The 115343-nt window shown below is 70.1% G+C and carries 99 protein-coding genes and 1 pseudogene (1 of these 100 running past the window's edge); 43 read left to right on the forward strand and 57 right to left on the reverse strand.

From position 1 onward, the window contains the following. Positions 1 to 56 precede the first annotated feature (56 nt). Positions 57 to 932: a shikimate dehydrogenase gene (locus tag N4G66_RS26805; protein ID WP_261706772.1), complete on the reverse strand. Its 876-nt coding sequence runs from the start codon at positions 930 to 932 to the stop codon at positions 57 to 59. Between the two features lie 341 nt (positions 933 to 1273). On the opposite strand from N4G66_RS26805, the gene N4G66_RS26810 reads away from it, so the two are divergent. Both N4G66_RS26810 and N4G66_RS26815 read left to right on the forward strand, forming a co-directional pair. Further along, positions 1274 to 1939 (forward strand): TetR family transcriptional regulator, encoded by a 666-nt coding sequence (locus N4G66_RS26810; protein ID WP_261706773.1) that lies wholly within the window; start codon positions 1274 to 1276, stop codon positions 1937 to 1939. 278 nt (positions 1940 to 2217) lie between these two features. Continuing rightward, on the forward strand, positions 2218 to 3513 hold the full coding sequence (locus tag N4G66_RS26815) for an MFS transporter (protein WP_261706867.1): 1296 nt from the start codon (positions 2218 to 2220) through the stop codon (positions 3511 to 3513). Positions 3514 to 3649: 136 nt separating this feature from the next. Here the strand turns inward: N4G66_RS26815 and N4G66_RS26820 are convergent, their stop codons facing one another. Beyond that, positions 3650 to 5551: a galactose oxidase early set domain-containing protein gene (locus N4G66_RS26820; protein WP_261706774.1), complete on the reverse strand. Its 1902-nt coding sequence runs from the start codon at positions 5549 to 5551 to the stop codon at positions 3650 to 3652. A 329-nt stretch (positions 5552 to 5880) separates the two neighbouring features. Here N4G66_RS26820 and N4G66_RS26825 point away from each other — a divergent pair, with 329 nt between their 5' ends. Continuing rightward, positions 5881 to 8151 (forward strand): Dyp-type peroxidase, encoded by a 2271-nt coding sequence (locus tag N4G66_RS26825; protein WP_261706775.1) that lies wholly within the window; start codon positions 5881 to 5883, stop codon positions 8149 to 8151. A 249-nt stretch (positions 8152 to 8400) separates the two neighbouring features. On the opposite strand, the gene N4G66_RS26830 is transcribed toward N4G66_RS26825, so the two are convergent. Further along, the gene (locus N4G66_RS26830; RefSeq protein ID WP_261706776.1) at positions 8401 to 8850 is read right to left on the reverse strand and encodes a PPOX class F420-dependent oxidoreductase; all 450 of its coding nucleotides are present in this window, start codon (positions 8848 to 8850) and stop codon (positions 8401 to 8403) included. 115 nt (positions 8851 to 8965) lie between these two features. Between N4G66_RS26830 and N4G66_RS26835 the strand changes: the two genes are divergently transcribed. The 3 genes from N4G66_RS26835 to N4G66_RS26845 all read left to right on the forward strand — a co-directional run bounded on the left by N4G66_RS26835 (position 8966) and on the right by N4G66_RS26845 (position 12280). Beyond that, positions 8966 to 9547, forward strand: a complete 582-nt coding sequence (locus tag N4G66_RS26835) for a TetR/AcrR family transcriptional regulator (protein ID WP_261706777.1) — start codon at positions 8966 to 8968, stop codon at positions 9545 to 9547. Positions 9548 to 9630: 83 nt separating this feature from the next. Further along, complete coding sequence (locus tag N4G66_RS26840) at positions 9631 to 11022, forward strand: MFS transporter (protein ID WP_261706868.1); 1392 nt, start codon at positions 9631 to 9633, stop codon at positions 11020 to 11022. A 31-nt stretch (positions 11023 to 11053) separates the two neighbouring features. Then, on the forward strand, positions 11054 to 12280 hold the full coding sequence (locus tag N4G66_RS26845; protein WP_261706778.1) for a serine hydrolase domain-containing protein: 1227 nt from the start codon (positions 11054 to 11056) through the stop codon (positions 12278 to 12280). A gap of 34 nt (positions 12281 to 12314) precedes the next feature. Here the strand turns inward: N4G66_RS26845 and N4G66_RS26850 are convergent, their stop codons facing one another. The 3 genes from N4G66_RS26850 to ribA form a co-directional block, all read right to left on the reverse strand. Next, entirely contained in the window at positions 12315 to 13553 is a 1239-nt protein-coding gene (locus N4G66_RS26850; protein WP_261706779.1) for an MFS transporter, read from the reverse strand. 301 nt (positions 13554 to 13854) lie between these two features. Beyond that, positions 13855 to 14052 carry a hypothetical protein gene (locus tag N4G66_RS26855; protein WP_261706780.1) on the reverse strand — a complete coding sequence of 66 codons (198 nt, stop codon included), beginning with the start codon at positions 14050 to 14052 and terminating at the stop codon, positions 13855 to 13857. After that, positions 14049 to 14756 carry a GTP cyclohydrolase II gene (gene ribA, locus N4G66_RS26860; RefSeq protein WP_261706781.1) on the reverse strand — a complete coding sequence of 236 codons (708 nt, stop codon included), beginning with the start codon at positions 14754 to 14756 and terminating at the stop codon, positions 14049 to 14051. Before ribA ends, N4G66_RS26855 begins: the two co-directional genes overlap by 4 nt. 39 nt (positions 14757 to 14795) lie before the next feature. Between ribA and N4G66_RS26865 the strand changes: the two genes are divergently transcribed. Next, positions 14796 to 15557 carry a creatininase family protein gene (locus tag N4G66_RS26865; RefSeq protein ID WP_315903696.1) on the forward strand — a complete coding sequence of 254 codons (762 nt, stop codon included), beginning with the start codon at positions 14796 to 14798 and terminating at the stop codon, positions 15555 to 15557. Positions 15558 to 15694: 137 nt separating this feature from the next. On the opposite strand, the pseudogene N4G66_RS26870 reads toward N4G66_RS26865, so the two are convergent. From N4G66_RS26870 to N4G66_RS26890, 5 genes and pseudogenes are all read right to left on the reverse strand, one after another. Further along, positions 15695 to 16798 (reverse strand): annotated as a pseudogene (locus tag N4G66_RS26870) (lysylphosphatidylglycerol synthase transmembrane domain-containing protein); the annotation flags it as partial. Further along, complete coding sequence (locus N4G66_RS26875) at positions 16717 to 17661, reverse strand: class I SAM-dependent methyltransferase (protein ID WP_261706783.1); 945 nt, start codon at positions 17659 to 17661, stop codon at positions 16717 to 16719. The gene N4G66_RS26875 and the pseudogene N4G66_RS26870, both read right to left, overlap by 82 nt. Beyond that, on the reverse strand, positions 17658 to 18881 hold the full coding sequence (locus tag N4G66_RS26880) for a glycosyltransferase family 4 protein (protein WP_261706784.1): 1224 nt from the start codon (positions 18879 to 18881) through the stop codon (positions 17658 to 17660). Before N4G66_RS26880 ends, N4G66_RS26875 begins: the two co-directional genes overlap by 4 nt. Next, a complete protein-coding gene (locus tag N4G66_RS26885; protein ID WP_261706785.1) occupies positions 18878 to 19276 on the reverse strand; it encodes a 6-pyruvoyl trahydropterin synthase family protein in 399 nt (132 codons plus the stop codon). Before N4G66_RS26885 ends, N4G66_RS26880 begins: the two co-directional genes overlap by 4 nt. Before the next feature lie 137 nt (positions 19277 to 19413). Beyond that, the gene (locus N4G66_RS26890) at positions 19414 to 20394 is read right to left on the reverse strand and encodes a zinc-dependent alcohol dehydrogenase (RefSeq protein WP_261706786.1); all 981 of its coding nucleotides are present in this window, start codon (positions 20392 to 20394) and stop codon (positions 19414 to 19416) included. A 108-nt stretch (positions 20395 to 20502) separates the two neighbouring features. On the opposite strand from N4G66_RS26890, the gene N4G66_RS26895 reads away from it, so the two are divergent. The 5 genes from N4G66_RS26895 to N4G66_RS26915 all read left to right on the forward strand — a co-directional run bounded on the left by N4G66_RS26895 (position 20503) and on the right by N4G66_RS26915 (position 25080). Further along, positions 20503 to 21303, forward strand: coding sequence for a CDP-alcohol phosphatidyltransferase family protein (locus N4G66_RS26895; RefSeq protein ID WP_261706787.1), 801 nt, complete (start codon positions 20503 to 20505; stop codon positions 21301 to 21303). Positions 21304 to 21509: 206 nt separating this feature from the next. Continuing rightward, complete coding sequence (locus N4G66_RS26900; protein ID WP_261706788.1) at positions 21510 to 22391, forward strand: DNA-3-methyladenine glycosylase family protein; 882 nt, start codon at positions 21510 to 21512, stop codon at positions 22389 to 22391. 159 nt (positions 22392 to 22550) lie between these two features. Then, positions 22551 to 23696 carry an ABC transporter ATP-binding protein gene (locus N4G66_RS26905; RefSeq protein WP_261706789.1) on the forward strand — a complete coding sequence of 382 codons (1146 nt, stop codon included), beginning with the start codon at positions 22551 to 22553 and terminating at the stop codon, positions 23694 to 23696. After that, positions 23693 to 24409, forward strand: a complete 717-nt coding sequence (locus N4G66_RS26910) for an ABC transporter permease (protein WP_261706790.1) — start codon at positions 23693 to 23695, stop codon at positions 24407 to 24409. Before N4G66_RS26905 ends, N4G66_RS26910 begins: the two co-directional genes overlap by 4 nt. Beyond that, positions 24406 to 25080 (forward strand): ABC transporter permease, encoded by a 675-nt coding sequence (locus N4G66_RS26915; protein WP_261706791.1) that lies wholly within the window; start codon positions 24406 to 24408, stop codon positions 25078 to 25080. The genes N4G66_RS26910 and N4G66_RS26915 overlap by 4 nt, the downstream gene beginning before the upstream one ends. Positions 25081 to 25202: 122 nt before the next feature. Here the strand turns inward: N4G66_RS26915 and N4G66_RS26920 are convergent, their stop codons facing one another. Genes N4G66_RS26920 through N4G66_RS26940 form a run of 5 tightly spaced genes read right to left on the reverse strand, consistent with a single transcriptional unit; the run spans position 25203 to position 29501 of the window. Beyond that, positions 25203 to 25469, reverse strand: a complete 267-nt coding sequence (locus N4G66_RS26920; RefSeq protein WP_261706792.1) for a hypothetical protein — start codon at positions 25467 to 25469, stop codon at positions 25203 to 25205. Positions 25470 to 25513: 44 nt separating this feature from the next. Further along, on the reverse strand, positions 25514 to 26125 hold the full coding sequence (locus N4G66_RS26925) for a GTP-binding protein (protein WP_389281670.1): 612 nt from the start codon (positions 26123 to 26125) through the stop codon (positions 25514 to 25516). After that, on the reverse strand, positions 26076 to 26507 hold the full coding sequence (locus tag N4G66_RS26930; RefSeq protein ID WP_261706793.1) for a DUF742 domain-containing protein: 432 nt from the start codon (positions 26505 to 26507) through the stop codon (positions 26076 to 26078). The genes N4G66_RS26925 and N4G66_RS26930 overlap by 50 nt, the downstream gene beginning before the upstream one ends. A 58-nt stretch (positions 26508 to 26565) precedes the next feature. Continuing rightward, entirely contained in the window at positions 26566 to 27039 is a 474-nt protein-coding gene (locus tag N4G66_RS26935) for a roadblock/LC7 domain-containing protein (RefSeq protein ID WP_261706870.1), read from the reverse strand. A 2-nt stretch (positions 27040 to 27041) separates the two neighbouring features. Continuing rightward, on the reverse strand, positions 27042 to 29501 hold the full coding sequence (locus tag N4G66_RS26940) for an ATP-binding protein (RefSeq protein ID WP_261706794.1): 2460 nt from the start codon (positions 29499 to 29501) through the stop codon (positions 27042 to 27044). 454 nt (positions 29502 to 29955) lie between these two features. Here N4G66_RS26940 and N4G66_RS26945 point away from each other — a divergent pair, with 454 nt between their 5' ends. Together N4G66_RS26945 and N4G66_RS26950 are read left to right on the forward strand one after the other, a co-directional pair. Further along, positions 29956 to 30915, forward strand: coding sequence for an ABC transporter substrate-binding protein (locus N4G66_RS26945; RefSeq protein WP_261706795.1), 960 nt, complete (start codon positions 29956 to 29958; stop codon positions 30913 to 30915). 99 nt (positions 30916 to 31014) lie between these two features. After that, the gene (locus N4G66_RS26950) at positions 31015 to 32604 is read left to right on the forward strand and encodes an aromatic amino acid ammonia-lyase (RefSeq protein ID WP_261706796.1); all 1590 of its coding nucleotides are present in this window, start codon (positions 31015 to 31017) and stop codon (positions 32602 to 32604) included. A gap of 132 nt (positions 32605 to 32736) precedes the next feature. On the opposite strand, the gene N4G66_RS26955 is transcribed toward N4G66_RS26950, so the two are convergent. Next, positions 32737 to 34230 (reverse strand): MFS transporter, encoded by a 1494-nt coding sequence (locus tag N4G66_RS26955; RefSeq protein WP_261706797.1) that lies wholly within the window; start codon positions 34228 to 34230, stop codon positions 32737 to 32739. A 386-nt stretch (positions 34231 to 34616) separates the two neighbouring features. On the opposite strand from N4G66_RS26955, the gene N4G66_RS26960 reads away from it, so the two are divergent. Further along, positions 34617 to 35195: a TetR/AcrR family transcriptional regulator gene (locus tag N4G66_RS26960; protein WP_261706798.1), complete on the forward strand. Its 579-nt coding sequence runs from the start codon at positions 34617 to 34619 to the stop codon at positions 35193 to 35195. A 216-nt stretch (positions 35196 to 35411) separates the two neighbouring features. Then, positions 35412 to 37115 (forward strand): serine/threonine-protein kinase, encoded by a 1704-nt coding sequence (locus tag N4G66_RS26965; RefSeq protein WP_261706799.1) that lies wholly within the window; start codon positions 35412 to 35414, stop codon positions 37113 to 37115. 65 nt (positions 37116 to 37180) lie between these two features. Here N4G66_RS26965 and N4G66_RS26970 read toward each other — a convergent pair whose 3' ends face one another. Further along, positions 37181 to 37582 (reverse strand): hypothetical protein, encoded by a 402-nt coding sequence (locus N4G66_RS26970; RefSeq protein ID WP_261706800.1) that lies wholly within the window; start codon positions 37580 to 37582, stop codon positions 37181 to 37183. Between the two features lie 142 nt (positions 37583 to 37724). Here N4G66_RS26970 and N4G66_RS26975 point away from each other — a divergent pair, with 142 nt between their 5' ends. After that, positions 37725 to 38165: a PAS domain S-box protein gene (locus tag N4G66_RS26975; RefSeq protein WP_261706801.1), complete on the forward strand. Its 441-nt coding sequence runs from the start codon at positions 37725 to 37727 to the stop codon at positions 38163 to 38165. Between the two features lie 62 nt (positions 38166 to 38227). On the opposite strand, the gene frc is transcribed toward N4G66_RS26975, so the two are convergent. The 7 genes from frc to N4G66_RS27010 all read right to left on the reverse strand — a co-directional run bounded on the left by frc (position 38228) and on the right by N4G66_RS27010 (position 47773). After that, the gene (frc, locus tag N4G66_RS26980; protein ID WP_261706802.1) at positions 38228 to 39484 is read right to left on the reverse strand and encodes a formyl-CoA transferase; all 1257 of its coding nucleotides are present in this window, start codon (positions 39482 to 39484) and stop codon (positions 38228 to 38230) included. Between the two features lie 77 nt (positions 39485 to 39561). Then, positions 39562 to 41313 (reverse strand): oxalyl-CoA decarboxylase, encoded by a 1752-nt coding sequence (oxc, locus tag N4G66_RS26985; RefSeq protein ID WP_261706803.1) that lies wholly within the window; start codon positions 41311 to 41313, stop codon positions 39562 to 39564. A gap of 198 nt (positions 41314 to 41511) precedes the next feature. Next, on the reverse strand, positions 41512 to 42444 hold the full coding sequence (locus tag N4G66_RS26990) for a LysR family transcriptional regulator (RefSeq protein ID WP_261706804.1): 933 nt from the start codon (positions 42442 to 42444) through the stop codon (positions 41512 to 41514). 134 nt (positions 42445 to 42578) lie between these two features. Further along, positions 42579 to 42761, reverse strand: a complete 183-nt coding sequence (locus N4G66_RS26995; protein WP_261706805.1) for a formate dehydrogenase subunit delta — start codon at positions 42759 to 42761, stop codon at positions 42579 to 42581. A gap of 31 nt (positions 42762 to 42792) precedes the next feature. After that, positions 42793 to 45687 (reverse strand): formate dehydrogenase subunit alpha, encoded by a 2895-nt coding sequence (gene fdhF, locus N4G66_RS27000; protein WP_261706806.1) that lies wholly within the window; start codon positions 45685 to 45687, stop codon positions 42793 to 42795. After that, the gene (locus N4G66_RS27005; protein ID WP_261706807.1) at positions 45684 to 47297 is read right to left on the reverse strand and encodes a formate dehydrogenase beta subunit; all 1614 of its coding nucleotides are present in this window, start codon (positions 47295 to 47297) and stop codon (positions 45684 to 45686) included. The genes fdhF and N4G66_RS27005 overlap by 4 nt, the downstream gene beginning before the upstream one ends. Then, positions 47294 to 47773 (reverse strand): NAD(P)H-dependent oxidoreductase subunit E, encoded by a 480-nt coding sequence (locus tag N4G66_RS27010; RefSeq protein WP_261706808.1) that lies wholly within the window; start codon positions 47771 to 47773, stop codon positions 47294 to 47296. The genes N4G66_RS27005 and N4G66_RS27010 overlap by 4 nt, the downstream gene beginning before the upstream one ends. A gap of 420 nt (positions 47774 to 48193) precedes the next feature. On the opposite strand from N4G66_RS27010, the gene N4G66_RS27015 reads away from it, so the two are divergent. Beyond that, positions 48194 to 48880 (forward strand): GntR family transcriptional regulator, encoded by a 687-nt coding sequence (locus tag N4G66_RS27015; protein WP_261706809.1) that lies wholly within the window; start codon positions 48194 to 48196, stop codon positions 48878 to 48880. Between the two features lie 67 nt (positions 48881 to 48947). On the opposite strand, the gene N4G66_RS27020 is transcribed toward N4G66_RS27015, so the two are convergent. From N4G66_RS27020 to N4G66_RS27155, 28 genes are all read right to left on the reverse strand, one after another. Continuing rightward, on the reverse strand, positions 48948 to 49808 hold the full coding sequence (locus N4G66_RS27020) for an acyl-CoA/acyl-ACP dehydrogenase (RefSeq protein ID WP_261706810.1): 861 nt from the start codon (positions 49806 to 49808) through the stop codon (positions 48948 to 48950). 205 nt (positions 49809 to 50013) lie between these two features. Further along, entirely contained in the window at positions 50014 to 50565 is a 552-nt protein-coding gene (locus N4G66_RS27025; RefSeq protein WP_261706811.1) for a beta-class carbonic anhydrase, read from the reverse strand. Positions 50566 to 50888: 323 nt separating this feature from the next. After that, the gene (locus N4G66_RS27030; RefSeq protein WP_261706812.1) at positions 50889 to 52403 is read right to left on the reverse strand and encodes a DUF885 domain-containing protein; all 1515 of its coding nucleotides are present in this window, start codon (positions 52401 to 52403) and stop codon (positions 50889 to 50891) included. Beyond that, the gene (locus N4G66_RS27035; RefSeq protein WP_261706813.1) at positions 52396 to 53604 is read right to left on the reverse strand and encodes an ATP-grasp domain-containing protein; all 1209 of its coding nucleotides are present in this window, start codon (positions 53602 to 53604) and stop codon (positions 52396 to 52398) included. Before N4G66_RS27035 ends, N4G66_RS27030 begins: the two co-directional genes overlap by 8 nt. Positions 53605 to 53607: 3 nt before the next feature. Continuing rightward, entirely contained in the window at positions 53608 to 54909 is a 1302-nt protein-coding gene (locus N4G66_RS27040) for an MFS transporter (protein ID WP_261706814.1), read from the reverse strand. Positions 54910 to 54957: 48 nt separating this feature from the next. After that, positions 54958 to 55503 (reverse strand): cupin domain-containing protein, encoded by a 546-nt coding sequence (locus tag N4G66_RS27045; protein WP_261706815.1) that lies wholly within the window; start codon positions 55501 to 55503, stop codon positions 54958 to 54960. Then, positions 55500 to 56711: an ATP-grasp domain-containing protein gene (locus N4G66_RS27050; RefSeq protein ID WP_261706816.1), complete on the reverse strand. Its 1212-nt coding sequence runs from the start codon at positions 56709 to 56711 to the stop codon at positions 55500 to 55502. The genes N4G66_RS27045 and N4G66_RS27050 overlap by 4 nt, the downstream gene beginning before the upstream one ends. A gap of 12 nt (positions 56712 to 56723) precedes the next feature. Continuing rightward, on the reverse strand, positions 56724 to 57989 hold the full coding sequence (locus tag N4G66_RS27055) for an ATP-grasp domain-containing protein (RefSeq protein WP_261706817.1): 1266 nt from the start codon (positions 57987 to 57989) through the stop codon (positions 56724 to 56726). Between the two features lie 67 nt (positions 57990 to 58056). Beyond that, positions 58057 to 59235: an aminotransferase class I/II-fold pyridoxal phosphate-dependent enzyme gene (locus N4G66_RS27060; protein WP_261706818.1), complete on the reverse strand. Its 1179-nt coding sequence runs from the start codon at positions 59233 to 59235 to the stop codon at positions 58057 to 58059. Positions 59236 to 59238: 3 nt separating this feature from the next. Continuing rightward, positions 59239 to 60060, reverse strand: a complete 822-nt coding sequence (locus N4G66_RS27065; protein ID WP_261706819.1) for a 2,3,4,5-tetrahydropyridine-2,6-dicarboxylate N-succinyltransferase — start codon at positions 60058 to 60060, stop codon at positions 59239 to 59241. A gap of 8 nt (positions 60061 to 60068) precedes the next feature. After that, positions 60069 to 61382, reverse strand: coding sequence for a diaminopimelate decarboxylase (locus N4G66_RS27070; RefSeq protein ID WP_261706820.1), 1314 nt, complete (start codon positions 61380 to 61382; stop codon positions 60069 to 60071). A gap of 44 nt (positions 61383 to 61426) precedes the next feature. Beyond that, positions 61427 to 62125, reverse strand: coding sequence for a class I SAM-dependent methyltransferase (locus N4G66_RS27075; protein WP_261706821.1), 699 nt, complete (start codon positions 62123 to 62125; stop codon positions 61427 to 61429). 12 nt (positions 62126 to 62137) lie between these two features. Then, positions 62138 to 63520 carry a hypothetical protein gene (locus N4G66_RS27080; RefSeq protein WP_261706822.1) on the reverse strand — a complete coding sequence of 461 codons (1383 nt, stop codon included), beginning with the start codon at positions 63518 to 63520 and terminating at the stop codon, positions 62138 to 62140. 54 nt (positions 63521 to 63574) lie between these two features. Then, positions 63575 to 65182, reverse strand: coding sequence for a GMC family oxidoreductase (locus N4G66_RS27085; RefSeq protein WP_261706823.1), 1608 nt, complete (start codon positions 65180 to 65182; stop codon positions 63575 to 63577). Further along, positions 65182 to 66060, reverse strand: a complete 879-nt coding sequence (locus N4G66_RS27090; protein ID WP_261706824.1) for a TauD/TfdA dioxygenase family protein — start codon at positions 66058 to 66060, stop codon at positions 65182 to 65184. Before N4G66_RS27090 ends, N4G66_RS27085 begins: the two co-directional genes overlap by 1 nt. A 47-nt stretch (positions 66061 to 66107) precedes the next feature. Further along, positions 66108 to 67949, reverse strand: a complete 1842-nt coding sequence (asnB, locus tag N4G66_RS27095) for an asparagine synthase (glutamine-hydrolyzing) (protein WP_261706825.1) — start codon at positions 67947 to 67949, stop codon at positions 66108 to 66110. 268 nt (positions 67950 to 68217) lie between these two features. Beyond that, positions 68218 to 68937, reverse strand: a complete 720-nt coding sequence (locus tag N4G66_RS27100) for a 4'-phosphopantetheinyl transferase family protein (protein WP_261706826.1) — start codon at positions 68935 to 68937, stop codon at positions 68218 to 68220. 4 nt (positions 68938 to 68941) lie between these two features. Then, positions 68942 to 70222, reverse strand: coding sequence for a cation:proton antiporter domain-containing protein (locus N4G66_RS27105; RefSeq protein WP_261706827.1), 1281 nt, complete (start codon positions 70220 to 70222; stop codon positions 68942 to 68944). After that, positions 70219 to 71142, reverse strand: a complete 924-nt coding sequence (locus N4G66_RS27110; RefSeq protein ID WP_261706828.1) for a hypothetical protein — start codon at positions 71140 to 71142, stop codon at positions 70219 to 70221. Before N4G66_RS27110 ends, N4G66_RS27105 begins: the two co-directional genes overlap by 4 nt. 47 nt (positions 71143 to 71189) lie before the next feature. Further along, complete coding sequence (locus N4G66_RS27115) at positions 71190 to 71657, reverse strand: GNAT family N-acetyltransferase (protein ID WP_261706829.1); 468 nt, start codon at positions 71655 to 71657, stop codon at positions 71190 to 71192. Positions 71658 to 71690: 33 nt separating this feature from the next. Then, entirely contained in the window at positions 71691 to 72617 is a 927-nt protein-coding gene (locus tag N4G66_RS27120; RefSeq protein ID WP_261706830.1) for a hypothetical protein, read from the reverse strand. 75 nt (positions 72618 to 72692) lie between these two features. Further along, positions 72693 to 72974 (reverse strand): hypothetical protein, encoded by a 282-nt coding sequence (locus tag N4G66_RS27125; protein WP_261706831.1) that lies wholly within the window; start codon positions 72972 to 72974, stop codon positions 72693 to 72695. Further along, positions 72964 to 73878: a chlorinating enzyme gene (locus N4G66_RS27130; protein ID WP_261706832.1), complete on the reverse strand. Its 915-nt coding sequence runs from the start codon at positions 73876 to 73878 to the stop codon at positions 72964 to 72966. Before N4G66_RS27130 ends, N4G66_RS27125 begins: the two co-directional genes overlap by 11 nt. 64 nt (positions 73879 to 73942) lie before the next feature. After that, positions 73943 to 74899, reverse strand: a complete 957-nt coding sequence (locus N4G66_RS27135; RefSeq protein WP_261706833.1) for an amidohydrolase family protein — start codon at positions 74897 to 74899, stop codon at positions 73943 to 73945. Positions 74900 to 74911: 12 nt separating this feature from the next. Then, positions 74912 to 75148, reverse strand: coding sequence for an acyl carrier protein (locus N4G66_RS27140; RefSeq protein WP_261706834.1), 237 nt, complete (start codon positions 75146 to 75148; stop codon positions 74912 to 74914). Positions 75149 to 75162: 14 nt separating this feature from the next. Then, on the reverse strand, positions 75163 to 76749 hold the full coding sequence (locus N4G66_RS27145) for an AMP-binding protein (protein WP_261706835.1): 1587 nt from the start codon (positions 76747 to 76749) through the stop codon (positions 75163 to 75165). A 547-nt stretch (positions 76750 to 77296) separates the two neighbouring features. Further along, complete coding sequence (locus N4G66_RS27150) at positions 77297 to 78334, reverse strand: helix-turn-helix transcriptional regulator (RefSeq protein WP_261706836.1); 1038 nt, start codon at positions 78332 to 78334, stop codon at positions 77297 to 77299. Positions 78335 to 78618: 284 nt separating this feature from the next. Then, a complete protein-coding gene (locus N4G66_RS27155) occupies positions 78619 to 79764 on the reverse strand; it encodes a serine hydrolase domain-containing protein (protein ID WP_261706837.1) in 1146 nt (381 codons plus the stop codon). Positions 79765 to 80029: 265 nt separating this feature from the next. On the opposite strand from N4G66_RS27155, the gene N4G66_RS27160 reads away from it, so the two are divergent. Then, a complete protein-coding gene (locus N4G66_RS27160) occupies positions 80030 to 80791 on the forward strand; it encodes an arginase family protein (protein ID WP_261706838.1) in 762 nt (253 codons plus the stop codon). On the opposite strand, the gene N4G66_RS27165 is transcribed toward N4G66_RS27160, so the two are convergent. Next, on the reverse strand, positions 80781 to 81554 hold the full coding sequence (locus N4G66_RS27165) for a metallophosphoesterase (protein WP_261706839.1): 774 nt from the start codon (positions 81552 to 81554) through the stop codon (positions 80781 to 80783). The genes N4G66_RS27160 and N4G66_RS27165 overlap by 11 nt on opposite strands. A 143-nt stretch (positions 81555 to 81697) precedes the next feature. Between N4G66_RS27165 and ddaH the strand changes: the two genes are divergently transcribed. From ddaH to N4G66_RS27285, 24 genes are all read left to right on the forward strand, one after another. Beyond that, a complete protein-coding gene (ddaH, locus tag N4G66_RS27170; protein ID WP_391858887.1) occupies positions 81698 to 82555 on the forward strand; it encodes a dimethylargininase in 858 nt (285 codons plus the stop codon). Between the two features lie 111 nt (positions 82556 to 82666). Beyond that, positions 82667 to 83779, forward strand: a complete 1113-nt coding sequence (locus tag N4G66_RS27175; protein WP_261706840.1) for a pyridoxal phosphate-dependent aminotransferase — start codon at positions 82667 to 82669, stop codon at positions 83777 to 83779. Between the two features lie 38 nt (positions 83780 to 83817). Then, a complete protein-coding gene (locus tag N4G66_RS27180; protein WP_261706841.1) occupies positions 83818 to 84786 on the forward strand; it encodes a class I SAM-dependent methyltransferase in 969 nt (322 codons plus the stop codon). Positions 84787 to 84865: 79 nt separating this feature from the next. Next, positions 84866 to 86404 carry a tryptophan halogenase family protein gene (locus N4G66_RS27185; protein WP_261706842.1) on the forward strand — a complete coding sequence of 513 codons (1539 nt, stop codon included), beginning with the start codon at positions 84866 to 84868 and terminating at the stop codon, positions 86402 to 86404. A 35-nt stretch (positions 86405 to 86439) separates the two neighbouring features. Continuing rightward, the gene (locus N4G66_RS27190; RefSeq protein WP_261706843.1) at positions 86440 to 86970 is read left to right on the forward strand and encodes a flavin reductase family protein; all 531 of its coding nucleotides are present in this window, start codon (positions 86440 to 86442) and stop codon (positions 86968 to 86970) included. Between the two features lie 63 nt (positions 86971 to 87033). Then, the gene (locus N4G66_RS27195; RefSeq protein WP_261706844.1) at positions 87034 to 88434 is read left to right on the forward strand and encodes a cation:proton antiporter domain-containing protein; all 1401 of its coding nucleotides are present in this window, start codon (positions 87034 to 87036) and stop codon (positions 88432 to 88434) included. 67 nt (positions 88435 to 88501) lie between these two features. Next, on the forward strand, positions 88502 to 89398 hold the full coding sequence (locus tag N4G66_RS27200; protein ID WP_261706845.1) for a hypothetical protein: 897 nt from the start codon (positions 88502 to 88504) through the stop codon (positions 89396 to 89398). Then, the gene (locus N4G66_RS27205) at positions 89395 to 90807 is read left to right on the forward strand and encodes an amino acid permease (protein ID WP_261706846.1); all 1413 of its coding nucleotides are present in this window, start codon (positions 89395 to 89397) and stop codon (positions 90805 to 90807) included. The genes N4G66_RS27200 and N4G66_RS27205 overlap by 4 nt, the downstream gene beginning before the upstream one ends. Positions 90808 to 90813: 6 nt before the next feature. Beyond that, the gene (locus N4G66_RS27210) at positions 90814 to 92079 is read left to right on the forward strand and encodes an ATP-grasp domain-containing protein (RefSeq protein ID WP_261706847.1); all 1266 of its coding nucleotides are present in this window, start codon (positions 90814 to 90816) and stop codon (positions 92077 to 92079) included. A gap of 30 nt (positions 92080 to 92109) precedes the next feature. Beyond that, complete coding sequence (locus N4G66_RS27215; protein ID WP_261706848.1) at positions 92110 to 93378, forward strand: ATP-grasp domain-containing protein; 1269 nt, start codon at positions 92110 to 92112, stop codon at positions 93376 to 93378. After that, entirely contained in the window at positions 93375 to 94637 is a 1263-nt protein-coding gene (locus tag N4G66_RS27220) for an ATP-grasp domain-containing protein (protein ID WP_261706849.1), read from the forward strand. The genes N4G66_RS27215 and N4G66_RS27220 overlap by 4 nt, the downstream gene beginning before the upstream one ends. Continuing rightward, positions 94634 to 95944, forward strand: a complete 1311-nt coding sequence (locus tag N4G66_RS27225) for an MFS transporter (protein WP_261706850.1) — start codon at positions 94634 to 94636, stop codon at positions 95942 to 95944. Before N4G66_RS27220 ends, N4G66_RS27225 begins: the two co-directional genes overlap by 4 nt. Beyond that, entirely contained in the window at positions 95941 to 98445 is a 2505-nt protein-coding gene (locus N4G66_RS27230) for a dCTP deaminase domain-containing protein (RefSeq protein ID WP_261706851.1), read from the forward strand. The genes N4G66_RS27225 and N4G66_RS27230 overlap by 4 nt, the downstream gene beginning before the upstream one ends. Further along, positions 98442 to 99680: a hypothetical protein gene (locus N4G66_RS27235; protein WP_261706852.1), complete on the forward strand. Its 1239-nt coding sequence runs from the start codon at positions 98442 to 98444 to the stop codon at positions 99678 to 99680. The genes N4G66_RS27230 and N4G66_RS27235 overlap by 4 nt, the downstream gene beginning before the upstream one ends. A gap of 1 nt (position 99681) precedes the next feature. Further along, positions 99682 to 100464 (forward strand): HAD-IIA family hydrolase, encoded by a 783-nt coding sequence (locus N4G66_RS27240; protein ID WP_261706853.1) that lies wholly within the window; start codon positions 99682 to 99684, stop codon positions 100462 to 100464. Next, positions 100461 to 103250: an alkaline phosphatase family protein gene (locus tag N4G66_RS27245; RefSeq protein ID WP_261706854.1), complete on the forward strand. Its 2790-nt coding sequence runs from the start codon at positions 100461 to 100463 to the stop codon at positions 103248 to 103250. Before N4G66_RS27240 ends, N4G66_RS27245 begins: the two co-directional genes overlap by 4 nt. Next, positions 103247 to 103816, forward strand: a complete 570-nt coding sequence (locus tag N4G66_RS27250; protein WP_261706855.1) for a DUF6031 family protein — start codon at positions 103247 to 103249, stop codon at positions 103814 to 103816. The genes N4G66_RS27245 and N4G66_RS27250 overlap by 4 nt, the downstream gene beginning before the upstream one ends. A gap of 27 nt (positions 103817 to 103843) precedes the next feature. After that, positions 103844 to 104290, forward strand: coding sequence for an SRPBCC family protein (locus N4G66_RS27255; protein ID WP_261706856.1), 447 nt, complete (start codon positions 103844 to 103846; stop codon positions 104288 to 104290). Beyond that, complete coding sequence (locus N4G66_RS27260; protein WP_261706857.1) at positions 104287 to 105375, forward strand: hypothetical protein; 1089 nt, start codon at positions 104287 to 104289, stop codon at positions 105373 to 105375. Before N4G66_RS27255 ends, N4G66_RS27260 begins: the two co-directional genes overlap by 4 nt. Next, complete coding sequence (locus tag N4G66_RS27265; protein WP_261706858.1) at positions 105372 to 105917, forward strand: hypothetical protein; 546 nt, start codon at positions 105372 to 105374, stop codon at positions 105915 to 105917. The genes N4G66_RS27260 and N4G66_RS27265 overlap by 4 nt, the downstream gene beginning before the upstream one ends. Further along, a complete protein-coding gene (locus N4G66_RS27270; protein ID WP_261706859.1) occupies positions 105914 to 106498 on the forward strand; it encodes a dCTP deaminase in 585 nt (194 codons plus the stop codon). The genes N4G66_RS27265 and N4G66_RS27270 overlap by 4 nt, the downstream gene beginning before the upstream one ends. A 4-nt stretch (positions 106499 to 106502) precedes the next feature. Next, positions 106503 to 107861 carry a cation:proton antiporter gene (locus N4G66_RS27275; RefSeq protein ID WP_261706860.1) on the forward strand — a complete coding sequence of 453 codons (1359 nt, stop codon included), beginning with the start codon at positions 106503 to 106505 and terminating at the stop codon, positions 107859 to 107861. Between the two features lie 853 nt (positions 107862 to 108714). Further along, on the forward strand, positions 108715 to 109650 hold the full coding sequence (locus tag N4G66_RS27280; protein ID WP_261706861.1) for a helix-turn-helix transcriptional regulator: 936 nt from the start codon (positions 108715 to 108717) through the stop codon (positions 109648 to 109650). 192 nt (positions 109651 to 109842) lie between these two features. Then, complete coding sequence (locus N4G66_RS27285; protein WP_261706862.1) at positions 109843 to 110538, forward strand: response regulator transcription factor; 696 nt, start codon at positions 109843 to 109845, stop codon at positions 110536 to 110538. Between the two features lie 258 nt (positions 110539 to 110796). On the opposite strand, the gene N4G66_RS45975 is transcribed toward N4G66_RS27285, so the two are convergent. The 3 genes in view from N4G66_RS45975 to N4G66_RS27295 are tightly spaced (at most 20 nt apart) and all read right to left on the reverse strand, a layout consistent with a single transcriptional unit that may run on beyond the window. Further along, positions 110797 to 111249 carry a thioesterase II family protein gene (locus N4G66_RS45975; protein WP_391858886.1) on the reverse strand — a complete coding sequence of 151 codons (453 nt, stop codon included), beginning with the start codon at positions 111247 to 111249 and terminating at the stop codon, positions 110797 to 110799. Then, a complete protein-coding gene (locus tag N4G66_RS27290; protein ID WP_261706863.1) occupies positions 111246 to 112715 on the reverse strand; it encodes a condensation domain-containing protein in 1470 nt (489 codons plus the stop codon). The genes N4G66_RS45975 and N4G66_RS27290 overlap by 4 nt, the downstream gene beginning before the upstream one ends. Positions 112716 to 112735: 20 nt before the next feature. Beyond that, positions 112736 to 115343: the 3' portion of a MupA/Atu3671 family FMN-dependent luciferase-like monooxygenase gene (locus N4G66_RS27295; protein ID WP_449343319.1), read on the reverse strand. 3227 nt of this gene lie beyond the right edge of the window; 2608 of the gene's 5835 nt are visible here — the last part of the coding sequence; its start codon lies off the right edge, out of view; the stop codon is at positions 112736 to 112738.

Consider the following 115343-nt stretch of genomic DNA (forward strand, 5'->3'; position numbering starts at 1 on the left):
GCCTCCACCGGTCCGGTACCCGCCCGGTCCTCACGGCCGCGCCCCGCGCAAGGCCCTCAGCTCCGGGCACCCGCGGCGCCGGCCAACTCGGCGATGTCCGCGAGCATCCGTGCCGCGTCGGGCTCGCGCCCGGTGAAGAGCCGGAAGGCGTCCGCGGCCTGGAACACGGCCATGCCGCCCCCGTCGAGCGTGGCGCAGCCGACCGCGCGGGCGGTGCGCAGCAGTTCGGTCTCCAGCGGCCGGTAGACCACTTCGGCCACCCACAGCCCTGGGCGCAGCAGCTCGGCCGGGAACGGGAGTCCCGGGTGCGCGGCCATACCGGTGGGCGTGGCGTGCACGACGCCGTCGGCGCGGGCGAGCAGGGACGCGAGGGTGTCCGGCGTCGCGGCGGCGGCCCGGCCCTCGCCGAAGTGGCGATTCAGCGCGGCGGCGAGGGAGGCGGCGCGGTCGGGCATCGCGTCGACGACGGTGATGTGCCCCGCGCCGAGGGTGAGCACGGCGTGGGCGACGGCCGCCCCCGCGCCGCCCGCGCCGAGCTGGACGACCCGTTCGAGGGAGACGTCGGGCAGTCCGCGCGCGAAGGAGGCCGCGAAGCCGGTGACGTCCGTGTTGTGCCCGATGGCGCGGCCGTCCTCGAAGACGACGGTGTTGACCGCGCCGAGTGCCGCGGCCTGCGGGGCGAGCTCGTCGAGGTGCGCGATGACCAGCTGTTTGCAGGGGTGGGTGATGTTCAGCCCGTCGAAACCGATGTCGCGTGCGGCACGTACGAGATCGCCCACGGCCTCCGGTGGAACCCCGAGGGTGTCGATGTCGATCAGCCGGTACAGACAGCGCAGCCCCTGCCGGTCGGCCTCCCGCTCGTGTAGCGCCGGGCTGAGGGAGGGGCCGATTCCGGACCCGATGAGGCCGACGAGGTACGAGGTCTGGGACACGGCGGGCCTCCGGAGGCATGGGGTCGTCGGCGGTTCGGCGGGCAAGTCGGCGACCGGCCGACTGCCCCACAGACCGACGGGCTGACTGGCTGACTGGCTGACTGGCCGACGGGTCGGTCGGATGACTGAGTGTCCGCCGACCGTGATTAATGTACGAACTGGTTCGTTAGTCATATCAAGTCGCTTCCCCGAAGGGAAGGGCCACCTCCCCGGCAGGGAAGAGTCGCCACGCCGAAGGGAAGCGCCACGCTGAAGTGGAGCGGGGGAACCCACGCGATCTCGCGTCGGCGCGCCCTGCTTCTAGAATCGCGGACACCGACCGTCTCGCCAGAAGGAACCCGATGACCAGCGTCGAAGAACCGGCACGACCTGGCGGGCGCACACGCGACGCCGCCCGCACCAAGGCCGAGATTCTCGACGTGGCGACCCAGGAGTTCTCCCGCGCCGGTTTCGCGGGTGCCCGGGTCGACGAGATCGCCGCGCGCACCAGCACCACGAAGCGGATGATCTACTACTACTTCGGCGGCAAGGAGCAGCTCTTCACGGCGGTCCTGGAACGCGCCTACTCGGTGATCCGGCAGGCCGAACAGGAGCTGGACGTCGAGCACCTGGACCCGGTCGCGGCCATCCGCCGGCTCGCCGAGCTGACCTTCGACCACCATGAGGCGCATCCCGATTTCATCCGCCTGGTGAGCATCGAGAACATCCACGAGGCCGAACACATCGCGGCCTCCGAGGAGCTGGGCAGGATCGGCTCGCCCGCCCTCGACGTGATCGGCCGGATCCTGGCGACCGGCCGGAAGTCGGGACTGTTCACCGCCGACGTCGACGCGGTGGACCTGCACGCGATGATCAGCGCCTTCTGCTTCTTCCGGGTCTCCAACCGCCATACGTTCGGCGCCCTGTTCGGCCGCGATCTGGTCGCGTCCGACCAGCGGGAGCACTATCGCGCGATGCTCGGCGACATGGTCATCGCCTATCTGACCGCGGACCGCGCAGCCGACTGAGCGCGGGAAGATCCTTCGGCAGCACCCCTTGACACCCGGGAAACGTGGGCGCAACATCCGTAGCCATCCGCTACTAACTATCCAGTGGGTTAATTAACCCGGGACCGCGGTCGCCACCTGGACTCGCTCCCGGCACGGCCGACCCGTACGCCTCAGGGCCCCGGCATCCCTCCCCTGGCCCGCCGCACTCCCGTCCCCGGAGTCTTTCGAAGGAGCACGCCGTGTCCGACCCCGCCGTCCCGCTCGACGCGCCTGTGGGCCAGCCCAGGAAGGCCGCCATGGCCGCCTGGATCGGCAGCGCCCTCGAGTACTACGACTTCTTCATCTACGGCAGCGCCGCGGCCCTGATCTTCCCGAAGGTCTTCTTCGACGAGTCCGACCCGGCCACCGCGACCCTCCTGTCGCTCGCCACCTTCGGCGTCGCCTACGCGGCCCGCCCCGTCGGCGCGCTCTTCCTCGGCCATTTCGGCGACCGGGTCGGCCGCAAGAAGATCATGGTGTTCACGCTGATCCTGATGGGGCTGTCGACTTTCCTCATCGGCTGTCTGCCGACGCGCGCGCAGGTCGGCGGCCTCGCCCCGGTCCTGCTGGTCCTCTGCCGCGTCCTGCAGGGCATCTCCGCCGCCGGAGAACAGGCCGGTGCCAACTCGATGACGCTGGAACACGCGCCGCCGGACCGGCGCGGCTTCTTCACCAGCTTCACCCTCAGCGGCACCCAGGGCGGCCAGCTCATCGCGACCCTGGTCTTCCTTGCGGTCGCCACGATGCCCGAGGACCAACTGCTCTCCTGGGGCTGGCGTGTGCCCTTCTGGGCGAGCGTGGCCGTCGCCGTCGTCGGCTATGTCATCCGCCGTACGCTCCAGGAGACTCCGGCCTTCACCCGCCAGGCGGCGACCGAGGGGGTCGTCAAGCTGCCCCTCGCCGTACTTTTCCGCGAGCACTGGGCGGACGTGCTGAGGGTCGTCGCGGGTGCGCTCATCGCCTCTGTCAGCACGATCTTCACGGTGTGGGCGCTGGCCTACGGCACCAGTGACGCGGTCGGTCTGTCACGGACGCAGATGCTGTGGGTGGGTGCGCTGGCCAACGTGGTCGCCCTCGGTGCGATTCCGGCCTGGGCCACGCTCTCCGACCGTATCGGCCGTCGCCCGGTCTACCTGATCGGCGCCGCGGGCAGCGCGGTCCTGATGTCCGCCTATCTGTGGGCCCTCTCCACCGGCTCATACCCCCTGGTGCTGCTCTTCGGCATCCTGGCCTTCGGCGTCGTCTACAGCGCCGCGAACGGGGTCTGGCCCTCCTTCTACGGCGAGATGTTCTCCACCCGGGTCCGGCTCTCCGGTACGGCGATCGGCACCCAGATCGGCTTCGCCGTGGCCGGGTTCGCGGTCACCTTCGCCGCGCAGATCGCCGGTCCCGGCGGCGACGACTGGTCCTCGGTGGCCCTGTTCACCGCGGCCCTGTGCGTGCCGCCGGTACTCGCCGCGCTCACCGCCAAGGAGACGCACAAGGTGCCGACCGAGCGGCTCGGCGAGGGCGCGTCGGGCGACCCGGTGCAGCGCGAGACCGTGACCGCCTGACCAGCGGCCTCACTCGAAACGAGCCGCACCCATCGCTGATCGGATCCCCTTCCACGCCTCGCCGGGGTTCTGAGCGGTGACGGAGCCGAAGCCCTTTGAGGACCTCCGAAGAGCGGAGGTCCTCAAAGCCGGGCGGTTACTGCGGACGGAGGCTCGACCCCCGGGTCTGGCCGCCGGAGGCCGGCTTGAGCTGGACCCAGCCGGCGGTGCTGGGTACGCCCTCCTCATTGAGGAGGAAGAGCATGTAGTAGCCGGGCGGGGCGGCATTGGCCGACGGGGGTGCCTGCAGTTCGAGGAAGCTGCCGCTGCGGCTCTTGATCCGTAGGTCGAGGTGGCGCTGGCTGGTGTTGACCGAGTGGGTCGCGGTGGTCGGTGCCAGCAGGACTGCACGGGTGACGTCGGCGGCGGTGTTGCTGCTCACCGTGATCTTCTCGTTGTAGCCGACGGACGGGTTGAACACGGTGCCGAGGTGGGGGCGGCTGCCCTGCTGGAGGTAGGCCGGCTCGTAGATCTCGATACTGCCGTTCATGTCGTCGCTGACGTCGGGGTCGTTGGCGAGCTGCTGGAGCTCGTCACCGGTGACCATCACCCGGCCGTCCGGAAGCACCACGGCGTTGGAGTGGTAGCCGCGCGGCAGCCGCTGGGCCGGGCCGAGCTTCCAGTTGCCGTTCTCGTCGCGCAGTTCGATCTGGCGGTACTTCAGATCCGCGTTGGGGTTGTACGGGCCGTTGCCGTAGTCGCGGATGTCGAAGGCGCCGTTGACGGTCATCAGGGTCGCGTCCGGCATGAGCAGGGTGTCGTCCTGGGTACGGCCGAAGGCTCTCGCCTTCTCCTTGCTCCACTGGCCGCCGACCAGCTGATAGGTGTTCGGGTCGTCCCGGTCCCCGCCGAGCACCAGCACCGAGTCCGGGCCCTTGAAGCCGGCGGGTAGCGGCACGGCGGACCCGTAGTTGCGCGGCATGTTGTCCGGGCGAGGCGCCAGGTCCGTCCGGGTCTCGGCGACGGGGTCGAACTTCCACTGCTGGTCGGGGTTCCGGCCCAGGCCGTAGATCTTGCCGTCACGCAGCGAGAAGAGGTGCGGGTAGTCACGCTTGAACGGGGCGTCGGCCTTGAACAGTTCCGGCGCCCAGCCCTCCGGCTTGTCCGTCTTGGCCGTGGGCACGGGCTTGTTCAGGGCGGGGAAGCGCTCGACGATCGAGGTGGGGGTGCCCCAGCCGAGCTCCGACTGGCCGGACATGATCAGCTGCCGCCCGTCCGCGCCGGTCACCACCGACGGGTACCACCGGCCGACCACCATGTCCTGGTTCTGGTACCACTTCTCCTCCCACGGGTCGAAGACGAGGGAGAGCTTGGCGCCGGAACCGCCGTTGCCGCCGAGGTTGCCGCCGAAGACGCCGAGCATTCCGTTGGGCAGGAAGGAATGACCGGCACAGAAGAACGGCGCGGGTCGGGGCTGGTTGAGCCCGTCCGGCATGTTGATCACGGGCGGCGTGACTTTGGTGAACGAGCCCGGTCCGGTGCCCTTGGCCGGATCCCACAGGTACGCGCGGCCCGCGTTCTCCTTGCCGATGGTGTCGGTCGGGGCGGGTTCCTTCTGAGGGTTGCTCTCGATGCGCTCGAAGGAGAACAGCAGCACCTTGCCGGTGGGCAGCATGGCGATGTGCGCGGCGAAGTCCGGCGACTGGAAGTACTCCCGGAACCGGCCGGAGTCCATCGCGTCGAAGTCCGCGTTGACCTTGGCCTGGGAGGCCCCGAGTGCCTTGAGTCGCTCGGTGCGGGTGGACTGTGGGTATTCGCCGACGGCCTTGATGGCCCTCCTGGTCATGGCGTGTTCATCGGCGTGCTCCTTGCCGATGACTTTCGCCTCGTCCGGGTCGACCTGCGCCCGGTCGGCCGAGGTGCCGTCACCACCGTGCTCATGGGCGGCGGCCGGGCCGGAGGACAGCACGGCGAGTGTCAGCGCGGAGACGGCACACGCGGAGATCGCCGCGGCCAGCGTCCTTCTGGACGACGGCCCGGTCAGGTTCCTACGGGACATGGGACTCCTTGCGAGAGAGGGGAAGGGCGCGCAGCGGTGGTGTCGCGGCCGCGCCGTGTCACCGACCCGATGGCAGGCACATGACGCGAGCACATGACTACTCACAGTGTTCGCGCCCCGGTCGTCCGCTGTCGCGCGATGCCGGGCGGGCGGGTGATCTTCCGGCGGCCGAACGAGTCAGAACCCGTGCAGGACCGGGATTTTGCGTCACGGCGCATGCCTGCCGACGGGCCCGTCCGGCGACACCCCCACGCCTTCGTCGATCACATGACGTAGCGTCTCGATTACTGTGATCATTTCATGACATATGCGCCTGTCAAGGAGAAAACGTGAGAGAAGATCCCGAACTTCGTGAGAGCGACGACATCCAGGGCGATGTGATCGCGGGCTTCAAGAAGGACCGCATGACACTGCTCTTCCTCAAGTTCGAGGACCCCGCGCGGGCTCGTACCTGGGTGAAGCGGCTCGCATCCCAGATCTCCACCACCAGGCAGGTGGCCACCTTCAACGCGGCGTTCCGCAAGGCCAGGCAGGCCACCGGCGGCGACGACCCGAAGGCGCTGAAGGCCACCTGGACGAACGTCAGCTTCACTTACGAGGGCCTCAAGGTCCTCATCGGCGGCAAGGACCCCCTGCCCTCGGTACGGAAGGGCGGCACTCTGGAGGCGTTCAAGGAGGGGTCCCACAAGCGCTCGCTGGGCGACACCGGCGACAGCTCACCCGAGAACTGGCTGTTCGGGGACGGCAAGGGCCAGACCGTGCACGCCGTGATCACCGTCGCCTCCGACACCGCCGACGGGCTCCAGGACGCGTTGACCGCCCAGCGCGAGGCAGCCGCGCAGGCCAAGATCGTGATCGTCTTCCAGCAGAACGGCGCCACGCTGCCGGGCACCCGACGCGGAAAGGAACACTTCGGTTTCAAGGACGGGGTCAGCGAGCCGGGGGTGATCGGTTTCGACGAGCCCGACCCGGAGCGGCCGGAGTACGTCAAGGACCACCCGGGCACCCGGCTGATCCCGCCCGGTGAGTTCGTCGTCGGGCACGACCGGGTCGGCGGGATTCCGTACGACGAGATGCCGGAGTGGGCCGACAACGGCAGCTTCCAGGTGGTGCGCCGGCTCGCTCAGGACGTCCCGGGCTGGTGGGCGCAGGTCGCCGCGCAGCTGAAGGTCCTGAGGAAGGCCAAAGTGGTGCCGGACGAGGCGACCGCCGAATGGCTGGCCGCCCGGCTGGTGGGCCGTTGGCGCTCGGGCACTCCCGTCGCCAAGTGTCCGCACGCCGACACGCCCGACAACGCCCTCGCGAGCCAGGACAACGACTTCGGCTACCGCAACGACCCGGAGGGGTTCACCACCCCGCTCTTCTCGCACCTGCGCAAGACCAACCCCCGGGACGGCCTGCAGGAGAAGCCCGGCGCGGGCCCGTTCCCCGAGAAGCCGGTCATGGACCGACGCCGGATCATCCGCCGCGGCGCCCCCTACGGTGCGCCCTTCGACCCTGCCTCGGACGGCCCTGGCGGCCCCGACCACCCGCGCGGGCTGGTCTTCGTCTGCTACCAGTCCGACCTCGTCGAGCAGTTCGAGTTCATCCAGAAGATGTGGATCGACAACGTCGACTTCCCGCCGAACCGCCCTGCGAAACCCGGCCCCGACCCGATGGTCGGCCTCACCGGCAAGGTCAACTTCGAGAGCCCCGGCGCGACGACCGAGCTGAGCTTCCATCAGTTCGTCACCACCGAGGGCTCGGTCTACGCCTTCGTCCCCTCGCTCACCACACTGCGGCTGCTGGGCGACGGCCGCCTCACCGACAAGCTCCCGGAGACCGTCCGGCCGACCGACGCCTTCCTCCCGATTCCCGACCGCCAGCGGGACAACGGCAAGAGCTGGTACTGGGCCTACGGGACCGGTGGCGACGGACCGGTCTGCCGCACCATCTCCATCGCCGACGGCGACGAGCACAAGGACGTCGTCGAGCGCCCCGACCGGCCCCCGGCCACCTGGCCGTGCTACATCGGCGTGTCAAAGGTGGACGCGATCCTGCCGGTGCCGGACGAGCAGCGTGTCAACGGCCGGAGCCGGTACTGGCTGTTCCACACCGTCGAAGGCCGCCAGGTCTACCGGCTGATCTCGATCGCGGACGGAGCGGAGTCCGGACTCGACCCCGAGGCGGCAGGCTCCGTCGACCGGCCCGACCGGCCGATCTCGGCCTGGGCCTCGTTCAACGGAATCGAGCAGGTGGACGCTTTCCTGCCGGTGCCCGACATGCAGCGCCAGAACGGGAAGAGCCACTACTGGCTCTTCCACTCCTCCCTGGGGCAGCAGGTCTACCGGCTGATCTCGATCGCCGACGGCTCCGCGCACACCGACGTCATCGAGCGCGGCGACCGTTCGCTCAGTCTGTGGCAGTCGCTGGCCGGCGTCTCCCGCGTGGACGAGTTCCTCGCCGTGCCGGACATGCAGCGCATCAACGGGCTGAGCCTGTTCTGGGTGTTCCACCAGCAGAAATACCGGATCATCTGCATCGCCGACGGCCACGGGCACAACGACCAGGTTACGGTCGAGGACCGCTCGATCACGCTGTGGAAGTCCCTGACCGGCTGAGGCCCGCCGGTGGTGCGGGCATCCCGGATGACCGGGCCGCCCGAACGGCAGGCCACTCCCGGGACGGGGCCTGTCCAGCCCGAAGACCGTGCGTCTGCGGCACCCTTGGGTCGTGGTTCCGCGCACCCCGGCCGGATTCAGGGACGGCCGGGGTGCGCGGAACCCTCGTCGACCGCGGCCGTCGGAGCACCGGGCATGCCGTCCGGCGGGCCGACTCGGCGCGTCACGGCCTGGGCGCCGGGGAACGTCTCAGCGTCCGGGAATCCCGTACGCCCGCTCCACGCGCAGCCGGAGCACGAGCCGGCCGTCGCGGACCATGGCGGCACGGTATTCGTCCCAGTCGGGGTGTTCGCCGAGGACGTCCCGGTAGACCCGGATGAGCTCCTCGACCGTGTCGTCGTGTGGATCCCCGGCGACGGGCGTCAGCTCGGCCGTCCCCTCGACGACCGTGTACGCCCACCGGTCGGCGCTGGTGACGTGGTACGAGGCCCGCGGGTCCCGGCGCAGGTTGCGGGTCTTGGCGCGGTCGTCGGTGAGCGAGACGCGGATGACCCCCTCGTCGGGGTAGTAGACGTGGCTGACGTTCGACAGCTGGGGCCGGCCGTCCTTCTTGAGGGTGACGAGCACCCCGCCCTTGTACTCGGAGAGCAGCTTGAGCAGTGCGTCCTGCGTCGCGTCCTGGGTCGCTTCCTCAGTCATATGAGCGTCAACACTCCGGATCCGGCACGTCATCCCGCGCCGATGGTCTCTTTGGCTCCGTCCACCACCCGGTTTGCGAGTAGACACCGTCTACTCGGCCTGGTAGACAGTGTCTATGAGTGAGCTGGAGACCACCGACCTGAGAACACGCCTGATCGACGTCGGAGTCGATCTCGTGACGACGGAGGGCGCGCAGGCGCTGACACTGCGGGAGATCGCCCGCCGGGCCGGCGTCTCGCACGGTGCCCCGCGCCGCTACTTCCCGACTCATCTGGAGCTGCTGTCCGCCATCGCGCGCCGCGGCTTCACCGACCTCCAGGGCCGGGCGGCAAGGGCCGCCGGTGACGGCGGGACCGACCCGCGCGCCCAGCTCACCGGCTTGGCGGAGGTCTACCTGGACTTCGCGCTGACCCAGCGCGGTATGTACGAGCTGATGTTCCGTCACGACCTGTTGGAGAGCAACCGGTTGGGGCTCCGCGAGACCAGCCTGCCGATGTTCGGGGTGCTGGTGGACCTCGTCGGCCGGGTGTGCCCGGAGGCCGACGCCCGGATCCTCGCGGGTGCCCTGTGGGCGAACCTGCACGGCATCGCCCAACTCTGGGGCTGGGGAAGCCTGAAACTCACGACGGGCGCCGACGACTACGTACCGCTGCTGCACGCGGCGCTCGACGCGCACCTCGGACCGGAGGAACGGTGAACACACCCGGCTCGGGCAGCACCGCCCGCCGTCCCGCCACCACGGCCGCGCAGCATCCCGCCCCCGCGGTCGCGCACCGCCGGATCACCCTCGCGAGCAGCGTCGTCGGTGCCGTGATCGTCGCCCTCGACGGTACGGTCCTCACCGTCGCGCAGCCCACTCTGCAGCGCGGCCTGGACGCCTCGTTCGCGCAGGTCCAGTGGACCAGCACCGGGTATCTCGTCGCTGTGGCGGGCCTGTTGGTCTTCGCGGGACGCCTCGGGGACCGCTACGGGCATCAACGGGTCTTCGCCCTCGGCATCCTGGGCTTCGGGGTGGCATCGGCGGGCATCGGACTCGCGCCCGGGATCGGCTGGGTGATCGCGCTGCGGATCATCCAGGGCGTCTTCGGCGCACTGCTGCAACCGGCCACGCTCGGCATGCTGCGCGCCGCGTACCCGCCCGACCGGCTCGGGATGCCCATCGCGCTGCGGACGAGTGCCATCGGTCTCGCCGCGGTCGCCGGTCCGCTGGTCGGCGGAGTGCTGGTCAGTCACTTCGGGTGGCGGTCCGTCTTCTTCCTCAACGTGCTGCCCGCGCTGGTGATGGGCGTGGCGGCGCTCACCGTCCGGGCGCCGGCCGACCCGGGGACCGGGACCGTCCGCCCCGAGCCGGCCGACGGCCTCGACGCGCCGGGCGCCTGTCTGCTCACGGTGGCCCTGGTCGCCCTGGTGCACACGCTGGTCGCCGCACCGGACACCGGCCGGCCGGCGACCATGGCGGGACTGGCTGTGGCGGCCGCCTCGGGCGCCGCGTTCGTACGCCGGGAACGCCGTGCCGCGAGCCCCCTGGTGCCGGCCGAGGTCCTCGGCTCGGCGACCGTCGGCGCGGCGCTCGGCATTCTGGTGGCCGCCTCCGCCGCCATGCTCGGCACGCTGTTCGTCGCCAGCTACTTCCTCCAGGGGACCCTGGGCCTCGACCCGCTGGATACCAGCCTGCGGGCCCTGCCGGGCGGCGTGATGATGGTGCTCGGCGCTCCCGTCGCCGCCGTCCTTCTGCGCAGGCTCGGCCCGCGGCGGACGACCGTGGCCGGAACGCTCGTCCTCACGCTCGGTGTCCTGCTGCTGGCCCGGCTCGACAAGACGTCGACGGCCGTGCCCGTCGCGGCGGGCTTCCTGCTGCTGGGCGCCGGGTTCGCCACGGTGATGGTGACCGCGACGGCGGTCGTCGTACGGCACGTGTCCGCCGCGTCGGCCGGTGTGGCGGGCGGGCTGCAGCAGACGGCGATGAACATCGGACCCACGCTGGGGATCACGGTGGCGGCCACGCTGATGGCGGTGACGCCCGGCGCCGCCGTCGGTCCCCCGCTGACCGCGCTCGCGGCGTTCTCCGCGACGGGAACACTGCTCGCCCTGCGGCTTCCGGGGCACAAGGGCACCCTGAGCACCACCCGGAGGAGCCCGGACGACGCGTCGCCGGCCCGTACGGGACGATAGAGGGTCACGAGCCGCAGCCCGGAGGAGAGCCATGGGACATCTGCGACAGGAAGTCGAACCGGGATCGGTCGGCCTGGACGCCGAGGCGCTGGGCCGACTCGACCGGCACTTCGCCCGTCTGGTCGACGACGGCCGGCTGCCCGGCTACCTGGTCGCCGTCTCCCGGCACGGACAGGTCGCCCACCTCACCACGTACGGCCGACGCGACCGTGCGGCCGGACTCCCGGTGGAGAGCGACACGTTGTGGCGGATCTACTCCATGACCAAGCCGGTCACGTCGGTCGCCGCGCTGATGCTCCTCGAAGAGGGGCGCCTCGAACTCGACGACCGCGTGGCCGACTTCCTTCCGGCCTTCGCCGAGCCGCGGGTGTACGTCGGCGGGGAGGGATCGGGCACGAGGACGCGGCCGGCCGAACAGCCCCTCCTGATGCGCCACTTGCTGACCCATACCGCAGGCCTGACCTTCGGCTTCTACCACGCGCATCCCGTCGACGAGCTCTACCGGGACGCCGGTCTGGAGTCCTCCGTGGCACCGGGCGCCGACCTGGCCGGGACCTGCGAGGTGTACGCCCGGCTGCCGCTCCAGTTCGAGCCGGGCACCCGGTGGAACTACTCGGTCGCCACCAATGTCCTCGGCCGGGTCATCGAGGTGGTGTCCGGCCAGGACCTCGACGACTTCCTCCACCAGCGGATCCTCGGCCCGCTCGGGATGACGGACGCCGGTTTCCAGATCACGGACGAACAGGCGGGCAGGCTGGCCGAGTTGTACGGGGAGGACGGCGAAGGGGAGCTCACTCCGATCGCCGGTCTCCCGCTGCGCGGCCGGCCCCGCTTCCTGTCCGGCAGCGGAGGGATGGTCGCCACGGCCCACGACTACCACCGCTTCATGGAGATGCTCCGCCGCCGCGGCGAACTCGACGGAACCCGCCTGCTCCGCCCCGAGACCGTCGACCTGATGGCGTCCAACCACCTGCCCGGCAACGCCGACCGCCGATCCTTCGGCAGCCCCGTCCACCAGGAACCCGGCAATGCGGGCCTCGGTTTCGGCCTGGGCGTCTCCGTCGTGGTGGACCCGGCGATCACCCGGGCCCCTTCCAGCCAGGGCGCGTTCGGCTGGAGCGGAGTGGCCACCACGACCTTCTGGGTCGACCCCCGGCGCGACCTGACCGTGCAGTTTCTGAGCCAACTCCGCCCGACGGCCTCCCACTCGGTCTTCCCCGAGCTCAAGCGGCTGGTGCACGAGGCGGTACGGGTCTGATGACCGGCGGGGAAGGCTCGACCCGGCTTCCGCGCTACCGGATCGGTTTCTCCGTCGTCCGGTTGATGCGGTACACGTCCCGTACGCACAGGTTGAGCACCGTGGTGGCCACGATCACGCCCGCGCACACCAGGAGCACGCCGCGGTCGGACCAGGCGCCCGCGGCCAGGGCGGCGAGCAGGTAGCCGAGCGGAATCGCGAAGCGCTCCCCGACACTGTTGAAGGAGGCGGCGCGCCCCAACTCGTCCTCAGGTATGTGCAGTTGGAAGGCGGTGGTCCACGCGACGATCGCGACGTCCAGGCCGGCACCTGCGAGGAGCGCGCAGAACAGGACGGCGGGCAGGGGCAGTCCGAGACCCATCGCCGTCAGCGGCAGAAAGAGGAGGGAGGCGGTGCTCACGGCGACGACGAGCAGCCGGTACGGCTTCCACCACAGGCACACCAGCGCGCCCGCGAGCAGCCCGAGCGCGAACGCTCCCTGTACCAGGCCCCAGGAGCCCGCGCCGGAGTACAGCCGCGCGGCGAGGACCGGTCCGAGCATCTGGAACCCGGCCAGCCAGGCGGCGACCACGACCATCCCGGCCACCGTGTAGGTCCACAGCCAGGTGCGGGACCGGAATCCGGCCCAGCCCGTCCGCAGATCGTTCAGAGGGCTGTTCGCGGTGACGGGGGCGTCCAGGCGCAGCCCGTGCAGCAGCAGGGCCGCGATCAGGAACGTGAGGGCGTCCCAGGTCAGCGCCCATCCCGGTCCGCAGAGCGCGACGACGAGACCGCCCACCACGGGCCCGAGCACCCGTACGGCATTGGTCGGCAGCCTGACCAGCGCGTTGGCCTGCTGCAGGTGCTCCGGCGCCACGAGCTGGTTCACCACGCCCTGACCGGCGGGCACGGTGAACGCCACGGCGACTCCCGAGAGGAAGCCGCAGGCGGCGATGGAGCCGGTCGAGGCCGTGCCGCTCAGCACGATGAGGGCGAGTGCCCCTTGTGCCGCCGCCGCGATCAGGTTGCCCACCAGCAGGATCCGGCTGCGGGACATCCGGTCCGCGAGCACCCCGCCCACCAGCAGGAAGGCGACCGTCGGAACGGTGTTCACGGCCAGCACCAGGCCGAGCGATCCGGCTCCGCCGCCCTGTCCGATCACCGCGTAGGCGAGCGCGAGCGGCGCCATCGCCGATCCCGTCGCCGAGATCAGGTTGGCCAGCACGAACCGCCGGAAGGCGGCACTGCGCCAAGGTGCCGTCCGGGCCGTCGGCACCTGCGCCGCCGTCTTCATGGTCCTCCCCCGCCGCCCCGGAGGGGGCCCGTCCGGTCCCCTCGCACGACTCCGAATGCGCCGCGATCATACGAGGTCGAGCCCGAGGCGTGAGGATCCAGGCACCGCCCGACGGGCCGGGTGGCGGGAGACGCCCGTACCCCGGCGGGTTCGGCCGCCGTCCGCGGATCGTCGACGACGACCGCGGCGGCCCGGCGAAGCACCTCCGCGTCGGCCTCGCTGCGAGTGGGCTCGAAGGATCCGACGCTGACGAGGGTGCGGCCCGGGGCCGGCCAGGCACTCCGCACGACCGGCGTGGCGCTCAGCGTGCGGGCGGCGACCATCGGCAGCCCGCCACGGCCTCGTCCGCCGAGTCGACAGCCTTGACGGCGATGCCGGGCCCGGCATCGCCGTCAGCTGTGAAGGCCGCGCGCTGCGAGGCGATCACCGCGTCGGTGTCCAGCAGCCGTGTCACCTGCTCGCGCGAGAGGAACGACGGGGCGAGGCCGTCTTCCCTCATTCCTCGGTGATGACCGTCTTCGCCGATTCGCAGAAGATCGCTTTGGCCCACTCCTCGCTGTCCAGGTGGGGCAGGTAGTGGTCGAGGCGCTCCCGCTTGGTCAGCAGGTAGGTGAGGTTGTCCTCGCACGGCGGTATCAGGAGCGGCACCTGCTCGGCGACCTTGATGCCGTGGCGCAGCAGCGACTCCCGCTTGCGCGGGTTGTTCGACAGCAGCCGTACGGACCGTACGCCGAGGTCGTGCAGCATCTGAGCCGCCACCCGGTAGTCGCGGGCGTCAACCGGCAGGCCGAGGGCGAGGTTCGCCTCGACGGTGTCGAGACCCTCCGCCTGGAGCTTCATCGCCTTCAGCTTGGCGAGCAGGCCGATACCCCGGCCCTCGTGGCCCCGGAGATAGACGAGAACGCCACGGCCCTCGGCCACGATCGCGCGCAGCGACGCGGTGAGTTGGGGGCCGCACTCGCAGTGCTGCGATCCGAAGGCATCGCCGGTCAGGCATTCGGAATGCAGCCGGGTGAGTACGTCCCCTTCCCGGAGGGTGTCCAAGTCGCCGTACACGAGGACGACTTGTTCCTCGCCGCGATCGTGGTCGAGGTAGCCGACGGCGTGGAAATCGCCGTACACGGTGGGCAGCGGGGCAATCACGACTCGTTCGACACCTGTGAGGTGGGCATTCCCGCCGAGTACGCCAAAGTTATCTGTCATGATCTGGTTCCTAAGCAGAGTCGAAAGGGCCGTGAAAACATGAGTAGTTCGGGAACGCGCGCGACGGTGTCCGGTGTGCTGTCACTGGACACCACGGAGGACGTCCGCGAGCGGGGGTCCGGTGTCGCCCGCCAGGTCGCCGTTCTTCCCGTCGGAAGCCTCGAACAGCATGGCGCCTACCTGCCCCTGACGACCGACACACTCGTGGCGTGCGCCATCGCGCGGGAGATCGCGGACGCCTATCCGGTGCATCTTCTTCCTCCGGTGACGATCTCCTGCTCGCACGAGCACGCCGCCTGGCCGGGCACCGTCAGCATTTCCTCCGTGACCCTGTACGCCGTGGTCCGGGACATCGCCGCTTCGTTGCGGCGATCGGGTGTCGACACCCTGGTGGTGGTCAACGGGCACGGAGGGAATTACGTGCTGGGCAATGTGGTCCAGGAATCCGCGGGAACCGGTACCCGCATGGCGCTTTTCCCGGCCATGGAGGACTGGGAAGGCGCGTGTGAACGGGCCGGTGTGCAGACGTCGTTGCTCACTGATATGCACGCGGGAGAAATCGAGACGTCCATTCTCCTGCATGCCCATCCGGAATACGTCAAAGACGGTTATGAGACCTCCGATTTCGTCGCCGACGATCGTCGGCATCTGCTCACCCTCGGCATGTCGGCCTATACCGAGTCCGGGGTCATCGGCCGTCCCTCGATGGCCGGGGCCGAGAAGGGGAAGGAACTCCTCGCCGGGCTGACCGAGGCGTTCGGAGCGTATTTCTCGTTGGTGACGTCCGAGACGCTGCACTGATCGGTCCCTCCCGCGCTCTCCTCGCGGGGGCGCCGGAGCGCGGCACCCCACCGGACGACCAGGACCACGGCGCCGGGCAGGCTCGCCGCGAAGCTGAGCACTCCGTAGATCACCGCGACGGTGAGGCCCATGCCGGCGCCGAGCCCGGCGGCGCCGAACGCCCAGGCGGTGGCGCCCTCACGGGGGCCCCAGCCGCCGACGTTCAGCGGCAGCCCCATGGCGAGCAGGGCGAGCAGCGCCAGCGGCATCAGCCGGACGACGGACGCGGACGATCCGGCGGCCCGTGCGGCGAGCACGAACATCGCCAGGTGACCGGCGAGCACCATGACCGACGCGAGTGTCACACCGGGCCAGCTGCGCCGGGCCAGCAGAGCGCCCCGCGCCTCGACGAGCGCGCCGCGGACGGCACCGTAGCGGCCGGTGCCGGACGGGGTACGGCGCCTGCGGACGACGACGAAGGCCAGCGCGCCGACCACCGAGACGATCGCGAGGAGCAGCGCCACCTCGCGGGACTGTGCGAGCGCCGGCGACGGCTGGGTGAGCAGCACCGCCGCGCCGACGGCCACCAACACGGCTTGTCCCGCGGTGCGTTCGAGCACCACCGCGCGCACGCCCCGGCCGATGTCACCGGTGCTCTGCCCGTGCCGCACGGCCCGGTGCACATCGCCGAGGACTCCGCCGGGCAGTGCGGCGTTCAGGAACAGCGCGCGGTAGTAGTCCGCGACGGCCGCGCCCAGCGGGAGCCGGATGCGCAGCTCGCGTGCGACCAGGCACCACCGCCAGGCGCTGAACACCGTGGTGAGCAGCCCGATTCCGATGGCGGCCGCCAGTGTGGGCCCGTCGATCCGCCGCAGTCCGTCCACGAACACCCCGGTGCCCAGCCGCCAGAGCAGGACTCCGATGATGAGGACGCCGGCGACGGTGCCGAGGTGCTTACGGACACGACGGAAGGCGAGCTTGGCCCGGGAGCCCTCGGGGCTTCCGTCGGCCGCGGGACCCGCGAAGTCCCCGGCCGGGCCGATTCGGGGCTCGGTGCCCGTGGGGCCCGATGCCCGCGAGGCAGGTGCCCCGGACTCCGCGGGGGTGTTCAGGGGCGGGCCGTCGAGGTCCTGGGTCGCCGTCGGTACGGCGGGCGCGCCCAGCGTCTCCAGGCCCGCGCTCACACCGCACCCCCGGCCGGGTGCGGCAGGGCCAGCACGTCGCTGTGGTGGACGACCGCCCGCAACTCGCCCGCGGCGCACGCCGTCAGGCGGGAGTCGAGATACGACTCCGCTCGTGCCGCCAGCTCGGGGCGCTGTTCCACCGCCGCGCCGACCCAGCCGCGCAGCCATTCCGCGGTGAGGGCTGCCTCGTCGGGGCCGAGCCGCCAGGGGCTCGGATCGACCCGTACGGTCGCGCCGTAGCGGGCGAACGCCTCGCAGGCGGCCGTGATGGCGTCCGGGCCCAGCAGTTCACCGCGCCGCTGATGGGTGTTGAACGCCTCGGCGATCTCCGCGTCCAGCGGATCGGCCGGGGTCAGTTCGACCCGGCCGGCGACGGACAGCGTCAGCAGAGCCGGCACACCGGCGCTGGCGCAGGCCGCCGCGAGCCGGTCGATCTCCTCGACGGTGAGCACGTCGAGCAGCGCCGAGGCGGTCACCAGGGAGGCACCGGACAGGGCGTCCGCGGTCAGCCGGCCGATGTCACCACGCTGGGTGGTGACGCCGACGTGGCTGCCGTCGGCCGCCGCCTTGGGCGCCCCGACGGTGGCGAAGTGCAGCAGGTACGGGTCCCGGTCGTGCAGGATCCAGTGCTGGGCGCCGTCGAGCCGGGGTGCCAGCCAGCGGCCCATGGAGCCGGTACCGCACCCCAGGTCGTGGATGACCAGGTCGTCGCCGCCGCGCCCCGGCCGGTTGGCCAGCCGGATACGGAGCGGGTCGAGCAGGTCGGCCGCCCGCGCGGCGGCGTCGGCGGGTTCGCGCAGCTGGAGCCACTGGGGCGCGTAGCGCACCTCGTCGGCGTCCGGATCCCCGACTCGCTGACCGGGCACGCCCGTCCTCACCTTCTCCTCGGGGACGCCGGAGTCGGAGTCCGGCCCGCTCGCGGGAGTCGTCGCGGTACTCATGCCGCCCTCCGGGGTTCCTGGGGCAGTCGGCCGAGGACGCCGGCCAGGCTGCGTGCCGTGGTCGCCCAGCCGTCGAGCGCGGCGCGCCGTCCGCGGGCGGCGGCCTTCAGCCGGCGGCGCACGTCGGCCTCGCCGAACCAGCCGCGCAGCTCGGCGGCGAGCGCCGCCGGGTCCTCCGGGGGGACGAGGATGCCGGGCACTCCGCCGTCGGGGGCGCGTCCGACCGCCTCGGGCAGACCGCCGACGTCCGTGGCGAGCACGGGGATGCCGCGGGCCAGGGCCTCGGTGACGGCCATGCCGTAGGTCTCCGCGTACGAGGTGAGGACCATGAGGTCGGCGGCGGCGTAGCTGGCGTCGAGTTCGGCGCCGGCCTGCGGTCCGGCGAGGTGCAGCCGGTCGCCGAGGCCGTACTGCGCGATCAGGGCGCGCAGGTGGTCGACGTAGGCCGGGTCCTGGCCGAGGCCGCCGACGCAGACGCAGCTCCAGGGCAGGTCGGTGACGGTCGCGAGGGCTTCGACGAGCCGGTGCTGGCCCTTGCGCGGGGTCACCGCGGCGACGCACAGCAGCCGCGAGACGCCGTCGGTGCCGGAGGCGAGCGGTGCGATGTCGGCGCCGGGCGCGGCGACGTGGACGCGGTCGGGGGCGAGGCCGTGGTGGGCGACGAGCCGGCGGACGGCCCATTCGCTGGTGGCGACGACGGCCGACACGGCCCGCAGGGTCGCACGTTCCAGGGCGTCGAGCTCGGCGGCCACGGCGGGCTCGAGTCCGGTCTCGTCACCGAGCGGCAGGTGGACGAGGACGACCAGACGCAGCCGGTCGGCCTCGGGGGCGATGGTCTCGGGGACTCCGCAGGCGACGATTCCGTCGAGCAGGACGACGGTGCCGTCGGGCAGGTCGGCCAGGGTCCGGGCGAGTTCCGTACGGGCGGCGGCTCCGGGGCGGGGCCACTCACCGGGGACGACGTGCCGGTGGACCTGCCAGCCGAAGCCGGGCAGGTCCAGGCAGAGCCGGCGGTCGTAGGCGTTGCCGCCGCTCGGCGCGGCCGGGTCGTCGACGCCGCCCGGCATGACGAAGTGCACGGAGCGCAGGGACATGGGAATGATCTCGGCGTTCTTGATGGCCGCGTTCTGCACGGGCACGTAGTTCAGGGCACCCGGTCCGGCGGGTGTGGCGGCACGGCCGGACGGTGGGGACGCCTTGTCGACGGTCACATCGGTCACAGCGCACGCTCGTAACTCGCCCAGGCGATGTGCGACTCGTGCAGGGTGACGGTGATACCGGTGAGGCCGAGGGCGCCTTCGCCGAGACCTCCGGCGTGGACCCGGTCGGCGAGCCGGTCGGCGATGACCTTCGCCAGGAACTCGGTCGAGGTGTTGGTGTCCTTGAAGTCCGGCTCGCTGTCGAGATTGCGATAGTTCAACTCGCTCACGACGGCTCCGAGCTCCTGCGTGGCCAGTCCGATGTCGACGACGATGTTGTCGTCGTCCAGCTCGGGGCGGCGGAAGGTGGCGTCCACCAGGAACGTCGCCCCGTGCAGGCGCTGCGCGGGTCCGAAGACCTCGCCACGGAAGCTGTGGGCGATCATCAGGTGATCGCGGACGGTGATGCTGAACAACGGACGACCCTCCAGGTGCGGTGCGTCTGATCCTCTGCCGGGATCACGTCGTGTAGTACGGCTGTCCGGTTCACCTTGTTCAGCCGCCTGTCGCCCTTTCTTCGGAGTCCGTAGAGGTCAGGCCGGTTCTCGTCGGCTCAAACGTCTTCGTAGGCGACCCGGTGACACAGGGCGGGTATCGATCCGGAGGCCAGTTTCCCCATCACGTCGGGGAGTTCCCCGAAGGAGCACTCGCCGGTGATCAGGGCGTCGAAGGCTGGTTCGGCGAGGAGTTCCAGGGCGAGCGCCAGTCGGTCGGCGTACGTCCGTCCGGCCCGGCCCGAAGGGGAAACCGAACCCACCTGGCTGCTGCGCAGGGTCAGCCGGCGGGAATGGAAGGCCTCACCGAGCGGCAGGCCGACCCGGCGGTCTCCGTACCAGCTCAGCTCGATGACGGTCCCCTCGCGGGCGAGCAGGTCCAGGGAGCGGGTGAGTCCGGCCTCGGTGGCGCTGGCGTGCACGACGAGGTCGAGTTCGCCTTCGGCGTCCCCGGGGAGCGCGAAGTCGATGCCGAGCGCGCGGGCGACGCCGCCGCGCGCCGGGTCGGCGTCGACGAGCTGGACCCGTACTCCGGGGAAGCGCGCGAGCAGCGCGGCCACCGAGCAGCCGACCATGCCGCCGCCGACCACGGCGATCCGGTCGCCGATCAGCGGGGCGGCGTCCCACAGGGCGTTCACGGCGGTCTCGACGGTGCCGGCGAGGATGGCGCGGGAGGCGGGCACGGACTCGGGTACGACCGTCACGGCGCTCACCGGGACCACGTACCGCGTCTGGTGCGGGTAGAGGCAGAAGACCGTGCGCCCGAGCAGATGCCCGGGGCCTTCCTCCACTTGGCCGACGCTCAGATAGCCGTATTTCACGGGCGCGGGGAAGTCCCCGTCCTGGAACGGCGCGCGCATCGAGGCGTGCTGGTTCTCCGGGACTCCCCCGCGGAACACGAGGGTCTCGGTGCCCCTGCTGACTCCGGAGTACAGCGTGCGGACCAGCACCTCCCCCTCCGTGGGCGCGGACAGGGTGACGTCCCGGATCTCACCGTGGCCCGGCGACGCGAGCCAGAAGGCGCGAGCTGTGAGTTCCATGAGCGTCCCCCTGAACGATTCAGCAGATCTTCACGTACGGAGCAGTGACAAGTCGCGCACACGGTACGCGGCGTTGATCGAATCTGTCATTCGGCCGGAGGATCTGCGGTGGCCCTGAACAACATGTACGGCGCGACGAGGCTCCCCCAGCAGGAGACCATGGTGGGAGCCGGCGTGCAGCTCCTGCTGCTGGCCCTGCTGGGCACGGCGATCGGGATGGGGCCCGCGGGCTGGCTGAGCGGACTGGCGTTCGCGATCGCCACCTGGGCGGTGCTCACCCGCGCCCTGCGGCGCTCGCAGCCCCGCTCCTTCGGACCCGCCAACCGGGTCACGCTCGGCCGCGCGATCCTGGTGGGCGGCGTCACCGCGCTGGTCGCCGACTCCTTCCAGAGCTCGCCGCCGGTGAGCCTGCTGGTCGGTCTGACGGCGGTCGCCCTGATCCTCGACGGCGTCGACGGCAAGGTCGCCCGGCGGACCGGCACGTCCTCCGCCCTGGGCGCTCGCTTCGACATGGAGGTCGACGCGTTCCTGATCCTCGTGCTGAGCGTGTACGTCGGGATGTCGCTCGGTCCGTGGGTGCTGCTGATCGGCACGATGCGGTACGCGTTCGTCGCGGCGGCCCGGGTGCTGCCGTGGCTGAACGGCGAGCTGCCGCCGAGCATGGCGCGCAAGACGGTGGCGGCCCTGCAGGGCGTCATCCTGCTGGTCGCGGGCGCCGACCTCCTGCCGTACGACGTGAACATGGCGGCCGTGCTGACGGCCCTCGCGCTGCTGGTCTGGTCGTTCGGCCGCGACATCGCGTGGCTGTGGCGGCAGGGCGCGCAGGAGCCCGTGCAGCGGACCCCGGAGAACGGGCGGTCGCGGGAACTGGTCGGCGCGGGCTCTGCCCCCGCTGGTTCCGAGGGCTGAATCACCCGCCCGTGCGGGTGCCCCGCCTCGGCGGGGTGACACTCGGCGATCGATCTGGACGCAACGCGTCACGCGGTCGTCCCACTCCCCTTCCCGCCGGTCATCCGGACACAGAACCGCCCGAATACTTGACGGAAATTGTCAGGTATTGCCTCCACAGTGGTGCGCACAGACACGGTGGATGTGTCCCGAGCGGGAGGTCGGACATGGCGCGGCACATGGTCGAGTTCGAGGTGGCAGGTCCCTGGTCCCTGGAGAGCAGCCGGGAGTTCTGGGAGGAGATGGCACCGGTGCCGCCGGCCGATGCCGGGGGTGCGGGCGCGGCGCTGCGTACGGTCTTCCACGCCGACGCCGACTGGCGCCAGGTCGCGGCGGAGGTGGCACAGAGCGGGTCCGCCGCTCGCGTCGCGGTCACCGGGGACGGCGATCTGGACGCCGCCGCCGAGCAGGTGCGCCGCTTCCTGTCCCTGGACGTCGACGCCGGCGGCTGGCCCGCCGTCGGCGACCGCGATCCCGTGATCGGCCGGATCCAGGTGCGCCGGCCGGGACTTCGCCCGTGCGGCTTCCACTCCCCGTACGAGGCCGCCTGCTGGGCGGTGCTGACCCAGCGCACCGGGATGAGCGCCGCCCGCGGCATGCGCGACGACCTCATCTCCCGCTACGGCACCGGCGGCGCGTTCCCGGCACCCGAGGCCCTGCGCCGGCTGGACGCCGAACTGCCCTGGCGCAAGACCGAATACCTGCACGCCGTCGCACAGACCGCACTGGACGGAGTACTCGACGGCGCCCAACTGCGTTCCTTGGAACCGCAGGACGCCATGCGGCAGGTCCAACAGGTCAAAGGGCTGGGCGCGTTCGCCGCCGAACTGGTCGTCGTCCGCGGCGCGAACCACCCCGATGTCCTGCCGACCCGGGAACGCAGGCTCGCCGCGGAGATCACCGAGCAGTACGGACCGGAACGCGAACTGAGCGAGATCTCGGAGAACTGGCGGCCGTACCGCACGTGGGCGGCGCTCCATCTGCGGGTCCAGCGCGGCGAACGCCTGGGCGCCGAGAGGCCGGGTACGGCGTGGACGTCCGGGGGATGACGGTCGTCCACCCACCCGGCGCATCACGGGAAATCGGACGTCCGCCCGACATTCACGACCTGTCCCGACCGAGAACGAACATCAACTGGCTAGACTACGCACCCTCGTGCACGCGATCGCGCCACGCGCGAGCAAGGCCGTTCCGAAGGGTTTCGACGCTTGATAGCCATCGAAGATGTCAGCAAGCGATACGCCGACGGCACGGTGGCCGTCGATCGCCTGTCCCTCCAGATACCGAACCACTCCATCACTGTTCTCGTCGGACCCTCGGGCTGCGGCAAGACCACCACGCTCCGCATGATCAACCGCATGGTCGAGCCGAGCGGTGGCACGATCCGCGTCGACGGCGAGGACATCCGGAGCCGGCCGGTCAACGCCCTGCGCCGCTCCATGGGTTACGTCATCCAGAACGCCGGTCTCTTCCAGCACCGGACGATCCTCGACAACATCGCCACGGTGCCCCGGCTGCTCGGCTGGTCCAAACAGCGCGCCCGGGAGCGCGCGGCGGAACTGATGGAACGGGTCGGCCTGGACCCGGCCATGGCCCGCCGCTACCCGTACCAGCTCTCCGGCGGCCAGCAGCAACGGGTGGGCGTCGCGCGCGCGTTGGCGGCGGACCCGCCCATTCTGCTCATGGACGAGCCGTTCTCCGCGGTCGACCCCGTCGTCCGCCGGGGCCTGCAGGAGGAGTTGCTGCGCATCCAGGGCGAACTCGGCAAGGCCATCGTCTTCGTCACCCACGACATGGACGAGGCGATCACCATCGGCGACCGCATCGCCGTGCTGCGCACCGGCGGCAAGCTCGCCCAGTTCGCCACCCCCGACGAGATCCTCTCGTCGCCGGCCGATCCGTTCGTCGAGCAGTTCCTCGGCGCCGACCGGGGCATCCGCGGTCTGTCGTTCCTCTCCACCCGCGATCTCGAACTCGACCGCTCCCGCGTCTTCCCCGTCGGCTCCGACTGGCGGGAGATCGCCGGACGCGACCCGGAAGGGACGCCCGTGCTGGTGACGGACGCCGACGGCAAGCCGCTCGGCTGGGCCGACCCCGGCGCCTGGGACGGAGACCTCGCGGACCTCGAACCCTACGGCCCGAGCTTCGAGGTGGGCCGCGACTCGCTGCGGGTCGCCCTGGACCGGGCCGTGCTGTCGCCGACCGGCCTGGCGGTCGCCGTCGACGCCTCCGGGCAGGTGCTCGGGGTCGCCGGACAGGAGACGGTCGCCGCGGCGATCCGGGTCGCCCGGCAGCGACGCGCGGCGGACACCCCGCAGGAGACGGCTTCGGCTTCGGCGAAGGCCGGGCGATGAACGGGTTCTTCGACATACCGAGCGACCTCCAGCACAGCTATGGCGGCCTGATCGCCATCCATCTGCAGGAGGCGCTCGTCCCCGTGCTGGTCGGTCTCCTGCTGGCCCTGCCGATCGGCCTGCTGTGCGTCCACTACGACTGGATCTACGGGCCGGTGCTGTGGACCTCGACGGTGCTCTACGCCATCCCGTCGATCGCCTTCTTCGTGGTGCTCATCGACTACACCGGGCTGAGCCAGCTGACCGTGATGATCCCGCTGTGCCTGTACAGCCTGGTCGTGCTCGTACCGGCGGTCGTCGACGGCATCCGCTCGGTCCCCGAGGAGACGAACGCCGCCGCCTCGGCCATGGGCATCGGACTCGCACGCCGCTACCTCCAGGTCCAACTGCCCATCGCCGTACCGGCGATCATGGCCGGACTGCGGGTGGCCGTCGCCTCCAGCATCAGCCTGGTGAGCGTCGGTGCGCTGATCGGGAACCAAGGGGGGCTCGGCAATCTGCTGACCACCGCGCAGTTGTACGGCCGTCCCCGGCTCGCCGTGACCTCGGTGGTCACCACCGCCGCCCTCGCGATCGTGATCGACGCACTGCTGGTCCTGCTGCGGCGGGTCCTCACTCCCTGGGAGCCGCCGTCAGGCGGCGCGGCCGGGCGCTCCGGGGCCGCGACGACCGCGGAGGATGCCGCCACCCGCACCCCGGAGGGCGCCTCGTGAACGTACTCGACTTCATGCAGTCCTTCTTCAGCGACGGCTCCCAGTGGCACGGCTACGACGGCATCCCGCAGCGCGTGTGGGAGCACGTCCAGTACACGGCCGGGGCCCTCGCGATCGCCGCGGCCATCGGTCTGCCGATCGGTCTGGTCACCGGACACACCGGTCGCGGCGGCAACACGCTGGCCTTTCTGGCCACCGGCGCCCGCGCGCTGCCGACCTTCGGGCTGCTGGTCCTGATGTTCGTCTGGCTGGGCCTGGGCATCGTGCCCGTGATGATCCCGCTCGTGGTGCTGGCGATCCCGCCGGTCCTCATCACCACCTACGAGGCGATCCGCACCGTGGACCCCGCCCCCGTCGATGCCGCCCGCGGCATGGGCATGCCCGAGGCGCAGGTCCTGTTCCAGGTCGAGGTCCCGGCCGCCCTGCCGCTGATCCTCAGCGGGCTGCGCTCGGCGACGATCCAGATCGTCTCGACGGCGACGATCGCGGCCTATGTGTCCCTCGGCGGGGTCGGCCGGTACATCCTGGACGGCCTCTACCAGCACAACTACGAGAAGGTGGCCGGCGGAGCGGCCCTCACGGCCCTCCTCGCGCTGCTCGTCCTGGTGCTGTTCTGGGCCGTGGGCAAGGTGGCGGTCTCCCCCGGGGTCCGCACACGCCGGGCCGCGTAGCGATACGACCGACCAGCGGTACCGACACAACGGGGACGGTCTCAGGACCGTCCCCGTCCCGGCTCCGGCTCCGGCTCCGGCTCCGGCTCCGGGACACGCTCCATGCGCAGAGCAGGTGCCGCTCAGCCCCGCCGGACGGTGACCAGGCGAGCCACCACAGCCGGCACGAGCCCGACCACGACGAGGTACGGGCCAAGACGCTCGTCGGGCACGGCCCGCGACCACACACGCCAGTCCGAAGGGGTGTAGCCGTCGGCCGCCATGCAGTCCGCGTAGCGCCTGGGCGGCGCGCCGCTCCGGCCGCGCACCCACAGCAGGGCACCTATGGCCGCACAGGTCGCGGACATCGCGTACAGCACCGGGGCGTGGCGCCGGGCCGGCCTGTTCACCCTTTCTCCCTGTGGCGTTCGACGCTGTGGCGGGTGGCTTCCCGCTACCGTTCGGCCCTTGCCAGCGCGTGTTCGAGGACGACGAGCAGCGCGTCGCGTACGGAACCCCGGTCGCGTGCGTCGAACACGGTCAGCGGGACATGGTCGGCGACGTCGAGTGCCCACCGTACGTCGTCCAGATCGTGTTCGAGTTTGCCGTCGAAGGCGTTGACGGCCACCGCGAAGGGGATCTCGCGGTGCTCGAAGTAGTCGACGGCCGCGTAGCAGTCGTCGAGGCGTCGGGTGTCGACGATGACGAGCCCGCCGAGCGCGCCCTCGACGAGGTCGTCCCACATGAACCCGAACCGCTCCTGGCCGGGGGTGCCGAACAGGTAGAGCTTCAGGGTCGGGTCGAGGGTGACGCAGCCGAAGTCCATGGCGACGGTCGTCGTCACCTTCTCCGGGGTGTGGGTCAGGTCGTCGACGCCTGCGGCGACCGAGGTGATGGACGCCTCGGTGGTCAGCGGCTCGATCTCGGAAATGGCCCCCACCGTCGTGGTCTTGCCCACGCCGAAGCCGCCCGCGATCACCATCTTCACCGGCAGCGGCGGCCGGGGCCGCTCGTCGTCAGCCCTCACGGATCGCGCCCCGGGAGTCGGGGATAGCTCGGAGACCATCGATAACCCTTCGCAGAACGGTGACATCGCGGTTGGAGTGGACCTGCGGTGCGTACAGGGCCAGTTGGCCGTCGGCGCGCAGATCGTCGGCGAGTACCCGGATCACATTCAAGTGCATCCGGAGTTTCGCCGCGATCTCCGCGAGCGACTGCGGCTCACGGCAGACCGTGATGATGTCGCGGTGCTGGTCGAAGACGAAGGCGTTCAGCGCCGCCAGCCCCACATCGGTGGCCACCACCTGCGTCTCGATCGGGATCGGCGGTACGAGACTGTCTCCCCCGGCGATCCGCCCCGCGGTCAGCAGGAACGGCCGGACGACCGAGGCGGGGCGCTCCACTCCCCATTCGGCGTCGCCGCCGGCCAATGGCTCGCCGGACGTCATCACGTCCTCCCCCTTCACCTCGCCGGGCGTCACCGGTCATGTGACGCACCGTCGGACGTCAACCGGTCGGTGCGATGCCCACGGTGTTCTTCAGCTCCATCACCAGCTGCGGGCTCAGCACCGCGCCGGCCCGGTTGGCGAAGAGAGTCATCTCGTACGCGATGTTGCCGAGCTTCGCCTCCTTCGAGGCGACCACCCCGAGCACCGCTCCCGCGCCGAGGGCGGACACCAGGACGTGCCCTTCCTCCAGGTCGATGATGACCTTGTTCAGGCTGCCGAGGCCGTAGTTGCCGGAGGCGCCCATGGCGAGGCTGGTGATTCCGGAGACGATCGCCGCGAGCCGCTCGGAGTCGGCCTGGCCGCGCAGTCGGGAGACCGCGATGAGCAGTCCGTCGGAGGAGACTCCGATCACGTCGACGACCCCGGCTGTCTCGGTGGCGAATCGATTGAGCAGCCAGTTGAAGTCGGCGGCGGCAGTCTTCACGTCGGCCGCGGGTTCCGCTGTTCGGGACTCCGGCTCGCCTGTCCACATGGTCACGTGCTCATGCCTTCCGGGGAAGAGGATCTTCTGTTCTGGGTGTTGGGTTCGGCCGGGCCGTCGGGCCCGCCACCCGGTCTGCCGCCCGGCCGGGTCACCCCGTTCGGGTGGTCCCCGGCCGCGCTCTCGCGCTCGGCCCGCAGGACGGCGGCCTCGAACTCGTCGAGCTCGGAGCGCGCCGCCTCGGCGTCCGTGGGCTGCCAGGAGGGTGGCCTGCGGTGGGTCGGGGGCTCCTTGGGCCTCGGCAGCCGGCTCGACGCCGTGCCGGCCGACAGGGTCGCCCCGCGCACCCGGCGGCGCAGCGGTCCGGCGTCGCCGGACCGCCCCGGGCCCGTGGGTCCGGGGTCGGAGCCGATGCCGGGCCGGGTGCCACCGTGCGTCGCCGCGCGCTCGGCGCCGGTGTCCGTCGCCGGTTCCGAGCGGCGGGCATGGCCGGGGGAATCGTCGGTCTGGGACCACGCGGGCACCCGGCGGGGCAGGCCCGCGGGTCCGGGCGGCGCCTCGACCCGCGCCGGGCGCGGCTCGCTCGGGCCGGAGCGGCGCGCGGGCGGCTGGATGCGCGGAGCCCGCGCCGCGGAGGGGCCCGGGTCGCCGAGCACGAGGTGGGACGTGGGCACCGCCACGGTGGCGGTGACGCCGCCGCCCGGTGTGCGGGACAGGACGACCTCGATGCCCCAGCGCCGGGACAGGCCGCCGACCACGAACAGGCCGAGGACCTCGGTCGGCGCGAGGTCGAGGCGTTCGCGCCGGATCAGCCGGGCGTTCTCCTGTTCCAGCCGCTCGGGGCTCATGCCGAGGCCGTGGTCGATGATCTCGACGAGGGCTCCGCCCCCTCCGTGCCGGGGCCGCAGGACCACTTCCACGCCGCTGGTCGCCGGGGAGAACATCACGGCGTTCTCCAGGAGTTCGGCGAGCATCAGCGTCAGGTCGCCGACGATGTCGGGGACGACGGCGACATCGCCCTCGGCGTGCGGGGTGACGCGCTGGTAGCCCTCGATCTGGCCGAGCGCGGCACGGACGATGTTGCTCAGCCGCATCGGTTCGGTGTTGAGGCCGGTCTCACTGATGCCGGCGAGCAGCATGAGGCTGTCGGCGTTGCGCTGCAGACGGACGGCGATGTGGTCGATGCGGTACAGCCGGTCCAGCACCTCGGGGTCGGTCTCGCCGCGCTCCACCGAGTCGATCAGCGCGAGTTGACGAGCCGTCAGATTGCTGACCCGGCGGCCGACGTTGCCGAACATCTCGGCGATGTTGCGCCGGCTGACGACCTGGCGTTCCAGCAGGGCACTCGCGGTGACCTGAACCTGGTTGAAGGCTTCCGCCAGTTCGCCGATCTCGTCGCGCACCGGAACGGGGACCGCTTCCAGTCGCGGCGGGCTCGCGTCGTCGGCGTCGTCGTCCGCGACACGGGCGAGCTCGCTCTCGGCGGCGCCGGCCACATACTGGGCCGCGGAGGTCAGGGTGCGTACGGTCCGCACCACGGAACGCCGGGTCAGCACCGAGAAGAGCAGCCATGCGGCGAAGGCGAGCAGGCTGCCGACGACCAGCCAGGCCACCCGCCACCAGGCGACGTTCGAGGCGGACTGGGCGTCCGCGGCGATCTCGCCGATCAGCGACTGGACGACCTTCAGCCGGTTGTCGGCCTGCCGCTCATAGGTGGGACCGGCGCGCAGCGCGTCGTCGAGAGCGGTACGCAGCTGTGTCGCGTTCTCAGCGACCAGCGCGCCGGTGTCGACCTGGAGCGCGGCCCAGTGCTGGGTGATGACGCTCTGGTACGGGCTGTGCTCGATCTCGGCGAGGTCGGTGCCCTGTTCCGGGCCGGCGAACCGGGTGAACCGCTCGGCCTGGTAGGTGTACTGGTCGTAGTCGCCGACGGCGCCGGTGAACTCGATGAGCGCGTTGGCGTCGCGGGTGCGGGCGGCGAACACGCTGGTCTCGAAGGAGGCGTGGGCGGTGTCGGCGCGCAGCAGCGCGTCGAGCAGATTGCCCGCGGCCGCGGAGGACTCACTGCCCGACCGGCCGAGACCGAGGCCGTCGATGAGGCCCTCGATCACCGATCCGTACGCCGGGTCGATGTTGTCGGCGGGGATCGGCCCCTGCTCGACGGTCTTGCGGAGGCTGTCCAGGCCCTCCAGTTCCTTCAGCGCCTGGGCCTCGCCGACGGGCAGCCGGTCACTGTAGGCGGCCCGGACGGCTTCGATACGGGTCCCGACCTTCTCCTGCGCGGCCAGATAGGCGGCCGTGTCGGGCGGGCTCTCCCCCGAGCGGGCCGCCTCGTAGCGCAGGGAGACCAGGAGTGCCTGCCGGTGTTCCGTCTGCACGGCGTCGATGAGTTTGGTCACCTGCGCGCTGTCCCGCACAAGTTGGGCGGTGTCGGCGGCGGACCGGGCCCGGTCCGTTTCGCCGGAGACGACATAGGCGAGCATCGCGGAGATGACGGCGAGCGGCACGATCACCAGAACATTGAGTTTCCGGCGGAAAGGCCAACGGTCCAGCAGAGATGGTGTCCGGCCGGTCCGGAGAGCCGTGGACGGCTGCCCCGAGGCGGCTTTTCTGTGCGCGGGCACCCAACCTCCTTGACTTCATTCCCCGTTGGAATCCCATGGGCAGGCCTGCATGGACCAAAGGTCACGAACAGTGCGATCGGGCCGACAAGTGGAAGGGGGCCCTCGACGCGGCCAACACTAGCGGCTGCCGTAAGAGTACGGCCATGATCAACCGAAAAGTGGCACGCGGAGACGCCGGGTTCGATCGCATTTCGGTCCCGTTGCGCCTACGGGGTGAAGCTGTACGGTCCCCATCAGTGATCTATTCGTGTCTTGACGGTAGTTGAGGCGGCTCGATTGGATCGTCAGGACCGTCACCACCGCGCCCACCGGCCACCACCGCCCCACCGATTGCCAAGTCTGGATGAACAACGTGACCATCGCCAGAAGCACTCGAACCTCCGCAACCTACGCTGTTTCCCTGCTGGTTGTGGCCACGGCCGCACTGACGGGCTGCGGCTCCTCCAACGACTCGGCCAACAAGGACCCGTTGCAGGGTGACGCCGCCAAGGGCGGGTCGGTCGTTGTCGGTTCCAACAACTTCCCCGAGAGCATCCTGCTCGCCGACATCTACGGCGAGGCGCTCAAGTCCAAGGGCATCAAGGTCAGTTACAAGCTGAACATCGGCAGTCGCGAGACCACGTACGGCCTGATCAAGAACGGAACGATCACGGTCCTGCCTGAGTACAACGGCGCACTGCTCGCGTACCTGGACGCCAAGGCCGCTCCGACGTCCGTCGACGAGACCAGCCAGGCCATTTCGGCCAAACTCGACCCGAAGCTCTCCCTGTTGATTCCGTCGAAGGCCGAGGACAAGGACGCGATCGCCGTCAACGAGGCCACGGCCAAGAAGTACAACCTCACGGCCGAGTCGACCATCACCGACCTCGCCGGCGTCGCGAAGGACCTGGTCATCGGGGGGTCCCCCGAGTTCCAGACCCGGCAGCAGGGCCTGAAGGGCCTGAAGTCCGCATACGGTCTCGACTTCAAGAGCTTCAAGGCGCTGGACGCGGGCGGTCCGCTCACCGTGGCGGCCCTGAAGGGCAACAACATCCAGGCCGGGGATATCTTCACGACGGACCCCGGAATCAGCAAGAACAAGTTTGTCGTGCTGCAGGACCCCAAGAATCTTTTCGGATTCGAGAACGTAACTCCGCTGACATACAAGAGCGATCTGTCGGCGGCCGGAGTTTCCGTCCTCAACGACCTCTCGGCGAAACTCGACACGGAAACCCTCGTGAAGCTCAACAGCGAGGTGCAGGTCGGCAGCAAGGACCCGCTGGACGTGGCGAAGAACTGGCTGGCCTCGGCGAAACTCGGCTGACGTCGGGTGCCGGCAGCCGATTGACGGGTGCCTGCGGGCCGGGGGCCGTCCCCCGGCCCGGCCTTGCGACGCCGTACGGCCGAGGAGTGAACGTCCGTCATGCTCAAGCACAAGGCCGACGCGGCCACCGGCGGCCCGGCCGACGGCACAGCACCGTCCGGTGCGGCCGTCCGGGGGCGGGGCCTCGATCCGGCCACGGTGGCCCGGATCGCCGACGGTGCGACGCCGACCCCGCCGCATCCGGCGGATCTTGAGGCCATGGAGCACACCCGGCGCGCCGCGCACCGGCTGGCGGCCGAGGGTGCCCGGGTCTACGGGCGCAGTACCGGCGTGGGAGCGCACCGGGGCCTCGCCGTCGAGGAACACGACGGCGCGGGCCACGATCTGCGGCTGCTGCTCAGTCACGCGGGCGGCGTGGGCGAGGCTCTGCCCGCACGCCAGGTCCGCGCCATGATGGTGGTGCGCGCCAACCAACTCCTGTCCGGTGGGTCGGGGTTGGGCCCCGAGATCGCGCTGGCCGTCGTGGACGCGCTCCGAGCGGGAGTGCATCCCCGGGTCCCCGAGTACGGATCCGTCGGCACCGGTGATCTGACGGCGCTGGCCCAGCTGGGGCTCGCCCTCTTCGGCCACGGCACCTGGGTACGGGACCGGGCGGGCTCCGAGAGCCCGTTCCCCGAGAGCCTGCTTCCCGAAAGTCTGCCCATTCAACGCGGGGACGCACTGGCCCTGTTGAGCAGCAACGCCCTCACCCTCGGACAGTCCGCGCTCGCCTGTCACGACCTCGGTGTCCCGCTCCGCGCCGCGCACCTGGTGGCCGCCCTCTCCCTGTACGCGATCGGCGGCTCCCTCGAGCCGTACGCGCCCGAGGTCCACGCAGCCCATCCACACCCGGCGATCGCCCAGGTGGCGGCCCGCGTCCGGGGACTGCTAGGCCTGCCTGCCGGGAGCGGAACGTCCGTACCGGGGCTACCGAGCGGAGGGCCGGCGCGCGTACAGGACCCCTTCGGCTTCCGCTGCTTCCCGCAGGCCCACGGCCCCGCGACGGAGGCGTGGACCGGACTGGAGCGGGTGCTGTCGATCGATCTCAACTCCGCCGCCGAGAACCCTCTCATCGGCTGGGACGAGACCACGGGCACTCCCGTCGCACGGCACCACGGAGGCTTCTTCACGGCGCCGCTCACTCTCGCGCTCGACCAACTGGGCCTCGCCGTGCTCGGTACGGCCCGGCTGTCGGCGGCCCGGCTCTCCGGCCTCGGCCGCCCCGAACTGACGGGACTGCGCTCCTACTTGGCCGACGCCTCCTCAGCCGGGTCGGGAATGATGATCCTTGAATACAGCGCCGCCTCCGCCCTCGCCGAGATACAGGCGTGCGCCGCTCCGGCCGCGCTCGGGCACGTGGTGCTGTCCCAGGGCATGGAGGAGGCGGCGACCTTCGCGACCCAGGCGGCCCGCAAGTCGTTGCGGCTGGCGCAGGCGTACCGGCTGGTCCTGGCCTGCGAACTCGTTGCAGCCGTACGGGCGTTGCGCCTGAGCGAGAGACCGCCGGCTCCGGACACCCCGGCGGGCAGGGCCTACGTCCGTGCGGCCTCGGCCCTGGACCCCGACATGCGGGACCGCCCCCTCACGGACGATGTGACGGGGGCGGCGGCCCTGCTCGACGAGTTCGCGGAACTCACCGGCGACGGCTGAGAGACCTCCGGCCGGCGAAAGCCGATCCGGGCCCGGAGCAGCGCAGGACCCGGACCACCCGAGCCGGCACCGGCACAGAGCCGGTGCCGGACCCGTCCCCGCGCCGTCCCACGTGCCCCCTGGTCGGTCCCGTCAGCTCCGCGCACCCGGCGCGGCGGCCTCGGCGTCGGCCGCCGTGGCGGCACCGGAAGCGGTATCGGCAGCGGCAGCGCTGCTCATGGTCCGCCCCGAGGCCCGGGGCGCGCCGGACAGTCGTGCCGCGCGCCGGACGGGGACGAGGAGTGCGGCCAGTGCGGCGGCGAGGCAGAGCAGGGCGAGCAGGGTGAACCCGTGGGTGTACCCGGACTCGTACGGCAGGCCCGAGGACTGGAGCCGGCCGGTCACCAGGACGCTGGTCACCGCGGCGCCGATGGAGCCCCCGATCGTACGGATGTTGGCGTTCATCCCGGTCGCGGCGCCGGTCTGTTCGGCCGGGACGCTGCCGACGATGAGGTTGGCCATCGCGGCGAACGCGAGTCCGATGCCGAGGCCGAAGACACCCGCCGCGAACGCGACCTGCCACGGCCGGTCGTGCCAGAGAGCGAGGAACCCACAGGCGACCGCGCCGAGCGCCGCACCGGCGACCAGCAGCTTCTTGGCACCGAGGACGGGCTCAAGACGGCCGCTCAGTACGCCCGAGCAGAACATCGCGATCAGCATCGGCAGCATGAGCATCCCGGCCGCGGTCACGCTCGCGCCGAAGCCGTAGCCGGCCGAGGTCGGGGTCTGGACGAACCCGGGGAGGAAGGACCAGATCGCGTACATGCCCGCGCCGAACAGCAGCGCGGCGGTGTTGGTGGTCCACACGGCGGGCAGCCGCATGATGCGCGGGTCGATGAGCGGGCTGCGGGAGCGGGCCTCGGAGCGCAGCCAGAGCGCGAAGAGCAGGACGGCCGCGGCGAACAGACCGATCACCTTGCCCGATGCCCAGCCCCAGTGGCTCGCCTGGCTGAGGGGAAGAAGCAGGGCGACCAGCCAGCCCGACAGCAGCCCGGCCCCCAGCCAATTGACGTGCCCCTGGGCGCGGTTGGGCGACTCGGGAACGTAGCGCAGAGCGATCAACGCGGTGACCGCGACGACGGCGACGGGAATCCAGAACAGCCAGCGGTAGTCGAGCGCGGTCACGATCGGACCGGCCGCCACCATGCCGACTCCCCCGCCGGCGGCGATCACCGCGGACAGGTTGCTGATGCTGCCGCTCACCCGGGACGCGGCGAACTCGTCCCGGATGATGCCGAAGGACAGCGGGAACAGCGCTCCGCCGACGCCCTGCACGACCCGGGCGACGATCAGTACGCCGATGGTGGGCGCGAGCGCGGCGAGCAGACAGCCGGCCAGGACGGTCAGGAGAACGGCGACGAGGGTGCGCTTCTTGCCGATCAGGTCGCCGACCCGGCCGAGGATGGGCGTGAAGATCGAGGCGGACAGCAGGTAGGCGGTCATCACCCAGGTCGCGGTGGACTGGGAGGTGTGCATCGCGTGCTGGACGGTCGGCAGGGCCGGCGCGATCAGCGACTGCAGCATGGCGAACACACCGGCACCGGTCGCGAGGACCGCGAAGGTGAGGCGGGTGGACGTGCGGGGCATGAAAAGCCTCTCCGGACAGGATGCGGCCGAGGTCGTCGGGCCACGGTCGTACGGGATGGGCAGGATCAACGGGATCAGCGGGGTGCGTGGATTGCGCGGCAGCGCCGGGCACGCCGACGGCCGCGAGGACGGTCGCGGAGTGGACGCTCACCGAGCGGTCTGCCGCTGAGCCGACAGCCGCCGAGTGGACGGTCAGGTGGCGGGGCCGCGCGGATCGGTCGCCGCACGGCCCGCCGAAGGCCGAGGACGGGGGTACGAACGCGTCGGCCGTGCGTGCGGCCGCACGCGTCCACGCCGGACACACCCCGACTGGTAAAGTGGAGGTACCCCTCCACTCTAGCGGAGGCACACCTCCGCTTCAACCTCGATCCAGCCAGGAGGCAGCAGTGACGGCACAGCCGTTCCCCGTCAGCGAGATCGTCGCGTCCCGGCGCCCGCACCGGAAGGACGCGGCCCGCAACTACGACGCGCTGCTGGCGGCCGCCCGCGAGGCGTTCGCGGAGAGCGGCGCGGAGGCCTCCCTGGAGGACGTGGCCCGCCGTGCGGGCGTAGGCATCGGCACGCTGTACCGGAACTTCCCGACCCGGCGCCATCTCTTCGAGAGTGTCTACGCGGGCGAGGTCGACGATCTGTGCAAGGTCGCCGAGGAGGTCGCCGACCGGGAACCGTGGACGGCCCTGACGTCATGGCTGCGCCGCTTCGTGGACTACACGGTCACCAAGCGGGCCATCCGCGAGGCCCTCAACGACGAGTCGGAGATCTTCCTCGCCTGCCGGGAGTCCATGTACGCGGCCGGCGGCCCGCTCTTCGAGCGCGCGCAGAAGGCGGGCGAGGCACGGGCCGACATCACCTTCGACGACCTGCTGCGCATGGTCGCCGGCATCACGGCGACGAACTTCCTCGACGACGCCCAGCGCGACCGCGTCCTCTCGGTGGCACTGGACGGGGTCCGCGCGTCCCGCTGACCAGGGTCCGGCCTGGACGGCTGCCGTGGGGTCCGGCCTGGACGCTGCCGGAAGGTCCGGCCTGGACGCTGCCGGGGGTCGGCTGCGCCCTTCCTTCCTCCCCGGCGACCGCGCGACCGAAGGGGCCCACCGGCTCGCACGACTGGGCTACAGTCGGCGCGGTCCCCGGTCTGACGTTCTGCCGTGGGGGGTTGCGCGCTGGGGGATGACAGCACCATGCGGTACGAACACGTGGAACTCTCCGGATACGAGATCCGGGGGGTCCTGGGCCGAGGCGGCTTCGCCACGGTCTACCGGGCACACCAGTCTGCGGTGGGCCGGGAAGTCGCACTGAAGGTGGACAGCAGGGCGCTGTCCACGGACCGTGACCGGCAGCGCTTCCTGCGCGAGGTCACCGCGGCGGGCCGGCTGTCCGGGCATCCACACGTGGTCCCGGTCCACGACGCGGGAGTCCTCGGTGACGACCGCCCGTACATGGTCATGGAGCTGTGTCCGGGCGGCTCGCTCGGCGATCGCCTGCACCGCCACGGGCCGCTCACCGTCAAGGAGACCCGCGACATCGGGCTGGGCATCGCCGACGCGCTGGCCGCGGCGCACGCCGCCGGGGTACTGCACCGCGACATCAAACCGGGCAACATCATGGTCAACCGGTACGGCGCCGCCGCGCTCACCGACTTCGGGCTGGCCGCCATGCCCCGGCCCGGCCGGGAACTGTCGGTGACCCGGGAGGCGTTGACCCCGGCGTACGCGCCGCCCGAGGCCTTCCACCTGGCCGAACCCACGACGACCGGCGACGTCTACTCACTCGCCGCGACGCTCTACGCCCTGCTGCGGGGCCGCCCTCCGCACCACCCCGACGACGGCACTCAGCTCAGTCTCGCGGAACTCATCGTCCGGCACACCTGGCCCTACGCCGATCTGCCGGGGGTGCCGAGCACCTTCAACGAGGTGCTCAGACACGCCCTGACGACGGATCCGGCCTCCCGGATGCCGGACGCGGGGACGTTGCGGGACGCCCTGGCCGCCGTCGACGTCGACAGCCGCGACCGGGGCGGGTCCGGGCCGACGCCCCGCATCGCCACCACCGTTCCCGCGCACCGGGACACACCGCCCACGCCGTACACACCGCCCGGCACCGTTCCCCCGCCGCCTTCGGGCCCGGTGCCCCCGGACGGTCACCCCGGTCACCCCGGTCGCGCGGGCGGAAGCGACGGGCCGCGCCCGGAGGGCGGCCGGACAGCCGACGAGCACGGCGGGCCCACCTCCGCCGGCGGCGGGGCGAGCACAGTCGCGGAGCCCGGGGACCGCAGGTCTTCGCGGTGGCGGCCCGGACTGATCGGCGTGCTGGCGGCCGTGGTCACGGTGAGCGTGTCCGTCACCGTGGTGATCCATGAGTACGGGTCGCCGGGCAGTCCCGGCTCCTCGTCCGCCGGGTCCCCGTCCCCGAGCGCCACGGGCAAGGGCGCGCCGGGCGGCGACGCGGCCTTCGGCGGCGTGCGGACCACCTCTCGCGGCTGTGCCGCCGCGGACGTCGAGGGGGTGGGCGGACGCTGTGTCACGACGGCCGAGTGCTGGAGCGGCATCACCGACGTCTCGGGGTCGATCACCGTCAGCCGCGCCGACTGTCACATCGAGCACGTGTGGGAGACCTTCGCGATCGCCCCGCTGCCCAAGGACGGGATGACGTCCAACGCCAGGGATCTCGCCAGGCATCCCGACGTACGAACCCTGTGCTCGCAGCAGGTCATGCGGAACTCGCTGACGTCCACCGGCCGCGCGGACGGCGTCCGCTGGGACGTGGACGTCCTGCCACCGACCGCCGCGCAATGGGCCGAGGGGCTACGGGCGTTCCGCTGCGTCGCCGCGGCTCTCACGGACGACGGGCAGACCACGAACAGCCACTTCGGAGCGGCCGGGTGACGTGATGCCGCGCCGGATTCCTTCTCCGGCGCCGCCGGTCCGTCGCGTCGTCGCCCAGGTCGACATCAGGTGACCGACCGGGCCGACCCGGTGCGGCACAGCCACCGCCAGCGTCGCCACTCCGTGACGCACGTGGCGGCGGCCAGCACGGTGACCGGGGCCGCCGCCCAGCCCGGCCAGGCCAGCCACGAGCACAGCACCGCCGCGACAAGGTGCAGCAGCACCAGCAGTACGGTCACCCAACCCGGCACCGGAACAAGGACGTTGCTCTTGTCCCCCGGTGTGGCGAACACGGTCGGCAGACCGATCAGCACCACAAGCGAGAGCACGGCGAGCGCCCACGAGTGGCCGGACAGGGCCCAGGGGGTGACCACCCAGGCCACGATCTCCGTCGCGAAGCGCAGAACGGACGCCGTGCGGTCGTCGGGTCGCCCCGAGGCGGTCTCTCCAGCAGCGGTTTCGGTCACCGCGAGACGATCCCACGCGCGGCACCCGATCGCCAGAGGCCCGTGGCATCACTCCACATCGCCAACAGCCCCCGCAGGCAAGGGATCTCCAGTCCGGGATTCTGTATACTGTCGGCACCACTGGCTCCGGCTCGGAGGCGACATGGACAAGCTCGATCCCGAAGTGATCCTGGGCATGGCCGCCCAGGCACCCGACGGAGTAGTGATCGTCGACAGTGACAACCTGATCCGCTACTGGAACCGGGGCGCCGAGCGCATCTTCGGGTTCTCGGCGGCCGAGGCGGACGGCCGCAGCCTGGACGTCATCATCCCGGAGAAGCACCGCCGTCGGCATGGGGACGGCTTCCGCACGGCCATGGAGAAGGGCGCCACCAAGTACGGCGAGGCGGACCTTCTCACGGTTCCGGCACTGGCGGCGGACGGCAGGACGCTGTCCATCGAGTTCAGCGTGGTGCTGCTGGCCGGGGACGACGGCGCCTCGTACGTGGGGGCCGTCGTCCGGGACGTCACCGCACGGCGCGCCCGGGAGCGGGAGATGATGCGGCGCCGGTCCGAGGCCGGCACCGACCGCGCGACCGTCTGATCGCGTATCCGCCGGCTGCCCCGCGAACGGCATCCGTTCGCGGGGCACGCCGATTCACGGCGTCAGGCGACGACCTTGCCCTCGTGCAGCTCGCGGATGGCGTCCGCGTCGTAGCCGAGGTCCGCGAGCACGTCGTCGGTGTGCTCGCCGAGCAGCGGCGCACCGGTGATCTCGGGCTTGAAGCCGGAGAACTTGATCGGGCTGCCCACCGTCAGATAGGTGCCGCGCTCCTTCTGCTCGACCTCGACGATCGTGCCGCTCCTGCGCATGTCGGGGTCCTCGGCGAGCTCCTTCATGCTGAGCACGGGCGCGCACGGCACCTCGAAGGTGCGCAGGATGTCCACCGCCTCGTACTTGGTCTTGTCCGCCAGCCACTTCTCGATCTCGCCGAAGATGTCCATGATGTGCGGCTGACGCGCCAGGGCGGTGTCGTACTCCGGGTCCTTCGCCCACTCCGGCCGGCCGATGGCCTCACAGGTACGGACCCAGTTCTGTTCCTGGACCGTGAAGTAGATGTAGGCGTTGGGATCGGTCTCCCAGCCCTTGCACTTCAGGACCCAGCCGGGCTGTCCGCCGCCGCCCGCGTTGCCCCCGCGCGGCACCGCGTCGCCGAACTCGCCGTTCGGGTACTGCGGGTACTCCTCCAGGTACCCGACGCGCTCCAGGCGCTGCTGGTCGCGCAGCTTGACCCGGGTCAGGTTGAGCACGGCGTCCTGCATGGACACCGAGACCTTCTGGCCGAGGCCGGTCGCGTTGCGCTGGATGATCGCCGTCAGCAGGCCGATCATCAGGTGCATACCGCTGTTGCTGTCGCCGAGCGCCGAGCCGCTGATGGTGGGCGGGCCGTCCCAGAACCCGGTGGTGGACGCCGCGCCACCGGCGGCCTGGGCGACGTTCTCGTAGACCTTGAGGTCGTTCCACTTGGAGTCGTCGTTGAAGCCCTTGACGGAGCCGAAGATCAGCCGCGGGTTGAGCGCGTGGATGTGCTCCCAGCCGAGGCCCATCCGGTCCATGGCACCCGGCGCGAAGTTCTCGACCAGGAGGTCGGCCTCACGGATCAGCTTCTCCATGACCTCCTTGCCCTCGGGGGACTTGGTATTGATCGCCAGGGACCGCTTGTTGCTGTTCAGCATGGTGAAGTAGAGGGCGTCGAGGTCGGGGATGTCACGGAGTTGACGGCGCGTCACATCGCCTCCGGCGACACGCTCGACCTTGATGACGTCGGCGCCGAACCAGGCGAGCATCTGCGTGCACGCGGGACCGGCCTGGACGCCGGTGAAGTCGATCACCTTGATTCCGGCGAGCGGCTTTTCACTCATGGTGGATTCCTTCTCGTGAATGATCTCGGTGCGGAAGTCGGCTGTACAGGCGGCGAGTTCGGTCGGCGAGTTCGGTCTCACTTCCTGGCCGGCGTGATGTTGCCGACGGTGATGCCCTTCGGGTTCAGGTGCGCGATGTGGCCGCTCTCGGTCCCGGCGGAGGGGTCGATCACGCAGTCGATCAGCGCCGGGCCGCCGGAGGCCAGTGCCTCCGTGAGGGCGGCGGCGACCTCGGCGGGTGTGGTGGCGCGGTAGCCCCTGCCGCCGAACGCCTCGATCATCCGGTCGTGCCGGGCCGCGAGCATGAGAGTGGTCGGCGAGGGGGCGTCGTCGAGGGGATTGACGTCGTCACCGCGGTAGACGCCGCCGTTGTTCATGACGACCGTGACGACGGGCAGCTTGTAGCGGCAGATCGTCTCCAGTTCCATGCCGCTGAACCCGAAGGCGCTGTCGCCCTCGACGGCCACGACCGGGGCGCCGCTCTCGACGGCGGCGGCGATCGCGTAGCCCATGCCGATGCCCATGACACCCCAGGTACCGCTGTCGAGGCGGTGCCGCGGCACATGCATGTCGATGACGTTGCGCGCGATGTCCAGCGCGTTGGCGCCCTCGTTGACGATGTACGTCTCCGGGTGCTGGTGCACGACATCACGTACGGCCTTCAGAGCGCCCATGAACTGCATGGGGTGTGGGTCCGCCTTCAGTCGCTCCGCCATCTTCGCCACGTTCTGCGCCGAACGCGCGGCCAGTTCCTCGCGCCAGGCGGCGGGCGCGGCGATCCGTCCGGGCTTGGCCCGTTCGGCGATCGCGTCGAGCACCGACTCGACGTCTCCGACGAGCGGGGCCGCGATGGGCTGGTTGCTGTCCATCTCCCTGGCCTCGATGTCCACCTGGATGAACCGGGCGTCGGGGTTCCACTGCGGTGCCTCGCCGTGGTTCAGCAGCCAGTTGAGGCGGGCGCCGACGAGCATCACGACATCGGCCTTCTTCAGGGCCAGCGAACGCGCGGTGGCGGCCGACTGCGGGTGGTCGTCGGGCAGCAGGCCCTTGGCCATCGACATCGGGATGTAGGGAATGCCGGTCGACTCGACGAACTCGCGGACGCGGTCGTCGGCCTGCGCGTACGCGGCACCCTTGCCGAGCACCACCAACGGCCTTTCGGCGCCCGCGAGAAGCTCGATGGCGCGGTCCACCGCCTCGGGGCCCGGCAGCTGGCGCGGCGCGGGGTCCACCAGACGGCTCAGCGTCTTCGCGCCCGCCTCCGCGTCCATGATGGAGCCGAGCACCGCGGCGGGGATGTCGAGATACACACCGCCGGGGCGCCCGGAGACCGCGGTGCGCAGCGCACGGGCGATACCCCGGCCGATGTCCTCCACCCGGCCCACCCGGTAGGCGGCCTTGCAGAACGGCTGCGCCGCGGCGAGCTGGTCCATCTCCTCGTAGTCGCCCTGCCTGAGGTCGACCAGGTGCCGCTCGCTGGAGCCGGAGATCTGGACCATGGGAAAGCAGTTGGTGGTGGCGTTGGCCAGGGCGACCAGACCGTTGAGGAAGCCCGGCGCGGACACGGTCAGGCAGATGCCGGGCTTCTTGGTGAGGTAGCCGGCGGCCGCGGCGGCGTGGCCCGCGTTGCTCTCGTGCCGGAAGCCGATGTAGCGGATGCCCCGCGCCTGCGCGAGACGGGCCAGGTCGGTGATCGGGATACCGACGACCCCGTAGACGGTGTCGACGTCGTTCATCCTCAGCGCGTCGACGACCAGGTGGTACCCGTCGGTGAGCTCGGTCTGCATGTCGGCGTTCGCCGCGGTCTCCGGTGTCGAGGGGGCGGTCATGGTCCGAGGTCCTCCTTGGGCGGGTCCTGCCTCTGCGGCTGCTCCTCCCACCTTCCGCAGCCCGCTCGTCCGCGTCCAAGACCCATCGGCGACCAGCCGATAAGCGACGTCTATCAATGGCAGGTGGAGGCCGCGAACTCACGTACAGGAAAAGGCTGTCGGCTGTTCGCACGGTCCCACGTACCGGGCGCGGCCCTGTCAGCGCACGCGACGCTCGTGCGGCAGGGGCTGGCCGAAGAAGTCGTCCAGCGCCAGGCCCGTCGCCGCGTTCACGAAGGCCCGTGCGGCGACCGAACCTGGGGTCGCCGCGTGGATCGCCACCGAGACCTGGGCGCCCGCTTCCGGGTCGACCAGCGGAAGCGCGCGCGTCCTGCCGATCACCGGCATCGCGCGCAGCCAGGTGTGCGGAACGATACTGGCCCAGTCGCCGCCGCCGACATGCGCGTAGAGCGAGGCGATCGAGTCGGTCTCCACCTGCGGTGTCACGACGAAGCCCTTGTCCGCGAAGACGCCGTCGACGATCTGGCGGATGCGCATGTCGGGGGTCAGCAGCGCGAGCGGCAGTTGCGCCGCGTCCGCCCATGTCATGGTGGAGGTCTGGGACATGAGCTGGTCGTCGGAGACCAGCAGCATGTACCTCTCCTGGTACAGCGGGACCACCTGAAGGCCCTCCTGGTCGCCCGGATCGAAGTGGGCGATGGCCACGTCCAGCTCGAAGTCGCGCAGCTGGCGGTGGAGTTCCTTCGTCGACAGGCGGGAGCGGACCTGCACCTTGGCCAGCGGGTGCGCCGCGCAGAACGCGGCCACGGGCATCGCCAGAGTCGTCGAGGCCGTGGGGTCCGTCCCGAGGCGGAGCGTCCCGGTGATGCCCGACTGCACGGCGGCCACCCCGGCCTTGAACGCGTCCTGCTCGGCGAGGATCCGCTTGGCCCATACGACGAGCCGTTCACCTTCGGGAGTGAGGCCCTGGTAGTTGTGCCCGCGGTTGATGAGCGTGACGTTCAACTCCCGCTCCAGTTTGGCGATCGCCGCCGAGAGCGCGGGCTGCGAGACGTAACAGGATTCCGCGGCCCGCGCGAAGTGCCGCTCCCTGGCCACCGCCACGAAGTACTCCAGTTGCCGGAACAGCATGAACGACTCCCCTCTCGCCCGCGCCGCCAACCGGCACCGGCACCGGCACAGCGGACGGACCGGCCGGCTGTGCCGTGATCATCCCGAACGTACCCGGCCGGCCTCGTCCCGCCTCCTGCCGCGCGCGGCCGCGCTCAGCGCAGGAGCCGCACCGCCGCGATCACCAGCGGATGCAGCCCTTCGGCTCCCGCGTCGACGTACGCGAGGAGCCGGGAACGCATACGGGGGTCCCAGAAACGGCCTATGTGACCCGCGATCGCCTCGGCGGCCGACTCCCCCGGCAGATGGCCGAGGTTCAGCGCGATGTCGTTCGCCATCCGGCGTTCCGGTGGCACGCTCCCCGTCATCTCAGTCCACCGCTGTGAGGACGTCGTCCCCGGCCCGCACCGGATCCTGGTCGCCGACATGCTCCGGCATCTCGCTCCGGGCCGGCTCCGGCGTCTCGCCCCGGGCCCGACCCGGCGTCCGGTCGCCGTGCCCGAGCGGATGGGCGAGCCCGACCTGTACGGCGGTCACCTTGTACTCGGGGCAGTTGGTCGCCCAGTCCGAGTTCTCGGTGGTCACCACGTTGGCGCCGGTCACGGGGTGGTGGAACGTGGTGTAGACGACGCCGGCCGGCATCCGGTCGGATATCTCCGCCCGCAGGGTCGTCCGCCCGACCCTGCTGGCCAGCGTCACCATCGCACCGTCGGTGATGCCGCGTACCTCGGCGTCGTGCGGATGCAGCTCCAGGACGTCCTCGGGGTGCCAGGCGACATTGCCGGTGCGCCGGGTCTGCGCGCCGACGTTGTACTGGCTGAGGATGCGTCCGGTGGTGAGCACCAGCGGGAAGCGCCGGGTGCTGCGCTCGTTGGTCGGCACATACGCGGTGACCACGAACTTGCCTTTTCCGCGCACGAATTCGTCCACGTGCATCACCGGTGTCCCCTCGGGCGCCGAGGCGTTGCACGGCCACTGCACACTGCCGAGCTTGTCGAGAAGGTCGAAGGAGACGCCGGTGAACGTCGGGGTGACCGAGGCGATCTCGTCCATGATCCGGCTCGGACGGTCGTACGCCATCGGGTAGCCCATGGCGGTGGCGATCTCGCACACGATCTGCCACTCGTGCTTGCCCGTCCTCGGTTTCATCACCGCGCGGACCCGGTTGATCCGGCGCTCTGCGTTGGTGAACGTGCCGTCCTTCTCCAGGAAGGAAGCGCCGGGCAGGAAGACATGCGCGAACTTGGCGGTCTCGTTGAGGAACAGGTCCTGCACGACGACGAGTTCCATCGCTTCGAGCGCGGCGGTGACGTGCTGGAGGTTGGGGTCGGACTGGGCGATGTCCTCGCCGTGCACGAACAGCCCGCGGAAGGTGCCGTCGATCGCGGCGTCGAACATGTTGGGGATGCGCAGCCCCGGTTCGGCGAGGAGTGTGCCGCCCCACAGGTTCTCGAACACCTCGCGCACGGCGTCGTCGGAGACATGGCGGTAGCCGGGCAGTTCGTGCGGGAAGGAACCCATGTCACAGGAGCCCTGTACGTTGTTCTGCCCGCGCAGCGGGTTGACCCCGACGCCGTCGCGGCCGATGTTGCCGCACGCCATCGCGAGGTTGGCCATTCCCATGACCATCGTCGAGCCCTGGCTGTGCTCGGTGACGCCGAGGCCGTAGTAGACGGCTCCGTTCCTGGCCTTCGCGTACAGCCGGGCGGCGGCCCGCAGTTGAGCGGCGGGGACGCCGCTGATCTCCTCGGTGGCCTCCGGGCTGTTCTCGGGCAGGGCGACGAACTGGGCCCACTCGTCGAACCCTTCGCACCTGCGGTCCACGAAGGACCGGTCGACCAGGCCCTCGGTGACGACCACGTGCGCCATGGCGTTGACGACGGCGACATTGGTGCTGGGCCGGAGCTGGAGATGGTGCGCGGCCTCGATGTGCGGGGAGCGCACCAGGTCGATGCGGCGCGGGTCGACGACGATCAGCTCCGCGCCCTCGCGCAGGCGCCGCTTCATCCGGGAGGCGAACACCGGGTGCCCGTCGGTGGGGTTGGCCCCGATCACCATGATGACGTCGGCCTCCGCCACGGAGCGGAAGTCCTGGGTACCGGCCGACTCGCCGAAGGTCTGCTTGAGTCCGTATCCCGTCGGGGAGTGGCAGACGCGGGCGCAGGTGTCCACGTTGTTGTTGCCGAACGCGGCGCGCACCATCTTCTGGACGACGTAGACCTCTTCGTTGGTGCACCGCGACGAGGAGATCGCGCCGATCGAACTCGGCCCGTACCGGCTCTGGATGTCCCGCATCCGCCGGGCGACGGTGCCGATCGCCTCGTCCCACTCGACCTCGCGCCAGGGATCGGTGATCCTGTCGCGGACCATGGGATTGAACACCCGGTCGGGGTGGGTGGCGTAGCCGAACGCGAAGCGGCCCTTCACACAGGAGTGGCCCTCGTTCGCGCCGCCGTCCTTGTACGGCACCATCCGGACCAGTTCGTCGCCGCGCAGCTCGGCCTTGAAGGAGCAGCCGACACCGCAGTAGGCGCAGGTGGTGACCACCGACCGGGTCGGCATGCCGAGTTCGACGACCGACTTCTCCTGGAGGGTGGAGGTCGGGCAGGCCTGGACGCAGGCCCCGCAGGAGACGCACTCGGAGTCCATGAACGTCTCGGCGGCGCCGGGCGAGACCTTGGAGTCGAAGCCGCGCCCCTCGATGGTCAGCGCGAACGTGCCCTGCACCTCGCCGCAGGCCCGCACGCAGCGGGAGCAGGCGATGCACTTGGAGGGATCGAAGTCGAAGTAGGGGTTGGACGTGTCCTTCTCGGCGTCGAGATGGTTCTCGCCCTCGTAGCCGTACCGCACCTGCCGCAGGCCCACCACGCCCGCCATGTCCTGCAGTTCGCAGTCGCCGTTGGCCGGGCAGGTCAGGCAGTCGAGCGGGTGGTCGGAGATGTACAGCTCCATGACCCCCTGGCGGAGCTTCTCCACCTTCGGGGTCTGGGTACGCACCTTCATCCCGTCCGCCACGGGAGTGGTGCAGGACGCCGGAGTGCCTCGCCTGCCGTCGATCTCCACCACGCACAGCCGGCAGGAACCGAACGGCTCCAGGCTGTCGGTGGCGCACAGTCTGGGTATGTCGAGGCCGGCGAGCGCGGCGGCGCGCATCACCGACGTGCCCTCGGGGACGGCCACTTCCAGCCCGTCCACCTCCACCGACACCGTGGCCTCGCCGGGCCGTTCCGGGGTACCGAAGTCAGGTTCCTTGAGCAGTGTCATGCCGTGCCCTCCGTCCTCGTGCCACTCGGCTGCCGGGAGTTGGCCCCCTGGTCCGGTTCGCGGGCGAGGAAGTCGTCATGGAAGTGGGTGAGGGCGCTGCGTACGGGCATCGGCGTCAGCCCGCCCATCGCACACAGCGAACCGTCGGTCATCAGGTCGCACAGGTCCTCAAGCAGTGCCAGGTTCTCGTCCCGGTGCCGGCCGGCCACGATCTTGTCGATGACCTCGACACCGCGTACCGAACCGACCCTGCACGGCGTGCACTTGCCGCAGGACTCCGCGGCGCAGAACTCCATCGCGAAGCGTGCCTGGGCGGCCATGTCGACGGTGTCGTCGAAGACCACGACGCCGCCGTGGCCGACCATCGCCCCGGCCGCCGCGAAGGCCTCGTAGTCCATCGGCAGATCGAACATGGACGTCGGCAGATAGGCGCCGAGCGGCCCGCCGACCTGCACCGTGCGCACCGGGCGCCCGGTGAACGTGCCGCCGCCGTAGTCCTCGACCAGTTCGCGCAGCGTGACGCCGAACGCTGTCTCGACGATGCCGCCGTGCGCGATGTTGCCGCCGAGCTGGAAGACCTGGGTGCCGCGCGAGCGTTCGACGCCGAGTTCCGCGTACGCCCGCGCGCCGGAGGCGAGCACGACGGGGACCGTCGCGAGGGTGAGGACGTTGTTCACCACGGTCGGTCTGCCGAACAGGCCCTCGATCGCGGGGATCGGGGGCTTGGCGCGTACCGTGCCGCGCTTGCCCTCCAGACTCTCCAGCATGGAGGTCTCCTCGCCGCAGATGTACGCGCCGCCGCCGACGCGGACGTGCAGCTCGAAGTCGAGCGTGGAGCCGAGAATGCCCTTGCCGAGCCAGCCGTGTTCACGTGCGATGCCGATCGCGGCCCGCATGGTGGCCACCGCGTCCGGGTACTCCGAGCGGATGTACAGGTAGCCCTCGCTCGCGCCGACCGCGTGTGCGGCGATCGTCATGCCCTCGATGAGCATGAACGGGTCGCCCTCCATGACCATCCGGTCGGCGAAGGTGCCGCTGTCGCCCTCGTCGGCGTTGCAGCAGACGAACTTCAGCTCGTCCGCGCACTCGAGCACGGTCTTCCATTTGATGCCGGCCGGGAACCCCGCGCCGCCCCTGCCGCGCAGTCCGGACGAGGTGACCTCGGCGACCACGTCGGCGGGCGGGCGCTCCAGCGCTGCGCGCAGCCCCGCGAGGCCGCCGTGTGCCAGGTAGTCGTCCGTGGACAGCGGGTCGGTGACGCCGACCCGGGCGAAGGTGACCCGGTTCTGGCGGGCCAGCCAAGGGAGTTCGTCGACGACGCCGAGCCGCAGTGGATGGTCGGCGCCGTCGAGCATGCCCGCGGCGAGCAGGCCCTCGACGTCGGACGGGGCGACGGGGCCGTATCCGACGCGGCCGTGCGGGGTCACCACCTCGACGAGGGGTTCCAGCCAGAGCATGCCGCGTGATCCGTTGCGTACGACGTCGAGGGCGAAGTCCCCGCGGGCGGCCGCCTGTCGCAGGGCGTCCGCGACGTCGTCCGCACCGACGGACCGGGCGGCCGAGTCCCGGGGGACGTAGACCGTGGCCATGGGTTTCGCGGTGCTGTTCATGATGAGACCGTCCCGTCGAGGAGCGAGCCCAACCGGGCCGGGTCCACACGCCCGTACAGCCGGCCGTTCACCTCGGCCGCAGGGCCGAGGGCGCAGTTGCCGAGGCAGAAGACCTGCTCGACGGTCACGGCACCGTCCGCGGTCGTCTCCCCGAGCGCCAGTCCGGCCTCGCGTGCGTAGGCCACCAGGCCGTCGGCGCCGAGCGCCTGGCAGGCCTCGGCCCGGCAGATCCGCACGGTGGTGCGTCCGGCGCTCTCGCGGCGGAAGTCGTGGTAGAAGGTCACCACTCCGTGGACATCCGCCCGGGAGAGGTTGAACTCGTCGGCGAGTACCGCAATCGCCTCTTGCGGCACATGACCCAACTCGGCCTGTACGGCGTGGAGTACGGGCAACAGCGCACCGCGCTGACCCCGATGACCGGCCGCCGCGTTCCGGACCACGCTCTCGACCGTCACGTCACTCGCGCTGGTCGTCATGATCGCTCCGCCTTCCGTCGCGCGGGTCCCCGGCGCTGCTTGCGGGAGACTGAGGCACTACCCCATACAGGCTTCTGTATACAGAACTCAATCGAGCTCGATCCTGTTCGCCAATCGGATTCGATCCCTGGCACAGGACCGCGACTTGGCCGCAAGGGGCGGCATTCGACTGCGCGGAACCACGGCGGAGCGAGCGGTCGACGGGGGCCGCTGGTGCCCGCGACCTGCCCGAAGACCGATTATTGACGGCGCCGGCCGCCCATGCCGAGCCGGGACCACCTCGGGAGCGATCACCTCGGAGCAACCCGCCATCCTGCATACCAAAACCTGTATGCTGACGCAGCCGTCGGCGACCCTCTCGGCGGCCATCTCTCGGCAGAGCCGTCGGCCCCGCAGGCCCGGTGGCAGAACGGGGCTCCTATGCGTGAGGCACTCACGGCCGCCGCGTCCCGGCGCGTCACCCGCCCGGCGCCGCTGCGGCAGGCCGTGTACGACGCCCTGACCGAGCTGATCGTCAGCGGCTCCCTCAAGCCCGGCCAGCACCTCGTCGAGGCCGAACTCGCGGAACATCTCGGGGTCAGCCGCCAGCCCGTACGCGAAGCGCTGCAACGACTCCAGACCGACGGCTGGGTCGACCTGCGCCCGGCCCAGGGCGCCTTCGTCCACTCCCCCACCGAGGAGGAGGCCGCCCAACTCCTCGGTGTCCGCGCGGTCCTTGAGACCTACTCGGCCCAACTGGCCGCGCAGCACGCCAAGCCCGAGGACGTCGAACGGCTCTGGGAGTTGCACCGGGAAGGCGTCGACGCCCTCGCCGCGAGCGATGTCGAGCGGCTGGTCGCGGCCAACACCGCCCTGCACGCCTTCATCACCTCCATCGCCGACAACGCCGTGCTGGCCGAACTGATCGCGGGCGTCAGCCAGAAGGTGCGCTGGTACTACACGCCGATCGCCCGGCCCCGCGGCAAGGAGGCCTGGAACGAGCACGCCCAGCTCATCAGGGCCATCGCCAAGGGCGACGCGGACCGCGCCGGCGAGGTCATGCGCAAGCACACCGAGCGCACCACCGGCTTCTACCGCAAGCAGCTCGCCGCCGGGAACCAGAACTGACCGAACGGGCCCCCGTGCAGGGCTCATCGCGCTGCCCACCGGGTCACGTCGTCGGCCGGGCCGGGGTTCATGTCGCCGCGAGGGAGTCGGCGGGGCGCCGGCCGGAGCCGAGTGCGAGGTCCTCGCCTCTGAGCCCAAGGACGTCGGCACCGGATCCGGAGACGTCAGCGCCGGGCCCGAGGACATCGGCGCCGGGCCCGACGTCGTCACCGATGGCGGCGCCCAGTTCCAGCAGCCAGGGCCGCACGGTGCGCAGCAGGATGTCGAACCCTCCACCGTCCCGTCCGAGCATCACGTCGGCGGGAACCAGTACCGGATCCGCGCACAGAGTGGAAGTCGCGCTGCCGCTGGGCCCTCCCCCGCCGGGCCTGGCCGGCACGAACAGATCAGGGGCCTGCGCCGGGACCACCCACAGCGTCAGGCCGTCCGGCCCGGCGAGCGGCCGGGACGACCAGAGGTAGCTGTCGGCCTCGCCCGACGCGACAACCCGACGCTTACGACCCCGCAGGGCGACCACATCGGCGAAGCGGGTCGCGACCGAGCACGACATCCCGTGCGGGACCTCCGCCCCCTGCTCACCGGGGCCGCCCTCGTTCAGGGCGAGGCCGGCGAGGTGCCGTCCGGCGGCGATCTCGCCGCGTACCCAGGATCCGCCGCGGGACTCGATGGCGGCGACAGCGGCGAAGTGGGACGTGAGCACGACTGCGGTCGCCGGGCAGACACGCGCGGTCCGCGCCACCACATCGGCGGCCTCCGCCGGCCCGAGCCCGCCACCGCCGAACTCCGGGGAGACGGTGAGGCCGAGAAGTCCGGAGCGGCCGAGCGCCGTCACGGCGGCGCGGGGGAACCTGCCTTCCCGGACGGTCACTTCGGCGGCGGGCGCGACGACTTCGGCGAGGACCGCGGAGAGAGAACTGCGGTAGGACACGGGGGACCCCCTCCTCAGGAACGACTTCCCACGGCAATTGCATACAGTATGCAGCTGGTCGGCAGGGTGCGCCAGAGGGCGCGAGGGTGAATCCCGGGGGCGATGACACATGCCCGCCTCCGAGCCTCACGACACGGACGCCCGGGCGGAGATGAAGCCCTCTTGCCGCGCGGACGCCCGTCCGGCGGCAAGAGGGCAGGGCGGCTCAGGCTCGCGGGTCGATCTCCCGCAGCAACCCCGTCGTGACATCGAAGACGAAGCCCCGCACATCGTCGGTGTGCGGCAGGAACGGCGACGTACGCACTCGCTGCATCGACTGCCGTACGTCCTGATCGACGTCACGGAAGGCCTCCACCGCCCAGGCCGGCCGCTGCCCGACCTCCATCTCCAGCTCGTGCCGGAAATCCTCGGTGAGACTCTGCAGACCGCAGCCGGTGTGGTGGATGAGTATGACGCTGCGGGTACCGAGTGCGCGTTGGCTGATCGTCAGGGAGCGGATCGTGTCGTCGGTCACGACGCCACCCGCGTTGCGGACGGTGTGGCAGTCGCCCAGTTCGAGACCGAGCGCGGCATGGAGGTCGATCCGGGCGTCCATGCAGGCCACGACGGCAACCCGCTGGACCGGCCGGGCATCCATGCCGGGGTCCACGAACCCGGCGGCGTAAGCGCGGTTGGCCGTCACGAGCCGGTCGATGACCGTCCCGCCGCCCGGAAGACGGTTGGCGGACTGGGCGAGACGGGGGGCTGGAGTCGACATGGTGGGCTACCTCACTCCGGTCGATATCGAAAAGACCACTCGTCACGTCGCGAACACATGATCGCAAGCACGCGGTCGCACCCGCAGACGGAACGCCGTGGACACGACCGCATCGGTGAGCATTCCCACGCGATGTCCCCTCAGGCACCCACCCGGCACCCATCGCGGACCGGAGTGCCCGGGGGCCCGGGGAGCCACGAAGGCAATACGCGTCACATTATGCATACAGTATGGAACCGGGGGCTACAGTCCGGAGGACGCACAAGCCGCTGGAGCGGTGAGCCCGGTCGGCTCGGGCGGCAGCTCCCCCGAGCCGACCGGCGTCAGGAGGCGAGGTCGCCGACCACCGCCCGTTCGATCAGGCCGATCGGGGGCATGCCGAGCCCGAGCAGGGCATCGTGGAAACGCCGGTGCGTGTAGGAGTCCCCCCAGCTCTGCCGCGCGAGTCGGCGCACCCGCCGGATCTCCAGCTTCCCCAGCGTGTAGCGGCCGTAGGTCGCCTCGACAGTGCCGCGTCCGGCCTCACCGATGGCCGCCGTACCGCGCAGGAAGGCGTCCTCCTCGAAGCGGGAGGCGGCATCCGCGACCGAGAGAGCACCGGTGTGCAGGCCGATCGAGCAGGCGAGACGGGTCACGCGCAGCAGTGCCTCGACGGCCGTCCCGATGACATAGAGCGGGTCGCCCGCCCGGAAGCACTCCTCGACGAGGAGCTCTTCGGTGTAGTGCGCCCACCCCTCGACGAACGCGGGCGACTCCAGGGAGCGGCGCACATCGCTGGTGAGCGCCCGCAGCGCGCGGCCGTGCGCGTAGTGACCGGGGGTCACCTCGTGCACGGTGATCGCGGGCAGCGAGGTACGGCTGAACACCGCGAGCCAGTCCGCGGCCTCCTCCGCCGACCACGCCGGGTCGGGGGGCACGACGTAGTACCAGCTGGGGGCGTCGGGCTCGTAGGGCGCCGACCACGACATCATCGCCTGGGCGAACGCACGCGAAGGCGGAGCGGGTCCGACCTCGCAGACCCCGCCGGGATCCCCGATCAGGTTTCTGCCGACGGTGAAGGCGGTGATCTCACCGATGAGGGCCGAGGCTTCCTTGAAGACGCCCTCGGCGGTGTCCGGGTGGTCGCGCAACAGTGCGGGCACCACGTCGGCGGGCCTTTCCCCGGGAGCATGCCGCTCGACGGCCTCCGCCAGCAGCGCGCGCAGCCTCGCGCGCTCCCGCTCCGCGGTCTCGGTCAGCTCGGTGAGGTCGAAGGCGACGCCCTCCCCCGCGCCGAGCAGCCGCAGGAACAGGTCGGATCCCAGAGCGGCCGACGGATCGCCGTCCCGCGCGGCCTTCTCCACATGGGCGGTCAGCCGCCTCACCGCCGCGAGTGCCCCCGGTTCCCGCACTCCCGACGCGAGGCCGCGGACCGCGGGCAGCGACGCGGTGGCGACCGGTGCCGACACCCGGTCGAGGGCTTCGAGCGCGTTGTCGACCGCGTCCGGCCAGAGCGCGAGGTGCCGCTCCCTGGCCCGCCGGCGCTCCTCGAAAGGCGCGTACTCGCGGTCGTAGCACGCGAGGTCCATGGCAGCGACGTGCAGGAGCGGGTCCCGGCGGTGCACCTGCACCTCGGCGAACCGGATGCGCAGGCCCTCCTCGTGGGTCTCGGTCACCGCGGCGTCGAACGCGTCGCCGGGCAACGGGCCGATGCCCAGGCGTGCGAGCGCGGCGGCCACCCCGGCGGGCGACAGGTCCTGGACCCGGGCGTCGTAGGTGTGCGCTCCGACGTACTCGCGGGCCCGTGCGAAGTCGAGGTCCAGAGCGGCGCGCACGCGCCGGTCACCAGGCTCAGCCATGCCGCGGCACCTCTCCGCCGTGCCCGGTCGTCACCACGAGGGTGCGCCGGACGTAGTCGAGTGCGCTTTCCAGTCCCGCCCGGTCCTCGGCGACGAGCACGACCTGGCCGACCCGCTCGCCCGATGAGCGGGCCGGGGCGATGACGTCGCCGGGACCGACCGTCACCTCGGCGTCCACCACACAAGGGTGGGCGAGGATGCTGTCGAACCCCTCGACCGCGGTGACCACCCCCGTGTTCCCCGTGGGCAGATAGCTCGCGGCGTACCGGACCGGACCCCGAGGCGGCTCCGGCAGCTCCATGCCGAGCGCCATCCGGACCACCATCTCGTACCAGTCCACGTCGTACGCAAGTGCGAGCAGATCCATGAGCCGGTCGCCCGGGGTGCGGACCGCGACCTCCATGACGGCGGGTCCGCGCTCGGTGAGCCTGAACTCCAGATGGACGATGCCGGTCCGCATGCCCATGGCTTCGACGACGTCCGTGCCGAGTTCGGAGACCGTCACCCGGGTGGCGTCGTCCACCTCGACCGCCGTACGGTGTTGCGTCTCCACGAAGTACGGCGGCCCCGTGGTCTCCTTCGCGGTCAGGTTGGCGAACCAGACCTTTCCGTCCCGTACCAGCGCCTCCCAGCTGAACTCCGGTCCGGTCACCGCCTGTTCGACCAGGAGCCTGCCCTCGCAGGCGCGTCGCGCCGCGGTCTCGCCGTACGCCTGGGCGTCCTGGACGAGCTCGACCCCCGCGCTGCCCGCGGAGGACAGCGGCTTGACGACCACGGGGAAGTGCTCCGCGGCCCAGGCGCCGACGTCGCCGAGCCGTTCGGTCACCAGATAGCCGGGCTGGCCTATGCCCGCGGCCGCGAACCGGGCCCGCTGGAGCGCCTTGTTGCGCGACAGCGACGCCGCCCTCAACGAGGGTCCCGGCAGCCCCAGTTCGTCCTGGATCAGTGCGGCGGCCAGCACATGCGGCTCGCTGAAGGCCACCACCCCGTCCGGCCTGGCGGTACGTACGGCCGCGCTCGCGGCTTCGGCCCACAGTTCGTCCGAACCGCCGCGGCACACGGTGATGTCGTCGACCTCACCGGCGAGCGACTCCGCCCGCTCGGCCGTCTCCACGGCGTGCACCAGGACACCGAGCCGCCGGGCCGCAGCGGCGTAGGGCCGTCCCGTAAGTCCCACTCCGACCAGCAACAGCCTCTGCATGGATCAACTCTCCTGTGATTGCTTCATCGCGACGCCCGGCGCCGGCTTCCCGGGCGTCGATTCGTCCGCGATGGTGGTGGTCAGAATCCGTCCCGCCCGGCCCGCGATCACCACGACCGCGAGACCGGTGAGGACGAAGCAGGCGGCCAGGCCGGCCCAGCCCACGTCGCCGGTTCCGATCACCGACCAGGTGAGCAGCGCGGGTCCCGCGGCGGAGATGCCGCTGGTGCCGAGTTCGTAGACCGACAGGTAGTACCCGCGCTGGTCCTCCGGGGCCAGCGCGTAGGACAGCCGCCACGCGCCGACCGACTGCCAGATCTCACCCAGCGTCAGGGCGACGGTCGCGGCCACGATCAGGACGGTCGCCCACACCGGTCCGGTGCGGGCGCTCAAGGCCAGCAGCAGGCAGCACCCGGCCAGGCACCACCCCGACCACTGCTGGCGCCTGGCGGCGCTCGGCAGGTCGGAGGAGCCACCGCTCAGCCGGACCTGAAGCACGATGACCAGGACCGTGTTGAGTACGACGACGGCTCCCACCACGACGGAAGGGGCCTCGGTCTTGGTCACGACCCACAGGGGAAGCGCCACCGTGAGCAGGATGGAGTGCAGGAAAAGCACTCCATTGAGACCTGCGAGCGCCAGGAACAAGGGGTTGTGCACCTTCATGACGGACTTGCCGGCGCGCTGACGGCCGGTCGTCGCGTTCGCCGCCGCGGGCAGCCGGGACAACAGGACCGCGGCCGCGAAGAACGTCGCCGCGTCCGCGAACACGAGACCGGCGAAGGCCGTCGCGCTGTTCGCCACCAACGCCACGGAAGCGAGCACCGCACCCAGGCTGAAGCCGACGTTGCGGACGGAGGCGATCACCGCCATGGTCCGCACCCGTGTCTGCTCCCCCTCAACGGCGCCGACGATGCCCTGGACGATCGGGCCTCCGCCCCACTCCGCTATGCCGATGAGGAATGCCACCACGAAGAAGACCCCGGGCTCGCGGGCGAAGGGGTAGACGACGAAGCACACCCCCCGCCACGAATACAGGACCACGATGGCGCGTTTGCCACCGATCCGGTCGGCCAGCCGGCCCACCGGGACCATGCCGAGGAATCCGGCGAGACCGGCGAGGGTCAGCCCCAGACCGATCTGGACGGTGGACAGTCCCAGCACCCGGGTGAAGAACAGGGCTGAGCCCGCGATGAACAGACCTGTGCCGACGGAGTCGACGAACGACGCCGCGATGAGCCGCCGGGCGCTGTGTCCGGCGGGCAGCCACGACCGGAAGCGGGCTCCGAGGTTCCTACTGTTCATGTCGTTGCTCTGCTTCCTCCGCACGGCGTGCGGACGGCCGGGCGGCGGTCAGGAGTCACGGACGGCGCCGATGCCCACGAAGCACATGAGGGCCGTTCTGTCGCCGCGGTTGTGCCAGGCGTGGCGGGTTCCCAGCTGGACGACGCAGGTTCCCGGGGTCACCAGGACCTCGTGGCCGTCGTCCAGTTCCAGGTGCAGCTCGCCTTCCAGGCAGACGGCGTAGTCGAGCGTGTCGGTGGTGTGCATCCCGGTGTCGCCGGGCTCGAACACCTCTCTCAGACCGGGGAGTTTCTCGTCGAGCTCGGCGACCAGCTCGACGGGATCACCGACCGGACCGAAAGCGGTGGACTCGGGCTCGTACCGTGCGAAGAGCAGGCGTGTACCACCGCTGCCCGCGAAGAAGGGCAGGGTCCTGGGCTGCCGGGGTCCGGTGCCGACGGTGGCGCCGCCGTCCTCTGTGCCCCAGAGCAGAAAGAACTCCGAGCCCGGATAGGCGCCCACGGTGATCGGCGGGACGGTTTCGTCGGTGAGGACCGCGGAAACGCCTTCAGTGGTACGGGCGGCGACCACGAGGCGGGGCTGGAGATTCGTCACGGTCCCTCCGCCGGTGCCACGGTCACCGAGGCGAAGAAGTCGGTGAGGAACCGTTCCAGTACGGGTGCGGGCGCGGGCCCGACGACACCGGCGATCGGCACGTCGGTGTCCGCGTACGTGATGACGTCCTTGACCGGCTCGTCGGCTCCCCGCTGGAGCCAGCGCAGGACCACGGGATCGTCCCGGAAAGCCTTCTCGCCCTCGATACGGCAGTACCGCGAGCCAAGGGTGTGCCCCGGTACCGCGAACCAGCCGTACCGCTCGTCCGGACCCGCGACCCGTACGGGGGGACGCTCGCCCGGCCCCTCCACCATCAGCCGGACCTGGGCGGACGGCATGTGCACCCCGGTGGCCAGCTCGAAGGTGTCGACCACGTCCGCACCGCCGACCCGTGCCCCCACTTCGAGGAAGGCGAGACCTTCGGGGGTCTCGAACGCCTCCAGGTGGAAGGGGCCGTCGTCGATGCCGACCGCACGCAGACAGTCGAGGGTCCAGTCGACGGTCTCCGGCACCGTGTCGATCTGCACGGAACCCAGCGGTCTGCCCTGCGCGTACTCCAGGCAGGTACCGACGTACCGGCTCGTCTGGACGGCGACGGGCTCACCCGCCGCCAGCAGTCCGTCGACGTGGATGACGGGCCCCTCGACGAACTCCTCGATCTCGAATTCGTCGAGGTCTCCCGGCAGACCGCCGTCACGCGCCGCCGCCAGCGCGTCGGCCACCGTCCGGTACGCCGAGACTCCCTCGCTGGACGCGCCGCGGAGCGGCTTGAGGATGGTGCGGCCGCTCCAGGGCAGCGCGGTGGCGTCCTCGGCCAGTGCCTTCGTCAGCGGGGCGCAGTGAGGAGTCCGCAGTCCGGCAGCCGCGACCGCCGCCTTCATGACGAGCTTGTCCCGGGCCGGCATCACGTCGGCGACCTTCGGTCCCGCGACTCCCAGTGCCTCGCGCACCTCGGCCGCCGCGAGCAGGTCGTACTCGGACAGCGTGACGACGAGGTCCGGCTTCGGGATACCGGCGACCGCCGCGAGCACCTCGGCCGCGGTGTCGCCGGTGCCGGGACGTTCGATCCGGCGGGCCGGCACTCCCTCGGGGAGGGTGGCCAGCCGGTCGGGGGCACTCACATAGGTGACCTCGTGCGCCGTGTGGTCGATGGTCTCGGCGAAGTGCACGAACGAGTCCGGTATGCGGTGCATGACGAGAATGTGCATGAACAACCTTTCCTACTCGGCGGATTCACGGTCGGCCGAGGGCTCACCGACGGACAGCCGGAGCGCGTTCTGCGCCCGGTCGAGAGCGGCTTCGCAGGCCTCGGCGGTCGGGGCCACCGCCGTCGCCAGCGCGATCCGCCCGTCGATCAGGCCCTTGCGAGGCGGGGAGACCACCTCTCCGCGGCCGACCAGCGGCTCCAGTCGGTCGATCTCCTCGGGCAGCCCGGCCCGGTCGAAGTCCACCGACTCGATCACCGTGTCGTTCCGCTGCGGGTAGAAGAACCGCACCCCGGCGAAGGCGGCTTCCGACGGAGCCGTCACCGGGGGCGTGCCGCAGGCCACATCGGCCGCGGCCAGACCGGGATCCACGCCGGAGGCGCGCATACCGAGGTACGGGATGAGGTCGCCGCCCAGCCGCCCGTTGACCTCGATCAGCTTCGGGCCGTCCGGGGTCAGCTTGAGTTCTGTGTGCGTCCACCCGTCCGTGACGCCGAGAGCCAGGTGAATGCCGGTCAGCGTGCGCAGCAGGTCCGGGTCCGACAGCAGGGGGTCGGCGCCGCTCACCCGGTGCCCGGTCTCCTCGAAGTACGGCGGGAAGCCGACCTCCTTGCGGCCCACGAAGACCGGAGCGACCCGGCCCTCGAACACGACCGAGTCGACGCTGATCTCCGGCCCCGCCAGGTACTCCTCGACCAGGACCACCCGGTCGAAGTCGGGCGTGTGCGGGACCGGGACGTCACGCGTGGCACTGAACTGGTCGGCCAGTTCGGCGGCGTCCCGCACGAGGACGACCCCTTGACTGCCGCCTGCGGCACGGGGCTTGATCACCACGGGATAGCCGAGCCGGTCCGCCGCTGCCAGCGCCTCCTGGAGATCCCCCACGAGTTCGAACGCCGGCTGGGGGAGCTTCTCGGCCTCCAGCGCGGTCCGGGTCGCGAACTTGTCCCGGCAGCGGTGCACCGCCGCGGCCCTGGTGCCCGGCAGCCCGAGTTCTTCGGCGACCAGGGCCGCCTGCACGATGTGCTCCTCGTGCCAGCTCATCACCCCGGACACCGGCTGCTGGGCGGCGATCCGCCGGGCGGCGGCCAGGACGGACTGCGCGCCCGTGTCCGGCACCACCGTGCTGCCCGCCAGATGGGGGAGCTCCCAGCCGGGCGCGACGGAATCGATGAGGTGGACGCGGTATCGGGTGGCTATCGAACGCAGCAAGTACTCGCGGTAGCGCTGGAGTCCGCTGGTGATCACCAGCAGCAGCGGCTTCTCCTCGGGGCGCGTCATGGGGAGGTGTCCTTGGGGTCGAGGATGGATGGTCGGTCCGTGTCGCCGGTACGACGACGAGCCCCGCTCAGGGGGCACCTGCGGCCATGACGCGGCGAAGGCGTTCCAACGCCTCGCGCATCAGGGGCTGTTCGTGAACGAGGGCGATCCGAAGGCGGCCCGTGCCCGGGTGGACTCCGTCGCTCCCCGCGACCCCGAGGTAGCGGCCCGGCATGACCGAGAGGGCACTCTCGCGCCACAGGTGACGGGCCGTGGCCTCGTCGTCCTCCACCGGCAGCCAGAGGAAGAATCCTGCCTCGGCCCGGTGGTAGCCGGGGACTTCGGCCAACTGCGCGTCCGCGAGGTCCCAGTTCCCGGCCAACGCCCGCCGTGTCCGCAGCACATGGGCCTCGTCCCGCCACAGCTGCGCCGCCACGGCACAGACCGGCAGGGGGGTCGACACCCCGCACACCCGGTTGTAGTACGCGTAGTCGGAGACGGTCTGCGGGTCGCCGGCCGCGAATCCGCTGCGCAGTCCCGGCGCACCGGAGCGCTTGGACAGACTGTGGAGTACGAGGAAGCGCCCCGGCTCCACCGCCCTCCGCTCCACGAGGGAGAGATAGCCGGGCGGAGCGGCCCCGAGGAACAGATCCGTGTAGCACTCGTCGACGATCAGGAGGGCCCCGGACGCGGCCGCGGTCTTCGCCACGTCCTGGAGGAAGGACTCCGGGAGAATCTCGCCGCCCGGGTTGCCCGGATTGCACACGAGGATCGCGGCGACGGGGGCGCCCGCCGCGGCGACGGCATCCCGGACGTGTCCCGGATCCTTGCCGTCGAGGCCGTAGTACACGGGCCGGGCGCCCGCCGCCACGGCGGCGGCGTGGTACGTCGGATAGAAGGGGTTCGGCATGACCACCGCCGCCTCACCGCCGCCCCGGACCTGCCGCACGGCGCGGTCCACGGCGACGGTCACGGCCTGCTTGGTCCCCGGAGTGGGTTCGACCACGAGGTCTCCGCCCGACAGGATCTCCCGTACACCGAAACGGCGTTCGAGCCACCCGGCGTACGCCGTCCGCAGCTCGGCGGTACCCCCGAGCTGCGGATAGCGGGTCCACCCCTCGGCGGCGGCCAGGGGCGCGACATCGACCGCCATGGCCTCCAGCCGGGACTCGCCCAGGTGGAGCTGGATCGGGTCGAGCCCCGGCGGCGTGGGAATGCCGAGCTGCAGGTCACGCAACCGTGCGAAGGCGCTGCGGACAAGGTTCATCGCTCAGTCCCGCACCAGATCGTTCAGCGCGGTCTTGCCCCGGGTCCGCTCGTCCGCGTACTTCACGATCACCGCGGCGTAGGTCGAGATCTCCGGCCGCCGGGGGTCGGTGCGCGCGCCTGCGACGACCACCGCGTCCTCCGGCACCTCGCCCCGGAGCACCTCGCCTGTCGCCCGGTCGACGATGGGCGTGGACGCTCCCAGGTACACGCCCATGCCGATCACGGCTCCCCGGCGGACCCGGACGCCTTCCGCGACCTCGCTGCGCGCGCCGATGAACACGTCGTCCTCGATGACGACGGGGTTGTCGCCGATGGGTTCGAGCACGCCGCCGATGCCCGCGCCTCCGGAAATGTGGCAGCGCTCTCCGATCTGCGCGCAGGAGCCGACGGTGGCCCAGGTGTCGATCATGGTGCCCGCGCCGACGTAGGCACCGATGTTCACGAAGGACGGCATGAGTACGACCCCGGGTGCGACATACGCACCGTGCCGGACGACGGCCCCCGGAACCACCCTGATCCGGGACTTCTCGAAGTCGGACTCCTGCCATGCCTCGAACTTCAGAGGCACCTTGTCGAAGCTCTTGGGCCGGCCTGTACCGGAGTCCGCCAGGGCGTTCCGCTGCGCGGGGAAGGAGAGGAGGATCAGCTTCTTGACGAAGGTGTCGGCGGCCCAGTGCCCGTCCACCGGGTTCGCGGCCCTCAGCTCACCCCGGTCGAGGGCGGTGAGGCCCGCCTCGATGTGCGGTGCGAGCTCCGCGAGATCCGCGCCCGTCAGTTCGCCACGGCGTTCGAAGGCGCTCTCGATCAGTGCTCTGGAATCCATGCTGCCGCTCACCCCTGTGCTCCATGTTCTGTCCGTGCCGCTTGCACGTGCTGTGCGGCCGGCGCCGCGGAAGGGCCCGTCGCCGCGCTCAGGACCGGTACCGGCTGGGGCCGCACCGTGGCGAGGTAGTCGTCGAAGCTCTCGGCCCGGCGGATCTCGACGACGTCGCCGTCCGTGGTCAGCAGGAGCTCCGCCGGCCTCAGCCGCCCGTTGTAGTTGAAGCCCATCGCATGGCCGTGGGCCCCGGTGTCGTGGACGATCGCGATGTCCCCGTCCCGGGGGTCGGGGAGTTCCCTGTCGACCGCGAATTTGTCCATGTTCTCGCAGAGCGCGCCGACCACGTCGAACCGCGATTCGGGGCGTTCGCCCGCGAAGGGGAGGCTCAGGTGGTGGTAGGCCCCGTAGAAGCCGGGGCGCATCAGCGCGGACATCGAGGCGTCCACACCGACGATCTCCCGGCCCTTGCTGCAGCGATTGATCACGCTGGTCACCAGCACGCCGTGCGGCCCTGTGACATAGCGCCCGCACTCCATCACGATCCGGGGACTCGACCGCCGGAAGCAGCGGCGGCGCGCCGCGAGGATCGCGTCCGCGTAGACCTTGAAGTCGAGCGCCTGGTCCTGCGGGCGGTAGGGGATGCCCAGGCCGCCGCCCACGTTGACGTATTCGAGCTCGATACCGGCCGACTCCGCGACCCTGGCGCCGAGTTCGATCACGTCCACCGCGGCCCGGACTGCCCGGTCCACGTCCAGCTCGTTGGCGCTGATCATGCCGTGGATACCGAAGCGGGTGGCGCCGCGCCGCTTCGCCTCTCGGTAGGCGTCGGCCAGTTCGGGGACCGGCACCCCGAACTTGGTCGCGGCCGCGTCACCCATGAGACGCGAGCCCGCGGCGAGACCGTGCGGCGAGACCCGGAAGGCGACCGTCTCCGGCAGGGTGTCGGCCTTGTCGAGGAACGAGCGGTCGTCGAAGGTGACGAGCGCCCCGGTCTTGAGCGCGAACTCGTACTCCGCCACCGCGGTGTTGTTGGAGGTGAACACCACGTCGCCGGCCTGCGCACCGACGCTCTGCGCCAGCTCCAACTCGACCGGCGAGGCGCAGTCGAGCCCGCTCCCCTCGGCCAGCAGCAACGACAGGATGTGCGGGTTCGGCAGTGCCTTGACCGCGAAGTACTGGCGGTAGGGCTCCCCTTCGAAGGCCGCCGCCATGGAGCGGTGGGTGTCGACGATGCCGCGGGCGTCGTAGATGTGGAAAGGAGTGCCGTAACCTGCCACGATCTCCTTGAGCAGCGGTAGCAGACGCCGCGAGAACCCATCCGGCATGGGCAAGGTGGTTCCCCCTCTGGTGTGGGACGGGTGACCCGTCCTTACGGAACGCGCACGATGCAGATCGTGCGGTTGCGCATACCGCTGATGGGCCGCATGTACGGGAAGTAGTAGCTCTCCACCGTCACGTATCCCAGGTCCGAGAGTCGCGCCTGGAGGTAGTCCTTGGAGATGAACCAGAAGTCCTCCACCCGCTCGTGCGGGGCGAACGCCACCTGGGGGTCCTGGGGCGCGTCGTTGGAGAACACCAGGACGGTGCCGGACTTCAGGCGGAGGTCCGCCAGTTTGGCCAGCGCGGGGGCCATCTCCTTCTCGCTGTCGAAGAGGTGGCCGAGGAAGCCGTCCGCGTAGATGACGTCGGCGCCGGCGACGTTCGAGGGGAGCAGTTTGTAATAGTCGGCGGCGAACGCGTCGACGCCCTTCTGCCGGGCCAGTTCGACGGCCTCCTCGTTGAAGTCGATACCCCGGACCACCCGGTTGAGGCCGGCGATCACTCCCTCCACCGCCGCGTTGCCGCAGCCGATCGAGAAGACACTCGCTCCGTCCTCCGTCAGGGAAAGCAGCTTGAGCGCCATGTGCGAGCGGTACTCGGGCACGTAAGTGGACGGGGTGATCGAGTCGTTGAAGGCTCCGCCCTTCTCCCATATGGCGTAGATGCTCGCCTCGTCCTCGCCCACGGGGCGCTGCGCCGTGTAGTAGTCACGGACCCGGCCGAGGTCCTGCTGCGTCTCAGCGATCATCGTGTTCCTCTTTCAGGCAACCGGGTTGGCGGCGGCGTAGACGTGCTCTTGGGTGTATTCGACGGACTTGAGGGGGGTCCGGCCGAGCTCCTCGACCAGGGCCGCCAGCGGAGCGGCCGTCGACGGTCCGAAGGACCGGTGCAGACGGACGGCCCTCCCGGCCTCTCCGGCGAGCAGGGTGTCGGCCAGGACGCGGGCCAGCGAGCGCAGACCCGCCAGGACGGTGGAGGAGTCACCCACGAGGCGAAGTCCGTTCTCCCGGCTCACCTCAAGGGCCCCCAGCTGAGCGAAGTAGGAGAGCTGGAGGAACATGCCGTCGCTGTCGGGGAAGTGGCCGAGGCCGCGGTCGAGATACCGCAGGCACTCCGCCAGGTAGTACGCGATGCAGTCCGCGGGGTCGATGCCGAGGCGCGGCGCCCACACGTCGGCGAGGATCAGGATGCCGAAGACGTCGGCCGCGACCTCCTGGAGGACCACCGAGGCCCAGCGGTCGGACGCGTTCAGTTCCTTGAAGTCGGTGGCCGGCCGGTGGACGAAGTGGCCCAGTTCGTGACTGAGGACGCCCAGGGTGGGAATGGCCGCGAAGCGCGGGTCGGCCGGGTCGAGTTGTGCGTCGGCCGTGAGGAACTTCGCCGCCAGGGGCGCCGAGATGTTCTCCAGCAGCGCCCTGTGGGTGTTGCCGAAGTAGTAGGTCTTCTTGAAGGGCGAGTACTTCACGCCCTCGTCCTCGGGGAGGAAGTAGGCGATGTGCTTGGGATGGAGGTTGCCCTCACCCGCCATGAAGAACAACTCGGCCACCCCGAAGGCCGGCAGATCGCCGATCCGCAGGTCGGCGTGGAGCCTCCTCAGATAGGCGGCCGCCTCGTCCTTCTCCGCCAGGGCTCGTGCGACCAGAAGCCGGCCCTCCTCGACACCCCGGCACCCGAACGCAGTCGGCAGCCCTCTGGTCTCCTTGCCGTACCAGGTGGAGACCTGACCGGCGACAACGGTGAACTCCTCCTCCAGGGAGGCGAGTTCCTGAAGGATGGTGTCGTCGTAGCCGTCCTGGACGGCGTTCGCGCGGAGCTCGATCGCCCGCCGGTCGGCCTTGCCCGGCAGATGCTTCCCGAGGTCGCGCATGGCCTCGGCGACCGGCAGCGGGTCGTTGAAGCGGCGGCGGGCGGGAATGCCGATCTCCTTCACCCGCAGCCACTCGGCCTCGACGGCCGACTTCAGGACCGCCAGGCTCTGACGGAATCCGTCCCCGAGGCGGGGGGCTGCGTCGGCGAGGTCCAGGCAGCTCAGTGTGTAGGAGTCGGCCGGCGGCCAGAAAGCGCTGCGGTGCGCGCGGTACGAGCCGGTCCTGCCGAGGTTGTGTTCGTAGTCGAAGCGATCGGCCGTGCGCTCTTCGGGCATTGAATTCCCCATTCTGGAAACGGGCATGGGCGAAGCGGGGCGGACGCTTCGCCGCTACGCCCGGGTCTGCTCTCTGAGGTCCTCAAGGACCATGGCGGCCCCTTTTTCGCCGATCATCATGCTCGCGGCGTTCGTATTGCCCGAGACCATGGCGGGCATGACGGACGCGTCGATGACCCTGAGGCCGTCCACACCGTGCACGCGCAGCCGTTCGTCGACCACCGCTCCGGGGTCGTTGCCCATGCGGCAGGTGCCGACCGGGTGGTACGAGGTGTCGCCGTGGGCCCGGGCGTAGGCCAGCAGTTCGTCGTCGGTGCGCACGTCGTTGCCCGGCGTCAGCTCGAATGCCCGGTACTTGTCGAGGCTGGGCTCCTCCATGACGCGTCGGCCGATGCGCATTCCGGCGATCAGCGTGGCGCGGTCGAGTTCCGTGTCCAGGAAGCGCGGCCGGATCGACGGTGGCGTCAGCGCGTTCCGCGAGCGGATGTGGATGGAGCCCTTGGACTCCGGGCGGAGCGGGTAGACGCCCAGCGTCATTCCGGGAGAGGTGTCCAGCCGTCTGCTGGAGGCCCCGCCGTAGCTCGCCGGGGCGAAGTGGAACTGGATGTCGGGGCGGGTCTCGGTCTGCGAGGACCGGACGAACCCGTACCCCAGCGCGATGGGCAGGCTGAGCAGCCCGCGGCGCTCCCGTACGTACTGCGTGATCTCACGGGCCAGTCCCAGTCCCCTGGAACGCTCGTTGAAGGTGATCGGCCGGCGGACCCGCCAGCGCAGCCGGGCCGCGAAGTGGTCGCGGAAGTTCTCGCCGACACCCGGCAGATGATGCACGACCGGCACCCCGGCCTGGCCGAGGACGTCCGCCGAACCGACTCCGGAGAGTTCCAGGAGCTGCGGCGACTGGACGGTCCCGGCGCTGACGATCACCTCTCTGCCGCAGTCCACGGTGCGCTCGGTGCCGCCGGTACGGAATCTCACACCGGTGCATCGCCGTCCGTCGAACCGCAGGGACGTGACGTGCGCGTCGGTGACCAGGGTGAGGTTCTGCCGCCTTCTGGCCTTCTTCAGGTAGGTGCCGCCGGCTGAGGAGCGTCGGCCCTCCTCGTGGTTGACCTGGTAGTAGCCGAAGCCCTCCTGGTCACCGGAGTTGTAGTCCGGGTTCTCCCGGTAGCCGGACTTGACGGCCGCCATGAGGAAGGTGTCGGTCAGCTCGTCGCGGTCGCGCGGCGGTCCCACCGAGATCGGACCGCTCCGGCCGCGGCTCTCGCCCTCGAGGTCGGAGGCGCGTTCCATACTGCGGAAGTAGCCCACCACGCCGTCCCAGGACCAGCCGGGGTTGCCCATGCCCTCCCAGTCGTCGTAGTCCTCGCGCTGCCCCCGTACGAAGATCATTCCGTTGATCGCGTTGGAACCCCCGAGCAGGCGCCCGCGCGGAATGCTCACGCTCCGGCCGTCGATGGTGGGGTCGGCATCGGTCTCGAAGCACCAGTCGTACTTCGGATTGCCCATCAGGACCGTCTCGGCGGCGGGGATGCTGAGCAGCGGGCTGCGCCGCTCGCTTCCCGATTCGAGCAGCAGCACCCGGACCGACGGGTTCTCGGTCAGCCGACCGGCCAGCACGCAGCCCGCGGCTCCCGCACCGACGATGATGTAGTCGTATCGCATCACTTGTCGGCCGCCTGGAGGGCGTGCTCCGGCCCCGCGGGGAGTCGCCGGCCCGCGATGGTCGTCCGGTGCATGAGCCTGCGGTGCTCGACATGGTCGTAGTACGTGGCCCTGTGCATCGCGCTTCGGTTGTCCCACAGGACGATGTCACCGACCTGCCACTGGTGGCAGTACGTGAAGCGCGGCTGCACGGAGAACTCCTGCAAGAAGGTGATGAGCGGCGCGCTCTCGTCCTCGGACATGCCCTCGATGCGCCACGGCACGTTGCCGCCCGCGTAGAGCGCCTTGCGCCCGCTCACCTCGTGGACGCGGACCAACGGGTGGGTGATGTCGATCCACTCGGCGCGCTCCCGCTCGGTGGGCGCCGGGCGGTCGGGGTAGTTGTACGGCCGGGACTGGACACGGCTGATGACGACCTTGAGATCCTCGATCCGTTCCTTGACGGTCTCGGGAAGGGCGTCGTACGCGGCGATCATGTTGCCGTACCACGTGTCTCCACCCACAGGGGGAACCTCGCGGGCGTACAGCATGGAACCGACCGGCGGGTCCGCGAGATACGCTCCGTCGCTGTGCCACACCCGCCCGCTGTAGGCCGAGCCGATCGGCTTACCGTCCTTGGCGATATTCGACAGGATGAGGATCTCGGGATACTCGCTGTCGTTGAACTGCGAGCGGGTGTAGGCGTAGACCTCGCCGAAGCGCCGAGTGAATTCGATGTGTTCGGCGGGCGTCATGTCCTGGCCCCGGAACACAAGAATCGTCGTATCGATCCAGGCCTGGTAGATCCGGTCGAAGTCCCGGTCGGATATCCGACCTGTCACGTCGACTCCGCGGACTTCCGTACCGATTCCGTCGGTGATGGGGACGAGTTCAAGCATGAAGGGAGACTCCCTGGAGTTTCTACTATGACGTCAGACGATCCCGGTCAGGGCAGAGCCACCTGGTACTCGTCCATCCAGTTGCGCATTTCGACCAGTTGAATGAGCAGGGCTGCCTGGTTGGAACCACCGGGTAGTTCACCGCGTACCGCGTTGGCGCTGATCTGCTGGATCAGACCGCCGAGCCCTTCGCCGTCGAACATCCACGACAGCGGGGAGGCCTTGTCGTTGACGATCCACGACGCCTCACGGATGAGTTCCTGGTCGTACACGGGGTTCTGCACATGCGGATAGGCACTCTTCTTCCGGTTCACCGTGCTCGCCGGAAGGACGTCCGCCATCGCCGCCTTCAGCAGACCCTTCACCCCGCCCCGGGACTTCAGCTCCCAGGGCACGTTCCACACGTACTCGATGAGCCGGTGGTCGCAGAACGGAACCCGCACGTCGAGTCCGTGGGCCATGCTCATGCGTTCCTTGCGGTCGAGGATCACCGCGAGCGGCCCGGACAGCCCCAGATAGAAGACCTCCCGCAGCCGGGCGTCCTCGGGACTCTCGCCGGCAAGACGCGGAACGTTTCCCAACAGCTCGGAATAGCGGGCGCGTTCGTCCTCCTCCGGGTCGATCTCGGCCATCAGACCGGGCGACAGGAAGCGCGACAGCCGGGGCCCGTCGCCGAGCCAGGGGAAGGTGTCGCGGCCCACCACGTCCTGCTTGAAGAAGTACGGATAGCCGCCGAAGACCTCGTCCGCGGCCTCGCCCGTCAGAGCCACCGAGCAGTTGCGCCGGATCTGGTCGAAGATGAGGTACATCGACGCGTCGAACTGGCCCCAGCCCGGCAGGTCGCGGGCGCGGCGCGTCGCGGGGATGACATCCAGCAGATCCTGCACCGCGGCGGTGAGGGTGGTGTGCCGGGTGCCGATGAACTCGGCGGCCGCCGCGGCGTACGGGGCGTCGATGTCCGGCCTGAGCTCGGTCGACACGAAGTGCGCCGGATCGCTCTCGAACTGGACGCAGAACGTCTCCAGTTCACTGCTCGGATCGTCCTTGCGCAGCGCCCGCATCGCCAGTGCGGCGACGGACGTCGAGTCGATGCCGCCGGAGAGCATCGCTCCCAGCGGGACGCCCGTGACGAGTTGCCGGCTGACCGTGTCGTCGAGCAGCTCGCGCACCCGGTACGCCGTGCGCTCGAAGGAGTCGTGGTGCGGCTCACTGACGAGCTCCCAGTAGCGGCGCCGGGCGAGTCCCGTCTGCGTGTACGTCAGCACATGGGCCGGCGGCACCTCGTTCAGCCCCTTCAGCGGGGTCTCGCCCGGCAGGCTCAGCCGCGGCTGCAGGACGATGGGGAGCTTGGAGACGTCCAGTCGCGCTTCGAAGCGCGGGTTGGCGATGATTCCCTTGGGTTCCGAGGCGAAGAGAATTCCGCCGGGATATTCGTAGTAGTAGAGCGGCTTGACGCCCATACGGTCGCGGCCGAGGTGCAGCCGGTGGTTCCTGCCGTCCCAGATCGCGAAGGCCAGCGCTCCGTTGAGGCGGTCGGCGAATTCGGCTCCCCAGAGGAGGAACGCCTGGAGGAGGGCCTCGGCGGTGGAACCGTTCCTGAGTTCACCGCCCGCCGCCTCGATGTCCCGCCTGAGCTCGTCGCGGTTGTAGACCTCCCCGGCATGGGCCACGTACACCGTGCCCCGGCCGGTCTCGGCCCGGGCGGGTCGCACGTCTTCGGCCGATCCCGAGGCGGCCAGGCCCCTGTGTCCGATACCGGCCCGCGTGGACAGCCACACATCCTCGGTGTCCGGTCCCCTGAACCGCATCGCCTCCGTCATCGAATGCAGAATGCGACCCTGCTCACCGAGATCACGCCGGAAATCGATCCAGCCCACCACGCCACTCATCCACTTCACCTCCTGGGTAGTCGAAGAACTCTTCATCGGTGTCAAGAAACGTGCGTGCATCGGGACGGCGAAGGGTGGAGATCCACCGGAAGGAAAGAGCGGCCCACTACCCGAGTTCTTCTCGGCCAGGAGAATTCAGCACCAGGAATAACGGTGCCAGACGGGCTGCCGGACGAGTTCGCCGTCTTGGTGCATCAAGTTGCCATGCAGCTTGATGCACCAAGGAACCAAGGACATCAAATCGGACATAGGTCTCTTCGTGGCCGCCTCACACGGCAGGTGCCCGCACGGCCACCGCGGTGCCGACCGTCCCCTGGCCAGGACGGCCGAGAATCCGCCAGCGCCCGGCGAAGCCGTCGATCCGCACGCCGGCCACCACCGGCCCCGGGACCCGCAGGGCGGCGGCGAACGTCCCGCGGTCCGCGTCCAGCGCGATCTCGCAGTCCTCGAACCCCAGCCACCGCCCGGTCAGCGGGAACCACGCCTTGAAGACGCTCTCCTTGGCACTGAACAGGACCCGGTCCCAGGCCGCTTCGGGGTGCGAGCGGGCGAGCCCCGCCAGAGCCCTTCGTTCCTCGGGCGATGTCACCGCGTGCTGAACGCCTGTCGGCAGCGAGGCGTGTGGTTCCGCGTCGATGCCCACGGACGCGACCGCACCACCGCGCGCCACGGCAGCCGCCCGGTATCCCTGACAGTGGGTCATCGCGCCGACGACGCCCCGCGGCCAGCGCGGCGCGTTCCTGGCCCAGTCGGCCCCCTCCTCACAGGGGAGGACCGGCGCCGCCGGCACGCCCAGCCTGAGCATGGCGGTGTGCGCACACATCCGTACCGTGGCGAACTCCCGTCGTCGTTCGGCGGAGCCGGCCCGCTCCATGAGCGCCCGCTCCTCGGGGAACAGCTCGAAGGCCGACGGATCCGCGAAGGCCTCGACGACCTCGACCGGTGCGGGCAACAACCCCGCGAGGAGCGTGCGCCGCACCACTCCCACGCTTCTACCGGACCTTCCACCGCGCCTCGCCCGACTGTGCCGACGGCACCAGGACCTCCGGTTCCAGCTGCGCCCGTGTGCCGGTCCCACCGCCCATGAGCCACCTCAGCAGCGGCCCTGTCATGGCCGTCGTCACCACTGCCATGAGCACGAAGAGCGAGTAGAGCCGTTCGTTGATGAGCCCCGCCTCCAGCCCGATGCTCAGCGCTATGAGTTCGGTGAGTCCCCGGGTGTTCATGAGGGTGGCCAGCACAGCGGCGCCACGGGATGGGATCCCCTGCGACCGGGCGGCGACCCAGGTGCCCGCGAACTTCCCGGTGACCGCGACCAGCATGATCATGCCCAGCTGGAGCAGTCCGGAGGAGCCGATCCGCGAGAGGTCGACCTTCAGCCCGGCGACGATGAAGTACACCGGCAGGAGCAGGCCTGTGGTGTACCGCGTACGGTGCAGCAGGGCCTCGCGGACGTCGGCGCGCCGGGGACGCGGCATGACGAGACCGAACAGGAACGCCCCGATCACGAAGTGCAGCCCGAACAACTGGGTCACCGCCGCCGACGCCAGCGCACCGGCGACCACGAGGACGAATCCGCCGGGCGAGGTCAGCCCCTCGGGCCCCTGTCTGTCCAGAACCCTCTTCAGCAGGGGCCGCACACAAGTGATCAGCACCAGCGCGTACGGAACCATCAGGAGCACCGTCCAGTGCTCCTGTCCCTGCACACCCGCCAGGGCCTGGATGCCGGCGAGCGCCGTCCATGCGGCGAGATCGCATATCGCCGCGGTGGACAGTGCCATCGCCCCCAGCCATGTGCCGTTCATCCCCCGGTCGTCGAGGATCCGGGCGAGTACCGGGAACGCCGTGACCGACACCGCGACACCGATGAACAGGACGAAGGCCGTCCGATCGGCGGGCGCGTAGTCGCGGATGAGGAACCAGGCGAGCAGCAGACCGAGACCGAAGGGAACGAGGGTGGAACCGACGACGGTCGCACCGGCGACCCGTCCGGAGCCGCGCAGCCTTCCGAAGTCGAACTCCAGGCCCACCACGAACATGAACAGCACCAGTCCGAGATTGGCGAGTGCGGTGAGATAGGGCCGCACCTCCCCCGGGAAGAGCGTGTCGGCGACAGCGCCGTGCAACAGGGTGGGGCCGAGCAGGACGCCCGCCACGATCTCCCCGATGACCGACGGCTGGCCGAGTGCCTTCGCCAGCCGCCCGACGGCTCGCGCCACCACGATGATCAGGGCGAGATCGGCAAGGAGTATCGCGGCATCGATCTCCGTCATTTCGATTCCCGGGCCTCGTCGACGGCCTTCAGCCGGACCAGCAGCTCCTGCTCGTCCGCCTTCAGTCCGCGGCAGGCGTCGGTCAGCCGGCCCGGATCCACAGAGCCCGTCACCTTGCCGAGCAGCAACTGGTTCATCACGCCCTCGGCCTGCCTCACGATGCGGTCGACGACGGCTTCGACGTCGGGGGCCACGCATGTGCGGCGTATGTACTCGCCCAGCCCGGCGCGCGTTCCCTGGTAGACCGAGAACGCGTCGTGCAGTGCCGCGACGGCCCGCTCCGGCGCGATCCAGGGGCAGGAAATGAGCTCACCGACGTCCGACAGCAGGGTGTAGCTGTCCTGGTAGCGCTCCAGGAGGCGGGAGAAGGCATGCCGGGTTTCGACCCCGGCCTCCTGCGCGTCGAAGGGTTTGGTCGTGAAGTACCTGACGCGACGCAGCTCGCCGTTGTCGAAGCCGGCCGCGATCAGTTCCTCGGGGTAGGTGTACGCGCAGAGCAGGCTCGCGGGGTTGTCGTCGAGGAGCGACCACTCGGCGGTCTTCGGGTCGTACCCCTTCAGCAGGATCGTGTGGACCAGATGCTTCGTGGTGTACTCGGGGCAGTGCGGCCAGTAGAAAACGTCCCCCACGAGGATGGCGTACCCCTCCTGGGACACCACGTCCAGCAGCAGGCTCCGGGCATCGGCGTACGTCTCGAATTCCACTTCCTCGCGGACGATTCCGATTCTCTCCAGATCGTCGCGGTCGAAGAATCCACTCTCGAAAGAGTACTTGGGACGTTGCTCCCTGATGATCTGCTGGAGGATGTCGTCCGTGCTGATCAGACACCGATGGAACAGCTGGTGCACCTGCGGTTCCCGCTCGGCGAGCATCACAAGCGACTGACGCTGGTAGCAGTTCAGGAACAACCGGCTGTACAACCCTCTGTCATAAGGATACGCAAGGCCCTTCACGTACAGCCTCCCCTTCAGGGTTCAAGCTGGATAAGTCTCGTCATGAATGCACTGTTGGGGTCTTCTTTGTAGTCCGCGAAAGGCGCGCAGTACTCGAACTCGAACTTCTTGTACAACTCACGGGCCGGGACGAAGAACTCGGTCGAACCGGTCTCCAGGCTGAGCCGGGTGAAGCCCATCCGGCGGGCCTCGGAGATGATGTGGCCCAGCAGTTGAGAGGCGATCCCGCGCCGCTTGCACGCGGGATCGGTGCGCATCGACTTGATTTCCCCGTGGCCGGCGCCGATTCTCTTGACGGCGCCGCATCCCACCAGGGCCCCGCCGTCCCTGGCCGACCAGAAGGTGACCTCAGGGCTGCGCAGTCCATCGAGGTCGAGGGCGTGCTTGCTCTCCAGCGGTGTGATGTCCCGCATTTCCTGGACGTGTTGCTCAAGAAAATCGGCGATCTCGCTGCCGGACAGGTCGTCGACCGAAATCTCCATGCCACTCACCTTGTTCCATGTCGTCCCCATGGCTCAGGTCCCCACCAGCAGCCCGCATGCGAAGAATCCGGGTGCCGACGACTGAGCCAGATATGTCTCTCCCGGACGGATCCCCACACGGCTGTGATAGTCGGCGAGGTTGACCATCCAGTCCGAGTTCCCGCAGTGCCCGTACGCGGACAGTGTCCCGGCGAAATGCAGTGACTCCCGGTCGAGGCCCGCGATCGCGGAGTTGAACAGCGTAACCGGCGCGTAGAGATTCGTCGGGAACACCTTCGTGACGTCCTCCAGCCGCCGGTCGGCCCGTTGGAAGACCCTGGCCAGCGAGTCCCGCGCCACCTTCTGCCTCGACATGAAGGAATCCCGGCCGAGGAGTCCGGCGTGGTCGACGCCGACGGCGGTCGAGGCCAGCTTCAGCAGGCCTGCGCCACCCCTGCTGACCAGGCAGCTGACGACCGCGTCGCTGAACAGCGCGAAGGATCTGACGCGGCCGCTGTCCTCGGGGACGAAGTCCAGCGAGACGAGGACGACGTTGTTCACCTCATCGTCGGAGAACAGCTCCCAGGCCTGCCGCAGAGCCGTCAGCGAACTGCAGCACTGCTGGAAGGAGACGACGGCGGGAACACAGTTGACCAGGCCCAGGGCATCCAGCACCCGGACGGCGAAGTCAGGGCCGAGCGCGCCCAGCCGGACATCACTGGTCGCGAAGACGATACGGTCGACGTCCTCGGGCTGGACGGAACCGTCCCGCAGGGTCTGCCGCACCGCCTCGAGAACATAGTCATCGACGGGGCCCGACATCGTGCGGAAGGTTCCGCAGCCCATGGCCGCGAACTCCGTGTCGGGCGACTCGGCCTGCCACAACGCCTCGAAGTCCGTGATGTCCTCGGGCTTGCGCTCCAGGTCGCCGAAAGCGCACGCGAACGAGCCGATACCGACGCCCTCGTGCTCAGTGGCCATGACGCACCGGACCCGCCGGGCCCGGACCGACGGCCGCAAGGACCGTCGGTTCCGAGTCACGCCGAAGGACGGGGATCACGCGGTCGCCCGCACAGAGCCGAGCTCGTCGATCTCACGTATGACGGAGACGATGCCCTCGATGTCGCCGAGCCTGGACACCCACTCCGGCTGGAGCTGCACGCTGTCGTTCGCGCGCTCCTTGATGTAGTTCACGATCACCAGGATGATGTTCAGCGAGCTGATCCCGAGCTCTTCCCTCGTCGTCGCCCGCGTCACGTCCTCGTATGTCACGTCCTTGGTCATCGGCTGTGTCGCGAGGAACTCGGCGAGGTTCTTGCGGTATTCGTCAGCGCTCATCGGATTCGACCTTCTTGAAGGCAAAGCCGTTCAGGTTCTTCTCGTGGATCCGGTTGTGCCCGTACTTGTCCTCGCCGGAGACAAGGACACTGCCGTGGTAGTCGAGGCTGATCGTGTCGCCGAACTCGCTCAGACTGTCGACGTTCTCGTACACCTTCACGGAGGGCGACACATAGCGTGAGGCAAATCCCAGACGCGTGGTGTCACTGACGTTCGGCAGGGAACCGTGGATGCACTTGGCAAGGAAGATGACGAACTGGCCCGGCTTCATCTCCATTTCGAAGACTTCTTCGTCGTTCGGATCCCAGTCGGTGTCGAGCTTGAGCTCCGAGTAGTCGTATCCGAAGAAGTCGTGGGACTTGCTCTCCACGTTCCGCGAGAGCGGCTTGCTCTCGTCGTAGTACCACTTCTTGTGGCTGCCGGGAATGTAGCGCAGACAGCCGTTCTCCTTGCCCGCCGGGGAGAACGCGGTCCAGACGGTCAGCTCCTGTGTCAACATCTCGCTCTCCTCCGTGTACTTGAGGGAGGGAGCGGTGGAGGTGGTGGTCTCACCGACCACGAACGTCTCGACCTGGTGCCAGCCCGTACCGGCCTCGCCCGGCGCCTTCTTGAAGATGTTCGTCTTCCAGCACAGGATGTCGTCGCCGATGAGGCTGCGGAGCTTGTGGATGATCTCCGGCCGGCTGACGTGCTCGGACAGCGTGTTGCAGTCCAGGTGACGGTCGTAGTTGATGATCGTCGAGTTGTGCGGCTTGTTCTCGGAGGTGACCATCTCGATCATGGCCTGGTTCCACAGCAGCGGAGCCTCACCCTCCTCGTAGAGGTCGAACGGACCGACGAATCCGTTCTCCTTGAAGAATTCCACCTGTTCGTCGGTCAGTCCGAGGAACCCGGTTTCCGTCACGCTTTCAGCCACCTTCATACCTTTCGTTGATCGTGCGAGAGGATCGGTACGGCCCGGTCGGCGGTCAGCCGCCGTCCGTGCCGGCCACCGTCGACTTCAGCTTGTTCTTCCCGAGCAACCGCGCCGCGTTCTTGTGGAAGAAGAGGTCCCGGTCGGCAGCGGACATGCTGTCCGGGAACGCGCCTTCCTTTTCGAGCTTCTCGACCAGGCTCAACTGGCGGCCCTGGAGCCGAAACACCGGCCAGTCGGTGCCGAAAATAATCTTGTGATTGATTCCCCGCCGGAACAGCTTGTTCAACGCCTCGACACCGAAGGCCTCATAGCCGCTGACATCCACATAAATATTCGGCCGGTTGTTGCACAGCATGGCCACCTCGTCCGGATAGTGCACGCTCCCGTGCGCCAGCACGAAATCGATTCCGGGGAAGTCCTTGGCCGCCTTGTCCACGAAAATGGGCTGCGCGATCTCGAAATCGAGTACGGGCGACGTGGCACCGATATGAGACAGCACGGGCAGCGCGTACTGCGCGCATATCTCGTAGTACGGGTAGAGGAGTTCGTCCGACAGCTTGTATCCGCACGGCGGGTACAGCTTCATCCCGTCGAAGCGGTAGTCGACGATCGCCTTCTCGAAGAGCGCCAGACCGTCCGCACCCCACCTCGGATCCACGCCCACCAGCACACGGAACCGGCCCGGATGGCGCTCGACGACCACCCTGTGGTGCTCGATGAGCTCCTCAATGGTGTGCGTGCTGTCCTTGAGCGCATAGGTGAAGTCCGGCAGCAGCAGAACCGATTCCGCTATCCCGGCCTCGTCCATCTGCCTGACCAGCTCGTCGCAGAGCGGATCCGTCAGCGTTCCCGCGTGCATTCTCGCGACCTTCTCCCGGGTCACGGGCAGGCCGCGGCTCTCCAGCGCCACGGTCATGTTCTCGACGACGCCGTCCTGGAACGACTTCGGGAAACACATTTCGGAGGCGATATGACTGTGGAAGTCGATGATCGTTGGGGAGTCGCTCATGGAACCGGCCTCTCAGCTCTGCCGTACGATCTTGATGATGTCCGACACGAATTCGGCTCCCACGAACCGTTCCACCTGACTGAAGGCATCGATCCCCGCCTTCTCCTCCAGGACGAAGACGATGCTCATGAGCCCGAGCGAGTCGATGCCCAGGTCGCCGCGCAGACTCTTCTCCGGCGTGACCCCTTTCTTGGCCGCAGCCTTCGAGATCACACTCGCGATGAGCCGGCAGATCTCGTCGTCGCTCACAAGGCCCTTGTCCATCATCCCGCCCGGGTGCTCTCGCTGAATATTCTTCGCATGACCGCGCTTCTGTCGACCTTCAGGTTTCTCGTCAGCAGACCGTCCTCGACCGTCAATTCGGTCTCCGGCCTGAAGACGACTTCCGCGATCCGGTGGGAGGCTTCCCGCTTCTTGTTCGACTCGCTGACATACGACTCCACCTCGGCCGTGCGCTCGGTGGACTGCCAGTCGCCGAGCCAGACGACGCAGGTCAGCCTCCCCTCCTGGCCGGGTGAAGCCACCATCGCCTTCTTGATCCGGCAGCTCTTCTCCACCGCCAGCTCCAGCTCCTCAGGGTTGATCTTCACCCCGCTCCGCGTGACGATGACGTTCTTCTTCCGGCCCACGAGCCGCAGGAACCCCGAGCGGTCGAACCGGCCCAGGTCCCCGGTGGCGATCCTGTCTCCGGGCAGGAAGACCGAACTCTGGGTCTCCTCCCCCGCGAACACGTAGCCGAGGCACTGCGGTTGATCGGTGGCCACGACCACTTCGCCGTCGTCGCCGATCTCGACACGAATCCGGTCGACTGGCCGACCGGCGCTGCGAATCCGGTGCCTCTTCGGGAGATTGAACGAGATCCAGCCGATCTCGGTGCTCCCGTAGACCTCGAACAGCGGAGCGCCGAGCTGCTGAAAGAGCTTGACCGTCCGGGGTGGGACCGGGGCGGAACCGGTGAGCATGAGACGGACACGCGAGCCGTACATGCCCATCCACTTGCGCCCCAGCCTCACCCGCAGCCGACGGCTCGCCCGGCCCGGGGCGACGCGGTGCAGAGCGGCCGCGAGGAAGTAGGGAATTCTGTCGCGCCCACTGCCGGAGTTGACCCTGTTGTACGCGATCTCGAAGAACGAGGGCGGTCCAAGGATGATCGTCGGCTCGAACTCCTTGAGCTTCTGGAACATCCGCTCCGGAGCGACGACCGTCGCGTCGAGACCGTATCTGACAGCCGTGTACATCAGGTACCGCTGCTGGAAGTTGGAGAACGGCATGACAATGAGCAGGTTGTCGCTCTCATTGACCTCCCATGCCTCCGCGGACGTCCGCATGGTGTTCTCGACACCCTTCTTGGACATCAGCAGGCCCTTCTTGCTCCCCGAGGTTCCGGAGGAGAAGGCGATGGAGAAGACATCCTCGGCCGGCGCGGGCCGGCCGGCGCCGCTTGAAGGGACCCTCTTCACGAAGGACAGAGGCCGCTTCTCCAGCAACCCGACTCCGTCGGGAAGCGGGGAGTCCACGGGCGGCCCCTTGGTGAGCAGCACCGCCGAGAGCTGGTACTCCTCGGCGAGCTCGGCCGCCTCCTCCTGCCGCTCCACGGGCAGCGCGACGACCACGCACTCCAGACCCAGCAGGGCGAGGTCCGCGAGAACCCATTCGTAGGAGTTCGGGCCGGCCACCCCCACGAGATCTCCGGCCCCGACACCGCAGTCCCGCAGCTCCGACATGAGTCGCAGCACATCGTCGTACACTTCTGGAAAGGTCTTGGTGACCGATTTCCCGTCCACGGAGAAGAAGCGCATCCGCCGGTCCGGGTATGCCGGAAGATTCCTGTAAAGACCGTTTATTGACAATGATGTTCCTTGGCTCGACCGCCCGGCTCCCGGAAACGGAGTCGACGAGTGACCGGATCGCTCATCCCCAGCCGGTGTCGTTGGCAGCCACGGCCGCCGCCCCCCACGCAGGAGGCTGCTGGGCTCCTGACGTCCCGCCCGCCATCAGAACAGCCAGCGAGGCTGTACAACTCACCACAAGCATCTTGCCGAAGCGCATCAAAACCCGCCCCCACGCGTTCCGTTGATCGGCTTTCCTCGACATCCCGAGTCGCTTGCGACGCTGCAATGACCGGGAGTTGATCTGCCCTCAAGGTGCCATCACCGAGGGCTGGTTGGGCTTGTCACAGCCGAGCATCAAGCTGCATGGCAGCATGATGTCTGCCGAATGAAAGCGACATAGCATGTGATATCTCGCCGCTCGGTGGGTGACGTCATGGGCGGAACCGGTGGGCACCGACAAGCCGGTGCCGACAGTTCGCGCGACGTCGGCCGAGCGGCACGGCTCGACGCAGAGCGAGCCTCGGCGGAGGCGACTACGCTGGCGCGTCCGCCGGAACTGCGCGGACTACTCTTGGACGGCCAGCAGATAGCCGGCCTGAAAACGGCTCGCGGCGCCAAGTCCGGTCATGATCTCGGAGACATGGCGTCGGCAGGTACGCACGGACATGCCCAGTCGACGTGCGACGGCCGCATCCGTCATACCGGCTGTGAGCAGCCTGATGATGGCTTCCTTCAGATCGTCCGTGGTCTCCGGCTGGGTGTCGGAATCGACCGAGAAGGGCTCGGCCGCCAGCCACAGCCGTTCGTACGCCTCGACCATGAAGGCCACGACGTGAGGGTCCCTGATGAAGGCGGCGGAGTCCGGATCGTCGGAGACCGCGAACATCGCACACTCCCGGTCGAAGATCAGGAACCGCATGAACTGGTCGTCGAGTGTGCGCACCTGCGCACCGAGGCGGGTCACCTCTTGGACGTAGGAGTGGGTGCCCCGGCTCGAACGCGCCGTGTGCTGATAGAGGATGCGCATCTTCACCCCCCTCTGGAGAGTTTCGTAGTCGCGCGGCGCGGCCTCGATGAGCACGCTCTCCTTTCGCCCACCGCCGGGCTGCGCGGTCAGGATCTCCTTTCTGCACTTCGCCGAGAGCTCGGCGATGGCTACACGAACGTCGGCGAGGTTGTCGATGAGTTCGACCTGCCGACGGTTGCCACCCGCGGTCAGATGGGCATCGAACGCCGGAAGGAAGGACATCAGTCGCCGCCGGGTCTCCTCCGCCTGCACCCGTCGGGTACGGATCTCCAACTCCAGCGGACCGAGCACCCGGCTGACCGCCTCGTCGGGTGCCACCGCGACGAGCCCCCACCCCGGCCGATCCCGCAGGAGGCCCATCTCGACCAGCCCGGCCAGTGCGAGGCTGGTGTCCCCGACCGGAAGATTGAGCTGTAGGGCCACCTCCTCGACGTTAATTTCTTCGCTGACGTCCCGACTGAGCACAAATTCATACAGCCTCCGCATGCATTCGTCTTCGAATGAACTCGACCCCAGGTATGCCTTCGATTCCATCTCATCCCCTTCTGCCTGCGTCGCGGATTTGATGCAGGGCACCTCTCGCTCGAGGTGAGCGTAGGGGGTGGCAGATGTTCGCGTAAAAGTGGGTCTGTACGATAACTGGCGTAACTCCCAAGCTGGAAGCGACAGTTGATGACCGACGTGTTGCGTGACGTCGCGGCAGGGGAGTCGCCATGGATACGCTGGACGGCGGCCCGGTTGCCGAACTGACGGCCCGAAGCCGGGCCGGCGGCGTGCACCCGGCCGTCTTCGACTGCGTGAACGTGAGGGTCAGGGCCCGTCGGCGTGCTGCCCCTGTTCCAGTGCAGCAGCGGCTTTGGTCAGAGGCTTTTGAGCACCTCCTCGATCAGCTGCGCGTTCTCCCTGTCCGCCGCGCCCGGGACTGCGAATCGCCTGCGGACGTACGCGTACGCGATTCCGCTGTCCGGGCTCGCGAAGGCGAGGGAGCCGGCGGCGCCCGAGTGGCCGAAGGAGTCGGGCGGGATGAGCGGGTAACGGTGGCCGAGGAGTTGGAAGCCGAGGCCGAAGCGGCTGTCGGCCCCGGTGACGACATCGATGCCCTCGGAGTGGGGGCGGGTGAAGGCCGCTGTTGTGCCAGGTGTGAGCAGTGGCGGTCGGCCGTGCAGTCCGCTGATGGCCGCGGCGTACGCCCCGGCCGCACCCCGCGCGGAGGCGACCCCGCCCGCCGATCCCTGGCCCAGCGCCCTTGTGCGCCGGAAATTGGCGAAGACGGCCAGGTCGGGCATGTGCCGGGTACTGAAGGCTATGGCGGCCAGGCTCCCCGGCTCGGGTGCGCCGGTCCCCAGCTCGGCGGCTTGTTCGGGCGTCGGGTCCATGGGCTGTACGGGCAGGTATCGGGGCTCCAGCGACTCGGGCAGCCCTAGGTGGAAGCCGAGCCCGTGCGGGGTACGCACCCGGTGCTCCCACCAGTCTTGCAGGCTGCGGCCGGTGGCCCGGCGGACGACTTCTCCGGTGAGGGCAGCGATGACGAGCCCGTGGTAACCGAAGGCCGTGCCGGGCGTCCAATACGGAGCCTGGGCGCCGAGCCGCTCGGCGAGTGCGCGGTCGTCCGCCAGTTCCTCGACGGTGAACCCCTCGTCGGTGCCGATCACGCCGGCCTGGTGCGCCAGCACCTGCCGCAGGGTGACCGCTTCCTTTCCGGCCCGTCCGAACTCCGGCCAGTACGCGGTCACCTCACGATCGAGGTCGAGTACGCCGTCCTGCACGAGCAGGGCGACGACGAGGTGCGCCGCGCCCTTGCTCACCGAGTACACCCCGGTGAGCGAGTTGCCGTCCACGCCAGGACCGGCCCACAGGTCCACCACCTGACGACCGTGCCGGAACACCGCCAACTGCAGTCCCGGCGGCTGCCGTTGCTCCTTCACCACTTGGGTGAAGACCTCACGTACCCTGCCGAATCCGGTATCCGTCCGGCCGTGCACCGTGTACGCGTCGGCGCCCGCCATCCTGGTTCCTCCCTTCGTGGCCACGCGGCCGCCGCGTGGTCGTTCTGTCCGCTGGGCACACTCCTCTGCCCAAGGATCAGGGTCGGAGGACGGTACGTACATGGCTGGTCTGCCGGCGCTCGCGGTAAACGTGGAACGAGAGGGTCTGCGGGAGGCCGTGAGCCGAGGCGCCGCCGCCATTGGCCGCGGCTTAGCAGGTGACTCGTTTGGAGAGCAGCAATTGACACGGCAGGTCCGGGAGGGGCCACGCAGTAGCATCCGCGTCATGGGGATCATTCTTGTGCCGTACCACCAGGACGAGCGGCTGCCCGACGCCGACTTTCCGCTGCCCGCGGGGCTCCGACGCACCGTCGTGGAGAAGGAGTTGGGCGGCGGGCACGTCTGGGAGCGGCTCGCGGAGTTGTACGAGCCGGTGGCTGGGATCGTTGCCGCCGAGGTCGGCGGCGGCGCGGTGCCGACGGTGGTCTCCGGCGACTGCCTTGTCTCGCTGGCGATGGTGGCCGGGCTTCAGCGGGCCGGTACCGAGCCGTCGCTCGTCTGGTTCGACGCGCACGGGGACGTGCACACGATGGAGAGTTCCACCTCGGGCTATCCCGGAGGCATGGCGCTTCGTATGGCCGTCGGCGGCAATCCCGGACTTCTCGCGGATCGGCTCGGGTTGTGCGCCGTGCCGGAACGGCGGGCGGTTCTCGTGGACGCCCGGGATCTGGACCCTGCGGAGGCCGAGTATCTGGCCTCGGCGGAGATCCGCCGGTGCGGTGTCGACGAAGTCGCGTCCGACGTTCTGCCGGACGGGCCGCTGTTCGTGCACATCGACGTCGATGTCATCGACGCGGGGGAGCTGCCCGGCCTGAAGTTCCCCGTGGGGGGTGGACCCGGCTACGCGGCCGTGCTCAGCGCGGTGCGCAGGATCCGGGCAACGGGACGGGTCGTGGCAGTGGCGGTCTCCTGTCCGTGGCACTCGGGTGAGGAGACAGCGAACGGGATCCGGGCGCGACTCCTGGCCGATCTGCTGGTCACGGAATGACGCGGAAGTGCGTGGTCAGCCTGTTGTCGTCGTCCAGTACGTGGAAGGCGACGGCGGGCGGCAGGTCGTAGTCGAGGGGCTCGTCGCCCTCCCAGGGCAGCGTGCAGGTCGACACGGTGCCCGGCGAGACGACCAGTGGGCGGCCGGCGAACGTGGTGGCGGCCGCGGTGTGGGCGTGGCCGCACAGCACCGCGGCCACGCGCGGATGCCGCTCCAGCAGCGCAACCAGTGACCGTTCGTCCGTGAGGCGGATGCCGTCGACGTACGGCAGGTGCAGCGGCACCGGAGGATGGTGGAGGACGACGAACGCGGGGACGTCCCGCGGGTCGTCGGTGAGTTCGCGGTCCAGCCAGGCCAGGGTCTCGGCCGTGAGCGCGCCGTCGTCGCGGCCCGGGATGCTGGAATCGCACATCAGGAACGTCGCCCCGGGCAGCCGGTGCACCTGATTGACCGCGTCGCTCCGGTCCGCGCCGTCCTCGCCCAGCAGGTGCCGTCGGTACGCGGCGCGCACATCGTGGTTGCCAGGGCAGGTCAGCAGCGGAGGGCCCTCGTCGCGGTCCCCGGCGATCGCCAGGAACTCCTTGTACTCCTCGTCCGTGCCGTGGTCGGCGATGTCGCCTGTCATGAGCACCGCGTCGAGGCACCCGGGCAGCCGGTCGAGGAAGCGCATCACGCGCCGGGCACGCTCGCCGGCCCGCGCGCCGCCGTCCCCGGCGCGGTTCTGACCCAGATGGATGTCACTCAGCTGTGCGAAGACGAACATGCGCCGACCCTAGGCGGCGCCGGACGTCCTGCTCGCGACCCCGAGTGGGACAAAAGGTGCACATCTCCTGCTTCTCCCGATTCTCTGCGGAACAGCCGCAGAGATACGGCGGCATTTCTCGTACCTTCTGCGGCCGGTGGCTGATTCGCTGCCTAAAGCAGGCTCACAAGGCCCTCACCCCTCGGGAGAGACCATTGGGTAACTATTTGATGTGTCCGCCGACCTCATTCACCGTGGACTACTCGATCAACGTGTGGATGCGCCCCGAAATACCGGTCGACACCGCGCTGGCCATACGCCAGTGGGAGCGGCTTCGGGCGATTTACCAGGACCTGGGTCATGTCGTGGAGCTGCTGGACCCGCTGCCCGGACTTCCGGACATGGTCTTCACCGCCAACGCCGCGATCGTGCTGGGCGGAAAGGCGCTCGTGGCACGTTTCCGCAACGCGGAGCGCAGCGGCGAGGAACCCGCCTTTCTCAAGTGGTTCGAACAGCGGGGATTCGAGACCCGGCAGGCGGAATCGGTGAATGAGGGGGAAGGCGACTTCCTCGTCATGGACCAGTGGATTCTCTCGGGCAGCGGCTTCCGTTCCGACCTGGCCGCCGGGCACGAGGCCGCGGAGGCCTTCGACCGCCCGCTGATCGGCCTGACGCTGGTCGACCCCCGGTTCTACCACCTCGACACGGCCGTCGCCGTGCTCGACGGACACCAGATCGCCTACTACCCGCAAGCCTTCTCCCCGGAGAGCAGGGACACCCTGCGGGAGTTGTTCCCCGACGCCGTCGTCGCCGACGAGGACGACGCCGCGGCGTTCGGACTCAATGCCATGTCGGACGGCCGCACCGTCGTGATGGCCGAGGCCGCGGCCCGGCTCGGGGCGAAGATCCGCGAGCGCGGATTCGACGTCATCGGCACGGACGTGAAGGAATTCCTCAAGGGCGGTGGCGGAGTCAAATGCCTCACTTTGGAGCTGCGAGACGTACCACCGAATCCGACATAACGCCCGCCGTTCTGCGGGTAGTCCGCGGAATCCGACGGTCGGCCCTCATTCCGTCCGGGACGGACGGCTGCTTTGATCGATCCACGGATGGAAAGAACGGGGGATGTTCGCATGGCAATCGGAATGGCCGCCACGAGTGAAATACTCGGGTCACAGGGAGAACTCCCAGGCGGCAGCGAGCAACTGAGACTCCATTTCAACGAGAGCCCTTACGGTGCGCCCGCCGCGGCTCTCGACGCGGCCGCGGCGGAACTGCGGAACCGGCACTCCCACTATCCCGACCACGAATGCTCGGAGATCAGGAAGCGCATCGCCCGGTCCCTCGGTATCAGTACCGACATGGTGGCCGTCACCAATGGCGCCGATGAACTCATCCAGCTGATCTCACTCACCTTCCTCGCCTCCTCCCACGGCCGTCCCGGAACCGTCGCGGTCACCGACCAGACCTTTCCCGGATACGCGGCGGCCGCGTCCGTCGCCGGGGCGACGCTGCGCACCGTTCCCCTGACTGACCACCGGATCCCGCCCGCCGCCGTCGCCGCGGCGTTCCACGACGGCGCACGTCTTGCGTTCGTGTGCAACCCGCACAACCCGAGCGGTACGGTCCTGGACCGGTCGGGCGTCGACGAGATCATCGACGCCGCCGAGGAGACCGGGGCCGTCGCCGTCTTCGACGAGGCCTACATCGAATTCGCCGGCCCGGAGCACGACATCACGCTCGACGCCGTACGCCGGGGCAGGCGTGCCCTGGTGATGCGCACCTTCTCCAAGGCCTGGGGACTGGCCGCGCTGCGCATCGGGTATGTGGTCGGCCCGGCCGAGCTCGTCGAACAGATCCGCAGGACCCGGCAGTCCATGCCGTTCAGCGTCAACCGTCTCGCCCAGCACGCGGCCGCTGCCGCTCTGGACCACCCGGAGTTCGTCACCGGAGTGCGGGAACGGACCACAGCCGCCCGTGAGCGGCTGGCCAAGGGGCTCGAAGCGGTCGGCGTGGACCACGTCCCCTCCGAGGCCAACTTCGTACTGATCCGTACGGACGCCGACAGCACCGCCGTGGCGAACCGGCTCGCCGCCGGGCACAGCGTGCTCGTCAGGGATCTCGCCCCGCTGGGCAAGCCGGGATTCCTACGCGTGACCGTCGGCACCGAGGAGCAGGTCGACCAGTTCTGCGCGGCGCTGTCCGCCGTCCTTTCACACACCATTACCGACATCGAGAGCGAGTAGGGATGTCCACCTCCGCACCGGCCGCTGACCCTGCGGTCATGACACCGGCCATGCTGTTCAACGGGTATGTCGGAGCCCACGCTTTCTACGCCCTCCACGAGCTCGGCGTACTCCGGCGCTGGGAGGAAGGCACCACGAAGGTCGCCGAACTCGCTCCGCACGCGGACGAGGACCGGCTCGTCGCCCTGCTGGTCACAATGGCCCGCCTCGGCTTCGTCACGCTGGACGGCACCACCGCCGAGCTCACCCCGACCGGGCGCGAACTCGTCCAGCAGCAAGGCTTCTTCACCTGGTGCGTGGGCGGGCACGGGGATGTCTGGCGGCAACTGGCCGGACTCGCGGGCGAGGGCCTGCGGTTCGGGCAGGACGTCCGGCGCAACGACGGCCGTGTCGCACTGGGCTGCGCCGAGGCGGACCGTGCGCTGATGCGCCCCACCCAGGACGAGGTGCTGGGCTCGATCGACTTCACCACTGCCGTCGACATCGGCTGCGGCGATGGCTCACGGCTGCTGGAGCTGTGCTCCGAGAACCCGGAGCGGCACGGCATCGGCATCGACATCAGCGCCGACGCCTGCGCCATGGCGGCGGAGCAGAGTCGGAAGCGAGGGCTGGCCGACCGGGTCGACTTCGTCCAGGCCAATGTCATCGAGCTGCTGAAATCGGACCGCACGTTCCCCGGTGCCGACCTCGTCGTCAGCATCTTCATGCTCCATGACCTGTTCGCGTCGACCGACGACCATCCCGAGCTGGTCCGCTCGCTCCGCCGGGTCTTCCCCGACGCGCGCTATTTCCTGCTGGCCGACACCGCCGCGCAGGACGAGGCCGAGCGCCGGGAACAGCCGCCCATCTTCTCCCTCGGCTTCGAACTGGCCCATTCCTTCATGGGCGTCCGGCTCCAGGCCCGCAGCACGTACGAGGAAGCCTTCGAGGCCGGCGGTCTGAAGATCGCCCGCCGTGAACCGTTCGGAGCCCCGTCCACGTGGCTCTACCTCCTCGAAGCGGTATGACCACGCCGCGTCGCCGGCGGGTCTTTGCGGCCGGTGGGCGGCAGCCACAGACAGAGCACGCGAAAGACAGGGGAAATCGGTGATTGATTCCGTAGTGATCGTCGGCGGTGGCACCGCGGGCTGGATGACGGCGTCCTATCTGAAGGCCGCCTTCGGCGACCGCCTGGGGGTGACCCTGGTCGAGTCCGAGCAGGTGTCCCGCATCGGTGTCGGCGAGGCCACGTTCAGCACGGTCCGGCACTTCTTCGACTACCTGGGCCTCGACGAGAGCGAATGGCTGCCGCAGTGCGCCGGCGGCTACAAGCTGGGCATCCGTTTCGAGAACTGGCGGGCCCCCGGCCACCACTTCTACCACCCCTTCGAGCGGCTCCGGTCCGTCGACGGGTTCTCCCTCGCGGACTGGTGGCTGCGGATCGGCGACCACAGTCGGCCGTTCGACCGGCAGTGCTTCATCACTTCGGCGCTGTGCGAGGCCAAGAGCTCGCCCCGGCTGATGGACGGCTCCATGTTCTCCACGGAGCTGGACGGTTCGCTGGGCCGCTCGACGCTGGAGGAGCAGCGCGCCCAGTTCCCGTACGCGTACCACTTCGACGCCGATCTGGTGGCGAAGTTCCTCGCCAAGTACAGCACCGACCGCGGTGTGCGGCACGTGACCGACGATGTGGTGGAGGTCGGCCAGGACGAGCGCGGCTGGCTCAGCCATGTCACGACCAAGGAGCACGGCCGGATCGAGGGCGATCTGTTCGTCGACTGCACGGGGTTCCGAGGACTGCTGATCAACAAGACCCTGGACGAGACCTTCGAGTCGTTCCAGGACGTTCTGCCGAACAACCGCGCCGTGGCGCTGCGGGTACCCCGTGAAGAAGCCACGGAGATGAACCCGTACACCACGGCGACGGCGATGGAGGCGGGCTGGATCTGGACGATCCCGCTCTTCCGGCGCAACGGCAACGGCTACGTCTACTCGGACGAGTACATCACGCCGGACGAGGCCGAGCAGACACTGCGGAACTTCGCCGCCCCCGGCCGGGACGACCTGGAGGCGAACCACATCCGGATGCGGATCGGCCGCAACCAGCGGTCGTGGGTGAAGAACTGCGTCGCGATCGGCCTGTCGAGTGCCTTCGTCGAGCCGCTGGAGTCCACCGGCATCTTCTTCATCCAGCACGGCATCGAGCAGCTGGTGAAGCACTTCCCGGACAAGCGCTGGGACCCGCGGCTGGCGGCCGACTACAACGACCGGGTCGCGCATGTCGTCGACGGCGTCAAGGAGTTCCTGGTGCTGCACTACGCGGCGGCCGCGCGGGACGACACGCCGTACTGGAAGGAGGCCAAGGTCCGTGCGATGCCCGAGGGGCTCAAGGAGCGGCTGGCGTCCGCCCGTTCGCACCTGCTGGACGAGGAGTCCATCTATCCGCGCTACCACGGCTTCGAGTCGTACTCGTGGAACGCGATGCTCATGGGTCTGGGATCCGAGCCCGAGAGGCCGCGGCCCGCGCTCGCCCACATCGACCCGGTCGGCGCCGAGCGCGAGTTCGCCCGGCTGAAGACGGAGGCCGACCAGATGGTCGCGGCGTTGCCCAGCTGCTACGACTACCTGGCCTCGCTCCACGCCTGACATTGCCGCACCGCACCGAGAGGTGAGTGAGCAAGGTGAGCACACACACTGTGAAAGGCTCCGCGGACGCCGGGGAGCACGACCGGTTCCGGGGCCTGATGAGATCCTTCCCGACCGGTGTCGCCGTGGTGACCGCGGTGAACCGGCACGACCGGCCGCACGGCATGACCTGTACGTCACTGAGCAGCGTCACCCTCGACCCGCCCAGCCTGCTGGTCTGTCTGAACACGGCGAGCGGCACGCTGGCAGCCATGCGCGACAGCGGTGCCTTCACCGTCAATCTGCTGCACGCCCGCGGCCGGGACGCGGCGGAGATCTTCTCCTCGCCGGTCGAGGAGCGGTTCGCGCGGGTCGGCTGGCGGCCGGCGCCGCGGCTCGGACAGCCCTGGCTCGAACAGGACGCCTTCGCGTTCGCCGAGTGCCGGCTGTCGGCCACCACCGTCGTCGGCGACCACACCGTCGTCTTCGGCGAGGTCGTCCACGTGGAGCAGAAGACGGACACACCGCTGCTGTACGGGCAGCAGCGCTTCTCCCAGTGGCCCATGGACCAGCAGGCGGCGCACTGACCGAGGCGGGATTACCCGGCCCCGCACGGCACATCGGAACCGGATCGGAAGGAGAAGACCGGGATGACCAAGAACCGCGCCTCCCTCGCGGATACGAACCACCCCGTCGGCGTGCGCGTGCGCATGGTCCTGGGACTGCTCGTCCTCGTCACCGCGTGCGCCGTGTGGGGGCCGGGGCTGTTGCAGGGAGCGGAGGGCAGCGGTGTCAGCAGCAAGCCCGCTCGCTTCCTGCTCGCGGCCGCCGCCGTCCTCGGCGCGAGCCATCTGCTGGGTGCCCTGATGCGGCGCTGGCGCCAGCCGGCGGTGATCGGCGAGATTCTGGGCGGGCTGCTGATGGGCCCGTCCGTCCTGGGGCTGGTGTGGCCGGATGCCACGGCCTGGCTGTTCCCGGCGGAGGTGCTGGCTCCGCTCGGACTCGCCGCCCAGCTGGGGCTCGTCCTGTTCATGTTCCTGCTCGGCAGCGAGCTTCGCACCGACCAGGTGACGAGACCGGGCTCCACCGGAGTGGTCGTGCTGGGTGCGATGGGTGTTCCCTTCGTGGCCGGTGCCGGAATCGCGCTCTTCGCGGCGGAGAAGCTCACCGGCGGGGCCGGGCACTCCACCGCGAGTGTGCTCTTCTTCGGCCTCGCCCTTTCCATCACCGCATTGCCCGTGCTCGCCCGCATCCTGGTCGACCTGGAACTCGCGAAGAGCCGAGTGGGAGTGTCCGCCCTGGCGGCGGCCGCTACGGGTGACGGAGCGGCGTGGACGGTACTCGCGCTGATCCTGGCGAACACCGGGCTGAGCGGGTTCACCAGCGCTTGGACGACCCCGTGCCTCGCGGTGGCGCTGGTGCTGGTCACCGTGTTCTGTGTGAAGCCGGCGCTCGCCGCGCTGGAGCGGCGGGTCCGCGACAACGGCCCTGTGCTGCTGGCGGTCCTGGTGGTCGGCGCGCTGTCCTACGCCGCCGTCACCGAGCTCATCGGGCTGCACGCCGCCGTCGGCGCGTTCCTGTTCGGGGCGGCCGCGCCGAGGGGGTCCAAGGCCGTGGAGCGCACCGGCCTGCGCCTGCGCGGCTTCGTGGTGACCGTCATGCTGCCGCTGTTCTTCGCCCAGATCGGGCTGAGCACCTCGGTGGCCCTACTCGGCTCCGACCTGGGCAGCTGGCTGTTGCTGGCCGTCGTCCTCGTCGCGGCGGTCGGCAGCAAGGTCGTGGGTGCGGGGGCGGCCGCCCGGCTCACCGGCATGAGCGGTCCGGAGGCACTGCGCTTCGGGTTCCTCATGAACTGCCGGGGTGTCACCGAACTCGTCGTGGCCAGCATTGGACTTCAGTACGGGCTGGTGAGCGAGGTCGGGTTCACGATCCTCGTGCTCGTCGCGATCGTCACCACCGCGGTGACCGGCCCCTTGCTGCGCGTACTGGCCGCCCGGGAGGCCGCCCGCGCATCCTCCGCGGCACGCGAGCCCGAGTGCCTGACGCTCTGACATCCCCGCCTGGCCCCTCTCGCCCGCACACCCGTCCATCCGCCCGACTTCCAGAAGGAGAGCCCAGTTGACAGCCATCACCACCACCCCCGCGACGACCGGCCGCCCTGCCGCCGAGGCCGGGTCCGGTCCCGTCCTCGGTGGCTGGAGCGGGGACGCGGACTACTTCCGGTTCCAGGAGCACCAGGGCTACCAGCCGCAGGCCGTGATGGACGTGCTGCACGGCAGGGTTCTCGGAGCCGTGTTCCGGGGCATGGTCCCGGCCGGTGTCTGCACCGAACTGGCCGAGCGTTTCTGGCAGAACGACGAGGCTCGCAGCCGCGACGGCGAGGCCCCCGTCCGGTACATCGGCGCGTACCACTACCACAAGACCACCGAGACCTACCTCGATGAGTGTGCGGAGATCGAGACCGCTCTCGACGACGTCCTGGCCGTCAAAGGCGACCCGCTCGCCGCGTTCTACGACGGCCTCGCCGGTGCTCTGGCAGCCGAGGAGGGTACCGTCCGGCGGGCTGCTCACCAGGGCCGCCAGGCCTGCCGGGGCGTGCTGCGCTCCTGGTTCGGCCGCGGGGAGTACGCGCTGCTGCCGCACGAGGACCGCGGCCAGTGCCGTGAGCCGCAGCAGGCGGACTTCGAGATCCAGGGCGCCCTCGACCACCAGATCTGCGCCCTCAACATCTGCCTGGAGAACGGGGCCGGAGGCCGCCTCGGCGTGTGGAACATCCAGCCCGACGAGGACAGCAAGCGCCGGCTGGGCACCGAGTACACAGGCTCGCCATACCCCATCGAGACGCTGGACGGCGTCCAAAGCACCTGGCTGACCATCAACCCGGGCGACGTCTACATCTTCAACGGCTCGCATGTTCACGCCGTGGAGCCGAGTGCCGCGCCCGGGGTCCACCGCACCACGCTGTCCGGGCTGTTCGCGTTCATCGACGACACGACGGTGGTCTCCTGGACATGAGCGTTCACTCACCTGTCGACGGCCGCCCGGCGGCCGTCCCAGCCGAAACCCCCGAGACCGGTGGACTGCGCCGGTCCCTGTCCGGTCGCCAGATCGGCATGATCTCCATCGGCGGCACCATCGGCACCGGCCTCTTCCTCGGCTCGGGGCTGGCCATCTCGCTGGCCGGCCCGGCGGTCCTGGTGGCGTACGCGGCCGGAGCCATCGTCGCGGTCCTCCTCGCCTACGCCCTTGCCGAAATGACGGTGGAGCACCCGGAGGCCGGTGGATTCGGCGCTGTCACCCGCCGCTACCTGGGTCCCCTCGCGGGCTTCGTCCAGCGGTGGATCTACTGGACGACGCAGGTGATCATCAGCGGCAGTGAGGTAGTCGCGGTGGGCCTGTACGTCCGCTACTGGTGGCCCCAGCTCCCGCTGTGGACGGCGGTGACCGCGTTCGGTCTGCTCATCCTCGCCGTGAATCTCGCCTCGGTACGGCTGTTCGGCGAGGTGGAGTACTGGTCGGCGATGATCAAGGTGACGACCATCGTGGTCTTCATCGTCTGCGGCCTCGCCTACGTGTTCCTCGGCCTTCCGGGGCACCCGGCGACCGGCGTGTCCGCTTGGACCGCCGACGGCGGCTTCGCGCCGCATGGAGTCACCGGTGTCGTGCTCGCCCTGGCCGTCGTCACCCTGAGCTACGGCGGGGTGGAGGCCTTCGCACTGAGCGCCGCCGAGTCCCGCGATCCGGCCAGAGACCTGCCGCGCGCCGCCCGTGGAACCGTGGCCCGGCTGGTGCTGTTCTACCTGCTGTCCACGGCCGTCCTGGTGTCCATCGTGCCGTGGCGGGAGACAGCGGGCGCCGACGGCATCAAGCAGAGCCCGTTCGTACGGCTCTTCGATGTGGCCGGTGTGCCGGCCGCCGCCGGGCTGATGAACTTCGTCGTCCTCACCGCCGCGCTGTCCGCTGCCAACTCCCAGCTCTACATCGCCTCCCGCACCATGTTCTCGCTCTCCCGTGACAAGTGCGCTCCGGCCGCTCTGGGCCGGGTCGGGAGGCAGGGCAGCCCCGTCAATGCCGTGCTGGCCTCCACCGCCGGGCTCGCCCTCGCGGGCGTGGTCTCGGCGGTCTCGCCCGACGACGCGTTCCCGCTGCTGCTCGGGATCGGCCTCTTCGGCGGCATGGCCACCTGGCTGATCATCTTCGCCAGCCATCTCGCGTTCCGGCGCAGGAGGGCCTCAGCCGGGCTGGGACGGGCAACCGTCAGCCTTCCGGGCGCGCCGTTCACCACTGTCGCGGCGATGCTCTTCGTCGTCGGGGTCCTGGTGGCCTCCGCCTTCACCGGTCCCTTCGCCATCGCCTGGAAGGTCGGTCTGCCCTTCCTCGTCCTCCTGGCCGTCCTCCACCCGCTCGTACGAAGGAAGAAGTGACCGACCATGGCCCAGAGCAGAGTCGTCGTCATCGTCGACGCCTACTCCACCCAGCGTTATCTCGCCCCCCTGTTCAAGGAACGCGGTTACACCTGCGTCCACGTCCAGAGCACCCCGGTGATCCCGCCGCTGGTCCGGCACACCTTCATCGAGGAGAACTTCACCGCCAACATCGTGCACGCGGGTGATGTCGACGCCACCCTCCGGGCACTCGCCGAGATCCGGCCGGAAGTACTGATCCCCGGCATGGAGAGCGGTGTCGAACTGGCCGACACACTCGCCGAGTCGCTCGGGCTGCGCTCCAACGGCACCGCTCTCAGCCCGGCCCGGCGCGACAAGTACCGCATGGTCGAGGCAGTGCGGGCGGCCGGTGTGCCGGCCGCCGAGCAGGTCCGCGCCGCCCGGTGGGACGAGATCGTCGAGTGGTACGCCGCGATCGGCGGCGGCCGGGTCGTCCTCAAGCCGCTCAAGAGCTCGGGCAACGACGGCGTGGCCTTCTGCGACACCGAGGAGGAGCTGGCGGCTGCCTTCCGCGCGGTCGTCGGCCGGCGCAGCGCCCTGGACCTGCTCAACGACGCGGTCGTCGTTCAGGAGTACCTGGAGGGCGTCGAGTACTACGTCAACTCGGTGAGTCTGGACGGCGTCCACTACGCCTGCGACATCTGGAAGACCCAGCACCTCAACGTCAACGGTGTCCGCGACCTTCTCGGCGGTTCCCAGCTGCTGCCCAGCACCGGCCCGGAGCAGTCGGTGCTGACGGAGTACGCCTTCTCGGTCCTGGACGCCCTCGGCATCCGCAACGGACCAGCGCACACCGAGCTGAAACTCACCCCGAAGGGCCCGCGCCTGGTTGAGACGGGCGCCCGCATATGCGGCGCTGACCTGCCCGTGCTCACCGGCAAGGCGATCGGCGCGAGCCAGTTGGAATGGACCGTCGACGCCTACCTGGATCCCGACGGGTTCAAGGAGCGGGCCACCCGGCCGTACGAGATCCAGCGGCACGCCGTCTGCGTCAACATGATCGCCCCCGCTTCCGGGACCCTGCGGTCGCTGCCGCGGATGGACGAACTCCGCGGTCTGGAGAGCTACCACGACGTGCTGATGCGCGTGCGGCCGGGCGCCCCGGTCGCCCGCACCGTCAACGACTTCAGCTACCCGATGCTTGTCCACCTGCTGCACGAGGTGGAGGGCTACGTCCTACGTGACTACACGACCGCACGCTACCTGGACGGTGCCGGCTTCTACGAACTCGAACACGCAACCGCTCACTGACGGCACGACGGAAAGATCTGGAGGATCCCCATGGCCACGCATACTCCCGGCGACAACACAGAGCGGCCTCTGCTACTGCTGGTCGGTCCCGGGATGCAGTTGTTCCGCGAGTACCTCTTCAAGTCCATCAGCACCCGCTATCGCGTGCATCTGCTCAACACGGCCCAGCCCAGCTGGGAGGCGCCGTATCTGAGCGGGCACACCGTGGTCGCGGACATGGGCGCGGAGACGCTCACGGCGGCCGCGCAGAAGGTCGCCGCCGAGGAACCGCTGGCCGGTGTGCTGTCCTGGGACGAGGCACGGATCCTGTCGGCCGCGCACGTTGCCGCCGCCCTCGGGCTGCCGGGCGGTGACGTGGAGGCCGTCGAACGCTGTCGCGACAAGTTCCTCACCCGCGAGGCGCTCGCCGTCGCGGGAGTCCCACAGCCCATGTTCCACCTGGTGACCGATGTGCAGGAGGCACTGGCCGCCGCGGACCGCATCGGCTACCCCGTGGTCCTCAAACCGCGCAGCGCGGCGGCGAGTTATGGCGTCGTGCTGGTCGCCGACGCCGCGGAGCTGGCCGCGCGGTTCCCGTTCTCCCGGGAGGCGACGGTCCCCGACGCGCCGCGCCATGAGAGCGCCGTCCTCGTAGAGGAGTATCTCGACGCCCCGGAGATCAGCGTCGACGCCGTCGTGCACCGCGGCGAGGCCACGCCCATGTACGTGGCCCGCAAGCAGACCGGGTTCCCGCCCTACTTCGAGGAGACCGGTCACCTCCTGGATGCCGCCGACCCGCTCCTCGGCGACCCGGCCCTCCTGACCGCCCTGCGGGACACGCACCGGGCCCTCGGCTACCAGGACGGCTGGACGCACACCGAGTTCAAGCTCACCGCCGACGGGCCCAAGGTCATCGAGGTCAACGGCCGGCTCGGCGGCGACCTCATCCCGCATCTGGGTGCCCTCGCCGCCGGGAGCGACCCTGGCCTGGCCGCTGCGTCCGCCGCCTGCGGCCGTCCGCCGCACACCGCGCGCACGCGGTCTCTCGTCGCCGGCATCCGGTTCTTCTACCCGGAGGCCGACGAGACCGTGATCGACTCGGTGTCCTTCGACGAGGACGCCCTCGCACCGCTCGTCAGCTCTGCCGTTGTCGTCGCCCGGCCCGGCAGTGTCGTTTCGCCGCCGCCGAAGGGCATCACCTCTGGGCGCATAGCCTTCGCCACTGCCCTGGCCGACAGTGCGGACAAGTGCCGGGCCGCGCTGGACAGCGCCGAGTCAGCGCTGCGGGTCCGGCTCGTCCCGGCGGGAGGCTCCGCATGACCGAGGCCACCCATGTCGTCGTCGGGTTCGGCAACCTCGTCGCCGAACTCGACCGGCACCTCACCGGCGCCCGGCTGCTGGTGCTGGAGGAGCCGGAGATCATCGAGGCCCGCGGGGTGGCCGAGAGGGTCGCCGCGCTGCCGTCCGCCGTGGGGCTGGTGCCCGCGCCGACCCAGAGCGAGGAGGACGAGGACCTCACGGCGCTCGTCAAGGGCGTCCCCCGCCCGGACGGGGTCCGAGCCGTCATTCCCGTGAACGAGTACGCGGTCGTGGCTGCCGCCGCGCTCGCCGAGGCATGGGGCCTGCCCGGGGCCGACGTGACCGCGGCCCGCGCCTTCCGCGACAAGGCACGGCTGCGCGCGGCCGTCGCGGACACCGGCATCGGGCAGCCCGACTGGCGGCTGGTGACCGGACCGGCTGAGGTGGAGGAGTTCCGGGCCCGGCACGGCGGCGCCTGCGTGATCAAACCGGCCAACCGCCAGGCCAGTCTCGGCGTCAGCCTGCTCTCCCCCGGCGACCCGGTCGAGGCCGCCTGGCGCAGCGCGGTCGACGTGGACGAGACCCTCACCCGCACCGGACGGGTGCCCACGGGCCGGTACCTCGCCGAACAGCGGCTGTACGGGCCCGAGGTCAGCGTGGAGGCACTCGTCCACGACGGCCGGATCGTCTTCGAGAACATCACCGCCAAGACCGTCCAGTCGGGCGCCAACCCCGTCGAACTCGGCCAGGGCGTGCCCGCCGCGTTGCCCGGCCCGGTCACCGAGGCCCTCGCCGCCGGTGTCCGCGGCCTCGTCCGGGGCACCGGCTTCCGCAGCGGAGTGCTGCACGCGGAGTGGATCCTCGTCGACGGCCGCGATCCGCACCTTGTCGAGTGCGCCGCCCGCCTGCCCGGCGACAACATCCCGCACCTCATCGGCCTCGCCTACGGCGCCAGCCTGTTCAGCGCCTACGCCGCCGTACTGGAAGGGCACATTCCCGACCTGCCCGGCCGGCCCGTGCGCGGGGCCGCCATCCGTTTTCTCACCGCGCCTCCCGGCATCGTGCGCGAAGTGGCGGGCCGTGACGAGACGATGCGACTGCCCGGCGCCCACGAGGTGGAGATCGACGTGGCGCCGGGCGACCGCATCGACGCGGTGACCAGTTCCTGGCAGCGGTCCGGGCAGGTGACGGCGACGGCCGGCGACGGCCCGGCCGCGGTGGCGCGTGCCGAGGAGCTGGCGGCCCGCATCCGCATCACGACCGAACGGTCACCCTCATGAGCAGGCTCAGGCGGGTGACCTCGCTGCTCCCGGACTCGCCCGGAGGACGGCTCTTCGTCGGGCTGACGTTCGTCGACTCCCTTGGTACGGGGCTGTACCTCGCCGGTGCCGTCGTCTACTTCGTCCACGGGATCGGGCTCACCAACGGCCAGATCGGAACCGCCCTCAGCCTCGCCGGAATCGTCGGGTTCGTCACCGCCGTGCCCATGGGCATCGCGGCGGACCGGTTCGGTGCGAAGCGCTTGCTCGTGCTCGTGCAGTTCTGGCGGGCCGGCTGGTTCACCGCGCTGGCCCTGTGCACAGGGCCGTACTCCTTCGGGCTTGTGGCCTGCGGCCTGGCCGTGGCGGAGAGCGCCACTCCGGCGCTGTCACAGGCCGTGATCGCCGACGCCGTCGGCGACGCTCAGCGCAACCGGACGATGGCGCTCGTCCGGTCCGTGCGGAACATCGGTTTCTCGGTGGGCGCCCTGCTCGCCGCCCCGCTGGTCAGCACCGATCGGAGCTGGACGGCACTGGTCGTCGTGCTCGGCAACGCTCTGTCGTTCGCCGTGGTCGGTGCCCTGCTGACCCGGCTGCGCACGCCCCGGACCACCCGCGCGCACAGCACCGGCCTGCTCGCGCAGATCAAGGGTTTTCGCAGCCCCCGCTACCTGGTTCTAGCCGCCCTCACCAGTGTGCTGTCCCTGCACATGACACTGCTGCCAGTCGTCATCCCGCTGTGGATCATCCAGGGCACCGACGCGTCCGCCTGGACCATCTCCGCCCTGCTGGTGGTCAACACCGGCATGGCCGTCTTCCTGCAGATCCCGCTTTCCAAGCGGGCCGAGGACGTTCCCGGCAGCACGGTTCTGCTGCGCTGGTCGGGCCCCGCTCTCGCCGCCTGCTGCGCCGCCATGATCGCGGCCTCTCTCGCCTCCGGCTGGGCAGCCGTCGGACTTCTCGCCGTCGGCATGGTCTGCATGACCCTGGCCGAGATCTGGCAGTCCGCGGCCGGCTGGACGCTCTCGTACGCTTTCGCCCCCGCACGCCACCGGGTCCAGTACCTGGCCGTGTTCAGCCTCAGCGGACTGGTCGCCCAGGAGATCGCCGGACCGGGTGTACTGGGCGGCCTCATGATCGACGCCGGCCGAATCGGCTGGGCCGTCCTCGCCGCCGTGTTCCTCCTGTCCGTGCCGCTCGTGGGCCCCGTCGTCGGCGCACTCGCCCGGCAAGGACCGGACCCCGGCGAACCGCCGGGCACGGAGGAGCCGGCCGGGGCCCAGGGCAACCGTGATCGCATCCCCTCTCACACACAGGAGTCTCCGTGATTCTGACGGGCAACGAGATCGAGCGTGAGTGGGCCAATGGGCGCATCACCATTGAGCCGTTCACACCGGAACAGGTCAATCCGAACAGCTACAACTTCCGCCTCGGCCGCACCCTGCGGGTGTACCGGGACATGCCGCTCGACGCGAAGCGCACCAACGAGTTCGAAGAGATCGAGCTGCCTGACGAGGGCTACGTCCTGGAACCGGGTCGGCTCTATCTCGCCCACACCATCGAGGTGCTGGGCAGCAAGCTGTACGCGCCGACCTTCGCGGCACGCTCCTCGGTGGCCCGGCTCGGTATCTTCATCAACCTCTCGGCGAGCCTCGGCGACATCGGCTTCACCGGCCAGTGGACGCTGCAGCTCTACACCCTGAACCGGGTCCGGGTGTACCCGGGCATCAACATCGGCCAGATGATGTGGTGGCGCCCGCAGGGCGAGATCCTGCTGTACGACGGCAAGTACCAGGGATCCGTCGGGCCTCGGTCCAGCGACATCCACATCGACATCGACAAGCAGTTCGCGCGTCAGCGGTTCCCCGGCCTTGGTGCCAGTGTCGATGTGTCCGAAGTGGGGCCGAAATTCGCCCAGTTGGCCGCACACAGCCGCGACCACCGGGTGCCGACGGGGTTCTGCGTCCCTGCGGGAGAGTTCGCCGACGCGCTGACGGAAGAGCAGAGCGCGGGCCTGGCGGAGGCCTTCGCCGACCTGCGGGCCACCGTCGGGGCCTTCTACACCGACTCCGTCGAGCACATCGCCAAGATCGGCGCGCAGGTCCGGCTGCCCGAACAGGCCAGGACCCTGCTCATCGCCCGGCTGCGGGATGTCTTCAAGGACGCGGACGGCACCGAACTGGCCGTGCGCTCCTCGGGAATCGAGGAGGACACCGAGGCGTCCAGCCTGGCCGGGGTCCACCACACCGTCCTCGGGGTGACCGGGGCCGACGAGGTCGTCGCCGCCGTCGAACGCTGCTGGGCGTCGTACTACGAGCCGGCCGCGGTCGCGGCCCGGGTCCGCACCGGCAACTACGACCCGGTGCCGCGGCTCGCGGTGATCGTGCAGGCCCTGGTGCGGCCCGCGGTCGCGGGCGTGGCCTTCACCGGCCTGGACGGGGACGCCGACGAACGGGTCACCGTGGAGTACGTGGAGGGCCTGGCCGACGGACTGGTCGCCGGCGTCGCCGTGCCGGAGCGGGTCACCTCCGCCCGGCCGGTGCCGGCCGACCACCCTCACCACGCGGTCCTCGACGAGGTGATACGGCTCGCCCGGGCGCTGAAGCAGCGGCACGGGCACGACGTAGACGTCGAGTGGGCCGCTGACGACGAGGGTGTCCACCTCGTCCAGATCCGCCCGCTGACGGCATCGCGTCAGTCCGCGCACGCCGACCCCGAGCCCCGGGTCGAGGCGCACAGCCTCTACTTCGACGAGCTGCCCGCCGGTTTCCACCTCGGTGAGGTCGCCGCCGTCTACGGCTCGTACGTCGCCAAGCGCGGTCCCGCGTACCGGCTGGCCCAGGAGAGAGACATCACGGTCGGCGCCGGCTGGGTCCTTCAGTACAACGGGCGTGGTCTGCACGACGAGGAGGCCACGGCCCGCCTGGCCGCCACGCTCGCCGGTGGCGGGTCCGAGGAGTGCGTCCTGGACTTCGGTGACACACTGCGGCAGATCGTGGTGCCCAAGGAGGAGGTCGTCGCCTGCCTGGTGCAGGCCACCGGTGCCGCCCCGGACGCCACGGCGCTGCACGCGATCGTGGTCCGCGACTTCCACCGCGGGCGGCTCGGGGTGATCTCCCGCCTGGCCGGCGAGGGTCTGGTCGTCGAGTTCACCGCCGACGGGCTTATGGCCCTCAACCGCGGTACCGCCGGTGGCGAGACAGTCCTGGTGCGCCACCTCGGCCAGGACCTGACGGAGCCGGGCAACGTGTCCGCACCGCCCGGCGGGGAGGCACTCCTGCCGCACCTCGCCGGCATCGCCCGATTCACGACGGCGATGCACGAGGCACACGGCCCGCTCACGCTGGAGTGGGTCCTCGCAGGCGAGGAGCTGTACTTCGTCGACTACTCGCTGCTCGGTTCGCACGACGCGGTCACCGTGTCCGGCGAGGGCGTGCTCATCTCGCCCGGCACCGCCCGCGGCCCCCTGCTGCGCCTGGACGACGAGGACGAGCTGCTGACCCGGCTGTCGATCGGACCCGCCGTCAGCATCGACAAGGCCCAGGACGTCGGGGAGCACGAGGGCATGGCCCGGATCCTCGACCGCGTCGCGGCCTGCGACGGCAAGCCGGTCGTGTACGCCACCCGCCCGTATGCCGTGCTCTCCATCCTCATCGGTCAGGTCGCGGGCTTCGTCTTCGAACAGGGCTCGACCCTCGGCCACCTGGCGATCCTGCTCCGCGAGGCCGGTGTGCCCGCCGTGGCAGCAGGCGGCGCGGTCGACGGAACAGAGGCAGTCATCAGCGACGGCACGGTCACCACGGCCGGCCGGAAGGAGGATCAGCCGTGACCGGCACCCGGCTTACGGACCCGAAGGCTTGGCTGGTACTGGGCGGCCTGCATCTGCTGAACGGCACCGCGCCGTTGCGGGACTCCGACCCGGTGGTACTGGTGCCGCTGGCCCAGCCGGTGGAGACGGCCATGCCCAGCAACACGATCGTAGTCGCCTGGAACGACCTGGAGGGCGTCGAACTCCGCGCGCGCACGGTCGACGGGTCCCGGCGGCACAGCGTGCTCGCGGACGGCGCGATGCTCTTCCCGGACATGCTGCCCGGCACCGCGCTGAGGGCCGCGGTCACCGCGGTGACGGATCTGCCGCCCGGCGAGCAGGGCCCGTTGGTGCCGCTGTTCTACGTCAGCGGCGACTCCGCCGGCCTGCACGTCCACAGCCAGGTGCGGTTTCTCGCCGAGGACGCCTGCTTCATCCGCATCACCCCCGAACCGGTCGCCGTCGGCGACGATCCCGAGGACCTGACGTGGCTCGCCGGAGCGGTCAACACGCACGCGGAGCAGTTCCTCTTCCTCAACAACCATCAGCGGTACTACCGCAAGTGCTTCGGCGGCAACGAGCTGGAGTACAAGTACACGCTGACTGGTCCGGTCGACTCCTGGGGTCTCACGCTGGAGCTGTACCGCCGGGTCCGCGGCGGCGAACTGCCCGGCCATGTCATGGAGTACCGGGACGAGTTCCAGGCGTGGGACTACCTCAACCACCTCTTCGAAGTGACCGGGCCCGAAGCCGAGCGCGGCTATGTGTCGTTCATCCCGACGACGGACGGCAAGCACCTCGTCAAGCGCAAGTGGTACGCGGAAGACACCTTCAACCGCCGCGAGACGCACACCTACGGGGTACGGGTCGAGGACGACGGCGGGTTCGAGCGGTACATCCAGGAGGAGCTGAAGGTCCAGGCCGTGCGGATGCCGTCATTCCGGCGGGTGCGCTACGACATCAACTTCGAGTCGGTGCGCACCGGTCACGTCTACGGCATCTTCTTCGACCACTGCAGCCTGGTCGACGACCGGGACGTCGTACTCAACCAGTGCGAGCTGGAGTACCTGCGCAGCCGCACCGCCGTCGAACCCGACGAGGCCGCGGCGCTGGCCGAGATGGACGAGATCGCCTCCTGGCTGGAGGGCTTCCTGCGGGAGCACGGACTGGACAGCACCCGGGGCTTCTACTCGAAGCGGACCTTCCTGAAGGACGTAGTGGCGGCTCGTCCCTCCCTGTCGGGCGTGGTGGGCTGACATGGCGGTCACCTCTCCCCGGTCCGTGCTGCTCGACCTCGATGGGACCCTGCACGCCAAGGGCGCACGCATCCCCGGCTCGGCGGAGGCCGTGGCCGAGCTGCGGGAACTGGGCTTCGCCCTGCGGTTCCTCACCAACACCGACTCCCGGCCGGCCGAGGACATCCTCGCCGCGCTCGCGGACCGCGGCCTGGACGTACGCGAGGAGGAGCTGTTCACGCCGGTGCTCGCAGCGCGGGCGTATCTCACCGGCACCCCGGACGCCCGGGTGTACCCGCTGGTGTCGCGTGCGCTGCGGGCGGGGTTCGGCACGCCGGACGGAGGCCCGTACACACACGTCCTGGTCGGCGACTGCCGGGACACGCTGGACTACCCGGCGCTCGACGGCGCGTTTCGGGCGCTCCGCACGGGCGCGGAGCTCGTGGCGTTGCAGCGCGGCCGCTACTTCAAGAGCGCCGACGGCGACCACATCGACACCGGTGGGGTGGTGGCCGCCCTCGAGTACGCGGCGGGGGTCTCCGCACGGGTGCTCGGCAAGCCGTCGGCCGACTTCTTCGCCCTGGCGGCGGCGTCGCTGAGCACTGATCCGGACGGCTGCGTCGTGGTCGGCGACGATGCGACGACGGACATCGCGGGCGGGCGGGCCGCCGGACTGCGGACCGTGCAGGTCCGTACCGGGAAGTACGCCGATCAGCTCGCGGAGGGCAGCCACCGTGAGGCCGACCACGTAGTCGACTCCGTCGCCGATGTGCCCGCGCTGTTGAGGGAGTTGACGGCAGCATGACCGTGTACTGGGTGGTGTGGGACGCGGCGGCGCATTGGGTGGTGGACCGGCTGGACCGGGAGGGTGCGCTACCCGCCGTCGGTCGGCTCCGTCGCCTCGGGACGTTCGCCGCGGCCCGGCCGGCCCGGCCCAACTGCCAGACCCCGCCGTCACTGGCCACTCTGTTCACCGGCAGCTGGCCGAGGGAGCACGGCGTGACCGGATTCACCGTGCCCGGCGGGGGAAGTGACGATCCGTGGAGTCATGTCAGCGGCTTCTCACCGCAGTTCCCCGCGGTGCGGCCGGTGTGGGACGCGCTCGCCGATCGTGGTCTGCGCGGCGCGTTCGTCCACACACCCTGGGTGTTCGGCGCGTCCGACACCACCGCCCCGTACGTTGACGCGGCCGTCGAGGCGTACAGCCGCCGGGTGGTCCGCCACGATGTGTTCGCGGTGCGGCCCGGCGGCGGGCGCACCCGCCCGTGGCAGCTGGGACCGTACGTGCTCCAGGTCTCCGATCCCGAGCCGGGCGGTCCGGTGACAGTGCGCACCGCGGACGGCGCCGGCGTCACCCTCGTACCGGGCGGTGGCTGGCATCCCCTGCGCCTCGCCGCGGCAGAGGATGCCCCGGGCACCTGGCTGGCGTACGTGCGGGGCGCGGAGGGGCCGCTCGTGGTCCACACCGGTGTCTGGCGGCCGCGGTTCGCGGGCGGCGACGATGCGGTGGTGGACGCGCTGAGGTCCGCCTCCGCGTATCCGTTCGCCGGCGAGGGCGTGGGCCCGCTGTACCGGTCCGGGGCCTTCGGGCCGCGTCTCGCCGAGGGCGGCGACGGCAGCGCGGAGGACGTGTTCCTCTCGTCCGTGGAGTGCGTGGCACGCTCCTTCGGCGCGGCCGTCGACGCGGTGCTCGCCGCGCACACGGCCGATCTGGTCGTCGTCTACCTGCCGATGACCGACGACGTAGGCCATGAACTGCTCGGCTGGTGCGACCCCCAGAGCGCGGCCCATCGGCCGGATATCGCCGACACCGCGTGGGAGAGGATCACCCGCTGCTACCGGTGGGCGGACGCCGTCCTGGACCGGGTCCTGGACCGGGCCGGGCCGGGCGACACCGTGCTGCTCGGCGCGGACCACGGGATGGTCGGCAGCACTCATCTGGTGCACCTCAACGAGCAGCTGATCCGGGCGGGCCTGGCGGCCCGCGGCCCGGACGGGGCGGTCGAGCCGGAGCGCTCGGCGGTCTACTACCACCCGGCGAACAACGGCTCCCTGTGGGCCGGCCCGGCAGCGTCCGCGGAACCCGGCGCGGAGCTGGAACGGGCCATGCGGGTACTGGAGGACATCACCGACCCCGGTACCGGCACCCGGGTCGTGGCCCGCTTCCTGGACGAGGACGGCGGTCCGCTCGCCCCCGAGGCCGCCGACGGCATCGGGCCCGTGTACGTGGCGCTGGCGGACGACTACCAGCCTACGGCGGCCTCCGGTGCCGACGGGCCGGTGGTCCGCCGGACCCCCAAGCCCGGTGCCCATGTCGTCAACACCGGCAGCAGTCGGCTGCATGCCGTCTTCGCGGCGGTGGCACCGGGCATCGCGCCGGGCTCCGGTCCCCCGGTCGTCGACAACACCCTGCCCTCCCGGCTTGTCGCACGACAGCTGGGCCTCCCCGTATCCGACCTCTCGACGAAGGACCCGGTCTTGGGCACTTGTGTGGCATCACCACTCACCGTTCCGCTGGCGGAACTCGTCTCGAAGCGCAGCGCGCACGTCTCCGGCTTCCTCGCCGACCGTGGCCTGTCGCCGCAGTGGCTCTCCGGCCTGATGAGGGAACGCGTCGGAGAGGGGCTGCTGCTCCTCACCAGCTCGCCCGTGCACGGCCTGGCCAACTCCACGAGCGACCTGGACTTCATCCGCATCCAGGAGAAGCCGATCACCGGCCCCCGGATCTCGACCAAGATCTTCGAGGGCGGGCACCACCTGGAGGTGGTCTCGTTCTCCCGCGCCGAGCTGCAAGCGAACCTGCACCATCTCGTCGAACTGGCCGCGCGCGAACCCGGCGGGACCATCACCGGCTTCCGCCGCTGGGACAAGGAGCGCGAGCCGCGCCGCAAGCAGACCGAGCGGATCGTCAACGGCATCACGCTGGACGGCGAAGCACCGTTCCTGGACTGGCTGCCCGCGCTCAGCACGGTCTGGTCCCGGGCGGCACTGCACTCGGCGCTGGAGCAGGTGGTGCACCTGTCCCTCGCGGAAGCCGCGGGCGAACGGCGTGGACGGGTGGGCTATGCCTTCAACACGCTGCTGCACCTCATGGACGCGCTGCTGTCCGACCACAGCGACGTCTACACGACCCGCAAGTGGTACCTGCTGCGCTGGGCCCGGCTGGTCCGCGAGGCCGGCTGGCGCGATGCCCGCACTCAGGCCGTCGCGTCCGAGGTGGAGCGGTTGCGCAAGCAGATCGGCAGCGTGCTGCTGGACGCCGCGGACGAACGCCCGATGGCGCCTGAATACCTCGCGCTCGCGGAGGAGACCGCGGGGGCGACGGACACCGCGGCGCGGATCACGATCCGCTGTGTCCCCGTGGACGGCGCACGCACCCACGCGTTCCTGCCCGGCGCCTCGATGCTGCTGGCTGCGGGCGGCGGCCTCGTGCTGCCGGGCCAGGGCGAGCAGGCTTTGCCGCTCGCGCATCCCGTCGCCCTCGCCGACCTGGCGGGCCTGGACGCCGGCGCCGCCGCACGGCTGCTGCGCTCCCTGCGGGCGGGCGCGTACCGGCTGGAGATCGACTACGTCGAAGAGGAGACCGCATGAGCCCCGCCGTCCGGGAATCCCTGCCCGAAGCCGCACGGGAGGTGACGGTCCTGCCGGGTGTGCGGGCCGGACATGTGCTGCCCGCCGCGCACGCCGTCGAGACCTGGGTCCAGGTGGCGTGGCTCATGCTCGCGGAGGGCCGCGCCTACGTCGAGGACCTGGAAGGAGGTGTGGAGCAGCCGCAGATGCAGCAGTCGGCCAAGCTGCGGCTGCTGGAACAGCTCGCCGACATCGACCAGCGGCTGGCCGGCCGGGTCCCGTCCGGTGACGCGCACTGTCTGGCCCTGGCCCTGGAGTACGGGCTGCACGAGCTCGTCGGCGCCTCCGGCCCGGAGCTGGTCGAGATCTTCGGTCTCGACGAGGAGTTCGGGGCCGACTCGTGCCGGGTGGACCAGATCTTCGTGCTGTGGGAGCGCCTGCTGGAGGAGTTCCCTGGCGAGCTGCCCGACCGGCTTGTCGCCCAGGGCCAGCGGGACATGCTGGTCACCCTGCGCGCCTGGGCCGGGCTGGCCCGAGGCGCCGGGTTGGACATCGGCTTTCTGACCCCGTTCATCAAGGACGCCTGATCCGGCGCGACAAGAAAGGCAGCTGCAATGCCTGTGATCCAGGCGGACATGGACCTCGCGGGAGTGCATCCGGACGAGGCCTGGTCCGTACTCAAGGGAGGGAAGGCGGTCGCCTCCCGCGCGGGGCACGTCCGCGCCGTGGAGCCGCTGCCGTCCGCAAGCGACGCCACCCGCAGGACCGCGTGGCGGGTGCTGCTCAATGGCAGCGAAGTCTCGTGGGTGCAGCGGGAGTTCGCCGAGCCGGGACCCCGGCTGCGATTCGAGCAGGTGACCGGTGATCTGGAGGAGCTGTCCGGCAGCTGGTCGGTGACGGAGGTGCCCGGCGGTTCCCGGGTCTCGCTCACCGTCAGCTTTCACCTCGGGGTGGACGGGCTGGCTCCGCTGCTCGACCCGATCTGGTCCCAGTCGTTCCAGGCCCATGCCGATGCCCTGCTGCGGGCACTGACCGCGACTCTACGAGAGGAACGCCCGTGATCCGCCAGCTCGACTTCATCAACACGGTGGTCCGGTTCGACATCGATCCGGCGGCGGAAGACGTGTTCGCGCCCGTGCAGCGCTTCTTCCGGCATCTGATCACGGACGGTCCGCAGGACCGCCCGGAGCAGGAGCCGACCTTCCGCATAAAGGTCGCCCCGTACGATCCGAGGACCGATGTGCGGCCGGAGGTGTGGGACGTCCCTCAGTCGGTGATCCGCCGCAGCAACGCACGGGAGTTCAACTTCGACGCCCATGTGGTCGACAAGGGCGGGCGTCGGCTCTACGTGAACCGCGCCACCCTGCTGGACACCCCGGTCGACGTGGCGAAGGACAACGTCTTCCAGATCCGCATCACCGCGGACTCCACCGTCCAGATCATCGACTTCGTACGCGACCTCGTCATCCGCAACGAGGAGAACCACGGCACAGTCGTCCTGCACGCCTCCGGCATCCACGACGGAGAGCGGGCGGTGGTCATCGCCGGGCCGAAGGGCGCCGGCAAGACCACGACCCTGCTGTCCGCGCTCCGCGACCCGAAGTGGCGGTACTTCACCGGCGACAAGCTGTTCTGCACGCGGGAGGACGGCCGGGTCGTGGTGCACCCGTGGCGCGACTACCCGTACGTCGGTGTCGGCACCATCCGCGCCCACGCACGGCTCACGGAACTCGTGCGCGCCCACGTCGACGCGCGGCTGGAAGAGTACGACGACTCGCACAAGATCCTCATCGACCCGGACGTCTTCGAGTCGTGGCTTGGCACACCGTTCTCCGCCGAACCGAAGCCGCTGGCGGCGATCCTGCTGCCCGAGGTGCGGCCGGGCGAGCCGCTGTCCGTGCGCAGGGTGACCGACGACAACGAGCGCTGGGCACAGCTCAACAAGATCGTCGACCGGCAGGTCGACACCACCTTCTTCACCTGGCAGTCCCACCTCGTCCCGGACTACCAGCACTTCTACAGGTCGCTCGCCGAGCTCCGCGACGATCTGCCGTACGTGGACATGATCCGCCTGCGTGGCACGCTGGACGTCGAACCTGACGCGGTCCTCGCCGGCCGGGTCGGCGCGGCGGAGGTGGGCGCATGACCTCGCTGCGGATCACGGTGGTCGCGCCCGCGGGCACCGGGAAGTCCACCTGCGCCGGTCTGATCGAGGAGTTCGCCCGCGCACGGGGCATCTCCCACGCGCGGGTCAAGCTCGCCACTCCCCTGTACGACTTGCAGGCCGAGGTCTACCGCCGAGCCGCCGTCCCGCTGGCCGAGGGCGTTCAGGACCAGATCCTCATGGAAGCGCTCGCGGACGCGATGCGCCGGATCAACCCCACCTCCCTGGCTGACGACTTCACCGCACGGCTCGCGTCGGTACGGGCACGGGTCGTGGTCAACGACGACCTGCGCGACCCGCATGTCGATGCCCCGGTCCTGCGCGGGCACGGCTTTCGCGTGCTGCGCATCACCTGCGACGAGGACATCCGGCTCAAACGCCTCGCGGAACGGGGCGATCCCTCGCGCGCCGACCGCTCCACCCGTGAGATCGACCTGATCGAGCCCGACGCCGTGATCGACAACAGCGGCGATATCGCCGCCTGCCGCACCGCCGTCCACGACCTGTTGAGGAGCTGGCTGTGATACTCAGCGGACCCGAGATCCTTTCCGAGGTGCGGGCCGGCCGCATCCACATCGACGACTTCGACCCGGAGCGCATCGAGCCGAACAGCTACGGCTTCCGGCTCGCCGAGGACATCCTCTGGTACGACGACGAGGTCATCGACTGCTACGAGTCCCCGAAGACCAACCACACCACCATGGGCGAGGAGGGGATGCTGCTGGAGCCCGGCCGCTTCTACCTCGGCGGAACCATGGAGGCCATGGGCAGCCCGCACTACGCGGCCACCCTGTACGCGTGCAGGTCGGCGTCCACGCTGGGCATCTGGATCCAGTTCTCCGCCCCGCTCGGGCACAGCGGCGCGGTGTTCCCCTGGACCCTGGAGATGCAGGTCGCCCATCCGGTACGGATCTACCCCGGAATGATCATCGGGAAGCTCGCCTTCTGGTCGATGCAGGGCGAACCGGTCGGCTACCGCGGCAAGTACACCGGGTCGTCCTCGGCCGTGGCGTCCCGTCTCGCGCTGGAGGCACCCCGCGCCGATGGGGCCGCGGAGCTGCTCGGGCCGGGCATTCCGGCACTCGTGTCGGTCGGCGAGGGCTAGTCGCATGGACCAGGAGAGTCTGTTCCGAGTGTTGGTGTTGTTCGCGCTCCTCCTGGGGGCGGCGCATGCGATGGGCCGGCTGTTCGCCCGCTTCCGGCTGCCAAGCGTCATCGGAGAGATCGTCGGCGGCCTGCTGCTCGGGCCGACTCTCCTGGGCGTGGTGGCCCCGGGCGCTCAGTCCTGGCTGTTTCAGTCGAGCGGTCCCGCCGCGGACGCCCTCCAACTGGCCTCCCAGCTCGGCTCGATCCTGCTCATGTTCATGGCCGGGTCCGAGATGCGCAGCGTCTTCTGCCGCCGGGACGCCCGCGCCGTGACGGTCATCGCCGTGGTCGGCATGGTGCTGCCGTTCCTGCTCGCCGGTCTCCTCGTACAGGCCGTCGATGCCGCACCGTTCTACGGCCCGGCACGCGACGCCACCGCGTTCACCCTGGTCGTGGCCTGTTCGGTGGCCGTGACCAGCATCCCGGTCATCTCCCGGATCATGCTCGACCTGGGCATCATCCGGACCGCGTTCGCCCGGATCGTGCTCTCCGTCGCGGTCCTGGAGGACGTCGTCCTCAACGTGCTGATCAGCGTCGCCCTGGGAATGGCCGACCAGGGGAAGGCCGACGGATTCGGCGCGGCCGCGCTGCTGGGGGTCGGCGCCGGCGGGGAGTCCGCCGCGTACCACGCCGTCGCCTCGGTGTGCTTCCTCGGGCTCGTCGCGCTCGTCGGCCGGGGGCTGGGTCCCCGCGGGGCCGCGGCGGACAGGACGCGGCCCGGCGTCCTGTCGTCCGCCGGCGTGTCGGTGCTGCTGGTCCTCGTACTGGCCGTCGCGGGACTCTGTGTCTTCCTGGGGATTGCGCCGGTCTTCGGAGCCTTCGCGGTGGGACTGTGCGTCAGTTTCGGCCGCGGGGACCAGGACTCGCCGGCCGTGCGGACCGTCAGGGGGTTCGCCTCCGGGTTCTTCATCCCGATGTACTTCGCGATCGTCGGCCTCAAGCTGGATCTCGTCGCCCACTTCGCGCCGGTGCTCGTCGTCGGCTTCCTCGTCTTCGCGTGTGCGGTGAAGGCCCTGAGCGTCTACGGCGGCGCCCGGCTGGCGGGCCACGCCCGGTCCGGGTCGGTCAATCTCGCGGTAGCCATGAACGCACGCGGCGGGCCCGGCATCGTCATGGCGACGCTTGCCTACGACGCACAGATCGTCAGCCCGGAGGTGTTCACCGCCCTGATCCTCAACGCGGTCGTCACCTCGCTGCTCGCGGGCATCTGGCTGGAGCGGGCGGTGGCCCTGGGAGATCCGCTGGGCTCCGACGAGCGCCCCGCACCAGCTCCGACCGACACGGCCGACCTCGTGACGAGCGGCAGGGAACGGCGGAGGTAGCAGCTTCGTTCACGCGGACGGGGCGACGGCATGCATGCCGTCGCCCCGTCTGCGTGGTTTCGGTGCCGAATAGGCCGGCGAAGAGCGCCCAAGGGCTGTCCCGTGATCCCCGGCGGGCGCACGACGACAGCCACGGCACCCCCCAAGCTCTTCGCGCAGGGGGACCCCCACACCGCGTCGTCGGATCGCCCGAATGCGCCCGGTACGAGGACGACCCGCCGCCTCGCGACGCTCCCCCACAGCCCGAAAGGCGTGGGAGGGGCCCCAGCATCCGACGCCGCGCGCTGACCCACCAGGGATTACGGGACAGCCCTTAGCGCAAGCCGGTGAGCGGTTAAAGTACGTCCATGTCGTGGACACCACCACATCACCGATTAGTCGCATGGGGCACGGATCAGTCCCAGCCCGTGTCGTTCAACGTGTCCGCCGAGCGGAGGAGCGACGCATCCCACCCCGTGTCCGCCTGGACGTCAGTGCGCTGGGGTCCGCCGCTCGCTGCCGCACTCAGGGGCAGCCACGCCAAGACGGTGATCGTCAGTGCCACGGCAGGGTATTTCCAAGCTTGCTTGAGGTTCACTTTCCACTCCTCGGAATAGAAACCTTTTGCACTCACGGGAAAAGTTGGACGTTCTCTGCGGGTAGCCGAAAGGTTTCCGCGTCGCTCCGCACCTCGTCCAGACTCACCCAATGGCAGCAAGTGGACGGCACTGATCGACCCAAGGGCAAAAGGGGGAAAATGGGTCACGGGGGCACGCCGAAAATAGAGGAACTCAACGACGACGTAACAGCCGTGTATCTTTACGCGCTTCACGTCAAGAGTCTTCGCCTCGAAGACGCCGTAGTCGATCTGGGGATGAAGCCGGCGGAACTGAAGGCCGCCATCGAACCTCTCCTGGAGCTGAAGCTCTTACGCCGCGGAACAGAAACGGAATCTTTACTGCCGGTGCGCCCGGACATCGCGGCTGCCGATTTCTCGGCACCGATGGAGGAGCACATCCACGCCCAGATGAACCAGCTGCGCCTGCTGCGTACGCAGGTGCTGTCGCTGCTGCCGGTTTATGAAGAACATCTGGCCGAGGCGGGGGACCGGTCCGCCGTCCAGGTGTTCGATGACCCGGGCGAGGTGCGGGGTCTCCTCCGTATCGCGACCACGGAGTGCCGCGAGGAGGTGGTCACCGTCCAGCCGGGCGGCGCCAGGAACCACCGCACTCTGGCCGAGGCACTGCCGCGCGACATCGCCATGCTCGAACGGGGCATCCGTATGCGGGTGTTGTACCAGCACACTGCACGCGGAGACCTGGCCACCCGGTCGTACGTCAGCAAGATCGTCGAATCCGGCGCGGAGGTGCGCACCACGGGTCAGATCGCCGAGCGGCTGATCGTCTTCGATCGCAAGATCGCCTTTCTGCCCAACCGGCCGCGCGACAACGGCCCTCCCGGGGCCGCCGTCGTCCAGGACCGGGTCGTCGTCGCATACCTGCTGCGCCTGCTCGACCAGATGTGGGAGGACGCCGCACCGTTCGAGGTCTCCGACCTGGGCTACCAGGGCACCGTCGTGGAGGTCAGGCGGTCGATCCTGCGGCTCATGGCCCGCGGACTGTCCGACGAGGCGGTGGCCCGGCGCATGGGGATGGCCCTGCGGACCTGTCGGCGGCACATCGCTGCGATCATGCAGGACCTGGGGGTCAGCAGCCGCTTCCAGGCCGGCATCGCCGCCCAGCGGCGGGGCTTGCTCGACGATGTGGCCGACGTCGGATTCACCGAGGAGGGTTCACGGGAGACCGGGTGAGCGACCGACCGGCCGGCCAGGACCCCCGGGTGCCCACTGAGGCTTATGTTCGAATTGTCTTTGGCGTGATGATGCAGGCCAGTTGCTGCCACCGGTCCTCGCTGGACCGGCGGCAGACCCGTAACGGACGATTGAGTCAGCAACGATTCGCATGAGAAGCCACCTGTGAGGTCCTGCATGCCGGGAGCAGAATTGACGGACGATCCGGGGAAGAAACGAGCTGTTGTTGCCGACGATCTGCCGCTCATTCGCTGCGGGCTCCGCATCGTCGCGGAACGATGCGGGTTCGGCATCGTGACAGAGGTGGAAAGCATTCCGGAACTCCGGTGCAGCTTCGCGGCGGCACCGCCCGCTCTGCTCATCGCCGGCACCAACCTGCTCGGTGCCGACCTCATCGCCGAGATTCCCGGTGCACTGCGTCGGATTCCGGAACTCCGTATCGTTGTCGCCGGGTCGCAGGGAGACGTCTCTGCGGCGCAGTCCGCAATCCGCGCGGGTGCCCACGGCTATATTCACAAGGGCAGCAGAATCGGAGAATTGCATTCCGCGGTCCGCGCGGTACTTGCCGGCGGGATGTACATCGATCCGCAGCTCGTCGGCCAGCTCCTCTATGACGATCCGGTCGAGCCCGTCGCCGGGTTGAGCCGCCGTGAGCTGGACGTCCTGGAAATGATCTCGAATGGACTGACCAACCGTCAGATAGCGTCCCGCCTGCACATCGGCGTACGGACGGTGGAGGAGTGCCGGGCGGTCATACGCCGCAAGACCGGGCTGAACGACCGCAGCGAACTGACCGCCTTCGCCCGGAGAGTGACCGGATCGATGGTCTCCCGTGGACACGGCAGCCCGGCGGTCCACCGTGCCGGTGCCCTCGGCAGGCGGGGCTGACAGGCCTCGTCTGCCGAGGGCACCCGCTCCGACTCGCGCAGGGCGCGGTTCACCTGTGCCACGGCTTCCGCCGCCCGCTCGGCGTGGAAGAAATCGCCCGCGCCGTCGAGCACCACCGTCCGGGCCGCCCTTCGGGTCACCCGGTGCCGGCCCGGCGCCTCCTCCGGCGTGGTCACCACATCCCGCGTGCCCACCAGCACGGTGAGAGGACAGCCGATCCGCTCCAGCGGACGGGTCGCGCGGTACTCCTCGTACATCCTAAAGTCGCGGCGCACCCGCGGCTCGAAGTGGGCGACCGCCTCCTCGTGCAGCAGCAGTTCCCGCGGCACACCGCCGAGCGCCGCCACCGCTTCGAGGAACTGCCGGTCGGGCAAGGTGTGCAGGGACCCGGTACCGGTGAGCAGACGGGGCGGTCGCACGGCTCCGACGAACAGATGCACCGGCTCGGCCGTCTCTCCCCAGCCGCCGCACCGTCTCGAAGGTCAGCAGACCGCCGAGGCTGTGCCCGTACAGGACGTACGGGCCGCCCGCGGCGTGCTCGGCGACTCGCTCCGCAATCTCGGCGAGCCCCTGCGCGAAGGGCAGGCCGGTGGCCGTGCGCGCGCTCGGCAGATCCAGCGCGACCGACTCCACCCCCCGGCGCAGATATGGACGCCAGCGGTCGAAGGCCCGCGCCGAACCGCCCGCGTGCGGAACGCAGAACAGTTTCACGACGCGGCTCCGAGGCCCGCCGCGCGATGGAGCAGCGCGACGTAGTCACGGATCCAGCCGCGTACCGTGGCCGCGTCCCACAGGTCGGTGGAGAACTCCGCGTATCCGGACAGGACGTCGCCGACGGGGATCAGTCCGAGCCCCAGCTCGTCGCGGGACGCGGCCCCGGCGACCGGGGTGACGGCCGCCGTCACATCAGGCAGGGCGAGGCCCGGTCCGAGGTCGAGCGAGTTCTGGAAGTGAAAGCTGATCGGCAGCGCCGCCCCCGTCGAGGTATCGGGCGCGAGATACGGCTCGACATCCGAGACCGGCAGCAGCCGCTCGATCGACTCCAGGGCGCCGAGCCCCGTCCGGGCGGCCAGCACGCCGAGGTCCGCGTCGTCTCCTGCGGTGAGCCGCAGGACGAAAGGGGTGGCGGTGCAGGCCGCGAGAGCCTCCAGCTCCCGGCGTTCCCGGTTCGCGTACGGTGCGACCACGGGCAGTTCCGGTCGGCCCGACAGCTTGCACATCAGCATTCCGAAAGCCGCCGCGCAGACCGCGAACCCCGTGGTGCCGTGGCGGGCCGCACACGCCTCCACCGCCTGCCGTGTCCCGGCCGGCACCGTGAAGAACTCCGTGGCGCCGCGCCCGCTCAGCCTCTTCGGCCTCGGTCGGTCGAGCGGCAGAGCATGCCCGGCCCGCAGGCCGCGCAGCGTACCGGCCCAGTAGGCCCGGCTGCGGGCTCCGTATGCCGGATCCGCCGCCCTGTCCTGCTGCCACAGCGCGTACTCCAGCGTCTGCGGCACCCGGGAATCCAGGTCCAAAGGCCGACCCGTCACGATCGCCGTGTAAAGCGCCGCGAGTTCACTCAGCAGCAGACTCACCGACCAGCCGTCGCAGGCGGAATGGTGCAGCACGAGCACCAGCGTCCAGGCCCGCGGCCCGGTGCGCAGCAGCCGCAACCTCGGCGCGGTGCCCACGCACGGGTCGAACGCCACGGCCGCCTCCTTCTCCGCGATCCGCCGCGCCGCGCCCTCCGGGTCGTCCTCCTCCGTCAGGTCCTCAACGGGCAGGAGCAGCGGGCGGGATGACATCACCTCCTGCTGCCACTGAGCCCCGTCCCTGCGGTACCGAGTTCGCAGCGACTCGTGCCGCAGTACCAGCCCTGCGAGCGCGCCCCGCAGGGCGCAGACGTCCAGTGCTCCTTCGAAGCCGACGCGGAACGGCACATTGAGCACCTGGGGAAGCGGCACCTTCTCATGCACGGCCAGATACCGCCGCTGCTCCCGGGTCACCGGCCCGCTCCGCACCACCCGCCCAGTTCCGAGCCGCACCAGCAGCTCGCTCTTCAGCTCCCGCAGCGCGGCCAGCAGCTGCGGTGTCACGGCGGCTGCGGGCCCGTCGTAGCGCAGCCGTTGCCCGTCCGGGGAGAGCCGCACATCGGACCCGGCGAGCCGCACCAGCAGCTCGTCGGTCCGGTCCGCCACGGCTCCTCCTGGTGGGCGGGTCACAGGGTGCCCGCCGCTCGGTCGCCCGTCCGCACCTCGGCGCCCGGCCGCTCCGAGAGCCGCGCGGCCATGGCCCGCACGGTCGGTGCCTGGTAGAAGCGCGCCATCGGGTAGTCCGTGCCGAAGGCCTCCCGTACGCGGTTCAGCAGGCGTATGGCTGTGATCGAGTGGCCACCGAGGTCGAAGAACGAGGTGTCGAGCCCGATTTCGTCGATGTCCACGTCGAACTCCGCCGACCAGATCAACCGGACCCGGAACTCCGGTGATTCCGTGCCGGGCGTCTCCCGGGCCGGAGCCGGGCCGGGCTCCTGCCCGGCAGGAGCCGTGCCGGGCGCGGAACCCGTGGGCCCCGGGGACGCCACCAGCCGGGGTGCCGACAGGCCCGCCCGGTCAACCTTGCCGTTCCCGGTGACCGGCAGCGCGGGCAGGATCGACCAGGCTCGGGGCACGAGGTGTTCCGGGAGCCGCTCGGCCAGCTCGGCGCACAGCCGGTCGGCGGCGGCCTGGTCGTCCCCGTCCTGCCCGGCAGCGGATCCGGCCCGCGGATCGGCCGCGGGCTCGGACAGGACTACGTACGCCGCGAGACAAGCCTCGTCCCGGCTGTTCCTGCGGGCCGTCACCAGGGCATCGCGGACTCCGGGCAGCGCGAGCAGGGCCCGTGAAACCTCTTCCGGCTCCACTCGGAAGCCGCGGATCTTCACCTGGTCGTCGGCGCGTCCGTGGAACTCCAGCGTGCCGTCGGCGGTCCACCGCACGAGATCGCCCGTCCGGTACAGACGGCTGTCGCCCGATGCGTCGTTCGGGTCCGCCACGAACCGCTTCGCTGTCGCCTCCGGCCGACCGAGGTAGCCACGGGCGACCCCGGCGCCACCGATGTGCAGTTCCCCCACGGTGCCCGCCGGGACGGGCGTGCCCTGGGCGTCGAGCACCCGCAGCCGCACACCGTCGATGGGCCGCCCGATGGGCACAGGGCCCGGGTCGGCTCCGGGTGGCGCGGGGGCGACCTCCTCCAGGGTGCACAGAACGGTGCCCTCCGTCGGCCCGTATGCGTTGAAGACCCGGTACGGCGTACCGGGGCGCGGCCTGCGCCGCATGACGTCGCCGCCGATCAGCAGCTGCCGGAGGGCGGGCTGCCGCGCCAGGTCCAGCTGGAGAACCGCCTCGCCCAGGGGCGTGGGCAGGATCGAGAAGGTCACGCCCTCGGTGGTGTACCAGCGGGCGAGGGCGGGGGGATCGAGGCGGGACGCCTCGTCGACGACGGCGAGGGACGCTCCGGCGGTCAGCGCCGGCCAGATCTCCAGCACCGCGGCGTCGAAGGCCGGACTGCACACCAGTGCGCTGCGGTCCTCGGCCGAGAAGTCGAAACGCCCCTTGTGCCACCGGCACAGGTTCACCAGATTGCGGTGGGTGACGACGACCCCGTTGGGCCTGCCGGTGGTGCCGGACGTGTAGATGACGTAGCAGGGGTCGTCGGGCATGCCCGACGACGCTTCGTGAACCGGTGTCACGGCCTCGCCGTCGCAGGCCTCCGCGACATCGAGCACTGTGATACCCGGAACCGGCCGCACCAGCTCCCGCCCGGCGTCCGATGTCACCAGCAGCTGCGCGCCGCAGTCGGCCAGGACGCGCTCCGCGTGCGCCGCGCCGAGGGCGGGGTCCAGCGGAACGTACGCACAGCCCGACTTGAGCACGCCGAGCTGCGCGACGACCAGGTCCGCCGACCGCGGCAGCAGCACGGCGACCAGCCCCTGCGCAGCGTGCGCCCGGAGCATGGCGGCGAGTCGCTCGGCTCGTGTGTCCAGCTCCCGGTAGCTCAACACCGTTGTTCCCTGCACCACGGCGGTACGCCCCGGGTGCGCCGCGGCCTGTCGGGCGATCAGGCCGTGGACGGTGGCGTCGTCCTGCTCCACCGTGCGCGCGGCCGATGGGGCGTCAGGCTCCCGTACGGCTGCGGAGAGGATCTCGCGCAGCGAGGTGAAAAACGCCTCGACGGTGTCTTCGTCGAACAGGTCGGTGCTGTACTCCAGATGGCAGCGAATGCCCTCGGGAAGATCGGTGAAGTACACCGAGAGATCGGTGAGTGCCTTGTCGGGCCCGGCATCGAGCGGGACGGCGCGGACGTCCGGCAGGTCGAAGCGGAACGGGTCTGCCCTCTCGAACTCGGCCAGCACCTGGTACACCGGCGTGCGATCGGTGCGCCGCTGCGGGTTGAGGGCCCGCACGACCGTCTCGAACGGCACCGAGGCATGGTCGTACGCGTCCAGGGCCGTCCCCCGCACCCTCCGCAGCAACTCGGCGAACGACGGGGCGCCGGACAGATCGAGGCGCAGCGCGACGGTGTTGACGAAGAAGCCGACAAGGTCCTCTGCCCCGGCAGGGCGGTTGGACACCGGTGTTCCGACGACGATGTCGTCCTGGCCGGTGACGCGGTGGAGTGCGGCCGCGTACCCGGCGAGCAGTGTCATGAAGAGGGTAACGCGACGGGAACGGCTCAACTCTCTTATGGAGGCGGAGAGTTCGGGGTCGAGCGTGCGGAACAGGGCCCGGCCGCGGCCCGTCATGGTGCTGGGCCGCGGCCGGTCGCCAGGCAGGTCCAGCACGGGCAGC

Origin of the sequence: Streptomyces rhizosphaerihabitans, assembly GCF_025399795.1 — a bacterium.
Classification (GTDB): Bacteria; Actinomycetota; Actinomycetes; order Streptomycetales; family Streptomycetaceae; genus Streptomyces; species Streptomyces rhizosphaerihabitans.

Coding starts and splice junctions, on each gene's coding strand:
- N4G66_RS27160 (WP_261706838.1), top strand. CDS start 80,030: ATGGGGATCATTCTTGTGCCGTACCACCAGGACGAGCGGCTGCCCGAC.
- N4G66_RS26890 (WP_261706786.1), bottom strand. CDS start 20,394: ATGGAACTCACAGCTCGCGCCTTCTGGCTCGCGTCGCCGGGCCACGGT.
- frc (WP_261706802.1), bottom strand. CDS start 39,484: ATGAGTGAAAAGCCGCTCGCCGGAATCAAGGTGATCGACTTCACCGGC.
- N4G66_RS27040 (WP_261706814.1), bottom strand. CDS start 54,909: ATGAACAGTAGGAACCTCGGAGCCCGCTTCCGGTCGTGGCTGCCCGCC.
- N4G66_RS27060 (WP_261706818.1), bottom strand. CDS start 59,235: ATGAACCTTGTCCGCAGCGCCTTCGCACGGTTGCGTGACCTGCAGCTC.
- N4G66_RS27065 (WP_261706819.1), bottom strand. CDS start 60,060: ATGGATTCCAGAGCACTGATCGAGAGCGCCTTCGAACGCCGTGGCGAA.
- asnB (WP_261706825.1), bottom strand. CDS start 67,949: ATGAGTGGCGTGGTGGGCTGGATCGATTTCCGGCGTGATCTCGGTGAG.
- N4G66_RS27070 (WP_261706820.1), bottom strand. CDS start 61,382: ATGCCGGATGGGTTCTCGCGGCGTCTGCTACCGCTGCTCAAGGAGATC.
- N4G66_RS26935 (WP_261706870.1), bottom strand. CDS start 27,039: ATGTGGACAGGCGAGCCGGAGTCCCGAACAGCGGAACCCGCGGCCGAC.
- N4G66_RS26810 (WP_261706773.1), top strand. CDS start 1,274: ATGACCAGCGTCGAAGAACCGGCACGACCTGGCGGGCGCACACGCGAC.
- N4G66_RS27085 (WP_261706823.1), bottom strand. CDS start 65,182: ATGCGATACGACTACATCATCGTCGGTGCGGGAGCCGCGGGCTGCGTG.
- N4G66_RS26875 (WP_261706783.1), bottom strand. CDS start 17,661: ATGAGTACCGCGACGACTCCCGCGAGCGGGCCGGACTCCGACTCCGGC.
- N4G66_RS26900 (WP_261706788.1), top strand. CDS start 21,510: ATGGCGCGGCACATGGTCGAGTTCGAGGTGGCAGGTCCCTGGTCCCTG.
- N4G66_RS27165 (WP_261706839.1), bottom strand. CDS start 81,554: ATGTTCGTCTTCGCACAGCTGAGTGACATCCATCTGGGTCAGAACCGC.
- N4G66_RS27080 (WP_261706822.1), bottom strand. CDS start 63,520: ATGCCCGAAGAGCGCACGGCCGATCGCTTCGACTACGAACACAACCTC.
- N4G66_RS26855 (WP_261706780.1), bottom strand. CDS start 14,052: ATGAGGGAAGACGGCCTCGCCCCGTCGTTCCTCTCGCGCGAGCAGGTG.
- N4G66_RS27115 (WP_261706829.1), bottom strand. CDS start 71,657: ATGGAGATTTCGGTCGACGACCTGTCCGGCAGCGAGATCGCCGATTTT.
- N4G66_RS26835 (WP_261706777.1), top strand. CDS start 8,966: ATGAGTGAGCTGGAGACCACCGACCTGAGAACACGCCTGATCGACGTC.
- N4G66_RS27215 (WP_261706848.1), top strand. CDS start 92,110: ATGGCCACGCATACTCCCGGCGACAACACAGAGCGGCCTCTGCTACTG.
- N4G66_RS26930 (WP_261706793.1), bottom strand. CDS start 26,507: ATGACGTCCGGCGAGCCATTGGCCGGCGGCGACGCCGAATGGGGAGTG.
- N4G66_RS27250 (WP_261706855.1), top strand. CDS start 103,247: ATGAGCCCCGCCGTCCGGGAATCCCTGCCCGAAGCCGCACGGGAGGTG.
- N4G66_RS26910 (WP_261706790.1), top strand. CDS start 23,693: ATGAACGGGTTCTTCGACATACCGAGCGACCTCCAGCACAGCTATGGC.
- oxc (WP_261706803.1), bottom strand. CDS start 41,313: ATGACCGCCCCCTCGACACCGGAGACCGCGGCGAACGCCGACATGCAG.
- N4G66_RS27210 (WP_261706847.1), top strand. CDS start 90,814: ATGGCCCAGAGCAGAGTCGTCGTCATCGTCGACGCCTACTCCACCCAG.
- N4G66_RS27225 (WP_261706850.1), top strand. CDS start 94,634: ATGAGCAGGCTCAGGCGGGTGACCTCGCTGCTCCCGGACTCGCCCGGA.
- N4G66_RS27275 (WP_261706860.1), top strand. CDS start 106,503: ATGGACCAGGAGAGTCTGTTCCGAGTGTTGGTGTTGTTCGCGCTCCTC.
- N4G66_RS26975 (WP_261706801.1), top strand. CDS start 37,725: ATGGACAAGCTCGATCCCGAAGTGATCCTGGGCATGGCCGCCCAGGCA.
- N4G66_RS27245 (WP_261706854.1), top strand. CDS start 100,461: ATGACCGTGTACTGGGTGGTGTGGGACGCGGCGGCGCATTGGGTGGTG.
- fdhF (WP_261706806.1), bottom strand. CDS start 45,687: ATGACACTGCTCAAGGAACCTGACTTCGGTACCCCGGAACGGCCCGGC.
- N4G66_RS27255 (WP_261706856.1), top strand. CDS start 103,844: ATGCCTGTGATCCAGGCGGACATGGACCTCGCGGGAGTGCATCCGGAC.
- N4G66_RS27125 (WP_261706831.1), bottom strand. CDS start 72,974: ATGAGCGCTGACGAATACCGCAAGAACCTCGCCGAGTTCCTCGCGACA.
- N4G66_RS26845 (WP_261706778.1), top strand. CDS start 11,054: ATGGGACATCTGCGACAGGAAGTCGAACCGGGATCGGTCGGCCTGGAC.
- N4G66_RS27030 (WP_261706812.1), bottom strand. CDS start 52,403: ATGGCTGAGCCTGGTGACCGGCGCGTGCGCGCCGCTCTGGACCTCGAC.
- N4G66_RS27090 (WP_261706824.1), bottom strand. CDS start 66,060: ATGCTTGAACTCGTCCCCATCACCGACGGAATCGGTACGGAAGTCCGC.
- N4G66_RS27280 (WP_261706861.1), top strand. CDS start 108,715: ATGAAGCCGGCGGAACTGAAGGCCGCCATCGAACCTCTCCTGGAGCTG.
- N4G66_RS26850 (WP_261706779.1), bottom strand. CDS start 13,553: ATGAAGACGGCGGCGCAGGTGCCGACGGCCCGGACGGCACCTTGGCGC.
- N4G66_RS27195 (WP_261706844.1), top strand. CDS start 87,034: ATGACCAAGAACCGCGCCTCCCTCGCGGATACGAACCACCCCGTCGGC.
- N4G66_RS26950 (WP_261706796.1), top strand. CDS start 31,015: ATGCTCAAGCACAAGGCCGACGCGGCCACCGGCGGCCCGGCCGACGGC.
- N4G66_RS26820 (WP_261706774.1), bottom strand. CDS start 5,551: ATGTCCCGTAGGAACCTGACCGGGCCGTCGTCCAGAAGGACGCTGGCC.
- N4G66_RS27025 (WP_261706811.1), bottom strand. CDS start 50,565: ATGTCGACTCCAGCCCCCCGTCTCGCCCAGTCCGCCAACCGTCTTCCG.
- N4G66_RS27240 (WP_261706853.1), top strand. CDS start 99,682: ATGGCGGTCACCTCTCCCCGGTCCGTGCTGCTCGACCTCGATGGGACC.
- N4G66_RS27105 (WP_261706827.1), bottom strand. CDS start 70,222: ATGACGGAGATCGATGCCGCGATACTCCTTGCCGATCTCGCCCTGATC.
- N4G66_RS27180 (WP_261706841.1), top strand. CDS start 83,818: ATGACACCGGCCATGCTGTTCAACGGGTATGTCGGAGCCCACGCTTTC.
- N4G66_RS26815 (WP_261706867.1), top strand. CDS start 2,218: ATGGCCGCCTGGATCGGCAGCGCCCTCGAGTACTACGACTTCTTCATC.
- N4G66_RS26925 (WP_389281670.1), bottom strand. CDS start 26,125: ATGGTCTCCGAGCTATCCCCGACTCCCGGGGCGCGATCCGTGAGGGCT.
- N4G66_RS26955 (WP_261706797.1), bottom strand. CDS start 34,230: ATGCCCCGCACGTCCACCCGCCTCACCTTCGCGGTCCTCGCGACCGGT.
- ribA (WP_261706781.1), bottom strand. CDS start 14,756: ATGACAGATAACTTTGGCGTACTCGGCGGGAATGCCCACCTCACAGGT.
- N4G66_RS27175 (WP_261706840.1), top strand. CDS start 82,667: ATGGCAATCGGAATGGCCGCCACGAGTGAAATACTCGGGTCACAGGGA.
- N4G66_RS27035 (WP_261706813.1), bottom strand. CDS start 53,604: ATGCAGAGGCTGTTGCTGGTCGGAGTGGGACTTACGGGACGGCCCTAC.
- N4G66_RS27265 (WP_261706858.1), top strand. CDS start 105,372: ATGACCTCGCTGCGGATCACGGTGGTCGCGCCCGCGGGCACCGGGAAG.
- N4G66_RS27015 (WP_261706809.1), top strand. CDS start 48,194: ATGCGTGAGGCACTCACGGCCGCCGCGTCCCGGCGCGTCACCCGCCCG.
- N4G66_RS27005 (WP_261706807.1), bottom strand. CDS start 47,297: ATGAACAGCACCGCGAAACCCATGGCCACGGTCTACGTCCCCCGGGAC.
- N4G66_RS27155 (WP_261706837.1), bottom strand. CDS start 79,764: ATGGCGGGCGCCGACGCGTACACGGTGCACGGCCGGACGGATACCGGA.
- N4G66_RS26945 (WP_261706795.1), top strand. CDS start 29,956: ATGAACAACGTGACCATCGCCAGAAGCACTCGAACCTCCGCAACCTAC.
- N4G66_RS27205 (WP_261706846.1), top strand. CDS start 89,395: ATGAGCGTTCACTCACCTGTCGACGGCCGCCCGGCGGCCGTCCCAGCC.
- N4G66_RS27075 (WP_261706821.1), bottom strand. CDS start 62,125: ATGATCGCTGAGACGCAGCAGGACCTCGGCCGGGTCCGTGACTACTAC.
- N4G66_RS27120 (WP_261706830.1), bottom strand. CDS start 72,617: ATGGCCACTGAGCACGAGGGCGTCGGTATCGGCTCGTTCGCGTGCGCT.
- N4G66_RS26990 (WP_261706804.1), bottom strand. CDS start 42,444: ATGCTGTTCCGGCAACTGGAGTACTTCGTGGCGGTGGCCAGGGAGCGG.
- N4G66_RS27135 (WP_261706833.1), bottom strand. CDS start 74,899: ATGAGCGACTCCCCAACGATCATCGACTTCCACAGTCATATCGCCTCC.
- N4G66_RS27050 (WP_261706816.1), bottom strand. CDS start 56,711: ATGCACATTCTCGTCATGCACCGCATACCGGACTCGTTCGTGCACTTC.
- N4G66_RS26830 (WP_261706776.1), bottom strand. CDS start 8,850: ATGACTGAGGAAGCGACCCAGGACGCGACGCAGGACGCACTGCTCAAG.
- N4G66_RS27010 (WP_261706808.1), bottom strand. CDS start 47,773: ATGACGACCAGCGCGAGTGACGTGACGGTCGAGAGCGTGGTCCGGAAC.
- N4G66_RS26965 (WP_261706799.1), top strand. CDS start 35,412: ATGCGGTACGAACACGTGGAACTCTCCGGATACGAGATCCGGGGGGTC.
- N4G66_RS27220 (WP_261706849.1), top strand. CDS start 93,375: ATGACCGAGGCCACCCATGTCGTCGTCGGGTTCGGCAACCTCGTCGCC.
- N4G66_RS26995 (WP_261706805.1), bottom strand. CDS start 42,761: ATGGCGAACGACATCGCGCTGAACCTCGGCCATCTGCCGGGGGAGTCG.
- N4G66_RS26865 (WP_315903696.1), top strand. CDS start 14,796: ATGAGTAGTTCGGGAACGCGCGCGACGGTGTCCGGTGTGCTGTCACTG.
- N4G66_RS27055 (WP_261706817.1), bottom strand. CDS start 57,989: ATGACGCGCCCCGAGGAGAAGCCGCTGCTGCTGGTGATCACCAGCGGA.